This window comes from Bradyrhizobium sp. UNPF46 (assembly GCF_006658625.1).
GTDB classification, from domain to species: domain Bacteria; phylum Pseudomonadota; class Alphaproteobacteria; order Rhizobiales; family Xanthobacteraceae; genus Bradyrhizobium; species Bradyrhizobium nitroreducens.
Map to the genome: position 1 here is coordinate 1 of NZ_LFJB01000010.1, position 112,384 is coordinate 112,384.

The window sequence follows — 112,384 nt, forward strand, 5'->3', positions numbered from 1 at the left end:
GACACCGGTTCGCGTGAAGAAAACGCGTCAAAACAAGAATCTAGAGCTTCGGTTCTGATTCAATCAGAACCGAAAATGCTCTAGGCTTTCAGCTCGTCGAAGCCGGCGGCCGCCGCCTGCACGTCAGGCGGAAAGTCGGCCATTTCCTGCACTTGGCGGATCTCGATGATCTCGTTCGGCGAGGCCGGGCATCGCTTTGCCCAGGCGATCGCCTCCGCCCGCGAGGCGACCTCGATCATCCAGTAGCCGCCCAGGACTTCCTTGGCCTCGGCGAAAGGGCCATCCGTGACCATGGGCTCACCGGTCGCAAACGAAACGCGTGCGCCCATCGACGGCGGATGGAGCCCGTCCAGCGTGATCAGCACGCCGGCGTCCTTCAGCGCCTCGTTGTAGCGCATCATCGCGGCGACACGTTCGGGATCGAGTTGCACGTCCGGCGGCGCGGCTTCGTAGCCGAGCGGGATCATCAGCATCATGAATCGCATGGGGTGTCCTTGTTACTCCCGACCTTCCGGCCAAGCCGAAATCGCGTTCCCGGAATGACGGCGGTGCCCCTGTAAGACGAACGCGGCGCCGCGAGGCCGACACGGGCGAGAAGATTTTCTTGGCGGTCATCCCCGGTCGGAGGCGACGCGGATGTCGCCGCCACGGTCCGCCTGCGGGAACTTCGTCGAGACGCCGCGAAAAATAATTCGCATGCCGTCCGTAAGAATACGAACCCGCGATGTGACTTCCGCCGTGCATATGGAGCGAGAACCCTCGCCGGTTGAAATAGTTGGCTGACGCACGTGAAATTGCGGAACCGGCCGCAGCCCTTGTCTCAGTTTACAAACGCTCAAGGAGAGCATGCAAATTTTCGGGCGGGGGAAGCGGTACGCCGATGCTGCCGATTCGCTCCCGGGGGATTGCGGAGCTCACGTGTTCAATTTCCACAGCAAGAAGGTCAGGCACGCGATCACGGAGGTCGAGGCACTCGATCGGTCGCAGGCCGTGATCGAATTCGGTCTCGACGGCACCATCCTCGATGCCAATGAGAACCTGCTCAAGATGAGCGGCTACACGCTGGCCGAGATCAAGGGCAAGCACCACAGCATCTTCGTCAGCGCGGCCGAGCGAGAGAGCGCCCGCTATCGCGACTTCTGGGCCAGCCTGAACCGCGGCGAGTTCCAGACCACGCAATACAAGCGTTTCGGCAAGGGCGGCAAGGAACTCTGGATCCACGCCTCCTACGCGCCGCTGCGCGACGAGAACGGCAAGGTGGTCAGCTTCATCAAGTTCGCCACCGACATCACGGCGTACAAGATCAAGACCATGGAGGATTCCGGCAAGATCGCCGCGGTGAACCGCGCGCAGGCCGTGATCGAGTTCCAGATGGACGGCACCATCATCAGCGCCAACGAGAACTTCCTGAATGCGATGGGCTACTCGCTCGACGAGATCAAGGGCAGGCATCACAGCATGTTCGTGACGCCCGAGGACCGCACGAGTGCGGCCTACGCCGCGTTCTGGGCCAAGCTGAACCGCGGCGAATTCGAAGCCGCCGAATACAAGCGGCTGGGCAAGGGGGCGAAGGAAATCTGGATCATCGCGACCTACAATCCGATCCTCGACGAGAACGGCAAGCCGTTCAAGGTGGTGAAGTTCGCGACCGATGTCACGGCGCAGAAGATGAGGGCGGCCGACAATGACGGCCAGCTCGCCGCGATCCAGAAGTCGCAGGCGGTGATCGAATTCAACATGGACGGCACGATCCGCACCGCCAACGAGAACTTCCTGAAGGCTCTGGGCTATTCGCTCGCCGAGATCAAGGGCCGGCACCACTCCATGTTCGTCGAGCCGAACGAGAAGAATTCGCTCGCCTATCGCCAGTTCTGGGAGGCGCTTAACCGCGGCGAATACCAGGCCGCCGAATACAAGCGCATCGCCAAGGGCGGCCGCGAGATCTGGATCCAGGCGTCCTACAACCCGATCTTCGATCTGAACGGCAAGCCCTACAAGGTGGTGAAATACGCCACCGACATCACCGCGCAGGCGATCGGCCGCAAGAAGGCCGACAACGCGCGCGGGCTGATCGAGGCGGTCGCGGCCGGCAGCGAGCAGATGAGCGCTTCGATACGCGAGATCTCCGAGACCATGGCGAAGTCGCGCGAGAATTCCAAAGTCGCGACCAACCGCGTCGAATCCGCCGACGGCCAGGCCCAGAAGCTGACCGCGGCCGCACAGGCCATGAGCGGCATCGTCGAGATGATCTCCGGCATCACCAGCCAGATCAATTTGCTCGCGCTCAACGCCACGATCGAATCGGCCCGCGCGGGCGAAGCGGGCCGGGGCTTCGCCGTGGTCGCCTCCGAGGTGAAGAATCTTGCAAGTCAAGCCAAGCAGGCGACCGATACGATCACGTCCGAAATCGACGCGCTGAATACCATCTCCGGCGACGTCGCCAGCTCCCTGACCGCGATCAAGGTCGCGATCGCCGGCGTCAACGCGTTCATTGCCTCCACCGCCGCCGCGGTCGAGGAGCAGAGCATCGTGACGGCGGACATGTCGGCCAACATGCAGCGGGCGTCGGCGGAGCTGGCATAGTCGGCGCAGCCAGCGCTGCCCGATGGACACGTACGTGCAGCCATAGATACCCGCTGTGCTTGCGGATTGAAAAACGGTTGCACAATCAAGGCGTGTATGCCTAATCAAGTCCGTGGGGCGAGGAAACGGCGAGGCAATTGCTCGCCGTTTGCCGCTGATTTGGAGCTGGGCGCTCCGATATTTGGGACGGGGGCATATGAGGTCGAAGATCGGGGCGCTGCCCCTTTTGCTTGTCGGATTTTTGTTGGCGAGTTGCGCGAGCCCACGGGGCCTGGACGAACCGGCCTTCCAGATGCCGCCATTGAAGCCGGGCCTGGGCCGAGTGTACTTCACCCGGCCGGGCGAATTCGTTGGATCGGCTGTTCAGCCTGAGATCCGGATGAACAACGAAGTCGTCGGCAGGTCCGTGCCTGGCGGATTCACTTTTGTCGACCGTCCCCCGGGGAAGTATGTCGTGACGACGGCAACCGAGGTCGAGAATGCGGTGTCATTCCAGCTGTCTGCCGGCGAGTCCAAATACATCAAGACTGCTGTGACACCGGGCATCCTCGTCGGCCACGTCACGCCGACGCTGGAATTTCCGGAACAGGGGCAGTCCGATATCAACCGTCTCCGATATGTCGGCCCCAAGTTCTGATCCCTTGCGCGGGGCCAGCTAAACTGTCATGCCGCGGGTTCGAGCAAAGGACCCCGTCATGACCCCCACGCCCACCAAAGTCGCTCTCGTCACTGGAGCCGCGCGCGGCATCGGGCTCGCGACCGCGAAGAAGTTCCTGGCCGAGGGCTGGCGTGTGGCGCTGCTCGACATCGAGGGCGAGTTGCTCGGCCGGGCGGTCGCCGAAATCGACCAAAGCGAGGCGACGCTGGCACTGACCTGCGACGTCTCGGACGCAGCCGCAGTGAGCGATGCAATGGAGGCGGTCGCGGGCCGGTTCGGCCGCCTGGATGCGCTCGTCAACAATGCCGGCATCGCGGTGTTCGCGCCGCTGATGGAAACATCCGAGATCGACTGGCGCCGCGTGCTCGAAGTCAATCTCACCGGTCCCTTCCTTTGCACCAAGGCGGCGGTGCCCCTGATGCGCGAGGGCCATGGCGGCGCCATCGTCAACATCACCTCGATCTCGGCAGTGCGCGCCTCGACCCTGCGCTCGGCTTACGGCACCAGCAAGGCCGGGCTGGCGCACCTGACCAAGCAGCTCGCGGTCGAGCTCGCCTCGCTCAACATCCGCGTCAACGCGGTCGCGCCGGGACCGGTCGACACGGCGATGGCGAAGCAGGTGCACAGCAGGGAGATCCGCGCCGACTATCACGACGCCATTCCGCTCAACCGCTACGGCCTCGAGGAAGAGCTTGCCGAAGCGATCTACTTCCTCTGCTCGGGCAGCGCGAGCTACATCACCGGACAAATTTTGGCCGTTGATGGCGGCTTCGATGCGGCGGGTATCGGCCTGCCGACGCTGCGCGGGCAAAGGCGGAACGGATAGGCACGGGATTCGCAGAGCGGGCAAAGGCGCAACGCGCCGTGCCCACCATCGATCCCGAATTTTGCGGTGCAGATGGTGGGCACGCTACGCTTTGCCCACCGGAATCGAATTCGTGGAGAGTGCCATGCGACGCGTCATTTTCCTCAAGGTCCTGATGCTCGCATCCGTGCTCGTCGCCATCACCCCTGCCGTCGCCGAAATCCGCATCATCCAGTCTCCGGGGGGACAGGTCGGACCGTTCCTCGATCTGTTCGAGAAGGTGCGCGAGAGCGGCGAGCGCGTAGTCATCGACGGTCCCTGCCTGTCCGCCTGCACACTGGTGCTCAGCATCGTGCCGGATGAGCGCATCTGCGTCACCAAGCGCGCCGTGCTCGGCTTCCACGCGGCACGTTCGGTGGACCGGCGCGGTCGCTTCTATGCCGAGCCGGAAGCATCGGTTGCAGTGCTTGCGGCCTATCCCGGCCCGGTACGCGACTGGATCAGCCGCCGCGGCGGCCTCACCTCGCGCTTGCTCCTGCTGAAAGGGCGCGATCTCGCCGCGATCTACCCGCGCTGCCGCTGACGCGTCCGACAGCCGCCACGAATGTGACGTCGATGACTCCTGTGAACCGCGTCACATGAAGGGCGCCTGACTTGAAGGCACTTGGCTGGCCCGAGGCCGTAAGGCAGGTTCCCTGGTGCTGGCGATTTATTCGCACCGGGCTCTACGCCATCACGCTGTGGCTGCCTTCAGTAGAGAGTCTGAATCACCGGCACCAGCTTCATGCTGGCGCAGATAAGCATCCCCCATAGGGCAAAATTGATCTGTAGCGCCGCCGCCATCGGTCGCTCCCCTTCCAAGTGACGTCCACCCCAGTTTGTAGATTTTATGAATCACCAATAGCGATTCTAACGTGCAGATCACAGCCCAATATTGCGCCAATTGTTGTGCAATGCGATCCGCATTGTTTCACGAAGCGGCCTCACTGCTCGCACAAAGTGATGTGAATCGTTCGTTCATTCCGCGGCCATGCCGGCCAACCGATTTGCGTTAAGTTCCATTTGATCGACGCGATGTGAGCTTCCTAAACGGCGCTTGCACGTTACGCACCGAGGTCTGGATCCGGCATGATGCGACACGGCATTGTCTTGCTCACTTTCTGCACAGCGCTGCTTGGATGTGCAGTCGCGCCGGCGCAGGAGCGTCGTCCGATCGCTTGGGACGGCCTCGGCCAAGACCCCAACAAGAGCTTGCACCGCCCCCATGTCGGCAAGCGGCGCGCACCGCCCCCTGCGCCGGCCGCGAACGATCCCAATCAGGAGCGCGAAAGAGTGCTCGGCACCTTGCGGCCATACTCGGAAGCGTGGTGGGCGGTGTATGACGAGATCGAAGCGGAGCGCGACAAGCAGCTCGGCACCAAGCTCGTGATCTGCCCGCGCTGCGTTCAGCCGCGACAGGACGAAGACGTGACCGGATCGATCCGCTGAGCGGCTCGCGACCGTTCCGAGCGTGACGCGACAAATCCATTCATCCCCTCTCCCGCGACGATGGAGAGAGGGGACCGTTGCTCAATCAATCATGTGCGCAGTCTTACGCGTCACATTCCTTCCGCCGGGCAGTTCACCATCCAGGGAATGCCGAACTTGTCGACGCACATGCCGAAGCCCTTGGCCCAGAACGTCTTGCTGAAGGGCATGGTGACGGTGCCGCCGTCGGCGAGCGCATTGAACTTGCGCTCACCGTCTGCGGGGTCCTTAACCGTGAACGAGATCGAAAAGCCCTGCGGCTTGCTGAAGTGCTCGGGCGGCACGTCGGAAGCCATCAGCACGCTGCCGTCGGGCAGCGACATCCGCGCATGCATGATCGTCTTCTCGCGGCCGGGCGCGGCAGGCGTGTCCGGCGGCGCATCCGATGAGCGCATCATCGCGTCGATCTTGCCGCCCAAAATCCTGGCGTAGAAGTTGAACGCGGCTTCGCAAGTGTCCTGATAGAACAGATAGGCATTGAGCATCGTTTTCTCTCCTCTTCGTTTGCAGTGAAGCTTATTGCTTCTCGGTCAGCTTCTTCAGGCTGGCGAGGCCGGCCTCGAAATCCTTGCCGATCATGCTGTCCATGTCGATGAACACCTGCATGACCTTGGACATGAACGGAGCCGGACCGTACATCGCCCATGTGACCAGAGTGGCATCGCCTTGCGGCACAAAGGTGAACTCGGCGGTGTTGTGGCCTTCGAACGGCCGCTCGAAATCGAGCTTGATGCGAAGCCTTGATGGCCCGCTCGCCTCGAGGATCTCCATGTGGCCGGCGCCGACATTGTTGTTGCCGTCCCAGGCATAGGTCGCGCCTTTTCCGTCAGCGGTTCCGCCGAAGGTCCGCTTCATGGCGGGATCACGGGCTTCATAGGGCGACCAGCCGGTCCAGCGGCGGAAATCGGCCACCTGCGGATAGATCGCATCGGCCGGCGCCTTCACGGCGAGCGAGCGTTCGACGCGGAATGTGTCGGGTTTCGTCAAGGCGAAGACGAGAACCCCGGCTAGGCCGGCGGCGAGCACGATGGCGATGATGGCAATGGCTTTCAGCATGGATGGCTCCGTGGATACGGGCAAAGGACGAACGGGAACGGCGGGGGCCGACAAGGGCGGACGAATCTTTTCGTCATGGCCGGGCGTGGATGCCCGGGTCAAGCCGGGCATGACGGCGGAGAGGGTCTCGCGCGTCAGGTCGCCTTCGCGCCTTGCTTTGCCTTCGGCTGGCTGTCCCGGATCAGGCGATCGAGATGCATGCGGATGTGGGCGGCTTCCGCGGAGGTGTTGGCGAGCGCAATGGCGCGATCGAAGGCGATCCGGGCCTCGTCGCTGCGGCCAAGCTGCATCAGGAAGGCGCCGCGCACGCCGTAGAAGTGGAAGTAGCTCGCGAGCTTCGGCGCCAGCGGCTCGATCAGATCGAGCGCAGCTTGCGGCCCGCGCACCTTGGAGACCGCGACGGCACGGTTGAGCGTCACCACGGGCGAAGGCTGCACCAGCTCGAGCGCGCCATAGAGCAGGTCGATCTGGGCCCAGTCGGTTTCTTCGGGCGTCTTGGCGCGCGCATGCAGCGCGGCGATCGCGGCCTGGATCTGATAGGGACCGCTGCGGCGATGGCGCATTGCCTTGTCGATCAGCGCGAGCCCCTCCGCGATCATGGTCCCGTTCCACAGCGAGCGGTCCTGGTCGTCCAGCAGAATCAGCGTGCCGTCCGCCGCAAAGCGCGCGGCGCTGCGTGCATGCTGCAGCAGGATGAGCGCGGTGAGCCCCATGATCTCGGGCTCGCTCGGAAACAGCCGGAGCAGCAGGCGGGCCAGACGGATCGCCTCCTCGCACAGCGGTGTGCGGATCGCCGCGGTGTCGCCGCTCGCCGAATAGCCCTCGTTGAAGATCAGGTAGATCATCGCCGCGACGCCCGCGAGCCGCTCCGAGCGCTCGACGGCGCCGGGCGCCTCGAACGGCACGCCGGCTTCCGCGATCCTGGCCTTGGCGCGCGTGATGCGCTGCTCCATCGCCGCCTCCGAGACCAGGAAGGCGCGCGCGATCTGCTTCACGGTGAGGCCCGAGACGATGCGCAGCGCCAGCGCGATCTGCTGCGTCGCCGGCAGCTGCGGATGGCAGCAGACGAACATCAACCGCAGGATGTCGTCGCGATAATGCGACCCGTCCAGCCGCTCGGCCAGCGCGCCCTCCGCGTCGTCGAGATCCGAAATCGCCTGGTCGTCCTCCGGCAGCGGCTGCTGCTTGCGGGTCCGGCGCACCTCGTCGATCGCGGCATTGCGGCCGACCATGATCAGCCAGGCCGCGGGATCGCGCGGCGGCCCGTTCTGCGGCCAGCTCTTGAGCGCGCGTAAGGAGGCGTTCTGGAATGCCTCCTCGGCGGTGTCGAGATCACGGAAATAACGCAGCAGCGCACCGACCGCCTGGGGGCGCGCCGAGGTCAGCGCGGTCTCGATCCAGCCGGTATCGGCTTCGCTCACGTCAGATTCCCTCCGGGCCGGAACACGCCGACGGGGCGCACCTCATAGGCGCCGCCAGGATTGGCAGCGCCGAGGTCGCGGGCGACGTCGAGCGCGTCGTCGAGGTTCTTGCAGTCGACGATGTAGAAGCCGAGCAGCTGCTCCTTGGTCTCGGCATAGGGGCCGTCGAGCACCAGCGGCGGATCTTCCTTGCGCAAGGTCGCCGCTGCCGTGGTCGGCAACAGCCGCGCGACCGGCCCGAGCCGGCCCTCTTTGGTCAGCCTCTCCTGCACCACGGCGAGCTTCTTCATGACGGCCTCGTCCTGCTCCTTGCTCCAGGAGCCGACGAAGTCCTCATCGTGATAGCAAAGGATTGCATAAAGCATGGGCGACATTTTCCTCGTGTCTTGTTCTGAAGACGGTTCACTCTGCCCCGCTCCGACAGGGCTGCGGAAAAAAATAGCAGGAAAAAGCCGGCGGGTCGTGCCAAGAGGGCCTTCTTGAGCGGAACCTGACGAGGCACTTCGAATGACCATGGGCACACTGGCCGTCCTGATCAACAGCACGCAGCAGAACTGGCTGCCGGAGCGCTGGAAGGCCCGGTTCGACACGGTCTGCGGCGGTCGCCGCGTGGTGCTGCTGCCGGATGCCGGGCTCGATCCGGCCGAGGTGCACTATGCCGCGGTATGGAAACCTGTGCCCGGCGATCTCGGCTCGTTTCCCAATCTGCGGGCCATCTTCAATCTGGGTGCAGGCGTCGATGCGCTGATGGCGGACAAGAGCCTGCCTGACGTGCCGCTGGTCCGCGTCGCCGTGCCCGACTTGACCGGCCGCATGACCGAATATGTCGTGCTGCACGTGCTGATGCACCACCGCCAGGAGCTCTATTTGCGGGAGTCTCAGCGCGCAAAACGCTGGGAGCCCAGATATCAATGGCCGGCCAGCGCGGTGACGGTCGGCGTCATGGGATTGGGCACGCTCGGCGCGGACGCGGCCGACGTGCTGCGGCGGCTCGGCTTCCGGGTCGCCGGCTGGAGCCGCAGCCCACGCATGATCGACGGCGTCGAATGCTTCCACGGCGCAGAGCAGATCGATGCCTTCCTGAGCAAGACCGACATCCTGGTCTGCCTGCTGCCGCTGACGCCTGAGACGCACGGCATCCTCAACCGCGAGCTCTTCGCGAAACTCAACCGCAACAGCCCGCTCGGCGCGCCGGTGCTGATCAATGCCGGCCGCGGCGGCTTGCAGAACGAAGCCGATATCCTGGCCTGCCTCGACGACGGCACGCTGGGCGCCGCCTCCCTCGACGTCTTCGTGCAGGAGCCACAGCCGGCGGACAGCCGGTTCTGGACCCACCCCAAGGTGGTGCTGACGCCGCACAACGCCGCCGACACCGATGCGGACGCGATCTCGGTCTATGTCGCCGAGCAGATCGCGCGGTTCGAGGCGCGAGGTGCGCTGGAGAACGTGGTGGACCGGGCCAGGGGCTATTAGGCGCGCCCCCACAACCACCGCGCTCCGACGGTATCCCGTTCACGCTCTCTTAGCGAGAACTTGATAAGCGTTCTTAACCAACGGTCAAAGAACGAGTCGGACATGCGCGCGAGCCTCGGCCTCAGGATGCGGATCACGGTTGCCCTCGCGGTGACGGCGGCGGCGACTGCCTTGTTCGCCGTGCTGGGGGCGATGTGGATCATCGCCGGGATCATCGACCGCGCCGACCAGCGCGAGCTGCGCAGTCATTACGATGCCCTGCTGTCGCGGATCGCGGAGGAGTCGCACCGCGCCGCCGCCATGAGCACCGTGGTGGCCGCAATGCCGGCGACGCAGGATGCGATGGCCAGGCAGGACCGCAACGCGCTGATGGCCCTGTTCGGGCCGGTGTTCGCCGCCACCAAATCGGAATACGGGGTCGAGCAGTTCCAGTTCCATGTGGCGCCGGCGACCTCGTTCCTGCGCGTGCATCAGCCCGCGAAGTTCGGCGATGATCTCTCCGGCTTCCGCAAGACGGTCCTGGTCGCCAATCAGGAGCACAAGATCGTGGTCGGGCTCGAGGGCGGCGTGGCCGGGCTCGGGATCCGAGGCGTGGTGCCCATCGCGCAAGGGGGCAAGCAACTCGGCACGGTCGAATTCGGCCTGACCTTCGGCCAGTCCTTCCTCGACGATTTCAAGACCAACCGCCACGTCGACATCGCCTTCCATCTTGCCGACGGCGCGGGTTTCAAGCTGTTCGGCGGCACGCTGAAGGGCAAGAGCTTCTTCGAGGCGGCCGATTATGGCCGCGCCACCGCAGGCAGCTTCACCGTGAAGCAGGCCAGGCTCGACAATATTCCGGTCGCATCGCTGCTCGGACCGATCAAGGACTTCTCCGGAAAGCCGCTCGGCGCCGTCGAATTGGTAATGGACAATGCCGATTACGAAGCCTCCGCCGACCGTGCCTGGCTGCTCGCCATCGGCATCGCCGCACTCGGCCTCGTGCTGGCCGCGATCGTCGGCTATCTCATCGCCCGCAGCATCTCGCGTCCGATCATCTCCATCACGTCCGTCATGCGCGAACTCGCGGACGGGCGCACCGACGTCGCCGTTCCCACCAGCAAGGCGAATGACGAGGTCGGCGCGATGGTGAAGGCGGTCACGGTGTTCCGCGACAATGCCGTGAGATTCAACGCGCTCCAGACCGAGCAGTTGGAAGCCAAGGCGCAGTCGGAAGCGGAGAAGCGACGCGCCTTCGCCGCGCTTGCCGACAATTTCGAGGCCAGCATCCGCGACGTCGTCACCACGGTGTCCGCGGCCGCGGTCGAGATGGAGCACACGGCGCGCTCGATGTCGGCGATCGTCGAGCAGTCCCGGCAGCAGACGGGCGCGGTGTCCTCGGCTTCGGCGCTGGCCTCGGAGAATGTGCAGACCGTCGCGGCAGCGGCCGAGGAATTGTCCTCCTCGATGACCGAGATCAGCCGGCGCCTGGCTCACGCCACCGAGGTGGTCGGCAAGGCCGCCAGCGACGGCAGGCAGTCGAATGCGCGCGTGCAGAGCCTGGCGGAGGCCGCACAGAAGATCGGCGACGTCGTCTCCTTCATCAACGGCATCGCCGGACAGACCAACCTGCTGGCGCTGAACGCGACGATCGAAGCGGCGCGCGCGGGCGAAGCCGGCCGCGGCTTTGCCGTGGTCGCTTCCGAGGTCAAGGCACTCGCGACCCAGACCGCGAAGGCGACAGAGGAGATCGGGGCGCAGGTCACGGCGGTGCAGGGTGAGACCACCGGCGCGGTGGACGGCATCCAGTCGATCTGCGCGACGATCCAGCAAGTCGATGAAATCTCCGCCGCGATCGCCGCTGCCGTCGGCCAGCAGGGCACCGCGACGCAGGAGATCGCCAAGAACGTCCAGCAGGCCGCCGCCCGCACCGGCGAGGTCTCGCAAAACATCTCCGGTGTCACCGCCGGCATCGCCGCGACGGGTACGGCGGCGGAGGAAGTGCTGGGTTCGGCGGTCGAGCTGTCGAAACAGTCGCAGCGGCTGCGGGATGAGGTGGATCGCTTCCTCGCGCAGATTCGCGCGGCGTAATTGGACGCGCGATCGCGCCACCTGCTCGCGGTCGTCCCTGCCTAGTGCGCAATTGCGCACGGGCGCAGGGACCCATAACCACAGGCAGTGGTTGTAGCGCTGACTGGTAACTCCGAGTCGTCGCCAAACTCCTGCTGCGGCGTATGGGTCCCGGATCTGCGCTTACGCTTGTCCGGGACGACAGCTACTGCTTAGCTCCCAGCATCACGTCGATCGCGCCCTTGACGATGGCCTCCAGCTCCTTGCGTGAGACGCGCGCGCGGGAGCGGATGGCGATGCTGTGGACGGTGGCGGATGCGAGCTGTGCCAGCACGACCGGATCGGCGCTCTCCGGCAACTCGCCCTTCTCCTTGGCGCGGCGGAAGCAGCTCGCAAAGGCCTTGTCGAGCTCGGTGAGACCGTCGAGCACCATGGCGCGGATCTCGGGATCGCCAACGGCTTCGGATGCCGCCGTCACCACCGTGAAGCATCCGCGCGGGCCGGTCTCGCCGGACAGATAGATGTTCAGCGCGGAGGCGAAGATGCGCTCCAGCCGCTGGCGCACCGGCATGTCCTCGCGAAAGATCTCAGCCATGGAGGCCCGCGCCTCCTCGCGGTAGCGCTGATAGCTCTTGATGTAGAGCTCGCGCTTGTCGCCGAAGGCGCCATAGAGGCTCGGGCGATTCATGCCGGTGGCTTCGCTCAGATCATCGAGCGACGTCGCGGCAAAGCCCTGCTTGCGGAACAGGTCGAGCGCCTTGCCGAGCGCGACCTCCGGCTCGTAGGCGCGGGGGCGGCCGCGGCGCTTCGGTTCGCCGCGGCGCTTGGGCTCGCCGCGGCGCTCGGGCTCGCTGGCAACAGCTGGCGGTTTTGATTTTTGTACCATCTCGCAAAATAATCCTTGACCGACCCCATATTATGCAAGACAGTACAAAAATCAATCTGGCCAGGTTGAGCGAAAACTCAAGAGAATTGCCAAGGAGGCTACAGATGGATCTCTATTTCTCGCCGCTCGCCTGTTCGATGGCGACCCGCGTCGCGCTGTATGAAGCCGGTGCCGAGGCGAACTATCTCGAGGTCGACCCGCCGACCAAGACCGTGCTGAACGACGGCTCGGACTTCCGCGCCGTCAATCCGATCGGTTTGGTGCCGACGCTGCGCACCGACGACGGCGTGATTCTCACCGAGAACGCGGCGATCCTGCAATACGTCGCCGATCGCTTTCCGAAATCGGGGCTCGGCGCCGCCGAAGGCATCGATCGGACCCGCCTGCACCAATGGCTCTGCTTCATCGGCACCGAGTTGCACAAAGGCCTCTTCATCCCCGTGCTCGACCGCAAGGCGCCGCAGGAAACCAAGGCCTATGCGCTGGAGAAGAACCTGTCGCGGCTCGACTATCTCGACAATTACCTGAAGGGCCGCGACTTCCTGCTCGACCATTTCAGCGTGGCGGACGCCTATCTCGTCACCGTCATCAACTGGACCATGGCGACGCCGCCGATCGATCTTGCGAAATGGCCGAACGTGAAGGCCTATTACGAGCGTCTGCGCCAGCGGCCGTCGATTGCGAAGGCGGTTGCGGAGGAGTTCGAGCTGTACAAGGCCGAGCTGGCGCGCAAGAAGGCGGCGGCGTAGGCCGGACCGAACGCCGCGCCGGATTGTCGAACAAGTCGTTGTCCCCGCAGGTGAGACAACGACTTGTTGCAGATCGGCATGGTCCGCGGGCAGGTCGCGGACATGCGCTCTCATCATTCGCTCAGGCGGCCCTGACACTGTCGAGAAAGCGATCGACCTCCGTACGCAGCCGGTTGCTGTCGCTCGAAAGCGCTTGCGCCGCATCGAGCACCTGCGCCGAGGCCGAGCCGGTTTCGGTCGCGCCACGCTGGACGTCGGCGATGTTCGACGAGACCTGGTGCGTGCCTTGCGCGGCCTGCTGGACGTTGCGCGCAATCTCCTGGGTCGCGGCGCCCTGCTCCTCGACCGCCGCCGCGATGGTCGACGAGATCTCCGACAAGGACTTGATCGTAGTGCCGATCATCTTGATGGCATTGACCGAATCCTGAGTGGCCCCCTGAATGCCGGAAATCTGCTGGGAAATCTCACCGGTGGCCTTGGCGGTCTGCTCGGCCAGGGCCTTCACTTCGGAGGCGACGACGGCAAAGCCGCGGCCGGCCTCGCCGGCCCGCGCGGCCTCGATCGTCGCGTTCAATGCGAGCAGATTGGTCTGGCCCGCGATCGTGTTGATGAGCTCCACCACGTCGCCGATCCGCGCCGCTGCCATCGAGAGCTCACCGACTTTCTGGTCGGTGATGCGGGCCTGCTCGACCGCCTCGTTGGCTATCCGCGCAGATTCCTGAACCTGGCGGCCGATCTCGTTGACGGAAGATGACAGCTCTTCCGTCGCACTCGCGACGGATTGCACGTTGGTCGAGGCCTCTTCGGAAGCCGCCGCAACCATCGTCGCAAGCTTCTCTCCACGCTCGGCGGTCGAGGTCAGCGTGTTCGCCGAGGCCTCCAGCTCCGTCGAGGCCGACGAGACGGTTTCGATGATCTCGCCCACCGCGCTCTCGAAATTGCCGGCGAGCTTGATCATCTCCACCTTGCGCTGGGCAGCCGCACGCTTCTCCGTCGCCTTCAGCTCGTCGCGATCGAATCGAACGATGGCCTGCAACGTCTGTAGATTTCGCAGAGCCTCGCCGAGTTCGTCGTCGCGTTCGACGACGATGCGGTTGTCGAGCTTGGCCTGGTTGATGCTGAGCATCGCATCGTTCAGGCGCCGAAGCGGCCGGACGATGGCACGGATCGTCTGCCGACTCACCAGCCCGCCGATGGCGATGCTCGCCACCAGGAGGGCCAGCGCACCGCCGACCAGCCAGCCATATTCGTGTTCGGCCGCATCATATTCCGCCTTGGCTTCCTTGACCTGGATCGCCACGAGCTTGTCGAGATCCGTCTTCGCCGCCTCGTACAATTCGCGCGCCCGCCCGGCCAGCAAGGTGGCCAGCTCCTCGTACTTGCGCTCGGCAGAGAGCGACAGCGCCGGCTTCAGTCCTTGCTCGACATAATTCATGCGCCTGGGCGTGAAGCTGTCGGCAACGCTTCTCTCTTCCGGTGTCAGGTAAGTCGCCATGTAGTCGGCCCAGGCCTTCCCGACCTTCTCCAAATTGGCATTCACCTTGGCTGCGATCCCTTCGACCGGCTTCCCGGCCCGTCCATTGGTGGCCGCCTCGAACAGCAGCACCGTGTTGTCCCTCATCCGGTCATTGATCTCGAAGAGCTGCGCCAGCGGCACCGCACGGTCTTCGTAGATCGATTGCAGCCGCGAATTGCTCTGGCGCGTCCCCTGCAAGCCCATGGCGCCGATCACCAGCAGGAACAACGACAGGATGGTGACGAGTGTGACCAGGCGCGCGTTGAGCGTGCCGGTGAAGATGGACAGTCGATCAAGCGGCGAACGTCGGCGAATCATGCCGGCATCCAGCCTGTAATTGTGCGGCTTGTTCTCGCGAATCATCGCATACACCTGCTCCGCCTCGGCACGCAGGTCGGCGGGCAGCTTGGTGCGGATGGAGCTGTATCCGACGACCTGTCCGTTCTGCCGAATCGGAGAGGCGGTCGCCAGCACCCAGTAGAAGTCACCGTTCTTGCGCCGGTTCTTCACGGCGCCCGACCAGGGCTTGCCCTGCTTAAGCGTCGCCCACAGATTTTCGAAGGCGGCGGGCGGCATATCCGGATGACGGATGATGTTGTGCGGCTGCCCCATCAACTCGGCCTCCGAAAACCCGGCCGCTTCCACGAACTGATCGTTGAAGTAGGTCAGCTTCCCTTTCGTATCGGTGTGGGAAACGATCAGGGTTTCGTCGGTAATCGGATATTCGGTGGTCGTGACCGGAAGGTTGTTCCGCATGGGAGCCTCCAAAATGGCATTCGCAAAAATCGAACCTGTGAACTTCAGGTAAGCGCCGAAGCATTTAATTTGCCTAAAGAGAGAGCATCGATCCGATCGATGGAATCGCTTTTGGATGACGCTTTCCGGCAAAAACCCATCCTGTGCGGGAAACCGCAAAGCAACCTCAACCGCTGGATAGTCGACGTGTGGCTTGCAATGCCAAAGCCGTTCGCGGTCGCGCGCCGGCAGCCTTGATCGCACCAATGTTGCAGCCGCTTCTCGTTCGCAGCAAGCCGTATGGCATGCGCGGTAAAGTCGTGACGGCAAATTGGACTCCGTCATTGCGAGTGCAGCGAAGCAATCCAAAATCCCTCGGCGGTCAGACCCTGGATTGCTTCGTCGCAGGAGCTGCTTGCAATGACGGAGACACGACATCGCCCTAACGCGCCTCTCTCGTGTCCCGGACGCGCTGCAGCGTTCTTACGCTGCTGCGCAGAGCCGGGACCCAGCAGGCTTCATGTTCCGCTCACGCATGGGCCCCGGCTCTGCAGCGCACCACGCGGCACCGGACGATGCTTCGCATCGCCGGGGGCGCGCTGCGCTGCGTCCGGGGCACGAGACTGTTGTTGAGCGATGGACAAGACTGCCTATTCTCGCGGCGTGTTTCGCCCGAGCTTTGCTTTGGTCTCGCACCCTTTGAAAGCAAGGGCGCAGGGAAGGCCGGGCGCCGGCTGGCACCCGAAGTCCCGCGTGCGAAAAATGCGCACGGGGTTGGACGACAGGTGTGCCGGTCGCCCGGCCTTCCCTGCGCGATGGTTTTCACGGTGTCCTTCGTGCTCTCCTCGGGGAGCGATGCACTATTGCCCCCGTCGCCTTGCGGATCATTGATGCGGCGCCGGTTGGCGGCCACATCTCCGCAGGACTTGACGCACAGACCCCGGGCGTCAGGACCACACGACTTCTCCGTCCGCGCACATCCCCCTCCGCGTTCCCGATTGCTGGCGTGCGCTCGCCATCGAGACCGGACTGAGACGCTGTCGACGCCGTGTCGTATCGCGCCCGTCGCTGCTCACGGTCTCCCGCCCTGCAGCCACCATTCGCGCCGACGCCGTCGCGGCCACCGCATCCCGGCCCGCGTCTCGTGACGATCGCGAAACGCCCCATGTGGCGGGCGGGATGCGTCGGCTTGTACGGCAAAACCGAACTTCTGTAAATTCGAATATTTTTGCCTGGGGCTATCGACCCAGCGCTGGCGTGTTTTGCCCGTCGGGCACCACAACAAATGGTAGTCGACCCGTTTACCCGTACAGCACCCGCGGGAGAACCGTGACGATGCCCGGCCACAGCGTCAGCAGCAGCACGAAGCCGATCATGATCATCAGATAGGGCATCGTGACGCGCGCGATGTAGCCGAGGCCGTCATCCGTCAGGCCCTGGATCACGAACAGGTTGAAGCCGACCGGCGGTGTGATCTGCGCCATCTCGACGGCGAGCACCAGGAAGACGCCGAACCAGACCTCGTCGAAGCCGGCCCCCTTCACGATCGGCAGCACGATCGGCAGCGTCATCACGATCATCGAGAAGCCGTCGAGGAAGCAGCCGAGCACGAGATAGAAGATGACCAGCACCACGATCAGCATGAAGGGCGACAGGCCGAGCCCCTTGACGAACGCCGCCACCGCCTGAGGGATGCCGAGGAACGCCGCGGCATTGCCCAGGATCGAGGCCCCTAACACGATCAGCGCGATCATCGAGCAGGTCACGACCGAGCCGATCAACACGTCGCGGATCACCTGCTGCGACATCGCGCCCTGCGCCCATGCGACCAGCGCGGCGCCGAGCACCCCGACGGCCGCCGCCTCGGACGGCGTCGCGAGCCCTCCATACATCGAGCCGAGCACGCAGGCGATCAGGAACAGCGCCGGCGCGAGATCCTTCAACGCGGCGAAGCGTTCGCTCCACGGGACCTGCGAAAGTTTCGCTTCGGTCTCCGGCACCATCGCGGGCTTGAGCGTGGTGTGCAGCATCACCCAGGCCATGAAGGTGGCGGCGAGCAGGAACCCCGGCAGCACGCCGGCGGTAAACAGCTTCAGGATCGAGACGTCGCCGAGCACGCCGTAGATGATCATGATGTTGGACGGCGGGATCAGGAAGCCGAGCGTGCCGGCGCCGGCGAGCGACCCGATCGCGATGTCGCGGGAATAGCCGCGGCGCGTGAGCTCGTTGAGCGACATGCGGCCAATCACCTGCGTGGTCGCCGCCGACGAGCCCGAGATCGCCGCGAAGATGGTGCAGCCGATCACGTTGACATGCAGCAGGCGGCCGGGCAGCAGCCCGGCCCAGGGCGCCAGGCCCTGGAACAGCGAGCGCGACAGGCGGGTGCGGAACAGCAATTCGCCCATCAGGATGAACAGCGGCAGCGCCAGCAATTCCTGCGTGGTCAGGATGTTCCAGGCATATTGCGGCAGCAGCTTGTCGAGCGGGATCGAGCGGAACATCGCAAGCAAGAGCGTCGCGGTGAGCGCAAGCGTGAGGCCGATCCACACGCCGCAGGCCAGCAGCGCGAACAGGATCGCGAACAGGGCGACGACTTCGATGGTCATGCGAGCTTGAATCCGGGAGCGAGCAAAGCTGTCATTCGACGGGCGAGGCCTTCATGCGGTGGTCCTCCAGCGGCAGGCCGAGCACGGCCTGGATCGCGCGCGCCAGGAACTGGAGCGTCAGCAGCAGCATGCCGAAGGTGACCACCGCTTCCGGAAACCACAGCGGCGTATCGCTCGAGGTCGAGACCTGGCCGCGGGTGTAGGCTGCAAAGGCGAACTTCGCCATGGCCGAGGTCAGGAACGCCATGAAGGCGAAGCCGGCCGCCGCCGAGAGAATCTCGAGCGCGCGCTGCACCGGCGCGGGTGCGTTCTTGAGCAGCAGCACGACCCGGATGTGGCCGCCGACGCGCAAGGTCATGGCGGCGCCGAAGGTGAAGGACGCCGCCATGAGATAAGAGGAATACTCCCAGGCGATCGAGATCGTCGGGGGAAAGAACGGCAGGAAGTTCGAGAGGAAGCGGGTCGCGACCTCGCACAGCATCAGCAGCGTCAGCGTCAGAAGGCAGCCGCCGCCGATCCAGCCGTCGAGCCGGCCGAGGCGATCGATGCCGTCGAGCAGGATGCGCAGCGGCGCGGGCGCCGCTGCATTGAGACTCTGCGGTGCTTCGGACGAAGCGCTCACCACGGCGCTGCCCTCAGCCGCGCTTCATTTCGGCGAGATAGGACCGCACCGGCTTGTCCGCGGCCGGCACGCGCTTGAGGAAAGCATCCAGCTGCGGCGCGGTCTTGGCCCGGATGTCCGTCATCATGGCGTCCGAGACCGGCACCACCTCCATGCCGCCCTCCTTGAGGCGGTTGAGGCTGTCGACGTCGGCCTTGAGCGAGTTGGCCCAGAAGCCGGGCTCCATCTTCGCCGCGATATCCGCAACCAGCTTCTGCTGATCTGCAGGAAGCGCCTTCCAGGAGTCGAGATTGACGGTGAGCATCTGCGACGACCAGACGTGGTTGGTCGGATAGACGTATTTCAGGAATTCCCAGAACTTGCCGTCGACGCCCGATACCGAGGAGGTGGAGACGCCGGCGACCGCGCCGGAGGCGAGCGCGGGGATCGTCTCGCCCCAGGGGATCATCACGGCCGCCATGCCGATCGCATTGAGCATATCGACCGCATTCTTGTCGGGCACGCGGATCTTGATGTTCTTCAGGCCCTCGACGTCGGCGACCTTCGCCTTGAGGTGCAGATACTGCGTCGGCCACGGCACGATGTAGAGGATCTTCTGGTTGTTGCGCGCGGCGATCTTCTCGTATTCGGGCCGCACGTATTTGTGCAGCACCTTCAACTCGTCCACGGAGCCGCACAGGAACGGGATGCTCTCGACGCCCATGAAGGGCTCGTCGCCGACCTGCTGGATGTTGAGGACGTCGGCGAGCGGCACCAGGCCGTCGCGCACGGCGCGTAGATGCTCGGGCCCCTTGAAGCCAAGCTGGCCGCCGGCCTTCACGGTGATCGCGACCGCGCCACCCGTCTGCTTCTTCACCTCTTCGGCGAAGGCCATCGCGTTCTGGGTGTGGAAATTGCCGTCGGGCCAGACCGTCGACATGTCCCAGCTCGTCGTCGCCGCGCGGGCGCGGGTCGAGATGTGGCCGGCGGCGAGCAGCGTCGCTGCGCCCGTGGTGAAGTTCCGTCGCGTGATCATCGAGCCCCTCCGTTTGTTACCACGCGCGCAGACGTGTCAGCGCGCGTACCCGTAAACTGCAACTGCGTTGTCGGCGGACACGAGCCCGCTCTCGATATCGTCCTTGACCGCGGCCCGCTCGCGCGTCGCGGGATCGCCGATGCCGGCGCCGCCGGGCGTCAGCACCACCAGCCGGTCGTCCGGCGGCACCTGCTGAAAGCCCTTGCCGCGCAGCTTCTTGCCCGATTTCAAGCCGACATAGCCCGCCTCGCCGTTCTTGCCGCCGTCGCGCCCGCGCGGCGGATGATCGATGCGGTCGAACGCGGCGAGGATGTCGAACGGCGCATCGACGCCGCTGCCGACCTCGATGATCTGGCCGAGGCCGCCGCGCGTGCGCCCCGCCCCACCGGAATCCGGGCGCAGCTCCTTGCGCCAGAAGATCAGCGGGGTCTGCGTCTCCGCGATCTCGACCGGCGTGCCGCGCACGCCGCTGGGATAGGCGGTGGCCGACAATCCGTCCTTGCCGAAGCGCGCGCCGGTGCCGCCATTGGAGGTGACCGCCATCGAGAATCCGTAGTTGCCGCCGACGCCGGAGCGGGTCTGTCCGCGCACGTTGAGATTCCACAGGCAGGAGGTGCCTTCCGCCGGCACGCGCTCGGGGATGATCTGGCGCAGGCAGCCGAACACGACGTCGGGCAACATCTGGCCGATGATGTGGCGCGAGGCGACCGGTGCGGGCTTCGGCGCATTGAGGATCGCGCCCGCAGGCGCCGACACCGTCAGCGGCGAGAGCGAGCCGGCATTGTTCGGGATCTGCGAGGCCACGACGCAGCCGAGGCCGAACACGGTGTAGGCCGTGGTGTAGGACATGGGCACGTTGATGCCGAACTTCGAGGCCGCTGACGTGCCGTCGAAGTCGACGTGGATGCCCGTCTCCGAGATCGTCAGCGTCGCCGCCAGCGTGACCGGGGCATCGTAACCGTCGACCACCATGGTGTTGCGCCAGCTGCCCTTCGGCAGCTTCGCGATCTCGGCGAGCACCGCCTCGCGCGAGCGGTCACAGATGTAGTCGCCGAGCTCGTCGAGCGTGTCGATGCCGAACTCGGTCATCATCTCGACCAGGCGCTCGCAGCCGACGTCGTTGCAGCCGGCGAGCGAATAGGTGTCGCCCTCGGTGTCGATCGGCAGTCGCGTGTTGGTGCGGATCATCGCCATCAGCGTCTCGTTGACGACGCCCTGGTCGATCAGCTTCAGCATGGGGATGTAGAGCCCCTCCATGAACACGTCGGTGGCATCGGGGCCGAAGCCGATGCCGCCGATGTCCATGAGATGGCTGGTGCAGGAGAACAGCGCCACCGGCTTGCCGTCCTTGAAGCAGGGCGTGGTGACGACGAAGTCGTTGAGGTGGCCGGTGCCCATCCAGGGATCGTTGGTGATGTAGGCATCGCCTTCCTTCATCGTCTCGATCGGGAAGTGATTGATGAAGTGCTTGACCGATTCCGCCATCGAGTTGACGTGGCCTGGCGTGCCGGTCACCGCCTGCGCCAGCATGCGGCCCTTGAGGTCGAACACGCCGGCGGAGAGATCGCCGCATTCGCGCACGATCGGGCTGAAGGCGGTGCGGAGCAGCACCTGTGCCTGCTCCTCGACCACGGCGATCAGCCGGTGCCACATGATCTGGAGATCGATCAGGCTCGCGCCGTTTGCCTTGCTCATGATCAGGCCGCCTTCCGTTCCATGACGATGCTGCCCGCACCGTCGATATGGGCGTCGAAACTGGTGGAGACGAAGGTCGAGGTCTCGTCCTCCGCGATCACCGCGGGGCCCGCGATGGTCGCGCCCGGCGCCATGTCCTCGCGGCGATAGAGCGGGATCTCGATCACCTCGCCCGCCCGGCCGTCGAAGAATTTTCGGCTGCCGCTCGCCTTGCCGGCCGGCTTGCGCGCGACGGCGGCGACGGCGGCCGGATTGCGGGCATCGGTGGTTGCGAGCACTGACCAGCTCAGCACCTCGATCGCCGCGCCCGGGATCGAGCGCTCGAACATCGCGGCATAGTCCGCCTCGAACTTCCCGCGCAGGCCGGCGAGATCGGCCGCCGTCAGCCGGCGGTTCGGCAGCTCGACCGAAATCTCATGGCCCTGGCCGACATAGCGCATGAAGGCGGAACGACGCTCGCGCACCGGCGCACCGGCCGCGCCAGGCTCGACCAATGCGCGCGCCTCGGTCACCATCTCCTGCAAGAGGTCGGAGACCGCCTCGGTGTCGAAATCATCGAGCCGGACATGACGGCTGCGCACCAGTTCATAGGCGATGGGAGCTGCCAGGAATCCAACGGCCGAGCCGACACCGGCATTCGACGGCACGATCACCCGGGAGACGCCGATCTTCTCGGCAACCCGCGCCGCATGCAGCGGCGCGGCGCCGCCGAAGGCGATCAAGGTGTGCTGGCCGACAATCTCGCCGCGCTCGACCGCATGGACGCGCGCCGCGCTCGCCATGTTCTCGCAGACGACCTCATGCACGGCATAGGCCGCGGTTTCCGCCGACAGGCCCAGCGGCTCGCCGACGCTGCTCAGCAGAGCCTTTTTCGAAAGCTCCGGATCAAGCTTGATCGTGCCCCCGGCGAAAGCATCGGGATCGATCATGCCGAGCGCGACGTCCGCATCCGTCACGGCCGGACGCTGGCCGCCACGGCCATAGCAGGCCGGGCCCGGCTCCGACGAGGCGCTCTCGGGCCCGACGGTGACGCGCTTCATCGCGTCGACATGGGCGATCGAGCCGCCACCGGCGCCGATCTCGACCATCTCGATCACGGGAATGCGCACCGGCAGGCCCGAACCTTTCAGGAAGCGCGCGGCGCGGTCGACCTCGAACACGCGCGAGGTCTCGGGCTGGTATTTCTCGATCAGGCAAATCTTGGCCGTGGTGCCGCCCATGTCGAAGGACAGCACCTTGCTCTCGCCGAGCCGTGCCGCGATCTGCGCCGCGAAGATCGCGCCGCCGGCAGGCCCGGACTCGACGAGACGCACCGGAAAGCGCCGCGCCGTCTCGATCGACGTGACGCCGCCACCGGAGGTGACGAGATAGATCGCGCCGCGGAACTGCTCGACCTGCAAGGCGTCGGCCATGCGGGCGAGATAGCCGTCGATCAAGGGTTGCACATAGGCGTTCGCGACCGCGGTCGATGTGCGCTCATACTCGCGAATCTCGGGACAGACGGCCGAGGACACCGTCACGGAAATGCCCGGCATCTCCTCGGCGAGGATCGCGGCCGCACGCCGCTCGTGCTCGGGATTGGCATAGGAGTGCAGGAAGGCGATCGCGACGCTCTCGACGCCCAGCTCGCGCAATTTCGGCGCGAGTGCGCGCACCGACGCTTCGTCGAGCGCGAGACGGACGGCACCGTGCGCATCGACGCGCTCGGGCACGGTGAAACGCAGACTGCGCGGCGCCAGCGGCCTCGGCTTGTCGATGGTGAGATCATACTGGTCGTAGCGGCTCTCGGTGCCGATATCGAGCACGTCGCGAAAGCCTTCGGTCGCAATCAGCGCCGTCTTGGCACCGCGGCGCTCGATGATGGCGTTGGTCGCGAGCGTGGTGCCGTGAATGAAGACATCGATGTCGCTGATGTGGGCACGTGCGTCGGCGAGAATGAGACGCATTCCATCCAGCACCGCCTGTTCGGGCCGCTGCGGCGTCGTCAGCAGCTTGCGCGTCTTGCGATCCTGACCCACGTCCAGCACGATGTCGGTGAACGTGCCACCGATATCGACGGCAAGCCGCACCTCGGCTCCCTCAAGCATTCCAAATTCTCCGGCTGATCGTCGAAACTGTCGTCGAAAGCGCAGCAATTTCCATGCCATGGATGACTGGGAACGCCGCACCAAGCCATTCTGCTTGGCACCTATGCAATAGGCAAGGCGTGTTCGCGAGCCCCGCGATCAGAGCAGGAATGCAAGCGCCGCTTCGCAGCGCTCCTCGACCTTCAGCGTCAGCAGATCGTCGGCGCGGGTGCGGCCGAGATTGACCGCCGCAATCGGAATGTTGCGCTGCGCGGCAGCCTTTACGAAGCGGAATCCGGAATAGACCATCAGCGACGAGCCGACGATCAGCATGGCGTCGGCCTGCGCCAGATGATCCTGCGCGGCGGCGACGACCTCGCGCGGCACGTTCTCGCCGAAGAACACCACGTCAGGCTTGAGGATGCCGCCGCAGGCGTCGCAAGGAGGCACCTGGAAGGACGAAAAGTCCTCGTGCTCCAGATCAGCGTCGCCATCCGGTGCATCGGCGGCATCGAGCGCCAGCCACGTCGCATTGGCGCGCCCAAGCGCGTGCTGAAATTCCTCGCGCGACGTCTTCGCTCCGCAGCCCATGCAGCGGACCAGATCGAGCCGGCCGTGCAGGTCGATCACCTCGCGGTGGCCGGCGGACTGATGCAACCGGTCGACGTTCTGGGTCAGCAGCATCCCGCAGCGCCCGTTCGCCTCGAGCCGGGCCAGCGCATGATGCGCATCGTTCGGCTTGGCCCGGCCGAACCGACGCCAGCCGATCAGGCTGCGCGCCCAATAGCGCTGACGGGTATGTTGCTCCGACATGAAAGCCTGGAAGTTGACCGGCTGGGTCCGCTTCCAGTTGCCGTTGCCGTCGCGATAATCGGGAATGCCCGAATTGGTGCTGCAGCCGGCGCCGGTCAGCACGAACAGCTTTTCGTGCCGGTCGACGAAGTCCTGCAGCGGTCGGTTTGCCAGCGGAGCATTTGCCATGGCGCAGATGTAGTTCGCGCCGCGACATTTTGCCAGATCACTCCCGGACCGCCGCCCCGAAGCGGGCAACGGATCGATCCGTGCCGGCGAAATGCCGGCGGCGAAGGCTCGCGCACCAGCTTGTTCTGCCCCGAACGCGTCTCCCGTCAGATCTTGGCGGGATCGGTGTCATGCCTATGCTTGTGAAGAAACCGGGCAATCTGCCCGCGGAGCGCCGCCGTGTCCAACAATGTTCCGACCGAACCGGCGGTGTCGAAGATCTCCCGCTGAAGCGTCGTCGGCAGGGAATTCCATTGCATGATGACGGCCGCGCCGAGACAGCGCAAAACGCGCTCCTCCTCCGCCGCGAGGGCTGCGCCACGCAGTCGCTCCGCCTCACCGGCGCGGACTGCATCCGCGTATTGGTCAGCGAGAACCTGCTCGTTGTCCGCGCGCCAAGCAAGGCTATCCTGCAGTTTCTCGAATTTGCGGGTATCATCCTTGCCGGGCGAACTCCTGGCCAGTTCGCCGTACGCGGCCGCTTTTGCGCGATACTGTAGAAATTTGAACATGCCGCCTCCTTTCGTTGAAATTCTCGGCGCGCGGCGGACGACCGGCCCGAGGTCGGCGTTCGACCAGCTCGCGCTCACAAGGAGATCGTGCGCGGTGGTGCAGCTCTGTCGCGAGAGCATCCTCATGCGAAGCCACGCCGAAGCCGACTACCATTGGATCAACATCGAAACGGCGATCAACAGCACGAAGAAGGCCGGCAGCAAGACCGGAGGTACGAGCCACTCGCGAAGGATGAATCCGGGGGAATCCGACATATTGACCGCCTCTTGGTCGCGGCGGGAGCGCAATGCTCTCAGTCACCGATAACGGCCGAGGGGCGAGCGGTGATCGAGGGGATATAGGCACTCTTCGCAAAATAGCGAGGCTTGCGACGGACTATTTGTCCCGAGCAGCACCGCAGCGGGTTGTAACCCTGTCGCCGGATCATCATTTGAAAGAGGCGCAACCGGCTCTCTCTTGTCAGGCCTCGACGAAACGTCCGTGTTCCTGACGCACGCAAGCCCGGCGTCGGCCACCCAGCCGTGCCGCCGGCTCAAACGGCGTGAAGGCGCACGGCACCTGCAACCCGATCGGCCCGAACCATGATTGATTTTCCAAATCACAGTCGCTCATATGACCAGACACGGCGTGCCGTGCGGTTCTGGGGACACGACAGCGCCATCGAGGCCTCGTTCTTCATCGACGAAGGCGCGTTGAAGCGGATTCAACCGGGCGCCGATGCGACCGAATCGGGATTCCTGAACGCGTTCGATCGCAATCGCGACTTGATATGTGCCGCCGCGGCCAGGAAGTACGTCCGCGGCAGCAGGGGCTCCTACGACCTGCTCGCAGGAGATTTCTGACGCGGCCAATGAGTTCGTGATTTCGTCCGTGAACCCACGTTTCTAGAGCATTTTCGGTTCTGATTGAATCAGAACCCAAGCTCTCGATTCTTGTTTTGACGCGTTTTCTTCACGCGAACCGGTGTCCACTTCGCTCGAAAACGCTCTAGCTCGCCCAGTTCTCGCGAAACTCCGGAAACAGCGTCAGGCCTCCGCAGGCATAGAGGGTCTGTCCGGTGATGTAGCTCGCATCGTCCGAAGCGAGGAAGGCGAACACGGCGGCGATCTCCTCCGGCGTGCCGACGCGCCCCATCGGAATGTGGCTGGTGACGACGCCGCGCTTTTCCGGATCGCCGGTCCAGGCCGCGTTGATCGGCGTGTCGATCGCGCCGGGACCCACGGCGTTGACGCGAATGCCTCGGCTGGCGAACTCCAGCGCCAGCGTGCGCGTCAGGTTGGCCATGCCGCCCTTGCTGATCGAATAGGCGAGATAGCCGGGTTTCGGTATGATCTGGTGCACGCTGGAGCAATTGATGATGCTGCCGCCTCCCCCGCGCGCCACGAAATGCGCGAGCGCCTTCTGCGCGCAGAGCACGGCGCCGTTCAGGTTGACGTCGATGATGCGGCGATAGGTTTCGACGTCAAGCGCCTCGCTCGGCGATTCCACCTGGAAGCCGGCATTGTTGACCAGACAATCGAGACGCTTCCAGCGCGAAAGGATCGCCTCGAACATCGCGGCAATGTCCTGCTCGTTACCGACATTGGCCCTGACGATGCAATGATCACCCTCGCCGTGGCCGCGAGCGCGCGAAGCTGCCCGCGCGAGCGCGAGCGTCTCCTCCGCCCGCTCCTCGTTCTCGAAATAATTGATGGCGACGGTCGCACCTTCCTGGGCGAGCCTGATGGCGACAGCGCGGCCGATGCCTTGGGAGGCGCCGGTCACCAGCGCGTATTGGCCGACAAGGCGCGAGGGAAACGAAGTCGAGCGATCGGGTTGCGGCATGAGTTCTCTCCGGAATGCCTCTTCATCGGCGGGCGGCGCTTTTGGTTCCATCCCTCCAGCGCATCGCAGGGATTCATTCCGCACGCCTCGCCAGTGGCGAGGTCAGGATCTGATGGAGGATGATGGCGCCGAAGGTTGCGGTGCCGATGCCGCCGATCGTGAATGCGCCAAATTTGAGCGTGAGGTCGCCCGCGCCCGCGGTCAACGCCACGGCGGCGGTGATCAGGTTTGCAGGATTTGCAAAGTCGACCTTGTTCTCGACCCAGATCCGGCCCGCCATCGCCGCGATCAGTCCGAACAGCACGATCGAGAGGCCGCCGATGACCGGCCCTGGGATCGACAGGATCAGCGCGCCGAATTTCGGCGAGAAGCCGAGCAGGATCGACACGATCGCGGCGAAGGCAAACAGCAATGTCGAATAGACCTTCGTCGCCGCCATGACGCCGATGTTCTCGGCATAGGTGGTGACCCCGGTGCCGCCGCCGCAGGCCGCGACGATGGTCGCCAGGCTGTCGGCGAACAGCGCGCGCCCGAGATAGGCGTCCAGGCTCCGGCCCGTCATGGCGCCGACGGCCTTGATGTGACCGAGGTTCTCGGCGACGAGGATGATGGCGACCGGCGCAATCAGGAAGATGGCATTGGCCTCGAACGTCGGCGCGGTGAAGTTCGGCAGGCCGATCCACGGCGCGGCCTTCAGCTGCGCGAAGTCGATCGGCTTGCCGAAGCCGAGGCCGTTCGCAAACAGCAGGTACAAGAGGTATCCACCGATTGCGCCGAGGATGATCGGCAGCCGGCGCCAAAGGCCGGGAGCTGCAACCGCAACCACGCCGATGATCAGAACGGTGGCGAGCCCGATCCCCGTGTCGAAGGCGTTGGCGCTCACCGCCTTGACCGCCACGGGCGCGAGGTTGAGGCCGATCGCCGCGACCACGGCGCCGGTGACGGCCGGCGGCAGCAGCCTCTCGACCCAGCCGCCCCCCGACCACATCACGACCAGCGCGATCACCCCGTAGAGCACGCCGGCTCCGACGATGCCGCCGAGCGCGACCGAGATATTGGGGTTCGCCCCATGTCCGGCATAGCCCGTGGCGGCGATGACGACGGCGATGAACGCGAAGCTCGACCCGAGATAGCTTGGCACGCGCCCGGCGACGATCACGAAGAAGATCAGCGTGCCGATGCCGGAGAACAGGACCGCGACATTGGGATCGAAGCCCATCAGCAACGGCGCGATGATCGTCGAGCCGGACATCGCGACGCAATGCTGAAGACCGGAGACGACGGTCTGGCCCCATGACAGCCGCTCCTCAGGCATGATCACGCCCGAGGTCTTCAGCGTCCAGCGCGGAAAATAGCTCTGTGCTTGCTCGTCCGAGCCGGTTGCTGTCGACATGTTCCCCCCATTGCGGTGCAGCGATCGATCGTCGTGCGATCCGACAAAAATGTGATTGTCGCTTCTGCGGTGACCATCACATGATGCAAAGATTCAAATCTTTGCAAGATCAATGCGTTCCAGGGCCCAGCCTATGACACAAGTCGCGATCCAGCCAGCCATCCACCGCCGGCATCAGCCCTGGTACAAGATCCTTTATGTGCAGGTGCTGATCGCCATCGCGTTCGGGGTGCTGATCGGCTATTTCTACCCCGATCTCGGCAAGGCCCTGAAGCCGCTCGGCGACGGCTTCATCGCGCTGATCAAGATGATGATCGCGCCGGTGATCTTCTGCACGGTGGTGCACGGCATCTCCTCGATGGGCGACCTCAAACGCGTCGGCCGGGTCGGGCTGAAGTCGCTGATCTATTTCGAGACGGTCTCGACCGTCGCGCTCGCCGTCGGCCTTTTGGTCGGCGAGATCCTGCAGCCCGGACACGGTTTCAACATCGACCCCGCGACGATCGATCCGAAGTCGGTCGCGACCTACGTCACCAAGGCCCATGAAGAAGGCATCGTCGCCCATCTGATGGCGATCATCCCCGACAGCTATCTGGGGGCGATCGCGCGCGGCGACCTCCTGCAGGTGCTGCTGATCTCGATCCTCTCAGGCTTCGCCATCGCCTTCCTCGGCAAGGCCGGCGAGCCCATCGCGGATGCGATCGACAAGGCCGCAAAGATGTTCTTCGGCATCATCCGCATCATCGTCCGCGTGGCGCCGATCGGCGCGTTCGGTGCGATGGCGTTCACGGTCGGCGCCTATGGCCTCGGCTCGCTGCTCAATCTAGCCGCGCTGATCGGCACGTTCTACCTCACCAGCATGCTGTTCGTGCTCGTGGTGCTGGGTGCGATCGCGCGGCTCGCCGGCTTCTCGATCCTGCGCTTCATCGCCTACATCAAGGACGAGCTCTTGATCGTGCTCGGCACGTCGTCCTCCGAGACGGTGCTTCCGCAGATGATCCAGAAGATGGAGCATCTCGGCGCCTCGCGCTCCGTGGTCGGTCTCGTCATTCCCACCGGCTACAGCTTCAACCTCGACGGCACCAACATCTACATGACGCTCGCGACGCTGTTCCTGGCGCAGGCCACCAACACCCACCTGACCATCTGGCAGGAGCTCGGCATTCTCGGCATCGCCATGATCACCTCGAAGGGCGCTTCGGGCGTCACCGGTGCCGGCTTCATCACGCTCGCCGCGACGCTGTCGATCGTGCCCGACATTCCGATCCAGTCGATCGCGATCCTGGTCGGCATCGACAAGTTCATGAGCGAATGCCGCGCGCTGACCAACCTGATCGGCAACGGCGTTGCCTGCGTCGTCATCAGCATCTCCGAAGGCGAGCTCGACCGCGAGGCGCTGCACGAGACCATGGCGCATCCGCTGGAGATCGGCGAAGCACTGGAGCCGGGTGGAAGCGCTGCCTCGTAGACACGCGCGAGGAAGGCAAAGCCCGGTTCCAACGCGGTAGTTTCCCGGAGTAGCAAAGTGATGCGGCACGCGTCACAACAATCGGATTGGGATCACCGATTGATACTCATTTTTTCCACCCGACGCGCTGGGGGCAGGGCGTCGGGTTTTTGAAAATCACTGCCATATCCAAATCGCCACGCGGGATCAGAGGATCCCGCCATTGTGCAGCGCCTGGGCGGCAAGATCGATCCGCCGCGTAATCCCGATCGCTTCCAGGAATGCTTCGTCATGGCTGACGACGAGCAGCGCGCCGTCATAGGCCCGCAGGCCCGCTTCGACCGCTTCGATGGACTCGATGTCGAGATGATTGGTCGGCTCGTCCAGGATCAGCAGCGAGGGCGGCGCTGAACCGCCCAGCACACAGGCAAGCCCTGCGCGAAACATCTGTCCGCCGCTCAAGCTCCCGACGATCTGCAAGGCCGCATCCGCGCGAAACATGAACCGCGCCAGCGCGGCATGACATTCATTCGCACCCGCCTTCGGGTTAAGGCGCTGGAAGTTCCCGAGGATCGAGATTCCGGGATCGAGCAGGCTGACCTTCTGGTCGAACAGAGCGAAGTCGGGCCGAACCCGCACGATGCCGGCGAGCGGCCGCATGTCGCCCGCGATCAGCTTCAGCAGCGTGGTCTTGCCCGAGCCGTTCGGCCCCGCCAGGGCGACCCGCTCGGGTCCGACGATCGAGAACGACAGATCGCGCAAGATCGGCCGCTCCGGTTGATAGCCGGCGCTGACGCCGTCGAGCGAGACCACCTCCCGGCCCGCCGGCAGGCTCGTCACGGGCAGCTTCACCGACAGCGGCTGAAGAATCTCGATGCGGCGGCGCGCGGCGTCAACGGCCTCGCGCGCCTCCGCGCGCTGCCGCTCGGCGATCTGTGCGGTCTTGCCGCCGGTATCTTCGCTGCGATCCTTGCGCGCGCCCGCGAGAATGCGCGGCATGTCGCCCTTGGCTCGCTTCTTCCGCCCGCCGCTGTCCTTGCGCGCTTTCTTCTCCGCGGCCTCCTGCGCCTTGCCGTCGATCTCCGAAAGACGCCTCTCGGCATGCGCGAGATCGTGCCTGACGGCCGCGAGTTCGATGGCCTTTCGCTCGCGGTAACGACTCCAATTGCCGCCATATCGGGTTGCGCCCAGCGACGTCAGTTCGACGATCGCATCCATGGTTTCGAGCAAGTTCCGGTCGTGGCTGACGACGATCGCGCCGCCGCGCCACGCTTGCAGCAGGTCGATCACGGCCCTCCGTCCATCCCGGTCGAGATTGTTGGTGGGCTCGTCCAGCAACAGGAAGTCCGGCCGGGCGAAGATCAGCGCAGCGAGCCGAACCCGCGTGATCTGTCCGCCGGACAGGCACGACAGCCCCGTGTCGGGCGACGGATCGAACCCCAGGCGTGCCAGCGCGGCCTCGAGCCGCGCTTCGAGCGTCCAGTCGACCTCCGCGATGTCGTCGACCGAAGCATCGCCCCGCTCGGCCCGGCGCAGCAAGTCCAGTGCCGGCCGTATGCCGAACAGGTCGGCCACGGTCGCACCTGCAGGCAATTGCACGTCCTGGCGCAGCAGGCCGATGCTGCCGTTGACGAGAACGAGTCCTGACTGGGGAAGATGGTGCCCCGAGATCGAGGCAAGCAGCGTGGTTTTGCCGACGCCGTTGCGGCCGACGAGACCGGTCCGCTCGGCCGCGAATGTCAGATCGACGTTGGAGAGGAGAGAACGGCCGTCAGGCGTGGACAGCGACAGGTTCGACAGGATGATTGAAGCAGGCATGGAATTCCCCGTGAGCAAGGCGGATGGGCGTTGCGGTTGGGGTGAAATCCATGGCTGCGAAGATCCTGGTTGACGAACCCTCCAAGTATTCCCTTCGAAGGGCGAGATCAAGGCGCGGCGCGAGGAGACGACCGCGCGAGAGGCGCTGTCGTCCCTTCGTCGGCAAGCGCGCTCAGCCCTTGAGCGCGGTGACCACCACCTCGATCAGCGCGCCACCGAGATCGGCGACGCCGACGGTGGCGCGGGTCGGCAGGTTGTCGCCGAAGAACTCGGTCCAGACCGGGTCCATCTCGTTCTTCTTGGAGAGGTCGGTCACGAAGATCGAGGCGCTGACGACGCGGCTCTTGTCGGTGCCGGCTTCCTTCAGGTAGCCGGCGATCTTGCCGAGGATGTTGCGGGTCTGGTCGCCCATCGAGCCCGAAATGTCGTCGGCGATGGTGCCGCCGATGAAGACGAAGCCGTTGGCTTCGACGGCGCGGTGCTGAATGGGCGTGCGAATGCTGCGGGTGATGCTCATGATGTCCTCTTGAGTTTAGAGCGTGGAGGGATGGAAGCGATCAATGCCGAGATCGCCGATTCTGGTCTGCGTGCCGCCGTTGACGATCAGCTCCGCCATCACGGCGCCGGCGCCGGGACCGAGCTGGAAGCCGTGCAGCGAGAAGCCGAACTGGTGGTAGAGCCCCCTGTGGCGGCTGCTCGGCCCGAACACGGGAATATCGTCCTTCATCTTGGCCTCGATGCCGGCCCAGGCGCGGACGATCGTCGCGCTACGCATCACCGGGAACAGCTCAAACACGGTCTGCGCGCTGGTCGCAAGGCTCTTCCAGTCGAGCACCGTCTCGTTGCGATCCTGATAGGGTGTCGCCAGATGGCCGCCGCCGATCAGCACGGTGCCGTTCTTGAACTGCTTGAAGGACAGTTTTCGGCCGCGCAGGATCACGACGGGATCGATGAAGTGCGGCACGCGCGAGGTAATCATCAGCATCGGCGCCACGGTCTCGACCGGCACGGGCTCACCGAGATCGGCCGCGATCCTGCCGGCCCAGGCGCCGGCGGCATTGACGAGCACCGGCGCAGCAAAGGTCTCCGTGCCGGCATCGACATGCCAGAGGCCGTCGCTGTAGCGGATGTTGCTGGCGGCGACGCCCTCGCGCACGGCAGCGCCGAGCTGCGCGGCCTTGCGGCGGAACGCCGTCGTCGTCTGTGCCGGATTGGCCGCGCCGTCGCGGCGCGAGACCACGCCGCCGGGACAGGTCTCGGCGACCGCCGGTACCAACCGCCGCAATTCAGCCGCGTCGATCAGCTCCTCATGGGTGAAGCCGAGCGCGTTGAGCTCGGCGACGCGCGCACGGCAAGCCGCGAGCTCCTCCTCGTTCTCGGCGACCAGCACCTGGCCGTAGCTCTCGAAGCTGCAATCGTCGTCGAGGAGATCATTGATCTTCTCCCAGATCCCCATCGACCGGATCGAGAGCGGAATCTCCGGGATGTGCCGCATGAGCTGACGCACGCCGCCGGCGTTGACGCCGGAGGCGTGGCGGCCCGCATAATCCTTCTCGATCAGCACCGGCTTCAGGCCGGCGAGACAGAGATGCAGCGTGGTCGAGCAGCCATGGATGCCGCCGCCAATGACGATCGCATCCACGTTTCGCGTCATCCGCGCACCACGGCCTTGACGTCGGCCTCGCTCTTGGGAACGGCGGCGAGCTCGGCGAGCGTGATCGGCTTCACCGGCGCGCGCAGTCGATAGTAGCCGATCTCCTGCGGGGTCTTAGCCCGCGCCTGCGCCATCAGCTCGGTGACGGTGAGACCGCAGAGCCGGCCCTGGCACGGGCCCATTCCGGTGCGGCGATAGGCCTTGAGCTGGTTCGGCCCGGTCGCGCCGATCGCGACGGAATCGAGGACGTCCTTGGCCGTCACCTCCTCGCAGCGGCAGACGATGGTATCGCCCGAGGGAATGCGGAACTGCGGCGCGGGCCGGAACAGCGTGTCGAGGAACACGCGGCCGCGTTCGGCCTTGGCGAGATCGGCACGCAGCGCTGCCATTGCAGGGAGCTTCGCCGCAACTGCGGGCGCAAGCGCTTCGACCGCCGCACGCGCGGCGATGCGACCGCGGACCACGGCGGCATTGGCACCACCGATGCCCGCGCCGTCACCGGCGATCGCGATGCCGGCGACCGACGAATTGCCGCTCGCATCCAGCACCGGCGACCAGCAGAGTTGCAGATCATCCCAGCGATGCTCGACACCGGCCGCCATCGCCAGATTGACGTTGGGCACGACGCCCTGATGCAGCAGCAGCAGATCTGCTGGAATGGTCTCGCGCTTGCCGCCGGCGACATAGCTCACGCTCGCAAGCTGGCCGTCGCCCGACGCCGCAAGCTCGGTGACGCCGGAGACGACCTGCACCTTGGCCTTGACCTCGCGCATCATCGACAGGCCCTTGGCGAAATAGGGCGAGGTCAGGAACGCGAAGGCGTGCGGCAGCGCCGCGAAATAATTGCCGCGCCCGGTGGTGTCGAGGATGCGGTCGATGCGGCCGCCGAGCCGCAGGATCTGCGCGGCGAGCAGCCAGAGCAGCGGCCCCTGCCCCGCGATCACGGTGCGGCCGTCAGGCACCAGCGCCGATGATTTCAGCATGGTCTGCGCCGCGCCGGCGGTCATCACGCCCGGCAACGTCCAGCCGGGAATCGGGAACGGCCGCTCCAGCGCGCCGGTCGCGAGGATCACGCGCTTCGCCCTAACGAAGGCGGAGGCGCCGCCGATGGAGACGGCGATGTCGAGATTGCGGTCGAGGCTCCACACCGTGGCGCGATGAATGACCTCGGCACTGCTCGCGCGCAGCGCCTGCACGAGATCAGCACCGACCCAATAATCCGCACCGAGCTGGTTGCGGTCGGTCACGGGCGTCGAGGAAATCGCGCGAAACACCTGACCGCCGGGGCCGATGTTCTCGTCGAGCATCAGCGTCGTCAGACCTGCGCCGGCCGAGGTCGCCGCAGCAGCAAGCCCGGCCGGACCGGCGCCGATCACCACGACGTCGTAGTCTTCACGCTTGGGAGCCACGCTCATCGTCCAATCTCCCGCTTGCCCTTCTGGATTTCGATCTGCATGCCCTCGGCGACGGGCACGAGGCAACCCTGGCGGTTGCCGACGCCGTCGATGGTGACGAGGCAGTCGAAGCACACGCCCATCATGCAGTAAGGCAGACGCGGCGCGCCGCTGACGGCGGTGGACCGCCGCACGTCGCGACCGGACGCCAACAGCGCAGCGGAGACAGTGTCGCCCTGGCGCGCCGCGACGGCCACGCCGTCGACGAAGATCTGGACCTGCGCACGCTTGTCCTGTTCGGATCTCTTGAACATGGGATGCCTCATGGCTCCTTTGGAATCTCTAATAGCCGCTGTTGTTCGCGGCACCCGCGCGGCCGAAGCGGCTGGCGGAGAACGCGCCGACCAGCTCGGGCTCGAGCGCGCCCTGCGCCACCATGCGCGCGATCTCGAAAGCGTGGTTGGAGGCGAGCGTCACGCCGGAATGGCAGCAGGCGACGAAGGCGCCGGGATGGGTCTCCGACTGGTCGTAGATCGGAAAGCCGTCCTCCGGCATCACGCGGATGCCGGCCCAGCTCCTGACCACGTTGAGCCGGGACAGATGCGGGAACATGCGCTGGGCACGATCGGTCATGACGGCACTGATCGAATGTTTCAGCGTGCGGTCGTCGAGCTCGTCTTCCTTGCTGTCGCCGATCATCACCGTGCCCTCGTCGGTCTGGCGGATCGTGGTCAGCGGATGCGGCAGGAACGGCATGGTGCGCTCGGTCACGACGACCTGGCCGCGGGTCGGGCCCATCGGCGCATGGAGGCCGACCATCGGCGCGAGCGTCTGGTTGGCATTGCCGGCGGCGAGCACGATCTTGGCAGCGCGCAGCTCGCCCTTCGGCGTGGTCAGGCGGAATTCGCCGCCGCTCTTGCTGATTGCCGAAACCGGGCGCTCCGGAAAATAGTCGATGCCGAACGCCTTGAAGCCGGTATGGAACGCGCGGAACGTGCGCAGCGAATTGACGTGACCGTCGAGCGGACAATAGCTGCCGCCGGAGACCTCGGGCCCGATCAGCGGCAGCGCCTTCTTGATCTCGGAGGGCCGCAGCATCTCCATCTTGTAATCGGCGGCGCCGACCTGATTGTGCATGCGCTTGACGAGCTCGGTGCGCTGGCCGAATTCGTCCTCGCCGAGCGTCAGGTGAAAGCCGCCATTCTGCTGAAGGGCAACATCGAGCCCGGTCTGCTGCTTCAGCTCGGACGCAAGCCGGCCCCATGCCTGCGATGCCTGGACTGTCCACACCGTATAGGCCGGCATGCCGAGGCCCTTGCTCTGCACCCACACCAGCGCAAAGTTCGCGCGCGAGGCGCGCTTGGTGATGTCGCCTTCGTCGAGCACGGCGACGCGCTTGCCGAGCCGGCCGAGGCCCCAGGCAATGGCGGAGCCGAGCAGTCCGCCGCCGACGACGGCGACGTCGTATTCTCCTGACATGGGTTCTCCTATCGCCCCGTATCTCCGCCCTTGCCTGCGAGCACGCGGTCGAGCCCGTAGAAGCGGTCGAGCAGAATGAGGGCGGTCATGGTCACAGCGATCACGCAGGCCGAGACCGACGTCACCAGCGGATCGATGTTGTCCTGGATATAAAGGAACATGCGCACCGGCAACGTCTCGGTGCCGGGTGCCGCGAGGAAGACGGTCATGGTGAGGTCGTCGAAGGACTGGATGAAGGCGAGCGCCCAGCCGCTGATGACGCCGGGCAGGATCAGCGGCAAGGTCACGCGACGAAACAGCGTCCAGCCGCCGGCGCCGAGCGACACTGCGGCCATCTCGACCGTGCGGTCCATGCCGGTCGCCGCCGCCAGCGTCAGCCGCAGCGCGAACGGAAATACGATGATGACATGGGCGATGATCAGCGCGGCAAAGCTGCCGCCGAGCCCGGCCGAGGTGAAGAAGCGCAGGAAAGCGATGCCGAGCACGACGTGCGGAATCATCAGCGGTGACAGGAACAACGCCGCCAGCGCATCACGGCCGCGGAAGCGATAGCGCGCGATCGCCAGCGCGGCCGGCACCGCGAACAGCAGCGCCACGAAGGACGACAGCGCGCCCAACCCGAGGCTGACCCAGAAGGCGTGGATGAATTCGGGGTAGTTCGCGATCGCCCTGAACCAGCGCAGCGAAAACCCGTTGGTCGGCAGCGACAGAAAGCCTTCGGGCGTGAAGGCGACGAGACAGACCACCAGGATCGGCGCCACCATCACGATGACGAAGATGGTGTGGAAGATCAGCGCGAGCGGACCGTTCCGTCTCATCGGAACACCTCCGCGTAACGGCGCTCGATCAGCGCGTTGCTGCCGACGACGATCAAGACCAGCGCGACCAGCAGCAGCGTCGCGACGGCGGCACCCAGCGGCCAGTTCAGCGTGTTGAGGAATTCGTCATAGGCGAGCGTCGCCGCGACCTTGAGCCGGCGGCCGCCGATGATCGCGGGCGTCGCAAAGGCGCTGGCCGAGAGCGAGAACACGATGATCGCGCCCGACAGCACGCCCGGCATGATCTGCGGCATGATGATGCGGCGGATGATGGTGACGGGTCCGGCACCGAGCGACATCGCGGCATTCTCGATCTGCGGATCGAGCCGCTGCAGCGCCGCCCACACCGACAGCACCATGAACGGCATCATCACATGCGCGAGCGCGATGATCATGCCCGTCTCGGTAAACATGAAGGGAATGGGGGAACGCATCACCCCGAGCGACATCAGGAGCTTGTTGACGAGGCCGTTGTTGCCGCCGAACAGCAGCGCCCAGCCGAGCGTGCGCGCGACGACGGAGATCAGCAGCGGGCCGAGGATGACCAGCAGGAAGAAGCTCTTCCAGCGGCCGTCCATGCGGTTGAGGATGTAGGCCTCGGGCGCACCGAGCAGCGCCGTGAGCAGCGTGGTCAGGATGGCTATGCGGAACGTCCGCCAGAACATTTCGGCGTAATAGGGATCGGTCGCGATCTCGTGCCAGTTCTTGAGGATGAAGACCGGCTCGATGCCCTTGTACTGGCCCCAATCGTGGAACGACAGCATCACCGTCATCGCCAGCGGAATCAGCAGCACGCCGACGAACAGCATCAGGGCGGGCGCCGTCAGCGCCCACGGCGCGCGTACGCTGCGCTCCTCGGCGGCCATGCTCATGCGCCGGCCCTCGCGCGCACGCTCATGTCCGCAGGTTGCCAGGTGAGGCGAACCGCGTCGCCTTCGGCCGGCTGCGCCTGGCCGTCATTCTGGCGGATCACGATCGCCGGGCCGCATTCGCTGTCGCACTGGAACAGCCAGTGATTGCCCTGGAAGATGCGCGTGATGATCTTTGCGCTGAGGCCGGCATCGCCGAAGCCGATTCGTTCGGGACGAATGCTGACGGTAACAGGGCCGCCGAGCCCGGCCGGCGCCGGTGCGCGCCAGGAGCCCGCCACCAGTTGCGTGGGGGCGACGGTCCGGTCGATCGTTCCGGCAAAATCATTGGTCTTGCCCAAAAACTGCGAGACGAAGGCCGAGGCCGGCCGCTCATAAGTCTCCTGCGGGGTGCCGATCTGCTCGATCTTGCCCTGGCTCATCACCACGATGCGGTCGGACAGCGACATCGCCTCGTTCTGGTCGTGGGTCACGAGGATGGTGGTGGTGCCGATGGTGCGCTGGATCTGGCGCAGCTCGATCTGCATCTCCTCGCGCAGTTTTGCGTCGAGGTTCGACAGCGGCTCGTCGAGCAGCAGCACGCTCGGCTTGATCACCAGCGCCCGCGCCAGCGCCACGCGTTGCTGCTGGCCGCCGGACATGCGGCGGGGGTGGCGGTCCTCGTAACCGGCGAGACCCACCATCGCGAGCGCGGCACGCACGCGCTCGGCGCGCTCATTGCGCGGCACGTTGCGCATCTCGAGGCCGAAGGCGACGTTTTCCGCCGCGGTCATGTGCGGGAACAGCGCGTAGCTCTGGAACACGATGCCAAGACCGCGCTTGGCCGGATGGATCGCGGTCAGGTCCTTGCCCTCGAGGCGGATCGCGCCGCGCGTGGGATCGAGGAAGCCCGCGATCATCTGCAAGGTCGTGGTCTTGCCGCAGCCGGACGGGCCGAGAAAGGAGACGAACTCCCCCTTCCCCACCGACAGGCTGAAGTCTTCGACCACAGTCTGCGCGCCGAACTGCTTTGCGACCCGATCGAGTTCGAGATAGGCCATGACGCTGTCTCCGCCGCGACCGGTCAGCGTTCGACCTCGCGATTCCAGCGCTTGGTCCACTCCTCGCGCTTCTCGTTGATGACGGTCCAGTCCGGATTATAGAGCTTGGCCGCGCGCTCGCCGATCGGCGCCATCTTGCCGAGCTCCGGCGGGATCGCCAGCGATTTCAGCACCGGGCCGTAGCCGTAATCCTTCAGCATCACCAGCTGGATCTTGGGGTCGAGCAGCATCTTGACGAAGCTCGCCGCGAGCGGCGAGGCGTTGGGCTTGGCGATCGGACACGCCGTCGTCAACAGCGTCGCCGCGCCTTCCTTCGGATAGACGAAGTCGACGGGGAAGCCGGTGTTGGCAAAGCTCTGCACGCGGCCGGTGCCCCACACCGCGATCACGGCCTGGCCGGACTGGAACAGCTCGGTCATCTTGCCCGGCGACGGCTCATAGGCGAGCACGTTCGGATTGATCTCTTCCTTGAAGATCTTGAAGCCGGAATCGACGTTGGTCTCGCCGCCGCCGTTCATCTTCGACAGCATCACCAGCGCTTCCAGCCCGTAGGTGTTGTTGATCGGCGGGATCACGAGCTGCTTGGCGTATTTGGCATCCTTCAGATCGTTCCACGAGGTCGGCGGCGCCCAGCCTTTTTCCTTGAACACCTTGGTGTTGTACATCAGGCCGGTCGCGACGATGCCGATGGCGACGGCCCGGTCGTCCTTGAAGCGCGCGGCGTCGTAGAGATCGGCAGGCAGGCCGTCGAGCTTGCCGCAGAAGCCGAGCTGGATCGCCTGATACATCGGGCCGTCATCGACGATGGCGACGTCGATCTGCTGGTTGCCCTTCTGCGCCTGCAGCTTGGCCAGCGTGTCGGTGGAGTTGCCGGCGACGTATTCGACCTTGACGCCGTTTTCCTTCTCGAAGGCCGGGATCACCTCGTCGCGGATGGTCTTCTCGAACGAGCCGCCATAGCCGGCGACATAGAGCGTTTTCTGCTGGGCCGAGGCGACCGACGGGGCGGCAATGAGCGCTGCGATGCTGACCGCGGTCAGAAGGCGAAAAGTTGTCATGTGGACCGATCTCCATACCGGAATGAGGTGACGTGCCGACAAATCTCCGGCTGGGTCGCCTTCCGCATTTCCTTCCGCGCAAACCCCTCCCCGGCCCAGGGCTCCGGCCCCCGTTCGGTGGGATTTGGCGCGATTTGGAGGTTTGAACCCCTCCAATCTGCCGAAAAAGCGGGCTAGCTCCAGCCCTGATGAAAAAGATCGCAGACCTATACTTCCATCGTCCAATGAATAATGGCACCCTCTGCATGCCAAAATGTTATGATTGGAAGGTGAGATGGCGCGGATCAATTCACGGCAGGTCGAGGCCTTCCGCGCGATGATGCTGACCGGCAGCGTCACGGAGGCTGCGAAGCTGATGGTGGTGACGCAGCCTGCGGTGAGCCGGTTGCTGCGTGACCTCCAGGCCCTGCTGAAGATGGAGCTGTTCGAGCGGCGCGGCACCGGCCTGGTGCCGACCGCCGCGGCGATGGCACTCTATACCGAGGTCGAGCGCTCCTTCGTCGGCCTCGAACGCATCACGGCCGCAGCCGAGGAAATCCGGGGACGCCGCACCGGCTCGCTGCGCATCGCCGCGCTGCCGGCGCTCGCGAATGGCTATCTGCCGCGCCTGGCCGGGCACTTCCTGCAGGAGCGGCCAAACCTCAACCTCGCTTTCTTCGGCGTGATCTCGCCGATCGTGGTCGACTGGGTCCTGAACAATCAATGCGACATCGGCTTTGCCGAGGTACCCATCGCCCATTCCGGGCTGCCGAGCCTGCGGCTGCCGGCGCCCGCGCGCGTCGCGGTGCTGCCAACCGGCCATCGCCTCGCGGAAAAGGACGTGCTGGAGCCGCGCGATTTCGAGGGCGAGACGTTCATCTCGCTGTCGGCGGGATCATCGAGCCGGCATCTCGTCGACCAGGTCTTCAATCGGCATGAGGTTCGCCGCGTGCTCCGGGTCGAGACCACCTTGTCGGAGATCATGTGCGGCATGGTCTCCTCGGGGCTCGGCGTTGCGATCTGCGATCCCTTCACCGCGCGGGAATTCGCCACCCGCGGCGTGGTCGCCCGCCGCTTCCTGCCGCGCATCGACTTCGAATTCTCCGCCGTCTTCCCGGCACAGCGCAGTCCGTCGCCGGTGGCGCTGGATCTCGTGGAAACCATGCGCAAGGCGCTCGACAGCTTCGAGGATTAGACAGAGCCCGTCCGAAGGCGGTTGACGTGGCCGCCACGGGCGCAGTGTTATAGCGACGCAACCGAAGCAGGGCACATGGCACGCATCACCATCATCGAGACCGGGCTCGTCCCTTCCGAATATCGCGAGCGCCACGGCTCGTTTCCCGACATGTTCGAGCGCATGGTCCGCGCCGAGGATCCGGCGGCCACGGTCGAGATCGTCAGCATCCCCAATGGCGATGCATTGCCCGATCCGAGCAAGCTCGAAGCGGTGCTGATCACCGGCGCGGCCGCCGGCGTCTATGACGGGCTCGACTGGATCGCGCCGCTGGAAGACTTCGTGCGCGCCGCCTATGCCAACAAGACACCGATGGTCGGCGTCTGTTTCGGCCATCAGCTGATCGCGCAGGCGCTCGGCGGCACCGTGCGCAAGTCGGAAAAGGGCTGGAGCATCGGCCGGCACGTCTACCAGGTGCTGCCGGAGAATGGCGTCATTGGCGGCGAAGCAGTCGCGATCGCCGCCTCGCATCAGGACCAGGTGATCGAGCCCCCAAGTGATGCGCTGACGATCCTCTCGTCCGACTTCACCCCGCATGCCGGTCTGCTCTACGCCAACGGCGCGACGCTGACCGTGCAGCCTCACCCCGAGTTCGACGTGGACTTCGCGCAAGTGTGCTGCGAATTGCGCGACGGCAAGGCGCCGGAGGATGTTGTGGCTAAGGCGAGGCAGTCACTGGCGGAGCCGATGGACAACGCGAAGCTGGGTGGGGCGATCACGAGGTTTCTGGCGCGCAAATCCATCTCCTCATCCTGAGGAGCGCGCTCTTCGCGCGCGTCTCGAAGGATCGAGGCCCCGCTGCGGTAGCGGGGCCGGCATGGTTCGAGACGCCGCTTCGCGGCTCCTCACCATTAGGAGAGATAGTTCAGAACGGATCGCGCCCCAATCCCGCCACATCCGCCGGCCGCGGGCCGGGCGCGGGCCAGTGAAAGCGGCGATCCTTCTCGGCGATCATGATGTCGTTGATCGACGCCTCGCGCCGCCGCATCAGGCCGTGCTCGTCGAACTCCCACTGCTCGTTGCCGTAGGAGCGATACCACTGGCCGTTTCCATCGTGCCATTCGTACTGGAAGCGCACCGCGATGCGGTTCTCGTCAAAGGCCCAGAGGTCCTTGATCAGGCGGTAGTCGTGCTCCTTCTCCCATTTGCGGGTGAGGAAGGCGACGATGGCCTCGCGGCCCTGGAACACCTCGGAGCGATTGCGCCAGCGGCTGTCCTCGGTATAGGCGAGCGAGACGCGCACCGGGTCGCGTGAATTCCAGGCGTCCTCGGCCATGCGGGCCTTTTGCGCGGCGGTTTCGCGGGTGAAGGGTGGAAGCGGCGGGCGCGACATGATGGCCTCATCGGTTGGTCGGGGCCGCAATCTATCGCCGCAATGGGTGGAGTCGATAGGCCATCACAAATCGGCTGATCACTTATCGGGCGATCACGAAATCAAATCGGCCTTCATCAATGCGCGGATCGATTTCGGGATCGGCTGGGCGCGGCCGCCGCTGATGAAGGCGACGCGGACCTCGGCTTTCACCAGAACTTCCCCGCCGCGACGGACTTCCTGCGCCAGCATGATCGAGGCGCCCTTCACCGCGACCGGCCAGGTCACGACGTCGAGCACGTCGTCCATCCGCGCGGGCTTGAGGAAATCGAGATGCATCGAGCGCACCACGAAGGCAAAGCCTGTGCCTTCGGTCTCGGCCTGCTCGAACAGCGCCTGCTGCTCGGCGCCCATCAACCGCAAATGATTGGTGCGGCCACGTTCCATGTAGCGCAGATAATTGGCGTGATAGACGATGCCGGAAAAATCCGTGTCCTCGTAATAGACGCGGACCTGCATGTGGTGGCGGCCATCGCGGATCTCGCCGTCGAGATGAGCTGTCACGTCGCGAGCCTCTTCGCTTGTCGGTAACCGGCCCGTTTTGCGCAAAAACGGCCGGCCGCGCAAGCGTGTCGCTTTTTCTTGGTCGCGTTTTCTTTACGCGAACCGGTCTCCACTTCGCTCGAAAACGCTATCGGATACAACCAGCCCTGTCCGCCCCAACGTCACCTCGACGATCTCGGGCGGCACGCCGACGCGGACCGGCATGATGCTGCAACCGAGGCCGCCGGAGACGATGAGATCGCATTTCAGGCGGAAGTGGCCGTAGGCGAGCCGCATGCCGTTCTTGGGCGACACGGCCGGCGACCAGCCGAGCAGGCGGACCTGGCCGCCATGGGTATGGCCGGACAGTTGCAGCGCGACGCGCGCGGGCACGAGCGGCGCGATGTTGGGCTCGTGCGCGAGCAGGATGACCGGCGCATCGTCGGAGATCTTCGCCAGCGTGCCTGCGAGATCGTCGGCGCCCAGCCGGTGCGCGCGGCCATAACGCTTCGAAGGATAATAGGCCAGTTGATCGCCGAGCCCGGCGAGCCAGAACGGACGGCCGTCCTTGGACAGACGCACGACGTCGTTCTCGTAGACGGGAATGCCGGCCGCCTCCAGCGCCCGATGCGCGATGGTCGGCCCGTGCCCCGCCCGCTGCACGGTCCGGTCGTCCCAATAGTCGTGATTACCCATGACGGCATGGACGCCGAGCGGCGCCTTGAGGCCGGCCAGCACCCTCGCCCATTCGCGCGACGGGATCAGCCGCGTGACGTGGTGGAGGCCGGCGACATAGTCGCCGAGCAGCACGATGATATCGGGCTTCAGCGCATTGGTGCGCTCGACGATGCCCTCGATCCGCTCCAGCGACATCCAGGGATCGCAGGCGTGGACGTCGGCGATGGCGGCGATCTTCAGCGGGAAATCCTTCGGCCATTGCCGCGGCGTCGGATGATAGCGGGTGACGCGAAGCCGCAGCACCGGCTCGACGCCGACACCATAGGCGGCGGTCGAGATGCCGAGGGCGGACAGACCGCCGATGGAGCGAATGAAGTGACGGCGCGTGATCATGAAAAACCCGCTTCAGCTACAGCCTCTCGATGCGATCGGATTGGAGCGGAATTGGGGTGCACGCGTGCAGACGGCCAGCATCTGCGTGCAGACGGTCTGCACAGGGATTACCAACGGCTCTCGCCGACCAGCGCGTCCAGCCGCGCCTTCAACTCGTCGGACGCGCGGTAGTACCAGACGCCGCCGAGCAGATCACGAAAACGTTCGTTGCTCCGCGCCTCGCGCTCGATGCGGTCGATCGTGGCGGCGCTGATCACGTCTTCGAGGGGACCTGCGGCCAGCAGCGACAGCAGCACCGGGTTGGCTTCGATCTCCAGGATTTCCAGAATGAGATCGATCAACTTGTCGGGATCGTCTTCGCACAGGTCGCGCTCGAAATCCATGATCGCGAACAGATTGTCGTCCTGGTCACGCTCGGATCTGGAGTATTGCTCGACCCAGGCGCGCGCCAGCGCGGGCACCGACATGCCGGCGCAATCGAGCGGCGCGCGCGGCGTGCGCTGCGCCTGGCGGTCGGCCTGCCAGGCCTTGCTGTCGGCAAGTCCTGCAATGCGCGACATCGAGGGGTCGTCAGGCGCGACATGCACGCCACCGAGCAGCCAGCGCAGCCGGTCATTGTACCCGGCCTCGTGCTCGATACGCGCGATCAGATCAGGATCGTGCGCATGGAGCAGCACCGGAAGGAATTTGTCGTCGAGCTGCATCACCGTCGGCTTGTCAGCCTCGGTCCTGAGCACCTCCAGCACGAGATCGAGCGCGGCTTCAGGCCTGCGATGCGGCAGATGATCGAAATAGAGCTTGAGAGTCCAGACGCTGCTGACCTGGTCGCGGCGGCTGACGCGCTGAAGCGCGCACCACATCGACGCCAACTCGTCGAGGGCCAGGGAATCGAGGAACGCCTCGGTCTCGTCGGGCGTGCGCAGTTGCGGCACGGCCGCGATCACCCCGAGCAATCCAGCGTCTCCCGTCGGCTCCATTCTTCCCACTCCAATCCGTCTTCATCAGCGGCGAAGTCCGCCGCGCGTTCGGATTAGTGACAGGATTGGACCTGAGGGTTCACCGGCTGCGGCAGTCAGTCGTCCTCGGCCTGGTCGGTGCCGAACAAGCCGAATTGTGCCGCCGCATCGCGCGAGGGCTCGGCGATGCCGAGATGGCGGAAGGCGTGCGAGGTGAGCAGGCGGCCGCGCGGAGTGCGCTGGAGATAGCCGCACTGGATCAGATAGGGCTCGATGATGTCCTCGATCGCATCGCGCGGCTCGGACAGGGCCGCGGCCATGGTCTCGACACCCACCGGGCCGCCGCCATAGTTCGTCGCGATGGTCGTGAGGTAGCGGCGGTCCATGGCATCGAGGCCAGCGGCATCGACCTCGAGCGCGCTGAGCGCGTGGTCGGCAATCTTGCGGTCGATCTTGTCGGCATCGGCCGCCGAGGCGAAATCGCGCACCCGGCGCAGGAGGCGGCCGGCGATGCGCGGCGTGCCGCGGGCGCGGCGCGCGATCTCGTTGGCGCCGTCGGCACTCATGCCGACATTGAGCACGCGGGCGCCGCGGCTGACGATGCTTTCCAACTCCTCGATCGTGTAGAAATTCAGCCGCACCGGAATGCCGAAGCGATCGCGCAAGGGATTGGTGAGCAGGCCGGCGCGCGTGGTGGCGCCGACGAGGGTGAATTTCGACAGCTCGATCTTCACCGAGCGCGCCGCCGGGCCCTCGCCGATGATGAGGTCGAGCTGAAAATCCTCCATCGCGGGATAGAGCACCTCCTCCACCGCGGGGCTGAGGCGATGAATTTCGTCGATGAAGAGCACGTCGCGCTCTTCGAGATTGGTGAGAAGGGCTGCGAGATCGCCGGCCTTGGCGATGACAGGGCCCGAGGTGGCGCGAAAGCCGACGCCGAGCTCCTTGGCCACGATCTGCGCCAGCGTGGTCTTGCCGAGGCCGGGCGGACCGACGAACAGCACGTGATCCAGCGCCTCGCCGCGCTTGCGCGCGGCCTCGATGAAGATCGACAGGTTCTTGCGCGCCTGCTGCTGGCCGACGAAGTCGGACAGCGATTGCGGGCGCAAGGCGGTGTCGCCGACATCGTCGCTGCGGCGCTCGGGCGAGACCATGCGGCTGGCCTTGGGATCGCTCACTTCGCCAATTCCTTCAGGCCGAGGCGAATGAGCTGCGCGGTCTCGGCGCCCTCACCCGCACTCCGCGAGGCCGATGCGATGGCGGCGGCTGCCTGCGGCTGGCCGTAGCCGAGATTGACCAGCGCGGAGATCGCGTCCGCCACCGGGCGCGGCGCGCGCTGGTCGTCGACGGCACCGGCGAGATGCACCACGGCCGGATCCACATTGGCGAAGGCCGGCGCCTTGTCCTTCAACTCGGTGACGATGCGCTCGGCGACCTTGGGGCCGACGCCGGGCGTGCGCGCCACCGCGGCCTTGTCGCGGAGCGCAATGGCATTGGCGAGATCGGCGGGCGAGAGCGTGCCGAGCACCGCGAGCGCGACCTTGGCGCCGACGCCCTGCACGGTCTGCAGCAGGCGAAACCATTCACGCTCCTGGTCGGTGCGGAAGCCGAACAGTTTGATCTGATCCTCGCGCACATAGGTCTCGATCGACAGCACCGCCGCTTCACCGGGCGAGGGCAGATGTTGCAAGGTACGCGATGAGCAATGCACCTGGTAACCGACACCGCCGACGTCGAGGATGACAAAATCCTCGCCGTAGGAATCGATCAGGCCCTTGAGCTTGCCGATCATCGCGGCCGGCCCGGTGATTGAATGATGCAGGGCAATATCGGTGCGTTCCCTCCCCCCTTGTGGGGGAGGGTTAGGGAGGGGGGAGCCACACGGGGATTCTTTCGAGGGTGCGAGTACGGCACGCATGGCCCGTTAACGACGGCGGCACCGCCGCCGCGGCTACCCCTCTCCCCAACCCTCCCCCACAAGGGGGGAGGGAGCACACCGTAGCTGCGGCTCATATGTGCCTCACATCGCTCAGGCTCGCCACCTTCAGCCGCAGCGCGGTGCTCTGGCGGTGATGGGCGTGGGTGATGGCGATGGCGAGCGCGTCGGCCGCGTCGGCCGATGGCGGATCGGCCTTCGGCAGAAGAATCTTCAGCATCATCGCGATCTGGGCCTTCTCGGCGTGACCGGCGCCGACGACGGTTTTCTTGACCTGGTTGGGCGCGTATTCGGCGACCGAGATGCCAAACATTGCGGGCGCCAGCATGGCGACGCCGCGGGCCTGGCCGAGCTTCAGCGTCGCAACGCCGTCCTTGTTGACGAAGGTCTGCTCGACCGCGGCTTCCATCGGCTGGTGATCGGACAGGACGGAAGCGAGCCCTTCGTGGATCGCGAGCAGCCGGCTTGCCAGTGGCAGGTCGTTCGGCGGTTCCACCGAGCCGCAGGCCACATAGATCAGGCGGTTGCCGTCAGCCTCGATCACGCCCCAGCCGGTGCGGCGCAGGCCGGGGTCGATGCCGATGATGCGGACGGGGCCACGAATCGGAAGTGCGGTCATGGGCCAGTGATAGCGCTTGACCAAGCGGAACGGAACAGAAACAAGATTGGTATCCGGAAGAAAGCAAGGCTACGTCATCCGAGGCGCATCATGAATGTGTGCGACTTAGGCCCCTAAACCGCGGAGGAAGCGGGTGATCCGCTTCCGTAACAGAACTTACAAAATAGGCGGCAACTTCGGTCCGATTTGCAGCCTTCAGCTTTCTCATAATAGCGTGGATATGAACCTTCACGGTTCGCTCGCTTAATCTCAACCGCTGAGCGATCTCTTTGTTCGCTTTGCCGTGACTGACCAACTGGGCGATTGCCATCTCGCGCTCTGTCAGAATGCCGCGCGTTTCTTGGGGTTTGCTGGACACATCGGACGCTGCCCGAGCAGATGCTTCCTTTGATACATGAAGAAGCTTCTCCACAATTACGGCCTCCGACGATCCATCAATCTGAGCAAGAGTCCGCAGAGCGTCGGCCACCCGGCGTTCTTCTTCCGGAAATGACGGGACGACCGGAACGACAAATTGCACCGGATCGTCTGCATTCAAGATGCGCTTGGAAAAGATGGCAACTCCGGCTACGCGAGAAGGCCGAGAAGACCATCCCGTCGCAAGAAGATACTCCACCAGCTTGGCTGCAGTAATTCGCTCTGCTGACATAAGGCTCGCTGTCGCATCAATCATGCGTCAAACCTTTCCTTCGACGACCGAAGCATCCGCTCGATGACGTCGGGCGTGAGACGGTTTTCCTGTGGAACGTGAATTCGGACGGTCGAAGAGTTCGACGCGGAGGATCCTGTTTCCGTCCACCAGAAGGCCGATGCCCTCAAGATAAGCTCACTCGGCTTCAGTGCAAACCATTCATCCGGGGATCCGTCGAAACAAATCAGATACAGATAATAGGGAGTTCCTAGCGTGTGACGGCCGACGATGAGATCATAGTTTCTAGCCTTTAGGTCGTACGCAATTCTTCGCCTCCGATGAGACGCTACGGTCGTACCCTTTAACTGAAAATCGACTGGAAAACCCGATGGAACAAATCGGACCCCACCTGGCGTTGGGATCTGCATGATATGAGATAGGGTACCATCGACGCCATAGTCTCTTCTTGCGACAGCGATCGTGGCACCTGCCAACGCCGCCACTGCCTGCATGTACGCCGTGGCCAATTCATCGAGCAAATGCTCGTGTGGTAGCGACATCCCCTCCCCCAGTTGGGCTCCCCAGCCCCTACCCGCCCATCTTCGCCATCAGCGCGTCCGACACCTCGAAATTCGCGTAAACCTGCTGGACGTCGTCGTGGTCGTTGAGGTGGTCCATCAGCTTGAGCAGCTTCTCGCCGGTCTCGTCGTCGACAGCGACCGTGTTCTGCGGCTTCCAGATCAGCGCGGCCTTGCGCGGCTCGCCGAACTTGGCTTCCAGCGCCTTGGCGACGTCGCGATAGCCTTCGGTCGAGGCGTAGATCTCATGGCCGCCTTCGCCGGACACGACGTCGTCGGCCCCGGCCTCGATCGCGGCATCGAGCACGGCGTCGTCGGAGGCAACCGAGCGATCGTATTCGATGATGCCGGTGCGGTCGAACATGAAGGAGACCGAGCCGGTTTCACCGAGATTGCCGCCCGATTTGGTGAAGAAGGAGCGGATATCGGAGGCGGCGCGGTTGCGGTTGTCGGTCAGCGCCTCGACGATGACGGCGACGCCGCCGGGGCCATAGCCCTCGTAGCGGATCTCGTCGTAGTTCTCCCCGTCGCTGCCGAGCGCCTTCTTGATGGCGCGCTCGATATTGTCCTTGGGCATGTTCTCCTGCCGCGCCGCGATCACGGCGGCGCGCAGGCGGGGGTTCATGTTGGGGTCGGGCGTCCCCAGCTTGGCGGCGACCGTGATTTCCCGCGCCAGCTTGCCGAACAGCTTGGACTTCTGGGCATCCTGCCGCCCCTTGCGGTGCATGATGTTCTTGAATTGGGAATGTCCGGCCATGCGTGGTCTCTCGAGGAATCGTCAGCCAAAGGTGAGCGTGGGAAGCGCGGCCTTATAGGCCGCCGCCCACCGGAATCAAAGGGATCTCCTACTCCTAAGGTAGCACCGTAAAGGTAGCCCTGGGTACGGCCGGGTGCCTAGAGATCGGGCATTGTTAACCCTGATTTCATTCCGGGCTGCGAAAATAGCGTCCGACCGTTTTCCCTGACAAGAGAGAGCTGATGGCGTTCGGACTATTTCGGAAGCGTCTGCCGGACCCGGCTGCGCCGGCGGCTCCGCAGCCGGCGGCCCATTCCGAGCCCGCGGCCATGGCCGAAACTGATTCGGCCCGGGAAATCCTGGAGCTGCTGGAACTCGAGCTCGGCGCCATGATTCGCCAGCTCGAACGCGCCGCCAATTCGGTGGCCGGCGGGGCCGAGGCGACCGCCGCGACCCTTGCCGCCATCCGCGACCGCACCGACGCCCTGACCGGCCGGACCAACGCGGCGCAATCGACCGCCTCCACCTTCGCCCATGCCGCCGACAAGTTCACCCAGTCCGCCCAGGGCATCGGCGCGCAGGTTCGCGAAGCCGGCAAGCTCGCCGACGAGGCCAGCGCCGCGGCGCAGGAAGCCCGCGCCAATGTCGATCGCCTGCGCGAATCCTCCGCCGCCATCGGCAACGTCGTCAATCTGATCGCGCAGATCGCGCGGCAGACGACGCTGCTCGCGCTCAATTCGACGATCGAGGCCGCGCGCGCGGGCGCAGCCGGCAAGGGCTTTGCGGTCGTCGCCACCGAGGTCAAGGCCCTCGCGGTGCAGACCCAGAGCGCGACCGAAGAGATCACGAAGAAGATCGACGCGCTGCAGCGCGACGCCGCAGGCTCCGCGGATGCCGTGCACCGCATCTCGCAGGCGATCGAGGCGATCCGCCCGGTGTTCGAAACCGTCAACGGCGCGGTCGCGGAACAGAACGCCACCACGAGCGAAGTTTCCGGCAACGCCGCGAGCGCCTCGGAGTTCATCGTCTCGGTCGGCGAGAGCGCGGCCGAGATCGACGCCGCGACCAAGGCGGCCGAAACCCACGGCGAGAACGTCGCCAGCGCCGGCAAGGCCGTCACCACCTTCGCACAGAAGCTGAAATCGCGCTGCGCCGTGCTGCTGCGCCAGAGCGAGCACGACGACCGCCGCAAGACCGAGCGGCTGCCCTGCCATCTCAAGTTCGAGAGCGCGCGCGGCATCATGCCGGTCTATGAAATCTCGATGGACGGTGTGCTGATCGGCGGCACGGACGCAGGCCGGCTCGCAGCGCAAGCCATGATCGAGGGCACGCTGGAAGACGTCGGCGCCTGCCGCCTGCGCGTGATCGAGCAATCCAAGGCCGGCGCCCGCGCGCAATTCGTCGCCCCCAATGCCGAGCTCCGCGAAAAGATCGAGGACAAGCTCTGGTCGATCCACGGGGAGAACACCGAGTTCGTCACCCGCGCCATGGAGGCGGGCAACGCGCTGACTGCGATCTTCGAGCAGGCGGTCGCGCGCGGCGAGATCAAGATCGACGACCTCTTCGACACCGACTATGTCGAAATCGCCGGAACCAATCCGCAGCAATTCCGCACGAAATATCTCGACTGGGCCGACCGCGCCTTGCCGCCGTTCCAGGAGGCCTTTCTGGCGAAGGACCAACGCATGGCGTTCTGCGCCATGGTCGACCGCAACGGCTTCCTGCCGGTGCACAACAAGATCTATTCGCACCCGCAGCGACCGGGCGACGCCGCCTGGAACACGGCCAACAGCCGCAACCGGCGGATATTCAACGATCCGGCGGGGCTCGCTGCCGCGCGCAACCTGCGATCGTACCTGGTCCAGAGCTATGCGCGCGACATGGGCAATGGAAATACGGTGATGATGCGCGAGATCGACGTCCCGATCCGCGTGCAGGGCCGGCACTGGGGTGGATTCCGCACGGCTTACAAGCTGTAGAGCAGATTTCGAAAAGGGTGCCGCATTATTTCGAACGGCCCCCGCTCGAAATAGAGAAATAGGGCGTAGATTTCGTCTGAGTGCACGCTCAGGCAAGACGCCGGCAGCGAATCGTCCTTTTAAGCTGAATCGGAATGGGAATGCCGCCGTGAGCCGGGTTGCGGCTCTGACTGGAGGACTCATCGAACATGTCCGTCGTACAACTTGCAGTCATGGACACCGGCTCCAATCGCACGCTGGCCGAGCGGCTGATCGACCAGCTTGCCGACCGCATCGGCGGTCTCGGCGTGGAACTCGCCGATATTGCCGGCAACGTTCAGGAAGTCGCCAGCCGCGTCGCAAACCAGTCGGAACGGTTCCACCATTTGCAGAAGACGGCCGAGACGATGGTCTCGGCCAACCACGACATCGCCAACGCCTCGCAGGCCGTGCAGACCACGACGTCGGCCGCTGTCGGCGAGATCACGCAGTCGCGCAGCGCCGTCGACACCGCCGTCAGCCATATCTCCGAGCTCGTTGCAGCGGTGGAGCGGATCGAGGCCCGCCTCAGCGCCGTCGGCTCGGCGCTGGCCCAGGTGGCGAAGGTCTCGGGTTCGATCGAGGCGATCGCCAAGCAGACCAATCTGCTCGCGCTCAACGCCACCATCGAAGCCGCCCGCGCCGGCAATGCCGGCCGCGGCTTTGCGGTGGTCGCAAGCGAGGTGAAGAACCTCGCGGAAGCCACCCGTCAGGCCACGCACCAGATCTCCGACACCGTGCGCGATCTCGACGGCCAGATCGAAGGCCTGATCGGCGAGAGCAGCGACGCCTCGCAGCGCGCCAAGACCGCCGGCGAAGGCGCGCAAGCGATCTCCGGCATCATCTCGCGCGTCCAGCAAGGGTTCGCTTCCGTGGAGGCGGAGATCGGCAGCGTCACGCGCGCGGCGACCTCCAATCTCGGACATTGCGACACCGTCATCAGCGAGCTGAGCGAGCTCGCCAAGGGCGTCGATCTCTCCTCGCGCGACCTCAAGAACGCCGACGAGCGGGTGGCGAAGCTGCTCGACACGTCCGAGGGCCTGATCGCGCTGATCGCCGACAGCGGCGTGGAGACGTCGGACACGCCGCTGATCCGCATCGTGGTCGACACCGCGAAGCGGATCTCGGCCGAATTCGAAGCCGCGCTCGATCGTGGCGACATCACACTCGACCAGCTGCTCGACGAGACCTACCGCGAAATTCCGGGCACCGACCCGAAGCAGTATCTCACCAATTACGTCGAGTTCACCGACCGCGTGCTGCCGGCGATCCAGGACCCGATCCAGAAATCGGATCCGCGCATCGTCTATTGCGTGGCCTGGGCGCGGAGCGGCTACCTGCCGACCCACAACCCGAACTACCGCCTGCCGCAGGGCAAGGACCCGGTCTGGAACAACGCCAATTGCCGCAACCGGCGCCTGTTCAACGACCGCACGGTGAAGAAGGTCGCCGGCAGCACCAAGCCGTTCCTGCTCCAGACCTACCGCCGCGACATGGGCGGCGGGCAGTTCGTTCTGATGAAGGATCTGTCCTCGCCGATCATGATCCGCGGCAAGCACTGGGGCGCCTTCCGGATGGGATTCCGGCAGGGCTGACCACCGCTCAACCAAAAATCTGAAAAACAACCCCATGCACAGTAGCCGGGGCATGCGAAATCAATGGCTTACGCCGACAGCCTGCGGCCTGTTTTGACTCGCCGGGCAAAACAGGCGCATAATGCTATTATTCCGAAATCATTGTCATCCCTCTTCCCTTCTCCCCTTGTGGGAGAAGGTGGCGCGAAGCGCCGGATGAGGCGTCTGCCTACCGCGGGCCGAGCTGCGTGAGAATGAGAGAGGATCATACGCGGAGACAGACCCCTCACCCGAGTGAGTCTGCATCTACTGACGTCGCCGCCCTCTCCCACAAGGGGAGAGGGCACAGCAATCGGCGTCGCGGATGATCCGTCGGACCACCGCCGACTGACTTTTACAAACGCACGAATTTCATCACCGCATGATTTGCACATTCGCACGACAATTTGCGAAGGACGACGACGCGCGCGATGAAAATGCGCCAAAAAATGACGATTATCATATCATTTAGCCCAAATGGGCTGCAGTGATCGCCGCACAAATTCGTGAACGTCATGGTCTGCCGGCTCAGCTGCGCAAATATGCATTGCTGCGAATTTGGAAGCTTCATCGTTTCGCATCGGTATGATTATGGTCGCGCGCAAATCGCCGAACGCCGCGAGCGTTCGGCGAGCAAGGGGATGCATATGGCAACGACACTCACCGTCAACGGCGAACAGAAGACTTTCGACGCACCACCCGACATGCCGCTGCTGTGGGTGCTGCGCGACATCCTCGGCATGACCGGCACCAAATTCGGCTGCGGCATCGCGCAATGCGGGGCCTGCACGGTGCATGTCGACGGCAAGGCGGTGCGCTCCTGCGTGTTGCCGGTGAGCGCTGTCTCGAACCGCACTGTGACCACCATCGAACATGTCGGCAGCACGCCCGCAGGCGCCAAGGTGCAGAAGGCCTGGTTGGAAGCCGAGGTGATCCAGTGCGGCTATTGCCAGTCCGGCCAGATCATGGCGGCCGCCGCGCTGCTGGCGACAACGCCCAATCCTGACGATTCCGACATCGACGCCGCGATGGCCGGCAACATCTGCCGCTGCGGCACCTATGTGCGAATCCGCGAGGCCATCAAGCAGGCCGCCAACGGCCGGCAGTCGTGAGGTCCGCCATGAATGCACTCGACACCGTCTCCCGCCGCTCGCTTCTGACCGGCGGCATCGCCACCGGCTTCCTGCTCGCCTTCCATCTGCCGCTGCGCGCCGCCGTCAACGAGCCGGTGCAGCCGAACGATACGACCGACGGCAAGTTCGCACCCAACGCGTTCATCCGGATCGACTCGGAGGGCGTGACCACGCTGGTGATGCCGCAGGTCGAGATGGGACAGGGCATCTACACTGCTATCTCGATGATCCTGGCGGAAGAACTCGACGCGGACTGGTCGAAGGTCCAACTGCTGCACGCACCCGCCAACGAGAAGCTCTACGGCAATCCCATTTTCATCATTCAGGCGACCGGAGGCTCCACATCGGTCCGGGCCTTCTGGAAGCCGCTGCGCGACGCCGGCGCCAGCGCGCGCGCCATGCTGGTGCAGGCTGCGGCTGCGCAATGGGGCGTCGATCCCGCCAGTTGCGCGACATCGAAGGGTGTGGTGACCCACAAGGCGAGCGGCCGGACGCTCGCTTATGGCGCGCTCGCGGCTGCCGCGAGCGGCCAGACGCCACCCAACAACGTCCCGCTCAAGGACCCCAAGGATTTCGTCTATATCGGCCAGCCGTTCAAGCGGCTCGACACCCCCGACAAGGTCAACGGCAAGGCCGTCTATGGCATCGACGCCATCGTGCCGAACATGAAGTTCGCGACGCTGGCGCAGTGCCCGGTGTTCGGCGGCAAAGTCGGCAAGGTCGACGACCGCGCCGCGAAGAAGATCCCGGGCGTGCGGCAGATCGTCGTGCTCGACGATCTCGTCGCCGTCGTCGGAGATCACATGTGGGCGGCCAAGAAAGGCCTCGATGCGCTCGTGATCGAGTGGAACGAGGGACCGAACGCAAAGATCAATTCGAAGGCGATCTGGGACGATCTGCGCGCCGCCAGCGCCAAGGACGGCGTGGTCGCCAAATCCACCGGCGACGTCGCCAAGGGCCTCGCGACCGGTGAAAAATTCGAGGCGTCGTTCGAATTGCCGTTTCTCGCCCACGCGACGATGGAGCCGTTGAACGCCACGGTGCATTGCAAGCCTGATTCCTGCGAGATCTGGACCGGCACGCAGATCATGGCGCGCGTGCAGTCGGAGGCGGCCAAGGCCGCCGGGCTTCCGGTCGAGAAGGTGACGGTCAACCAGCACCTGCTGGGCGGCGGCTTCGGCCGCAAGCTCGAGCCCGACATGGTGGTCACGGCCGTTCGCATCGCCAAGCAGGTCGAAGGTCCGGTCAAGGTGGTGTGGACCCGCGAGGAGGACATTCAGCACGACGTCTATCGGCCGGTCTATCGCGACACGATCGCGGCGACCCTGTCGGGCGGCAAGATCGTCGGCTGGAAATACAAGATCACGGGCGCTGCGATCATCGCACGCTGGCTGCCGCCGGCGTTCCAGAAGGGCATCGACATCGACGCGGTCGACAGCGCGGTCGACGTGCCCTACGAGATCCCGAATTTCCACGTCGAGTATGTCAGGGCCGAACCGCCGGCGATCCCGACCGGTTTCTGGCGCGGGGTCGGCCCCAACAACAACGTGTTTGCGGTCGAATGCTTCATCGACGAGCTGGCGCGCAAGGCCGGCAAGGACCCGGTCGAGTTTCGCCGCGGCATGCTGGCCAATTCGCCGCGCTTCCTTTCCGTCCTCAACCTCGCGGCCGAGAAGTCCAATTGGGGGCAGCCCCTGCCGGCCCGCGTCGGGCGCGGCGTGTGCCTGCAGCCGTCGTTCGGAAGTTTCATCGCAACGGTCGTGGAAGCGGAGGTGGACGAGCAGGGCGAAATCAATCTGCGCCGCGCGACCTCGGTGGTGGATACCGGCATTGCCGTCAATCCCGATACGATCGTCGCCCAGGTCGAGGGCGGTCTGGTCTTCGGCCTGACCGCCGCGCTCTACGGCGAGATCACCATCGAGAAGGGCCGCGTCCAGCAATCCAACTTCAATGACTACCGGATGCTGCGGATCAACCAGACGCCCAAGATCGAGGTTCACGTCGTGAGGAGCGGCGAGGCGCCCGGCGGCATCGGCGAGACCGGCGCGACGGCGGGACCGCCTGCCCTGCGCAACGCGATCTACGCCGCAACCGGCGTGGCGCTGCGGCGCCTGCCGATCGATCGGAAACTGCTGGCTGCGGGGAAGAAGGCATGAGCGGCAAGATGCGTATCCTCACGAGCGTCGTTGTGATCGGCGTCGTCGCGGCAGGGCTCGGCGCCTGGATCATCCGCGGACCCGGCCCGCTCGACTTCGCCGGCGGCACGAAAGTGGCGCTGGCGGATTATCGCGCCGGCAAGCCGACCGGCGTGCCGGCCAAGCTGGAGAAAGCGAGCCTGGTCGAACGCGGCGAATATCTGGCGAAGGCGGCCGACTGCATGGTCTGCCACACCAAGCCCGGCGAGAAGGACTATTCCGGCGGGCTCGCCTTCAAGCTGCCGTTCGGCACGCTCTATTCCACCAACATCACGCCGGACAAGGACACCGGCATCGGCAATTACAGCGACCAGGATTTCCTGAACGCGGTCCAACACGGCAAGCGTCGTGACGGCGCGCGACTCTATCCCGCCATGCCGTACACGTCCTACACCTTCATGACCGACGAGGACGTGCTGGCGGTGAAGGCTTATCTGTTCAGCCTGCCGCCGGTGCGCGCGAAAGCGCCTGACAACACGCTGTCGTTCCCGTTCAACCAGCGCTGGGCGATGATCGTCTGGTCGGCCGTGTTCAATCCTGACACGCGCTTTGCGCCCGACACCTCGAAGAGCCCGGAGTGGAATCGCGGTGCGTATCTTGCTGAAGCGCTGGCGCATTGCGGCGAGTGCCACACCCCGCGCAATCTCGGCTTCGCGCTGGACAACCGCAGGAAGTTCGCAGGCGCGATCACGGCGGGCTGGCGCGCCTTCAACATTTCATCCGACAAGGCCACGGGTCTCGGCAATTGGAGCGACCAGGATCTGATCTCGTATCTGTCGCTCGGGCACGCACCTGGCCATGGCTCGGCCTCGGGCCCCATGGGCGAAGCCGTGGACCGCAGCTTCAGCCAGTTCGCGCCGAAAGACATCCGCGCTATCGTTGCTTACTTGCGCAGCGTGCCACCGCAACCCTCGCCCGAGCTGCCCGCCACCACGGCCCCGGTCGCGCCCGCCTCGCACAAGGAAGGCATCACGGCAGACGCACGCGGCAAGATGCTGTTCGCCGGCGCCTGCGCCAGCTGCCATGGCTGGAGCGGCGAAAGCCCGGTCTCGCCGATGGCAACACTCACCGGCACCTGGGCCGTCAACGACCCCGCCGCCACCAACGTCGCGCAGATCGTGATCTCGGGCACCAAGCGGCATACGCCTGACGGTGCGCTGTCGATGCCGGCGTTCGGCAATGCGTACACCGACGACGAGATCGCGGCGGTGGCGAACTACGTCACGGCGCGGTTCGGGACGAAGGGCTCGAAGCTGACGGCGAAGGATGTGGCGGGGCTGAGGCAGCAGACGGCAGAGTGATGCTTCTCTTACCCTCCCCTGGAGGGGGAGGGTCGCTACGCATGCAGCGAAGCGCAATGCGTAGCGGGGTGGGGTGACGGTCTCTCCACATCCAACACTGCCCGAGTGGAGAGATCACCCCACCCCGCTCGCGCTGCGCGCGATCGACCCTCCCCCTCCAGGGGAGGGTGGCGCGGATGCCGCGCCAGCTAACTCAACCAGAACCGCGGCGTCGCCGGCTCCAGTCGTCCCCCCATGCGCACCGGCGCGATCTTCAGTGCGAGCCCCGTCGCGTCATCCGTCTCCACCGCGACGCCGCTGAGCGTCGCCGCGCCCGCCGCCGGCTCGAACCTGCCCGACGGAATCCCCGAGGTGAACCGGCGCAGCGGCTCTTCCTTCTGCATGCCGATGATGGAATCGTAATCGCCGGTCATGCCGGCGTCGGTCATGTAGGCGGTGCCGCCCGACAGTATCTGGTGGTCGGCGGTCGGCACGTGCGTATGCGTGCCGACGACGAGGCTGGCGCGGCCGTCGCAGAAGAAGCCGATGCCCTGCTTCTCGCTGCTCGCCTCGCAATGGAAGTCGACGACGATGGCATCGGCGGCGACGCCGAGCGGACAGGCCCCCAACTCGCGCTCGAGCGCGGCAAAGGGATCGTCGAACGGGGTCATGAAGACGCGGCCCAAAGCGTTGACGACGAGGGCATGCTTGCCGTTCTTGGTCTCGACCAAAGCGGCGCCGCGGCCGGGCGTGCCGCGCGGATAGTTCGCCGGGCGCACCAGGCGCTCGGCGCGCTCGATGAAAACGAGGGCTTCTCGCTGGTCCCAGGAATGGTTGCCGAGCGTCACCGCATCGGCGCCGGCATCGAGGAATTCCTGGTAGATCGCTTCGGTGATGCCGAAGCCGCCGGCCGAATTCTCGCCGTTGACGACGACGAAATCGAGCGACCAGTCCTTGACCATGCCGGGCAGATATTCGGCGATGGCGTTGCGCCCGGCACGGCCGACGACATCACCCACGAAGAGAATGCGCAACTTCAGAACTCCGGAAATCGAACACGTCCGATTCCGTTAGCACATAATCCAGTGCGACGTCGTGGGCTAGTGCCGGAACCGCCTTGATCTCCTGCGCCGCGAAAGCGAGCCCGATGCCGAGGATATTCTTGGTCTTGCGCAGATGCGCGAAGGTGAAATCGTAATGCCCGGCACCATAGCCGATGCGATGGCCGAGGCGGTCGAACGCCGCGAGCGGCGTCAGCATGATGTCGGGGATGACCTCGGCGGCGGCCGGCGACGGCTCGGGAATGCCGAGCGGGCCCATCATCAGACGGTCGTTCGGATGAAAGATGCGGAAGACCAGCGACTGGCCGCGCGCGGTGACGCAAGGCAGCGCCAGCCTTGCGCCTTCCTCCGCGAGCTTCTTCATCAGCGGCATCGGATCGATCTCGCTGCGGATCGGCGAATAGCCGGAGACGATGCTGCCGGGCAGCAGCTTGAACGGCAGCCCGCGCTTGGCGAGCTTTGCGGCGGCTGCGCTGCGCTTCTTGTCGCTGAGCGCGTCGCGCGCGGCGAGGGCTTTGGCACGGAGTTCGGATTTGGTGGTGGTCATGTGCTTTGGGCTCCACGTCATCACCCGCCTTGTGCGCCCTTGCGCACTGGAGAGGGTGATCCAGTATTCCAGAGGCGTTAGTGATTCACACAAATGCCGCGGCGTACTGGATGCCCCGGTCAAGCCGGGGCATGACACCTGTTGAATTGGCCGCCGTCATTCAACAAGCGCGAACCAGAAGAAACAGTGCGAAGCCGCGTACGCCGTTGAAGCACTCGATCCCGGAGTTCCCTACGAAAGTAGGTGGGCACCATATGTCCGGGCCCACGGGCCCGGCCAGGGACAGTTCCCTAAAGGATCGATAAGGCCCCGGGGATATATGGCTCCGGACGCGCGTCGCAGCCTCGCGGAGCCAATGTAACAACGATACTGACGAATCGCCAGCCCGGGCTTTCTTACCCTCCCCTGGAGGGGGAGGGTCGATCGCGCGGAGCGCGAGCGGGGTGGGGTGATCTCTCCACGCGGGCACTGTTCGATGCGGAGAGACCGTCACCCCACCCCGTCTCACATTTCGCTGCGCTCAATGTAAGCCGACCCTCCCCCTCCAGGGGAGGGTAAGAGAAGCGGCCTCGCCAATCTCTAACCGATCGCAATCCCATTCCCGACGGTGCGGTTCAAGACCTGGGTCGACTTCTCGATGCGCTCGGCGGCGGCGTTCAGGGCGTTGACCACGGCGGTCTGCGTCATGCGGGCGCGCTCGACGGCGGCGTTGCGGAAATCCCTGAGCTCGGTCAGCTCCTGCTCCAGGGTGCGGACGCGGTTGGTGGTGTCGACCAGCTCGTCGCAGACGGTGAGCGCGGCCATCACGGTGAGGCGCGCATCGCCGATCTCGCCGAATTTTCCGCGCAGCGATTGAATGCGTGTCTCCAGGGTTTCGGCGAGCTTGAGCAGCCGCACCTCCTGGCCCTCCTCGCAGGCCATGCGGTACTGCCGGCCGTTGATGGTGACGTTGATGTGGCTCATCCGTCCTCTCCGGTATCGAGCACCGAACGTATCGTGACGATGGCGGAATCCAGCCGGTCGGAGATCTCGCGATTGGTGCGCTCAAGCTTGCGCGCCTTCACCAGCGCGCCGTCGAGCTCGTCGGCAAGCCGCGAGCGGTCGGCGCCCAGCGCCTGGATACGGGCCGCCAGCTCGTTCTCGTCGCGATCGGCATCGCGCCGCCGCTCCACCGCGCTTTCGAGCGCGTCGAGCGCCGCCATCAGCCTGCGGGTCGCGATCTCGATCTCGACCGCGGAGGACTCCGTCATGGCGGCACTGTTGGACACGCGATCGTTCATGTAGTCAGCGGTGGAACCTGGCGGCCTTTGCCCAGTGGCCTTTTCCTGGGGCTTGCCGCCCGGCAAAAGACTCGGTTCGGCAAGCGGTTAGAAGCAGAAATTTACGTGGCAAGCTAGGGAAGCGCAACGCCGCCGCGAAACTATGCACCGATCAATCGGAAGGAGGCTGCTGCGATCCCCCAGTTCCTCCCGTGCACGCGCCGGGCGGAAAACCGATCTCCACAGAGGCAACTTTTGCGGCCAAATCGGCGTTTGATCACCTTGGACTCCCGGAACCGAGGTGCTATCCCAGCCCCGACCTTCAGTGGCCGCCAGGCTCCTCCCGCGCGGGCGCACGTCGCCTCCAAGCGCCTCATTTCAGACGGATTTCAGACATGACGCAGGTCGATCACACCCGTATGGCCAACGCGATCCGCGGCCTTTCGATGGACGCCGTCGAGAAGGCGAAATCGGGCCATCCCGGCCTGCCGATGGGTGCCGCCGACATCGCCACGGTGCTGTTCACGCAATTCCTGAAATTCGACGCCGCCGCGCCCGCCTGGCCGGACCGCGACCGCTTCGTGCTGTCGGCCGGCCACGGCTCGATGCTGCTCTATTCGCTGCTGTATCTCACCGGCAATGCCGAGATGACGCTGGACCAGATCAAGCAGTTCCGGCAGGTCGACTCGCTGACGCCGGGCCATCCCGAGAACTTCCGCACCAAGGGCATCGAGACCACGACCGGGCCGCTCGGCCAGGGCATCTCGACCGCGGTCGGCATGGCGCTCGCCGAGAAGATGCTCGCTGCCGAGTTCGGCAAGAAGATCGTCGACCACCACACTTTCGTGCTCGCCTCCGACGGCGACCTGATGGAAGGCATCTCGCAGGAAGCGATCGCGATGGCCGGCCACTGGAAGCTCAACAAGCTGATCGTGCTCTACGACGACAACGGCATCTCGATCGACGGCCCGACCTCGATCGCCGATTCCGTCGACCAGGTGAAGCGCTTCAAGTCGGCGGGCTGGGCCGCCGAGAAGATCGACGGCCATGACCAGGCGGCGATTGCAGATGCCATCACGCGCGCCAAGAAATCCAACAAGCCGACGCTGATCGCCTGCCGCACCACCATCGGCTTCGGCTCGCCGCACAAGGCCGGCACCTCGAAGGTGCATGGCGAGGCGCTCGGCGCCGACGAGCTCAAGGCCACCAAGGAAAATCTCGGCATCTCGCTCGAGCCGTTCTCGGTGCCCGACGACGTGTTGAAGGCCTGGCGCGCTGCCGGCAGCCGCGGCGCGGCCGCACGGCAGGAATGGGAAGCCCGGCTCGGCGAGCTCGGCAGCCGCAAGCGCGCCGAGTTCGAGCGCCGCCTGCGCCACGAGCGTCCGGCGTCGCTGGCGAAGGCCGTGCGTGCCTACAAGAAGGAGCTGCTGGAGAAGCCGATGAATGCGGCCACCCGCAAATCCTCGGAAGCGGTGATCGAAGTCATCGCCGGCGCCATGCCGATGGAATTTTTGGCCGGCTCGGCCGACCTCACCGGCTCCAACAACAACAAGGCGAAGTCGGCGACCGCCTTCTCGGCCAAGACGCCGAAGGGCCGCTTCATCCATTACGGCATCCGCGAGCATGGCATGGCCGCCGCGATGAACGGCATTTTCCTGCATGGCGGCTTCGCGCCGAACGGTGCGACCTTCCTCGTGTTCACCGACTACGCGCGGCCTGCGATGCGCCTTGCCGCCCTGATGGGCGCCGGCGTCGTTTACGTCATGACCCATGACTCGATCGGGCTCGGCGAAGACGGCCCGACCCATCAGCCGGTCGAGCATCTCGCCGCGCTGCGTGCCATCCCCAACATGCGCGTGTTCCGTCCCTGCGATTCCATCGAGGTCGCCGAGTGCTGGGAGCTCGCGCTCAACCGCGTCGACGGACCGACCGTGCTGGCGCTGACGCGCCAGAACCTGCCGCAGCTGCGTACCACCGCACCGAACGACAATCCCTGCGCGGCCGGCGCCTACGAGCTTGTCGCAGCCCAGGGCGAAGCCAAGGCCACGCTGTTCGCCTCCGGCTCCGAGGTCGAGATCGCGGTCGCCGCCCAGAAGCAGCTCGCCGAGCGCGGCATCGCGTCACGGGTGGTCTCTGTTCCCTCGCTCGAGCTGTTGTTAGCGCAACCAGAGGCCAAGCGTGCTGCGATCATCGGCAACGCGCCGGTGAAGGTGGCGATCGAGGCCGCGGTGCGCTGGGGCTGGGACGCCGTGATCGGCCAGGATGGCGAATTCATCGGCATGCATTCCTTCGGCGAAAGCGGCCCTGCAAAGGAGCTTTACAAGCACTTCGGTATTACCGCCGAGGCTGCGGTTAACGCTGTGCTGAAGCGCGTTTCCTGAGAGTTGAGCTTGCCGTAAAAAAGGACTACGTAGTCTCTCATATGATCAAGCACCGCCCGGCCGAACCGGGCGTCCGCCCCTAAAAAAACCCTCGCAGGCGCGTAGAGCGCGTTGTGCGGGATGACAACGGTCATTGAAGGAGACGAAACATGGCAGTCCGCGTTGGAATTAACGGTTTTGGCCGCATCGGCCGCAACATCCTGCGGGCTATCGCCGAGTCCGGCCGCAAGGACATCGAGGTCGTCGGCATCAACGACCTCGGCCCGGTCGAGACCAACGCCCATCTGCTCCGTTTCGACTCTGTCCATGGCCGCTTCCCCGGCACCGTGACCGTCGACGGCGACTCCATCAACCTCGGCAGCGGCAAGATCAAGGTGACCGCCGAGCGCGATCCCTCCAAGCTGCCCTGGAAGGATCTCGGCGTCGACATCGCGATGGAATGCACCGGCATCTTCACCTCGAAGGACAAGGCGTCCGCACATCTGACCGCCGGCGCCAAGCGCGTGCTGGTCTCCGCGCCCGCCGACGGCGCCGATGCCACCATCGTCTACGGCGTCAACCATGAGACGCTGACCAAGGATCACCTCGTCATCTCCAACGGCTCCTGCACCACGAACTGCCTCGCACCGGTCGCCAAGGTGCTGAACGATCTCGTCGGCATCGAGACCGGCTTCATGACCACGATCCACGCCTATACCGGCGACCAGCCGACGCTCGATACGATGCACAAGGATCTCTACCGCGGCCGTGCGGCGGCGATGTCGATGATCCCGACCTCGACGGGCGCCGCGAAGGCGATCGGCCTCGTGCTGCCCGAGCTGAAGGGCAAGCTCGACGGCGTCGCGATCCGGGTACCGACCCCGAACGTCTCGGTGGTCGACCTCAAGATCGTCGCCAAGCGCGCCACCGACGCCAAGGAGATCAACGCGGCGATGAAGCGCGCCAGCGAGCAGCAGCTCAAGGGCATCCTCGGCTACACCAGCGCGCCGAACGTTTCGATCGACTTCAACCACGACCCGCACTCCTCGACCTTCCACGAGGACCAGACCAAGGTGCAGAACGGCACACTGGTGCGCGTGATGTCCTGGTACGACAACGAGTGGGGCTTCTCCAACCGCATGGCGGACACCGCCGCCGCGATCGCGAAGGTGATCTGAGAACGTAGGTCTCGTGTCCCGGACGCGGTGCAGCGCCTCGGCGCTGCTCCGCAGAGCCGGGACCCATTCAACCGCGGGACTCGCTGTCATGTGGGTCCCGGTTCTGCAGCGCACCGCTTGCGCGCTGCGCAGCGCCCGGGACAAGAGAGATGACCAACAAATTCCGCACCCTCGACGACGTCGAATTGAAGGGCAAGCGCGTGCTGCTGCGCGTGGACCTCAACGTGCCCATGGACAATGGGCGTGTCAGCGACACGACCCGGCTGGAGCGCGTCGCGCCGACCATCACCGAAATCTCGGACAAGGGCGGCAAGGTCATCCTGCTCGCGCATTTCGGCCGGCCGAAGGGGCGCGACGCCAAGGACTCGCTGAAGCCCGTCGCCGAGGCGCTGTCGAAGGTCGTGAAGAAACCCGTCGCGTTTGCCGAGGATTGCATCGGTGAGCCCGCGGCCAAGGCGGTCGCGGCGATGAAGGACGGCGACATCCTCTGCCTGGAGAACACCCGCTTCCACAAAGAGGAAGAAAAGAACGATCCCGCTTTCGTCGCGGAGCTGGCAAAGCTCGGCGACATCTGGGTCAATGACGCGTTCTCGGCCGCGCACCGCGCTCACGCCACGACCGAAGGGCTCGGCCACAAGCTGCCGGCCTATGCCGGCCGCACCATGCAGGCCGAGCTCGATGCGCTGGAGAAGGCGCTGGGCTCGCCGACCAAGCCCGTCATCGCCATCATCGGCGGCGCAAAGGTCTCGACCAAGATCGACCTCCTGGAAAATCTCGTCACCAAGGTCGACGCGCTCGTGATCGGCGGCGGCATGGCCAACACCTTCCTGCACGCCCAGGGCGTCGCCGTCGGCAAGTCGCTGGCCGAGAAGGACCTCGCGCCGACCGCGCTGCGCATCATGGAGAAGGCGGACGCCGCCAACTGCGCCATCATCCTCCCGGTCGACGCCACGGTCGCGTATCACTTCGCGGCGAACGCGCCGTCGCATGCCTATGGGCTCGATGCGATCCCCGCCGACGGCATGATCCTCGACGTCGGTCCGCAGTCGATCGCCCGCGTTCATGCGGCGATCGACGACGCGGCGACGCTGGTCTGGAACGGGCCGCTCGGTGCGTTCGAGATGCAGCCGTTCGACCGTGGCACGGTGGCGGCCGCCAAGCACGCCGCCGAGCGCACCAAGGCCAAGAAGCTGATCTCGATCGCGGGCGGCGGCGACACCGTCGCGGCCCTCAACCAGGCCCATGTGGCCGGCGACTTCACCTATGTCTCGACCGCCGGTGGCGCATTCCTCGAATGGATGGAAGGCAAGCCCCTGCCCGGCGTTGAAGTTCTGCGCATCAAGTAAGCAAGCGGCCCGAGAGGCCCCAACGGGAGAACAAGACAGATGGCTCGGATCACGTTACGTCAATTGCTCGACCACGCGGCGGAGAACGATTACGGCGTACCGGCCTTCAACATCAACAATATGGAGCAGGCGCTGGCGATCATGGACGCGGCCAACCAGGTCGACGCGCCCGTCATCATCCAGGCCTCGCGCGGTGCGCGCTCCTACGCCAACGACATCATGCTCAAGCACATGATGGACGCCGTCACCGAAATCTACCCGCACATCCCGGTCTGCGTGCATCTCGACCACGGCAACGAGGCCGCGACCTGCATGACCGCGATCCAGGCCGGCTTCACCTCCGTCATGATGGACGGCTCGCTCAAGGCCGACGGCAAGACGCCCGGCGACTGGAGCTACAATGTCGGCGTCACCAAGACCGTGACCGACATGGCCCATCTCGGCGGCATCTCGGTGGAAGGCGAGCTCGGCGTGCTCGGCTCGCTCGAGACCGGCATGGGCGACAAGGAAGACGGCCACGGCGCCGAAGGCAAGCTCAGCCACGACCAGCTCCTGACCAATCCGGACGAGGCCGTGAAGTTCGTGCAGGAGACCAAGGTCGACGCGCTTGCGATCGCGATGGGCACCTCGCATGGCGCCTACAAGTTCACCCGCAAGCCCGACGGCGACATCCTCGCCATGAACGTGATCGAGGAGATTCACCGCAAGCTGCCGAACACGCATCTGGTCATGCACGGCTCGTCCTCGGTGCCGCAGGAGCTGCAGGACATCATCAACGCCTATGGCGGCAAGATGAAGCCGACCTGGGGCGTGCCGGTGGCCGAGATCCAGCGCGGCATCAAGAACGGCGTGCGCAAGATCAACATCGACACCGACAACCGCATGGCGATGACCGGTCAGATCCGCAAGGTGCTGAAGGACAGCCCGGAAGAGTTCGATCCGCGCAAGTACCTGAAGCCGGCGATGGAAGCCATGACCAAGCTGTGCAAACAGCGGCTGCAGGAGTTCAACACCGCCGGCCAGGCCTCCAAGATCAAGCGCGTCCTGACCACCGCCGAGATGGCCAAGCGCTACGCCAAGGGCGAGCTCGATCCGAAGGTGGCGTAAGCGATCGCGCGGCGGCGTGAGGCTGGCTGCGCCCTATCCTCTCCCTCGCCCCGCTTGCGGGGAGAGGGTTGGGGTGAGGGGGACTCTCCCCGGGGACGCTGGCAATTGGACCTGCGGAGAGTCCCCCTCACCCGGAATACGCGCTTTCAGCGCGCATTCCGGCCTCTCCCCGCAAGCGGGGAGAGGCGAACAACCCTGACCTCCCGCCCCTTTACCCTGCGACCAACGTTAACTCGGCAATTGCCCGAGAACGGTCTATTTTCACAGGCAAGGGCAGAATCGTTTTGGGAGGACCTCTCGATGAATCTGACTGAGCTCAACAGAATCGCGACTGCCATGGTCGCATCCGGCAAGGGTATCCTCGCCGCCGACGAATCCTCCGGCACCATCAAGAAGCGCTTCGACGCGATCGGCGTGGAATCGACCGAAGAGAACCGCCGCGACTATCGCGAGATGCTGTTCCGGTCGAAGGAGGCCATGAGCCAGTTCATCTCCGGCGTGATCCTCTATGACGAGACGATCTGGCAGAATGCTGCGGACGGCACGCCGCTGGTGAAGCTGATCGAACAGAGCGGCGCCATTCCCGGCATCAAGGTCGACGAGGGCACGCAGGCCCTGCCGATGTGCCCGGGTGAAACGGTGACCGTCGGGCTCGACAAGCTCGCCGAGCGGCTGAAGAAATATTACGAGCGCGGCGCGCGCTTCGCCAAATGGCGCGCAGTGATCGACATCGGCAGCGGCACTGACGGCCGGGGCATCCCCTCGATGACCGCGATCAGCGTCAACGCCCACGCGCTGGCGCGCTATGCCGCACTGTGCCAGGCCGCGCAGATCGTGCCGATCGTCGAGCCGGAGGTGCTGATGGACGGCGACCACGACATCGACCGCTGCTATGACGTCACGAGCCGCGTGCTCAACAAGACGTTCCAGGAATTGCGCGTGCAGCGCGTCGCGCTCGAAGGCATGGTGCTGAAGCCGAACATGGCGATATCGGGCAAGAAATCACCGAAGCAGGCTTCCGTCGAGGAAGTCGCCGAGAAGACCGTGCGCCTGCTGAAGGCCTGCGTGCCCGCGGCGGTGCCCGGCATCGCCTTCCTCTCCGGCGGCCAGTCGGACGAGGAGGCGACCGCCCATCTCAACGCCATGCACAAGCTCGGGCCGCTACCCTGGGGCCTGACCTTCTCCTACGGCCGCGCGCTGCAAGCCGCGCCGCAGAAGGCCTGGTCCGGGAGGCCTGAGAACATCGCGGCCGGCCAAGCCGCCTTCAGCCATCGCGCACGCATGAACGGCCTCGCCTCCAAGGGCGAATGGCAAAGTAGCCTGGAAAAGAAAGCGGCCTAGACCTTGTCGAACAAATCGCCTCCGCCGCGTCCCGCGCCGCGCCTCTATCTCGCGACGCCCGTCGTCGATGATCCCGCTACTCTGGTCGCCGAGCTGCCGGGCCTGCTCGCCGCCGCCGATATCGCCGCCGTGCTGCTGCGGCTGAAGGAGACCGACCAGCGCAGCATGATCTCGCGCATCAAGGCCTTAGCGCCGCCGGTGCAGAAGGCGGGCGCCGCGCTGCTGGTCGAGGGCCATGCCGAGCTGGTGGCGCGCGGCGGCGCCGACGGTGCACACCTGCCCGGCCTCGCCGCGCTGAAAGAGGCGCTGCCCTCGCTCAAGCCCGATCGCATCGCCGGTGTCGGCGGGTTGACGACACGGCACCATTCCATGGACGCGGGCGAGATGGGCGCGGATTATTTGCTGTTCGGCGAGCCCGATGCGAAGGGACAGCGCCCCTCGGCGCAGGCGATCGCGGAGCGGCTGGACTGGTGGGCCGAGCTGTTCGAGCCGCCCTGCGTCGGCTTTGCCATGTCACTGCAGGAAGCCCACGACTTCGCCCTCAGCGGCGCCGATTTCGTGCTGGTCGGCGACTTCATCTGGGCCGATCCGCGCGGGCCCAAGGCGGCGCTGATCGAGGTCGATGCTGCGATCAAGAAGGCCCATGCGACGGCGACGGCCGATCCAGATCCCGCGGGCAGCGAGCCCGGTTAGCGCCCGACATGAAGCTCCCCTGCATCACCGCTCTGGCCACGCTGCTGCTCACAGGGCCTGCGGCCGCGCAGCTCCAGATCACGCCGCCGGCGACGATCCCGAGCGCGACGCCCGAGAAGCAGAAGCCCAAGCCGCCCGCCAAGAAGGAAGCCGCTCCGGCGCCGAAGCCTTCGGCTTCGCCCAAGGCGTCCCCGTCGCCCAAGCCGTCTGCCTCGCCGAAGCCGGCCGCGACCGTGATCCCGGCACCGCCGACGGACAATTCCAACGCTGATCTGGTGTACGGCGCCTATCAGCGCGGCCAGTACAAGACGGCATTCGACCTCGCCACCGCCCGTGCGCAGGCCGGCGATCCCAAGGCCATGACCATGCTGGGCGAGCTCTATTCCAACGCCATGGGCATCCGCCGCGACTACGCCAAGGCGGCCGAATGGTACAAGCGCGCGGCGGACGCCGGCGACCGCGAGGCGATGTTCGCGCTCGCGATGCTGCGCATCTCCGGCCGCGGCGGCGCGGTCGACAAGGGCGAGGCGGTCAAGCTGATGGCGTCCGCCGCCAAGCTCGGCGAGCCCAAGGCGGCCTATAACCTCGCTCTGCTCTATCTGGACGGCCAGACCCTGCCGCAGGACGTCAGGCGTTCCGCCGAGCTGCTGCGCCAGGCCGCCGATGCCGGCCTGCCCGAGGCGCAATACGCGCTCGCGACCTTCTACAAGGAAGGCACCGGCGTGGCGAAGGATCCGGAACGCGCCGTGCGGCTGCTGCAGGCGGCCTCGCTCGCCGACAATGTCGACGCCGAGGTCGAATATGCCATCGCCATGTTCAACGGCACCGGCACGCCGAAGAACCAGCCGGCCGCGGTCGCCCTGCTCCGCAAGGCCTCCCGCCAGGGCAGCGCGATCGCGCAGAACCGGCTGGCCTGGGTGCTGATCAACGGCGCCGGCACGCCCATGGACAAGGTCGAGGGCTTCAAATGGCACCTGGTGGCCAAGACCGCCGGCAAGGGCGATCCGGAGCTCGACAAGCAATTGTCCGACCTGCCGCCCGACGACCGGGCCAAGGCGGAGGCAGCCGCCAGGAAATGGCTCGGGAGCAAATAACTTGACGCGGGGCCCCTCACGGGGCACCCAGTCCCTCAAACAGGCGTGTTTCTGCGCCAATTCCCCCGATCAAGACCTAGAGCACATGCTGTATTCCGCCACTATCAACGTCATGGTCAAGGCCGCGCGCCGCGCCGGCCGCAGCCTCAAGCGCGATCTCGGCGAGATCGAGCATCTCCAGGTCTCGCTGAAGGGGCCGGCGAATTTCGTCTCGCTCGCCGACAAGCGCGCCGAGGAGATCGTGTATCAGGATCTCGCCAAGGCCCGCCCCGGCTACGGCTTCATCGGCGAGGAAGGCGGCACGCGCGAAGGTACCGACAAGAGCCACACCTGGATCGTCGATCCGCTCGACGGCACCACCAACTTCCTGCACGGCATCCCGCAATTCGCGATCTCGATCGGCCTCGTGCGCGAGGGCACGGTGATCGCAGGCGTGATCTACAACCCCGCCAATGACGAGCTCTACATCGCCGAGCGCGGCAAGGGTGCCTTCCTCAACGACCAGCGCCTGCGCGTCGCCGGCCGCCGCCAGCTCAACGAATGCGTGGTGGCCTGCGGCCTGCCCCATATCGGCCGCGGCGACCACGAGGAATTCCGCCGCGAGATGACCGCGATCCAGGACCGCGTCGCAGGCCTGCGCCGCTTCGGCGCCGCCTCGCTCGACCTCGCCTTCGTCGCCGCCGGCCGCCTCGACGGCTATTGGGAGCGCGACCTGCAATCCTGGGACATCGCGGCGGGTATGCTGATGGTGCGGGAAGCCGGGGGGACGGTGAGCGATATTGCGACGCCGGGCGACCCGCTCGTGACAGGGCACGTGGTGTGCGGGAATGAGTACGTGCATGGGGAGCTGGTGAAGATGCTGAGGAAGCCGGCGTAAAGGCGAAGCTCGAGGCCGTCTACGAGAACGATATGTCCGACACTCGAGTCAGCTTGGGGAAAGTCGACGCAACCGATATCGGCGACTTCAAAAAGGAACTGCAGGACGCCTTTTCGATAGCTGTCAGGGAGGAGCTCGACGATCCGCCGGACGGCCCCATTCCTTCAGACGAGGACCTGGACAAATCGATCAACGCCAGGGGGGCAGTGACGCTACGTATCGTGTGCGATGGCCGCAAGGTCGGCGGCGCAGTGCTGACCATCAACGAACAAACACATCGCAATTCGCTGGATCTCTTCTTTCTGAAGGTTGGCGAGGAAGGCCGCGGCCTGGGGCACAAGGCCTGGCTTGCCATAGAACAGCGGTATCCGACAACGCTAGCGTGGCGGACTTACACCCCATACTTCGAGAAGAGGAACATCCACTTCTACGTCAACAAGTGCGGCTTCAAGATCATCGAGTTCTTCAACAGCCGCCATACCGACCCGAACCACCCCATTGTTCCGGACGATCCGGCGGGGAGCGAAGGATTCTTGTTTGAAAAGATCATGTGAGTGGCGCTGACGCTGGCACCACCGCCCCATTATCCAGCTCGAAGACGCCCAACGACCCGCTCGTGACGGGCGACGTCTTGTGCGGGAATGAGGACGGCAGGGGAAGTCGGTGGAGATCTTGCGGAAGCCGGCTTAGTCGCACGACCGCTCGATCTGCACCGGTCAGCACTCATCGTCTTCCGACTCCTCCTCGCGAAATTCTCCGCCGAGAGTCAGGCCTTCGATGGTCGTGGCGCCTTTCGACTTGATGACGCGGCGAAGCGGGACGGAGCTTTCGCTTCGCAAGGCCTCCATCAACTGTTCGGAATGGGTGACGATCCAGATGTCGGCGCGGCTTGATGCCTTGGCTATCAGCCGGGCCAATGGCGCCAGCAGCGAGGGATGCAGGCTGGTCTCGGGTTCGTTCAGCGCGATGAACGGCGGAAGCCGATAGCCCATGAACACCGCGAGCAGACAGATGTATTTCAGCGTCCCGTCGGACAGTTCGTGGGCCTTGAACGGTCGCGGCATGTCCTGCAGCTGCAGGTCGAATTCGCACAAGCCGCCCTCCTCCCAGGCGCGGAGCTCGGCGCCCGGGAACGCATCCTGAATTGCGTCCTGCAGGTCGACAGTGTCGTCCCTGATGGCATAGAGCGTCGCCAGCGCCGCAGCCAGGTCGCTGCCGTCGGCACTGAGCGAGGGAGTCGTGACCGCGAGACATGGCTTTCGCAGCTGCGACGCCGGATCGGTGCGGAAGTCGTGATAGAAGCGCCAGCCAAGCATGGCGTTCCTGATCAGGACGATCTCGGGGCATTCGCGGGCGCTGGGAAAGCCGGCAAGCGCCGTTTCGGACGGTAGCACTGCATCCCTATGGCTGGTCCATGCGCCGCTGTCGTCGCGGACGCTGACAAGCGAGTTCTTGCGCTCCATCAGCCGAACGGTCCGCTTGCCCTGCGTGGCTTCAATCGATTCGGATTTGATCATAGGCTCGCCGGCAAAGGCGGCTTCGGACGGCGCGGGAAATCCGATCTCGATGGAATATCTTAGCCGGTCGAATTCGGCCGACAAGCGCAGGCGTCCATCCTCACCGCGCTTGCGGAGACCGGACCAGCACACCGAATTCAGTCCGCCTTCCTCGGCGATCGTACGCGTGATCCGGCCGGCCGCGGCGTCCCGCAGCAGGGAGAGCGATTTGTAGAGGTTGGACTTGCCGACGCCGTTCTCACCCACGAAGACGGACAGCGGCTCGATCGGCATCGAGAGCCGCCGAACTGAGCGATAGCTCGAAATCGCAATCTCGGTCGGACGCATCACACACTCTCACTCGGCGCTCGCGTTGTATTCGCCCCGCGAGGCGAATACGGATCGCTACAATCCAGAGATGCAGTGTGGATCGACCAATTGGGCAAGGCAAGTTTCTCGGAACGTCATTCCGGGCGCCCCCCGAAATGACGCTCAGTGGCCATGCGACGCCGGCGCCGGCGGCCCGTACGCCTTGCCCTGTGTCTCTGCGGTCTGCTCCCTGTCCCCCGCCAGCACCCGCTGCACCGAGACGAAGAACACCGGCACCATCAACAGCGCCAGGATCACCACCGCGATCATGCCGCCCATCACGACGCTGCCGAGCGCCTGCTGGCTGGCGCCGCCGGCGCCGTGGGCGATGGCCATGGGGAGCACGCCGCAGATGAAGGCGAGGCCGGTCATCAGGATCGGGCGGAAGCGCAGGCGGCAGGCTTCGATGGTGGCCTCCACCAGCGGCTTGCCTTCCTTGCGCAGGTCCTTGGCGAACTCGATGATCAGGATCGCGTCCTTGGCCGCGAGGCCGATGATGGTGATCAGGCCGACGGTGAAATAGACGTCGTTGGGCAGGCCGCGCAGCATCGCGGCAATCACGGCGCCGACGATGCCGAGCGGGACGGTGAGCAGCACCGCGAGCGGGATGGTCCAGCTCTCGTAGAGCGCGGCGAGGCACAGGAACACCACGAAGATCGAGAGCGCGAGCAGGAACGGCGCCTGCGAGCCCGACAGCTTTTCCTGCAGCGACTGGCCGGTCCATTCATAGCCGAAGCCGCGCGGCAGCCTGCCCGCGAGCCGCTCCATCTCGGCGATGGCATCGCCCGAGGTGAAGCCGGGCCTGGCTTCGCCGGAGATGCGCACCGCCGGATAATAGTTGAAGCCGGCGATCTGGGTCGGGCCGCGCGCCCACTCCACCGTGGCGAAGGACGAGAACGGCACCAGCTGGCCGCGGCTGTTCTTGACGTTGTAGTTGAGGATGTCCTCGGTCCGCATGCGGTCGCGGGCGTCGGCCTGCACCACGACGCGCTGCATGCGGCCGCGGTTGGGGAAGTCGTTGATGTAGTTCGAGCCGAGATTGGTCGAGATCGTGTTGTTGATGTCTTCGAAGGTGACGCCGAAGGCGCCGGCCTTCTCGCGGTCGATCATGAGGTTGACCACCCCGGCCTCGGGCAGGCCTTCGACATAGACCTTTTGCAGCACCGGGCTCGCGTTGGCTTCCGCGATCAGCTGGTCGGCGGCGCGCATCAGGGCCGGATAGCCCTTCTGGCCGCGGTCCTGCAGGCGGAACGAGAAGCCCGAGGAATTGCCGAGATTGTCGATCGGCGGCGGCTGCAAAGCGGAGATCTTTGCGTCGCGGATCGAGGCGCCGAGATCGCGGTTGATGTCGTTGACGATCGCCGCGGCCGACTCGCTCGGCCCGCGCTCCGACCAATCCTTCAGCGTGATGAAGGCCTGCGCGGTGTTCATGCCCTGGCCGGAGAAGCTGAAGCCGGTGAGGAAGGTGACGTTGTCGACGCCCGGCCGCTGCGCCAAATACTTCTCGACCTTCTCGATCACCGCCTCGGTGCGGCCGTAGGACGAATCCGACGGCGTCTGCACGTCGGTGGTGATGAAGCCCTGGTCGTCGACGGGCAGGAAGCCGCCGGGCAGATTGACGAAGGCCCAGGACAGGCCGACCAGCAGCGCGACATAGACCAGCATCAGGCGGCCGGTGCGCTTCAGCGAGAAGCCGACGGTGCGCGCGTAGCGGAAGCGAGCGCCCTCGAGCAGATGATTGAAACGGCTGAAGACGAAATTGGTCGAGTGGCCGTGCCCCTTGGCAATCGGCTTGAGCAGCGTCGCGCACAGCGCCGGCGTCAGCGACAGCGCGAGGAAGGCGGAGAAGCCGATCGCCGCGACCATGGTGACCGAGAACTGGCGGTAAATGATGCCGACCGAGCCGGGGAAGAACGCCATCGGCACGAACACCGCCATCAGCACCAGCGTGATGCCGATGATGGCACCCGTGATCTGCGACATCGCCTTGCGGGTCGCTTCCTTCGGCGACAGGCCTTCCTCGGCCATGATGCGCTCGACGTTCTCGACCACGACGATGGCGTCGTCGACGAGGATGCCGACCGCGAGCACCATGCCGAACATCGAGAGCATGTTGATGGAATAGCCGGCGAGCAGCAGCGTGGTGCAGGCGCCGAGAAGCGCCACGGGCACCACGATGGTCGGGATGATGGTATAGCGGATGTTCTGCAGGAACAGGAACATCACCACGAACACCAGCACCACGGCTTCGACCAGCGTCGTCAGCACCTTCTTGATCGAGGCCTCGACCACGGGCGTGATGTTGTAGGGAATTTCGTAAGTGATGTTGGCCGGGAAGAAGCGCGACAGCTCCTTCATCTTCTCCTCGACCGCGCTCGCGGTCGCCAGCGCGTTGCCGGTCGGCGACATCAGCACGGAGAGACCCGCGGTCGGCTTGCCGTCGAGGCGGGTGTTGAACTGGTAGCTGAGACCGCCGACCTCGACGCGCGCAACGTCGCGCAGGCGCACGGTCGAGCCGTCGGCGTTGGCGCGCAGGATGATGGCACCGAACTCGTCCGGCGAGGAGAGCTGGCCCTTGACCAGCACGAGCGCTGAGGTGCGCTGGCTCGACGTCGAGGGCTCGGCGCCGATGCTGCCCGAGGCGACCTGGGCGTTCTGCGCGGCAATGGCCTTGTTGACGTCGTCGGCGGTGAGCCCATAACCGACCAGCTTGGCCGGATCGACCCAGACGCGAAGCGACCGCTCGGTCGAATAGAGCGTGGCACGGCCGACGCCCGGGATGCGGCGGACCTCGCCGAGCACGTTTCGGATCATGAAGTCGCCGAGGCCGACCTCGTCCAGGCTGCCGTCCGTCGAGCTCAACGTGATGATCTGAAGCACCGCGCTCGAGGCTTCCTCGATCAGGATGCCCTGTTGCATCACCGCGCGCGGCAGGCGCGCCTCGACGCGCTTGATGCGGTTCTGCACCTCCACCGAGGCGTCGTTGGTGTTCGTGCCCGGCTGGAAATTGGCAATGATCTCGACTTGGCCGAGCGAGTCGCTGGTCGATTCGAAATTGAGGATGCCGGAGGCGCCGTTGAGCTCCTCCTCGATCAGGCGCGTGACGCTGTTGTAGAGGTTTTCCGGCGAAGCGCCGGGATAGCTGGTCGAGATCGAGATCGAAGGCGGCGCGATGATCGGATATTGCGCGATCGGCAGCAACGGCACGGCGATTGCACCGATCAAGCAGATGAACAGCGCGACCACCCAGGCAAAGATCGGCCTGTCGATGAAGAAGCTCGCCATGGCGCGTTACCGCGTGAGCTTCTGAGCGTGCCGGTTGTCCGCGGTCGCGTCCGCTTCCGACCAGGATTGCGGCTTGACCTTGTCGCCGGCGGCGAACTTCTGGAAGCCTTCGACCACGACCTTGTCGCCGGCCTTCAGGCCTTCGGTGACGAACCAGAGTCCGTCCTGCACCGAACCGGTGCGCACCGGCTGCACCGCGATGTGGTTGTCGTCCTTGACGACGAACACTTCGCTGCCGCCGCCGCCATTGCGCTGGATCGCCTGCTGCGGCACCGCGATCGCATCGCTGTCGAGACCCTGGTCGATGCGGACGCGGACATACATGCCCGGCAACAGCTCGCGCTTGGGGTTGGGGAACTCGCCGCGCAACGTCACCTGCCCGGTATGGGCGTCGACCTTGGCGTCGGAGAACAACAATTTGCCGTCGAGCGAATAGAGCGTGTTGTCGTCGAGCACCAGATGCACCTTGGCGGCATCGGAGGCGATGCGCTCGAGGTCGCCGGTCTCGAAGGCGCGGCGCAGCTGGTTGAGCTCGTTCACCGACTGGGTGAAGTCGGCATAGATCGGGTCGAGCTGCTGGATGGTCGCCAGATTGGTCTCGTTCTGCACCGCGAGCGCGCCCTCGCTGACCAGGGCCGCGCCGACCACGCCGTCGATCGGCGCGCGCACGGTGGCGTAGTCGAGGTTGAGCTTGGCCCGCGCGAGCTCGGCCTTGCGGCCCTCGACCTCGGCATGGGCCTGGCGCTCGGCTGCCACTGCCTTCTCGTTCTCGGCCTCGGGCGCGGCGCGCTGGCTGGTCAGCGTGGCGATACGGTGGGCCTGCTGCTTCGCCTGCATCAAGGCAGCCTCCGCCTTGGCGAGCGCGGCCTCGTTGGCCATCACCTCGACCTCGAACGGGCGCGGATCGATACGGTAGAGCGGATCGCCGGCCTTCACCTCGCTGCCCTGGCGGAACAGGCGCTCGACCACGATGCCGGAGACACGCGGCCGGACATCCGAGACGCGCGTCGGCGCGATGCGGCCGGGCAGCTCGCGCACCACGGCGCGGGCTTGCGGCTTCACGATGACGACGCTGACGTCAGGATAGGCCGGCGGGGCGGCGGACACGGCGGAGCTGGATTCGTCGCAAGCGCCGAGCAGCGGCGCTAGGGCCGCGAGCATCATTGCAACGCATGCCGATCGCGCGCGAAGTCCTGACATGACGTGGAAGGCCCCGATGTTGTTGATACCGAATCACGCACGAAGCGGCGCCCGTTCTGGACGAAGACCGCGCGGCTGATGACGTCAAAATAGAATGGACTTGCTGCGACGCAACGCGTGTGGCGGGCGGCTCAATGTCACACAGGCGATGCCACTGATTTCAGGAGGTTTTTCTGGGCTCACCAGATCGTGAGTCGGGTTCCATCACGGCGTGCTGCGACAGAAGATCGCAATTACCCGGCAGCCTTCATCCGATACTGGCTGACGCCCCATTCGGTTCCATCGGCATAGCCGAACAGGCCCGAGGTCGCGAGCAGGGACCAGCGCCAGCGCCGCATCCAGGCCAATCAGTTTGCTCATTCGGAACTTGCCCGCCTGTGAACCATGGATTACAACAACAATCGTGATCAATGTCCTCCAGACAGAAGCATTTCGCGGCTGGCTTGCTGGATTGCGCGACCGTCGTGCCGTTGCGCGCATTGCGAGCCGACTCGCATTGATCGAACGCGGTACGCTCGGCGATGTGAAGTCATTAGGCGCGGGCCTGTCTGAGTTCAGAATCGACTATGGCCCGTGATACCGTCTCTATGCGGCGCAACGCGGCACAGAAATCATCATCCTGCTTTGCGGCGGAGATAAGCGAAAGCAGCACGCAGACATCAAGCGGGCACGAGCGATGCTTGCCGAACTGGAGTAGTGCAATGGCACTCAAAACCACACCATTTGATGCAGCGGAATATTTGGACACGGCGGAAGCACAAGCCGAGTTCATTACGGCCGCGCTGGAGACTGGCGACACGGCATTCATTCGGGACGCTGTGAATACGGTGGCGCGTGCCCGCGGCATGAGCGAGATAGCGAGGTCTACGGGGCTGAGCCGCGAAGGGCTGTACAAGGCGCTCGGCGAAGCCGGAAATCCGGAGTTCTCGACAATGCTGGGGGTGTTGCGTGCGCTTGGCTTGGGTTTGACTGCGCGTCCCTTGCCCAAAAAGCCAGGCAAACCCCGCAGGTCAGCGAAAACGCGAGCCCGCAAGGCCGCCTAGACTCGGGAATCAGCGGGCTTCATCCGATACTGGCTGACGCCCCATTCGGTTCCATCGGCATAGCCGAACAGGCCCGATGTCGCGAGCAGGTACCAGCGCCAGCGCCGCATCCACATGGCAGCCTGTTCGCCGTGGACCTTGCGCAAGGAGGCCTCGATCGCGTCCCGCTGCGCGTCGAAATTGGCGAGCCAGTCATTGGCGGTGCGTTGATAGTGGGTGCCGCTCCAGCACCATTCCTTCTCGACCTCGAAGATGTCGTCGAATTGCCTGACGAGGTGATGGCTCGGCATCATCCCGCCCGTGAAGACGTGCTGCGCGATCCAGTCCTCGCGATCGGACCGGTCGAACAGGTGGGATCCGGTGCGATGCGTGGCGACGTGCATGAAGCAGCGCCCCTCGGGCGCGAGCCACGACCGCAGCCGCGTCATCAGCTTGCGCCAGTTCACGATGTGCTCGAACGTCTCGACCGAGACGATGCGGTCGAACTGGCCGTCCGGCGCGAACACATTCATGTCCGCCGTGACCACGCGCAGGTTCAGCAAGCCGCGTCGCTCGGCCTGCTCCTCGACATGGGCGCGCTGCGCCTGCGAGGTCGACACCGCCGTCACCTCTGCGTGCGGAAACTGCCGCGCCATCCACAGCGCCAGCGAGCCCCAGCCGCAGCCGAGCTCGAGGATGGCCTGGCCGTCGGCGAGGCCGGCATGCTCGACGGTCTGGCGCAGCGCCTCCTCCTCCGCCTCCTGCAGGGTGGTCGCATCGGTCTTGTAGAAGCAGCAGGAATATTTGCGGCTGGGGCCGAGCAGGTCCGCGAAGAACGCGGCGGGTACCTCATCACGCCCGGGTTCGGCGTCCTCGGCGATCGGCCGCAGCATCATCCGGCCGGCGAAGGCGGCATCGGCCGCAGCGTCGTGGGGGGCGAGGCGCGTTGCAGTGCGGGAGCACAGGCGCTGGATCGCGGCGCGGATCACGACGTCCGGCAGCGGCACGCGTTCGGCAGTCCCGATGATCGCGGAAACGACGCTCATGCGCACCCCGAATGGCGAACTTTCTGCGGATACCTGTCTATCAAAGCGCCGCTTCCGGTCCGGGTTCCCGGAGCCCACCCCGAAATCGGCGTATCCGGCGCTTTTTTTGGGCCGGCGCTGTGCCATAGTGCGCACTGCAAGCAAGCTTTTGGAATGGATGATACTGGCCATGCCGTCAGGCAACTCGCCCCGCTCCACCATGGATATCGAGTACACCAAACTGTCCTCGCCCAGCGTCTTCCTGGTGCGGATGCTGGTTTTCCTGGTGCTGTGCACGCTGGTGGGCGTGGTGCTCTACAAGCAGATCATCCAGGCCTTCTTCGCCAATCCCGGCCTCAATGCCCTGATCGGCGGCGTGCTGTTCATCGGCATCATCCTGGCCTTCCGGCAGGTGATCCGGCTCTACCCGGAGGTCTCCTGGGTCAACAATTTCCGCATCGCCGATCCCGGCCTCGCCCCGGCCCGCCACCCCAAGCTGCTGGCGCCGATGGCGGCGATCCTCGGCGGCGAGCGCTCGGGACGGATGACCATCACCCAGACCACGATGCGGCATCTGCTCGATTCGATCGCGACACGCCTCGATGAAGCCCGCGACATCTCGCGCTACATGACGGGCCTTTTGGTCTTCCTCGGCCTGCTCGGCACCTTCTGGGGCCTGATCGAGACGGTCGGCTCGGTCGGCAAGGTGATCGACGGGCTCAAGGTCGGCGGCGATTCCGGGGCGCTGTTCGACACGCTGAAAGAGGGTCTCGCCGCCCCGCTCGGCGGCATGGGCATCTCGTTCTCGAGCTCCCTGTTCGGCCTCGCGGGCTCGCTGATCCTCGGCTTCCTCGACCTGCAATCGAGCCAGGCGCAGAACCGCTTCTACACCGACCTCGAAGACTGGCTCGCCACCACCGTGCGCGAATATGGCAGCGGCGAGGTGGCTGTGGCGGCGGGCGGCGGGGTCGCCAGCGGCGAGCTCCAGGCGGCGGTCGAACGGCTCCGCTCCGTGCTCGAGGAAGGCAGCGCCAGCCGCGGCACCACGGCGGCGATGGCGAGCCTTGCCGAAGCCATCCAGGCGCTGGTCTCGCACATGCGCACCGAGCAGCAGATGATCCGCGAATGGGCCGACGGGCAGGGCGAGCAGAACCGCGAGATCCGGCGCCTGCTGGAGCGCATCGCCCGCCAGCCCGAGAAGAGTTAGCGACATGGCATTGGCGCGCGGCCGCCGCGGCGATACGTCCTTCAACTACTGGCCCGGCTTCGTCGACGCGCTGTCGACGCTGGTGCTGTCGATCGTGTTCCTGCTGTCGGTGTTCCTGGTGGTGCAGTTCTTCCTGTCGCAGGAGGTCACCGGCAAGGACAAGGCGCTGGAGCAGCTCAACGCCAAGATCGCCCAGCTCAACGAGCTGCTGTCGCTGGAGAAGCTCGGCAAGCTCACGCTCGACGATCAGGTCTCGCAACTGAAGGCCGGCCTCGCCTCGGCCGAGAGCGAGCGCGACCGTATCAAGGGCCTCTATGACGGCCTGGCTGCCGCCGGCAACGACGCGCAGGGCAAGACCTCCGAGCTCGGCAAGGCGCTGGATTCGGAGAAGGCGGTCTCGGCGCGGGCGCTGGCCCAGATCGAGGTGCTGAACCAGCAGATCAGCGCTTTGCGCCGGCAATTGGCCGCGCTGGAAGAGGCGCTCGATGCCTCCGAGAAGCGCGACAAGGAATCGCAGAACCGGATCGCCGATCTCGGCTCCCGCCTGAACGTGGCGCTGGCGCAGCGCGTGCAGGAATTGTCGCGCTACCGCTCGGAGTTCTTCGGCCGCCTGCGCGCCATCCTCGGCAACCGGCCCGACATCCGCATCGTCGGCGACCGCTTCGTGTTCCAGTCCGAAGTGTTCTTCGACACCGGCCAGGCGACGCTGCTGCCCGAGGGCCGCGCCGAGCTCGACACCTTGGCGACCGCGCTGATCGAGCTCGACAAGAAGATTCCGAGCGAGATCCCCTGGGTGTTGCGTGTCGACGGCCACACGGACGTGCGCCCGGTCAACGGCCCGAACTTCAAGTCGAACTGGGACCTGTCCGCGGCACGCTCGATCTCGGTGGTGCAATACCTGATCTCGCTCGGCGTGCCCGCCCAGCGCCTCGTCGCCGCCGGCTTCGGCGAATTCCAGCCGCTCGATCCCGGCAACACCGAGGAAGCCTACAAGCGCAATCGCCGCATCGAGCTCAAGCTGACGGAGCGGTAGTGAGCGCGATCCACCTCCGCCCCTATCGCGTCGAGGACGAAGCCGCCGCGATAGACCTCTGGCATCGCACCTGGCAGCAGGCCTATCCGCAGATCGACTTCGCCGCGCGGCTCGACTGGTGGCGCGAGCGCTGGCGCAAGGATCTGGTGCCGAAGGCTTCGATCGTCGTGGCGGAGCAGGACGGCGCGCTGACCGGCTTCGTCACGATCGACGGCGAGGGCTATCTCGACCAGCTCGTGGTCGATCCCGCGCACTGGGGATCGGACGCGGCGCGGCTGCTGGTCGATGAAGCCAAGCGGCTGTCGCCCTCGGGCGTCACGCTGCTCGTCAACAAGGACAATGCCCGCGCCATCCGCTTCTACGAGCGCAACGGCTTTGCCCATGCCGGCGACGATGTGAACCCGACCTCGGGCCGGCCGGTGCTGAAGATGGTGTGGCGGGCGTGAGGCCTGTCACGGTTGGATCCAGGGGCGTCTGCTAGTCGTTGTCTCAACGATGGCAACGGACGGAGACGATCGATGAAGCTGCGCGATCTGGCCCAGGGGGCCTCGGTCTTTCTCGGCGTCATCGTCGCCGGCTATGTGTCGACAAGCTATGTCGACAAGCGCTTCGCGCTGCGCGAGACGACGCCCGCGCCTGCGCAAACGAGCGGCCCTGCCCCATCGGCCTGCGTCGGCGAGGACGGCAGCTGGAAGAACTGGCCATGGCCGAATGTACCGGCGCTCTCGCCGAAATGCCGGTGAAGACGGCGCCTCACGCGCCTTCGAACTGCAGCCTCGCCAGCCGGGCATAAAGCCCGTTCGCGGCGACGAGCTCGGCATGCGTGCCCTGCTCGACGATCTTGCCCTGGTCCATCACCAGGATGCGGTCGCATGACAGCACGGTCGCGAGGCGATGGGCGATGACGAGCGTGGTGCGGTGGCGCATCAGCTCCTCCAGCGCGGTCTGCACCAAGGTCTCGCTTTCGGCATCGAGCGCGGAGGTGGCTTCATCGAGCAGCAGCAGCGGCGCATCGCGCAGGATGGCGCGGGCGATCGCGATACGCTGGCGCTGTCCGCCGGACAGCGTCACGCCGCGCTCGCCGAGCGGAGTCTCGAAACCTTCGGGCAGGCGGCGAATGAATTCGGCGGCATGGGCGAGCTCGGCGGCGCGTTCGACCTCGGCATCGGTCGCGTCGGGCCGGCCGAAGCGGATGTTCTCGCGGGCGCTTGCGGCGAACACCACGGATTCCTGCGGCACCAGCGCGATGCGCGAGCGGAAGTCACGGGGATCGGCGGATTTGACCGGCACGCCGTCGAGCGAGATCGCGCCGCTGCGCGGGTCGTAGAAGCGCAGCAGCAGATGAAAGATCGTGCTCTTGCCGGCGCCGGACGGACCGACGATCGCGACCTTCTCGCCGGGGCGCACCGTGAACGACACGGCATCGAGCACCTTGACGTCGCGCCGCGCCGGATAGGCGAAGCTGACCTGATCGAAGCCGACCTCGCCGCGTGCCGGTACCGGCAGAGCGCGCGCAGACGCAGGCGCCTCGATGTCGGGCTTCACATGCAGGATCTCGAACAGCCGCTCGGCCGCGCCGGATGCGGCCGAGACCTCGCCCCAGACTTCGCTGAGCTGGCCGAGGCCGGCCGCGGCGAACACCGCATAGAGCACGAACTGGCCGAGCCGGCCCGGCGAGATCGCGCCTGACAGCACGTCATGCGAGCCGATCCAGAGGATCGCGACCACGCTTGCGAACACGATGAAGATGATGATAGCGGTGAGAACGGATCGCGCCTGGGTCGAGGTGCGCGCCGCCTCATAGGCCTGCTCGACCTCGCCGCCGAAACGCTTCTCGGCAAATTGCTCGCTGGTATAGGCCTGCACGGTGCGGATCGCGCCGACCAGCTCGCCCGCATAGGCCGACGCCTCGGCCAGCGTGTCCTGCGCATTGCGCGACAGGCGCCGCACCCAGCGCCCGAAGGCGACCAGCGGCAGCACGATCAAGGGAATGGCGAGCAGCACGAAGCCGGACAGTTTGGGGCTCGTGATCACCATCATCGCCGCGGCACCCAGGAACATCATCAGATTGCGCAGCGCGATCGACACGGAGGCGCCGACGGCCGATTTGAGCTGGGTGGTGTCGGCGGTGAGCCGCGAGATCAATTCGCCGCTGCGCGCGGAATCGAAGAAGGCCGGCGACAGCGAGAGCAGATGCGCGAAGACGTCGCGCCTGAGGTCGGCAACGATGCGCTCGCCGATCGTCATCACGAGGTAGTAGCGCGCGGCGCTGGCGAGCGCGAGCACGCCGACCACCGCGAGCATCACCGAGAAATAGCTGTTGATCAGCTCGATGCCCTCGGGCGTCAGACCGAAATCGATCATCCGGCGCACCGCGACGGGCACCAGCAGCGTGGTCAGGGCCGCGACCGTGAGCGCGACGAAGGCGAGCGCCGCCCGGCCGCGATAGCGGCTGACATAGGGCGCCAGCGCAAGCAGCGGGCGGAGCTTGGCGCGACCCTTGGCCGGCTCTTCGATCAGCTCGGCCTCGATCGAGGGAGTGTCCGCGGCGTTCATTCCGGGCTGATCGACATATTGGTCATCAAGCCGTTCCACTGCGCTCATGAGATCCGACCCATTGTATTCGTTTGCTCCCAATAGGCCGGTGCAAGGGTAGTGGCAAATCCGGGATGTCCCTTAGGGGCAACCCCCCGGTTCGCGACCGGGATGGCTTGTTTTGCGGGGTTTCGTGAGGTATAGAGCCGCCCAAATCCGTCATTCGCTAGCCACCCAACAAGGCGCCGGGCGCCGAGGAATTTGTCATGAAAGCCGAAATTCATCCGGATTATCATACGATTAAGGTCGTGATGACCGACGGTACCGAGTACCTGACCCGCTCGACCTGGGGCAAGGAAGGCGACACTCTCAACCTCGACATCGACCCGAAGTCGCACCCGGCCTGGACCGGCGGCTCCCAGCAGCTGATGGACCGCGGCGGCCGCGTCTCGCGCTTCCAGAAGAAGTTTTCGGGCTTCCTCAAAAAGGATTGATCCGGCCCGCAAGGGTTGGAGACGAAAAACGCCCCCGGCAGACCGGGGGCGTTTTTGTTTTTGGAGACTGCCGTCGCGTTGCTACCGGACCCGTCATCCTGAGGTGCGAGTGGCGCGATGCAAAGCATCGCGCCGGGAGCCTCGAGGGATGAACGGCCGAGATGCAGCCGGGCCGTCGCCCTTCGAGGGCCGCTGAAGAAGCGGCCACCTCAGGGTGACGGTGTCGGAGTTGCTTGAACCTTACCGCTCGAACGCGGCTTTCAGCGCGTTGAGGTGAGGCACCAGCGGATTGCCGATCGCGATGTGCTCGGCCGGCGGGGTGTGGATGGTGGTGTCGAGACGGCGGACGCGGGTCTGCAGGCTCATCGAGCGATGGATCAGGTCCTGGAGCTGCGAAGGCAGCTTCTCGATGGTGTCGGCGGGGCCGGGATCGGCGGCGCTGAGCTTGACCTTGGTCTTCTCGCGATTGGCCTGGACCAGCGTCATCTCGCCTTCCTTCACCGCACGGTGCAACAGCAGCCACGAGGCGAGCTGCATCAGGCGGGTGGTGAGGCGCATGCTCTCGGTCGCGTAGGTGAGGCTGACGGCACGGTCGAGGGCCTTGGCCTCGGTGCGGCCGGCGCCGTCGAGATAGGCCGCGGTCTCTTCGACGAGGTCCATGCCCTCGCGGAACAGGACGCCGAACGCCGCAGAATTGGTGAACCGCTCGCTGAGTTGAACGAGAGCGCCGTCGGCCTGCAAACGTTCCATGGTTAACGCCTCTTACGCAACTGTTTGACTGTCCGGCTTTGGCGCCGGCTTATGATGAACAAATCATTGCGCGGGCGGGACGCGGAGTCCAGTGACAAGCGCGGATATGGTTTCCGCGGGTCATTCCTCGGAATGCAACTCGGGATGAGACGCACAAAAGCGGGGAGCGGACGCAAAAAAAGAGCCGCCGGAGACCGGCGGCTTTGAAAGTTGATAACAGGGAGGCGTCAAACAGAGTGGACAGGAGCCACTCGGTGTCCAAACGAGGACAGTTCCAGTCATAAACTCGAAAGCTTAATCGACCGTAAACGAACGGTTTTTTTGAAGGTTCGTTAGCCATATCGGCCAGTGGCCGAGTGGGGGTGGAACATAATCGGCAGTCCCCCGGTGCAACGACGACACATTCAGCTGTCGTCCCGGACAAGCGTCAGCGCAGATCCGGACCCATAGCCACAGGCGGACGTGGTGACAGGGACTCGGAGTGGCCGACCTCGCGACAAACTTCATCCTTTGGGTATGGGTCCCGGATCTGCGCGCGCCTATGGCGCGCTTGTCCGGGACGACAGCCGGTATGCGGCGCCCCTACGACTTGAAAAAACTGTTCGCCGCATCGCGCGAGGCGCGCTTCTTCGTGGCTGCTTCTTCCAGCCTTGCGATCTCGGAATTGAGCAACGTGACGCGCTCGGTCAGTTCCTCGACGGACAAGAGTGAGAGATCCTGTCCGACTTCGTGGCTGATCTTCTTGCGCGGGCGGTCGTCGTCTTCGGTCGCCATCCTCGTTCCTCCTCTCGTCCGCGGACCGGACCACACGGCTGAGGCAGTTGCCAGTCCGGACCGCGCTGGCTAAGCAGGGGCCTCGTTCATCCCGCACCTTTGCTCAAGGACACATCATGGACAAGCTGCCCGCGCAAATGACCGTGGTCGCCATCTCCAAGCCCGGCGGACCGGAGGTGCTGATCCCGGAACAGCGCAGCATTCCGCAGCCTGGCCCCGACGAGATCCTGGTCAAGGTGATGGCTGCCGGCGTCAACCGGCCCGACGTCGCACAGCGCTCCGGCGCCTATCCGCCGCCACCCGGCGCCAGCGACCTGCCCGGCCTCGAAATCGCCGGCGAGGTGGTCGCGGTCGGCAGCAACGCCAAGCGGCACAAGATCGGTGACAAGGTGATGTCGCTGGTCGCCGGCGGCGGCTATGCGCAGTACTGCATCGCCCAGGATGCCCAGGCGATGAGCGTGCCGCCTGCCCTCTCGATCAAGGAAGCCGGCGCGCTGCCGGAGACCCTGATGACGGTCTGGCACAATGTGTTCGAGCGCGGCGGCCTCAAGGCCGGCGAGACGCTGCTGATCCATGGCGGCTCCTCGGGCATCGGCACCATGGCGATCCAGCTCGCAAAGGCATTCGGCGCGAAGGTGTTCGTCACCGTCGGATCGCAGGACAAGTGTGATGCCTGCCTCAAGCTCGGGGCCGATCGCGCCATCAACTACAAGACCGAAGACTTCGTCGCCGTGGTCAAGGAAGCGACGAACAAGGAAGGCGTCAACCTGATCCTCGACATGGTCGCCGGCGAGTATGTCGACCGCAATTATGATGCCGCCGCGGTCGATGGCCGGATCGTGCAGATCGCGACCCTCAACGGCCCCAAGGTCACCGTCAACATCGCCAAGGTGATGGTGAAGCGCCTGACCCATACCGGCTCGACCCTGCGCCCCCGTACTAATGCGGACAAGGCGGCGATGGTGGCCGCAATCGAGGCGAAAGTGATGCCGCTTTTGCGTGAAGGCCGCGTCAAACCGCTGATGGACAGCACTTTCCCGCTGGAAAAGGCGGCGGACGCGCACCGGCGCATGGAGACGAGCGCACATATTGGCAAAATTGTGTTGGAGGTCTAGGCCGCTGACCCACAGGGCGAGCCGGAAACCCTTTGATTTTCCTCGCTTTCGTGGCATCTATCGCGACGCACCGAACCACTTCCGTTCGGTCTGAAATCGTCTTCACCGAAGAGTTTGCGTCGAACGCGGAGAACTGACCTTGCGTCTGATCAGGTGCCTCGCGCCCATCGCGCTGGGCCTCATGATTCTCGTCGCCGCGTATCCCGCGCGCGCGCTCGACGCCGTCAGCGTCCGCAGTGACGCGCCCGCGATCGACCTCACCGGCGTGCTCGAGCATCAGCGCAGCGATGCCGACCGCATCCAGGTCTCCACCGCGCCCGGCACCGACGGCATCGTTCGCAGGATCGAGGTGCGCGCCCGCGAAGGCGGCCAGAACTGGGTGGTGTTTGCGCTCGCCAACAACACCGACGACCAGCTCGACCGCCTGATCGTCGCCCCGCATTACCGCATCGTCTCCTCGGGGCTGTTGTGGCCCGACCTCGGCCTGTCGCGCATCGCCACCATCACGCCCTCGACCGGCGACCGGCCGGAGCGGCAGGAAAGCCCGACCGCCGACGTGTTCCGCGTCACGCTCGACCCCGGCGCCGTCATCACCTTCGTCGCGGAGCTGCGCACCGACAAGCTGCCGCAGCTCTATCTGTGGGAGCCGGAAGCCTACAAGGACAAGGTCAACTCGTTCACGCTGTACCAGGGCATCGTGATCGGCATCTCCGGCTTGCTGGCTCTCGTCCTCACCATTCTGTTCGTGGTCAAGGGCAGCATCATGTTCCCGGCCGCCGCGGCGCTGGCCTGGGCGGTGCTGGTCTATATCGGCGTCGATTTCGGCTTCTGGGGCAAGGTGCTCGACATGTCGAACAACGCCGAGCGCATCTGGCGCGCGGCGGGTGAGGCGATCCTGGCGGCAACGCTGCTGGTGTTCCTGTTCGCCTATCTCAACCTCAGCCGATGGCACGTGCGCTATTCGCACATCACGGTGGGCTGGCTCGCCTTCCTGGGTTCGCTGGTGGCGCTCGCACTCTTCGATCCCGCGGTGGCCTCCGGCATCGCGCGCATCTCGCTGGTGCTGATCGCCTTCGCCGGCTTTGCGCTGATCGTCTATCTCTCCACCCACGGCTTCGACCGCGCGGTGCTGTTGATCCCGACCTGGTTCCTCCTCGTGGTGTGGGTGGTCGCGGCCGGCATGACGGTTGCGGGTTCCGTCACCAATGACATCGTCGGCCCCGCCCTGCTCGGCGGCCTCGTGCTGATCGTGATGCTGATCGGCTTCACGGTGATGCAGCACGCCTTTGCCGGCGGCGGTGCCACCACCGGCGTCGTCTCCGACATCGAACGGCGTGCCCTGGCGCTGGCCGGTTCCGGCGACCTGATCTGGGACTGGGACGTCTCCGCCGACAAGGTCTTCACCAGCCCCGAGACGGAAGCCCTGCTCGGCCTCAAGCGCGGCACGCTCGAAGGACCCGCGGCCTCGTGGCTCGAAGTGCTGCATCCGCTCGACCAGGACCGCTTCCGCGCCGCGCTCGACAGCGTGCTCGATCAGCGCCGCGGCCGCCTCGTGCAGGATTTCCGCCTGCGCACGCCCGACGGGCACTTCATGTGGTTCGCGCTGAAGGCGCGGCCCGTGGTCGGCTCCGACGGCGAAGTCTCGCGCGTGGTCGGCACGCTCACCGACGTCACCGAGCTGCGCAATGCCGAGGAGCGCCTGCTGCACGATTCCGTGCACGACAATCTCACCGGCCTTCCCAACCGCAAGCTGTTCATGGACCGGCTGGGCGCGGTCGCGCATTTCGCCAAGTCGATGCCGACGCTGCGGCCGACGCTGATGGTGATCGACCTCGACCGTTTCAAGCAGGTCAACGATTCCGTCGGGATTGCGGTCGGCGATTCCATCCTGCTGACGCTGGCCCGCCGCCTCACCCGCATCCTGAAGCCGCAGGACACGCTGGCGCGGCTGGCCGGCGACCAGTTCGGCCTGATCCTGCTGTCCGAACAGGACCCGGCCCGCATCACCGCCTTCGCCGAGACCATCCGCAAGACCATCCGCGCGCCGATCGCCTTCAACGACCGCGAGATCTTCCTCACAGCCTCGATCGGTCTCGCACTGTCTGATCCGCAAACCCAGCTCACGGACGAGATCATCAAGGACGCCGAGCTTGCGATGTATCACTCCAAGCGCATCGGCGGCGACCGCATCGACGTCTACAAGCCCGCGATGCGGGCGCGGAAGACCGACCGCCTGACGCTGGAGAGCGAGCTGCGCCGCGCCATCGAGCGCCAGGAGCTCACCATCCTGTACCAGCCGATCGTGCGGCTGGAGGATCGCTCCGTCGCCGGCTTCGAAGCGCTGGTGCGCTGGGATCACCCGAAGCTCGGCCGCATGGCACCGTCGGAATTCATCTCCATCGCCGAAGAGACCGGCCTGATCGTCGATCTCGGCATGTTCGTGCTCGACCAGACCGCAAAGCAGCTCTCGGTGTGGCAGCGCGCGATGCGCTCGCGCGAACCGATCTTCGCCTCGGTCAACGTCTCGTCGCGGCAGCTGCTGCGCCACGATTTGATCCACGACATCCGTACCGTGCTGTCACGTTCCTCGGTGGCGCGCGGCACGCTCAAGCTCGAACTGACGGAATCCCTGGTGATGGAGAATCCGGAGCACGCCGCGCAGATGCTGACGCGGATCCGCGAGCTCGGCACCGGGCTCTCGCTCGACGATTTCGGCACCGGCCATTCATCGCTGGCCTATCTGCAGCGCTTCCCGTTCGACACCATCAAGATCGACCAGTCCTTCGTGCGCACCACCAACCGCGGCACCCGACCGGTGATCCTGAAGTCGATCATCGCGCTCGCCCACGACCTCGGCATGGACGTGGTGGCCGAAGGCGCCGAGACCGATTCCGATGCGGTCGAGCTCTACCAGATGGGCTGCGAATACGCGCAAGGCTTCGCCTTCGGCGAGCCGATGGATGCAGATGCAGCGATGCGTCTGCTGACCGAAGTGCGGCTGGAAGCGGCGAGCTAGCCTCTTACCCTCCCCTGGAGGGCGGCAGGGTGCCGCTGCGCTACCGCCGCCGGTCCTTCTTCATCTTCGTGAACCGCACGCTCTGGCCGTCGGGCATCCGCACGGCCTTGAACCCCGCGGCGAGGCAGGCCTCGCGTTGCGGCATCTGGATGTCGGGGCTGCGCAGGCTGTCCCACCACGAGGCACGATTGGCCGCGCGCGGCAGGGCCGCGCCGATGATCTCCTCGATCTGCTCGAAGGTCAGGACGAATTCGGCCTGCTTCTGCCGCAGCAGATAGTCGCGCAACGCGTCGTAGTCGTTCACATCAATCCTCTCGTCCGAAACCGGGTCTGCTCGCGCCGGGGCTGCCCAAAACCGTGAGCTCCGTATACCGATTCTTAACTCACTGCGGCAGCGCCGTCCTGCCTTAAACACTGCTCAAGCTTTCGGGCGCATCCACTTATGCCGGGAGCAAACGATGCTGTCTGGATGGCGCGACGTCACGGCCCGCCGGCCGTGGCGGATTTCGGCGAAGCTGCTGATCATCTCGTCCGTGGTGACGGTGATCGGCTTTTCCGCCATTTGCGTCAACGTGATGCTCGACATGCGCCGCGGCGAGGAGGCGCTCGCCCGCCAGACGCTGGAGAACCTGGCGACGACCATCGAGTCCGACATCAGCCGCAACATCGAGATTTACGATCTGTCGCTGAAGGCGGTCGCGAACAATTTGCTGCTGCCTGAGCTCGCCACTGTCTCCAAGCCGGTCCGTCACCTGATCCTGTTCGATCACGCGATGACCGCCAAGCATTTCGGCGCGATCCAGGTGTTCAATGCCGAGGGCAAGCTGACGATCGATGCCTCGACGCTCGATCCCGCGCCGGAGAACCGGAGCGAAGAGGACTACTTCAGTGTCCATCGCGACAATCCCGGAGCCGGGCTCTTCATCAGCCGTCCCATGCTGTTCCGCGGCGCCTATTCGATCGTGCTGAGCCGGCGCGTCAGCGACACCGACGGCGGCTTCATGGGCGTCGTCGCCGGTTCGATCCGCTTCAGCTATTTTCATGAACTGTTCGATCGGCTGAACCTCGGCCCCGAAGACAGCATCACCGTGCTCAGGCGCGACCGCACCATCATGATGCGGCGGCCGTTCGACCTCGACGTGATCGGCAAGAACCTCGGCACACGGCAGGACTGGAAGGCGGACAATTTGCGCGCCGGCGGCGCCTATGCGGGCCAAGGCCCCGTCGACACGACCCCGAGGCTGTATGTTCGCAGCAGTGGCACAAGCCCGCTGTTCGTCGTTGCAGGCAAGCCTCTGAGCGCAGTGTTCGAGCTGTGGCGAAAGGAAGCTTACCGGATCGGGGCCGTGGTGGTTGCGCTCATCCTGTTCGTGCTGGGATCGACGCTCGTGCTCGCGCGCGAGATCGGCCGGCGCGCCGAGGCCGAGCGCAAGCTCGAGGAGATGGCGACGACCGACGCGCTCACCGGTCTGAAGAACCGCCGCAAATTCGATTCCGTCATCGACGTAGAGTGGCGCCGCGCGATGCGCCAGAAGGCGCCGGTCGCACTGCTCATGATCGATGCCGATCACTTCAAGGCCTACAACGACACGTTCGGCCACCAGGCCGGCGACCAGGTGCTGGTCGGCATCGCCATCTGCATCTCCGATTCGGTGAGCCGGGCCGGCGACTGCGCCGCGCGCTATGGCGGCGAGGAATTCGCCGTGCTGCTGCCAAGCACATCGGCCCCCGACGCCTTCAAGGTCGCCGAGACGATCCGCGCCAAGGTGCAGGGCTGGTCCGACGACGAGGTGATCTCGACGGTGTCCTGCGGCGTCGCCAGCCTCGTTCCCTCAGCCGGCATGGACTGGGCGGTCCTGGTCGCCGCCGCCGACAAGGCGCTCTACGCGGCGAAAGCGGGTGGGCGCAATCAGTCGGTGGTTGCGAGCCTGCCGAAGCTGTCACTGGTGGCGTGAGTTTGGGGTGTCATTCCGGGGCGGCTCGAAGAGCCGAACCCGGAATCTCGAGATCCCCCGATGCGCAATTGCGCATCTGAGGTCTGGTCCTTCGGACCATCCCGGGATGACATCGAAGGCGTTCGCCTTCGATGTCACTGCCCCAGATACTTCTTCATCTCCGCGATCAAGCCATCACGCAGCTCAGGGCGCTTCAGGCCGTAGGCAATGTTGGCGCGCAGGAAGCCGGGCTTGGAGCCGCAATCATGGCGCTCGCCCTCGAACTCGACGCCGTAGAATTTCTGCGACTTGGCGAGGCCGATCATGGCGTCGGTCAGCTGGATCTCGCCGCCGGCGCCGCGTTCCTGGGTCTCCAGGATCTTGAAGATCTCGGGCTGCAGGATGTAGCGGCCGGTGATCGAGAGATTGGAGGGCGCGGTGCCCTTGGCCGGCTTCTCGACCATGCCGTCGACCTCGAACATCTTGCCGTTGCGTTTTCCCACGCCGCAGATGCCGTATTGATGGGTGAGATGATCGGGCACCGCCTCGACCGCGACCAGATTGGATTTCTCGCCGAGCGAGGATGCCATCTCGATCATCTGCTTGAGGCAGCCCGGCGTGTTGAGCACGAGCTCGTCGGGCAGCACGACGGCGAACGGCTCGTTGCCGACGATGTCGCGCGCGCACCAGACGGCGTGGCCGAGGCCGAGCGGCGCCTGCTGGCGGGTGAAGCTGACGGCGCCGGCTTCGGGCTGGTTCTGCGCCAGGATCTCCTGCTCGGCCTTCTTGCCGCGCTGGCTGAGCGTCGCATCGAGCTCGTACATCCGGTCGAAATGATCTTCGATGACGCTCTTGTTGCGGCCGGTGACGAAGATGAAGTGCTCGATGCCGGCCTCCCTCGCCTCGTCATAGACGTACTGGATCAGCGGCTTGTCGACGATGGTCAGCATTTCCTTCGGCATCGCCTTGGTGGCGGGCAGGACACGGGTGCCGAGGCCGGCGACGGGGAATACGGCTTTGCGAATTTTCATGACAGCGATCGAATACCTGAGGAGATACGTGAAGGGAGCAATGACATCTTGCTAGCCTGTTTGCAGCCGCCAACAAAGGCGGATGTGGGGCCTCATCCGCGCAGAGTTAAGAAAAAGGCCGCCACCAAAATTTCACCTTTGTTAAGCTATTGGCAACCGTAACCAGGCCTCCTGATGGCGGATTTTCACGGCCGACGGGTGGGACATGATGCAATCGGTGACAGGGCAGGCAAGACGGGCGGTATCCGTGACCGGCGCGATCATGATCGCGGCCGCTCTGCTGCTGCCTGTCGGCGCGCACGCCCAGGCGCAGAACGGCCTGTCCAACCTGTTCGGCGGCATCTTCTCCGGTCCCAACGCCGCGCCGTCGCAAGCCTCGCCGGGACCCGGCGGCGGCCAGACGGGAGCATTGCCCTGGAGCGGCGAAGACGGCGCCTCCGGCCATCCGCTGATGACGGCCGCCGCGATCCGCGAGGCCGCTGGCAATTTCAACAATTGCGTCGCCGGGATGTGGCCCGATGCCGCACGGCGCGGTGTCACGCAGGAGAACTTCCAGCGCTTCACGGCCGGACTCTCGCCCGACCTGCGCATCATGGACCTGATGGACTCGCAGCCGGAGTTCACAAAATCGATCTGGGACTATCTGGACATCCTCGTGAACGACAACCGCCTCGCCAAGGGGCGCGAGGTGCTCGCCAAATACAAGGCGCAGTTCGACGCCACCGAGAAGGTCACCGGCGTCGACCGCTACATCATCGCCTCGATCTGGGGCATCGAGTCCAATTACTCGACGCAGATGGGCGACCGCAGCGTGCTGCAATCGACCGCGACGCTCGCCTGCATCGGCCGCCGCCAGGCCTATTTCAAGGACGAGTTTCTGTCGGCGCTGGAGATCCTCAACCGCGGCGATCTCAGGCCGGAGCAGATGCGCGGCTCCTGGGCCGGCGCATTCGGCCCGACCCAGTTCATGCCGACCGCGTTCAAGCGCTTTGCCGTCGACGGCGACGGTGACGGACGACGCGACGTCGTCGACAATCCCACCGATCTGATCGCCTCGACCGCCAACAACCTGAAGAAGGACGGCTGGCAGGCCGGCCAGACCTGGGGCTTTGAGGTCGTCGTGCCCCAGGGCTTCAACTACATGCTGGCCGACCGCGCCAAGGCGATGCCGATCGCGCAATGGGAGAAGCTCGGGCTGAAGCGGGCGACCGGCCAGCCGTTCCCCCATCCGGGCGAGAAAGCCTATCTGCTGGCCCCCGCCGGCGCGCAGGGGCCCGGCTTCCTGATGCTGCAGAATTACCGCGTCATCATGAAGTACAATCCGGCCGAGGCCTATGCGCTCGCGATCGGCCATTTCGCCGACCGCCTGCGCGGCGGACAGCCCTTCGTGCAGCCCTGGCCGCGCCAGGAGCGCGAGCTGTCGCGCAGCGAGCGACTGGAACTGCAGCAGCTCCTGGCCCAGCGCGGCTTCTACAAGGGCACCCCGGACGGCCAGTTCGGCGGCCAGACCCGGGAGGCGCTGCGCAATTTCCAGGCCTCGATCGGGGTCCCCGCCGACGGCTTTGCGTCGTCCGACGTGCTGGATCGGCTGCGCGGGCGGTAAAATCGCCCCGAAAGTAACCCTGAACGTGGATTTTGCCTGATAGCCTTGACGGGGACGGCTGTTCCCCGGTGTATGGGGCAAGAATCTGCAACGGAATTTGCCCGTTTGGCGCCCGATTCCGTTATTATGTTGAGCCATTCCCGATCCCCGTTGCGCGTGCCCGAGATCGCATGTCGAAGAAGTCCCTGTTCAAGGCGCTGACCGAGACCGGCCCGTTGATCGCGCTGGGGACGGCGCTTGCGATTCTGGTCTCGGTCGCGGGACCCGCTTCGGCGCAGTTCTTCAACTTCCCCGGCTTTGGTGGACCGCCACAACGCTCGGCTCCGCCACCACAGCGGGGCGGCGGCGGAGGCGGAGGCGGCTGGTTCGGCGGCGACTTCTTTGCCCCCTTCCAGCAGCAACAGCCGCAGGCGCCGCGCCAGGATTTTTCGCGCGCACCGGCGCCGGCCAAGCGCGACACCGTCCCTGAGAAGAACGTGCTGGTGCTCGGCGACGCCATGGCCGACTGGCTCGCTTACGGCCTGGAAGACGCCTACGCCGAGCAGCCCGACATGGGCGTGATCCGCAAGCACAAGACCGTTTCAGGCCTGATCAAGTATCAGCCGAAGGGTGAGCCTTCGGACTGGGCGGCGGCGGCAAGGGGCATTCTCGAAACCGAAAAGACCGACGTGATCGTCGTCATGCTCGGCCTCAACGACCGCGCCGCGATCCGCGAGCCCGCCCCTGAGAAGACGGACAAGGCGGCAACCGACAAGGACAAGAAGAACGACAAAGGCGCGCGCGGCAAGCCACCGGCAAAGCCGGGCGAGACCAAGCCCAGCACCGACAGCGCCGCCAAGCCCGACGACAAGCCTGCCGATGCCGACCTGCCGCAGGACGACGCCGACAATGCCGACACGCCGGCGGCCGTGCCGGAAAAGACGGCCCGCAATCCCAACGGCCTCTACGAATTCCGCGACGAGCGCTGGATCGAGCTCTACGGCAAGAAGATCGAGGAGCTCGCCAATATCCTGAAGTCCAAGGGCGTGCCGGTGCTCTGGGTCGGCCTGCCCGCGGTGCGCGGACCCAAGGGCACCGCGGACACGCTGTTCCTGGACTCGCTCTATCGCGAGGGCGCGGCCAAGGCCGGCATCACCTATGTCGACGTCTGGGACGGCTTTGTCGACGAAGCCGGCCGCTTCCTGCAGAAGGGCCCGGACTTCGAAGGCCAGATCCGCCAGCTCCGCAGTTCTGACGGCGTCTATTTCACCAAGCCCGGCGCGCGCAAGCTGGCGCATTATGTCGAGCGCGAGATCACGCGCCTCCTGGCCGGCCGCTCCGGCCCGATCGCGCTGCCGAGCGAGCCTGCGACCCCCGATACCAGCGCCGAGCCGGGCAAGCCCGCGCCGCGGCCGCTGGCGGGACCGATCGTGCCGCTGATCGCGGCCTCGATCTCGACCGATCAATTGCTGGGCGGCCCGGGCTCGCGGCCCGCCGCCGTCGATGCACTCGCCGCAAAGACGATGGTGAAGGGCGAGCCTCTGGCCGCTCCGGCCGGCCGCGCCGACGACTATGCCTGGCCGCGCCGCGAAGTCGGCCGCGAGCAGGCCAAGGGTGATACCCCGATGGCCGCGACGACGCCTGACGGCAATGTCGCGTCTCCCGGAGCACCGGGAGGGGCCGCAGCCGTCGCACCGCCGAAGCTCGCGCCGAAGAAGCCGCCGGCGCCGCAGCAACCGGCCCAGGCGACGCCTTCAATCCGTGATTTCTTCGGCTTCGGCTCTCCGCAGCCACCCCCGCGTCAACTGACGCCCGCGCCCGGGCCGCGCAATCCGGCACAGAATAATCCCGCGATGCCGCGTCCGCCGGGTAATGTCGGGCGAGCGGCGGAAGTGATCAGGTGATTTTTTTGAACTGCGGTTTTGCGTCCCGCCCATGAGGATTCTCATGGCGTTGCTCGCCCCGCATGGATGACGTCAGCAAAGAACGGTCCCGGCTCAGCAGCGCACCACAATGTGATGCGCTGCGTCCGGGGCACCCAGAATGCGTTTTGTCGCCTGACCCTTAGTAGCGCCAGCGCGACGGCGGAGGACGCCGCGCCGGGCGCGACATCAACAGCGCCAGCGCAAAGCCGATGCCGCCCGCCACCAGCAGCGCGCCGAGCGGATTGTCCTGCACCTTCTTCGACAGCGCCTGCGTGCCGTCGCGGAAGGTCTCGCCACTGTTGTCGTAGGCGTCCTTGGCGTAGTTCGCTGCGGTATCCGTGGCGTCACGCACGGCATCCTTGGCCTGGCCGTAGAGATTCTGCACCGTGCCTGCAGCTTCGCGCGCCTTGCCCGATGCCTGCGTCTTGGCATCGCCTGCCATGTCTCCGATCGCGCCTTCCGCGCGTCCGGCATATTCCTTGGCCGATCCAACAATCCGATCCGTGTCCATGAAGCTCCTCCTCGGGGGTCAGCCCAAGTAACAGATCAGGAGCGGCGCAGTTCCAAGTCAGGACGAAAGTGTTGCCCTACAGAATCAGCCCACCATCGACAACGAGGGTTTGCCCGATGATGTAGGACGACAGCGGCGAGGCCAGGAACAGCGCGGCGCCCGCCATGTCGGCCGGCGTGCCCAATCGTCGCAGCGGGATGCGCGCAAGCGCGCCTTCAAGCCGCTTCGGATTGTCGGTCGTCACCTTCGTCATCTTGGTGTCGACGAGCCCCGGCGCGATGCCGTTGACGCGGATGCCGTCCTCGGCCCAGGCCTCGCCCAGCGTCCGCGTCAATCCGACCGCACCGGTCTTCGAGGCGTTGTAGGCGGGATTGCCCATGGTGGAGTGATAGGCCGCGGTCGAGGACACCATGATCAGCGCGCCCCTGGAATCCCGCAACATGGAATGAAACCGCGTGGCGCACGCCATCAGGCTCATCAGATTGACCTCAACCACCTTGCGGAAGCCGCTCATCTCGAACTCGCCGCGGCGATAGAGCACCGCGCCTTGCGCCAGCACGAGGATGTCGAGCCGGTCGAAGGCCGGCTTGAACGCTTCGATCGCGCCGGGACTGCCAACGTCGAGCTGCGCATAAGAGAGGCCCGTGAGGTCGGAGCCTTCCTCCGCAGAATATTCCGTTGCGCGAGCACGCGTGCCGCACACCGCAACCTGGGCGCCCCTGGTGCGAAACGCCTGCGCGATGCCGTTGCCGATCCCGCTCGAGCCGCCGACGACCAGCACCTGCCTGCCTGAGAAATCGAGCTCGTTCGCCATCGCGGCCTCCCCTTTTGTCTTGCTTGTTTGACCTGTCTGCGGATCGGTGCCAGCCTTGTCAATCATAACAAGAACAAGCAGCTTCCCGAGGAAACAGCATGTCCGAGTTCAAGCAGCTCAGCCGGTCCGTCAGGGGCCTGACCGTTCTCGTCACCGGCGCGGCGAGCGGCATGGGGCGAGCGACCGCGCGCGTGTTCGCAAACGAGGGCGCGAACGTTGCCGTCACCGATTACGACGAGCAGGGCGCGCATGCGGTTGCGAAGGAGATCGCGGCGAGCGGCGGAGCGGCGAAGGCGTGGAAGCTTGACGTTGCCGACGGCGGCGAGATCAAGCGTGTCGTGGCTGACGTTGCCGCGCATTTCGGCGGAATCGACATCGTCGTCAACAATGCCGGCATCTCCGTGCGCGTCGCGATCGACGACGAGACTTACGAGGACGCCTGGGCCAGGGGCATTGCCGTGATGCTGACGGCCCATCCGCGCATCATCCGCGCCGCGCTGCCGCATCTGCGCAAGTCGACATGTCCGCGCATCGTCAACATCGCCTCGACCGAGGCGCTCGGCGCCACCGCATTGCACAGCCCCTATTCGGCCGCGAAGGGTGGCGTTGCCAGCCTCACCCGCTCGCTCGCCGTGGAGCTCGGCCGCGAGGGCATTACGGTCAACTGCATCTGCCCCGGTCCGATCCGCACTGGTATCACCGACCGCATCTCGGAGGAGCACAAGACGATCTATGCCAAGCGCCGCACCGCCCTCGGCCGCTACGGCGCCCCCGAAGAGGTCGCGCATATGACGCTGAGCCTGTGCCTGCCGGCCGCGTCCTTCCTCACCGGAGCAGTCATCCCGGTCGACGGCGGGCTGATGGCGCGGAACGCGTGAGAGACATGCGCTCGAAGCGTTGACAAGCACGAGCGCGGGAGTAGCTTTTTCGCCGACAGAGCGGGACCAACCGCTCGCGACCTGTGGGAGAAACGCCATGACGATCGCCATCCGGCAGCTTCAGAAGCATTTTGTCGGCGAGGTCTCCGGCCTCGACTTGCGAAAGCCCCTCACCGAGGCCGAGGCGCGCGAGGTCGAGGCCGCCATGGACAAATATGCGGTGCTGGTCTTCCACGACCAGGACATCACCGACGAGCAGCAGATGGCCTTCGCGCTGAACTTCGGTCAGCGCGAGGACGCGCGCGGCGGCAACATCACCAAGGCAGATGAATACCGTCTCACCTCGGGCCTGAACGACGTCTCCAACCTCGGCAAGGACGGCAAGCCGCTGCCGAGAGACAGCCGCGCCAATCTGTTCAACCTCGGCAATTGCCTGTGGCACTCCGACAGCTCTTTCCGGCCGATCCCCGCGAAATTCTCGCTGCTGTCGGCGCGCGTGGTGAACCCGAAGGGCGGCAACACCGAATTCGCCGACATGCGCGCAGCCTATGACGCGCTCGACGACGAAACCAAGGCGGAGATCGAGGACCTCGTCTGCGAGCACTCGCTGATGTATTCGCGCGGATCGCTCGGCTTCACCGAGTACACCGACGAGGAGAAGGCGATGTTCAAGCCGGTGCTGCAACGGCTGGTGCGGACGCACCCCGTGCATCGCCGCAAGTCGCTCTATCTCTCATCGCATGCCGGCAAGATTGTCGGCATGAGCATGCCCGAAGGCCGGCTGCTGCTGCGCGACCTGAACGAGCACGCGACGCAGCCGGAGTTCGTCTACGTCCACAAATGGAAGCTGCATGACCTCGTGATGTGGGACAATCGCCAGACCATGCACCGCGTCCGCCGCTACGACCAGTCCCAGCCCCGCGACATGCGCAGGGCGACGGTGGCGGGGACGGAGCCGACGGTGCAGCAGCAGGCGGCGGAGTAGCAGTTACAAACTCCGCCGTCGTCCCGGACAAGCGCAGCGGAGCAGAGCGCAGATCCGGGACGACAGCGAGACTGTGGCGCGAGCGTCTGAGCAACTACGCGTGCCCGGCCTCGTTGGAGAGCATGCCGGGATCGATACCGATCTTCTGCAGGGCGCGGTTGTATTTGTCGTCGACGTCGTCGCCGAAAATCAGATCCGCATCCGCATCGCAATGCAGCCAGCCGTTGCTCTGGATCTCGGTCTCGAGCTGGCCCGGCGCCCAGCCGGCATAGCCGAGCGCGAGGATGGCATGCTTGGGGCCGGAGCCGTTGGCGATGGCGCGCAGGATATCGACGGTCGCCGTGAGGCAGACGCCGTCATCGATCCGCAACGTCGCGTTCTCGATGTAGAAGTCGCTGGAATGCAGCACGAAACCGCGGCCGGTGTCGACCGGGCCCCCGCGCAGCACCTTCATGCTTTCGGCATTCTCCGGCAGCTTGATGTGCTCGCCCTTCTTGATGATGCCGAGCTGCTGCAACAGCTCGGGGAAGTCGATGCTGCCAGCCGGATGGTTCACGATGATACCCATGGCTCCCTCCGCCGAATGGGCACAGAGATAGATCACCGAACGCTCAAAGCGGGAATCGCCCATCACAGGCATCGCGATCAGCAGCCGGCCGTCGAGATAGCCGGCCGAATTGGGCAGCGCGGCCCCCCCCCGGCGGGTGCTTTCGCCCGTTCTCTTTCCTGTGGGAGCCATCGGTGAAGCACTCCGGTTTCAATTCCTATCCTGATGTCGGACCTAGCCGCTGTCAAATCAAGGCTTGCAGAGACTCGATTCAAGTGCATCCATCACAAGCAATTCAATGGTTTGCCGGGGTGCGCCCCTGTAAAGACGTGCCATGCTGACAAGAGTTCCCCTGCGTGCGGCGATCGGCGTCGCGACAACCATGCTTGCGTCGTCTCTGGCCATCGCAGCCCATGCCGATGACGCTTCGCCATGGCAGCGCGACGGACATTCCGCAGTGCGGCTGTTGGCGGGATCGCGAAGTGGCGCCGTGCTGCTCGGCGGTATCGCCTTCCAGCTCCAACAGGGTTGGAAGACCTATTGGCGCATCCCCGGCGACTCCGGCGTTCCGCCGCGGTTCGACTTCTCGAAGTCGGACAACGTCGAGGCGGTGACGGTGATGTGGCCTGCGCCGCTGAAATTCGACGACGGCGCGGGCGGCCATTCGATCGGCTATCACGACCAGATCGTGCTGCCGTTACGCATCGTCGCCAAGGCGGCCGACAAGCCCGTGACCTTGCGCGCCGAGATCAATTACGCGGTGTGCGAGAAGCTCTGCATTCCGGTCGAAGCCAAGATCGAGCTCGGCTTCAACAACGTCGCATCGACCGAGGACGCCAATTTGCGTGCCGCGCTCGACACCGTGCCGAAGCCCGCCAATATCGGCGATCCCAATCCGCTCACCATCCGCGACGTCAAGCGCGACGGAGCCAAGAACGTGGTGGTCGACGTGGTCACGCCCGACAGCCGCAACGTCAATCTGTACGTGGAAGGGCCAACGCCCGATTGGGCGCTGCCGATTCCGGAGCCGGTCAAAGACAGCCCGGCCGGCGTGAAGCGCTTTTCCTTCGAGCTCGACGGCCTGCCGCCCGGCGCCAAGCCCGACGGTGCTGCGCTGAAATTCACGCTGGTCGGGCCTGAGAAGTCGTACGAGTTCAATACGAATTTGGAGTGATCGTCGGTATCGCGAGTGAGTTGCTCGACTCGCGCCCTGGTTTCAGACATCGTCCCTGACAAGCGTATGGTGGCGAGACAGCGCCCCGCCCAACCCAATCTTAACGAATGGTTGCTAATTCCTCATCTGCCACAGCATGCCGGGCGACCTGAGGGATCTTCGAATTGGCCGTGATGGATGCACAACCCGCAACGACCGGACCGGCCGGGCTGATCGCGCGGCTGCGCGCCAGGCTGACGGGCGGCCCGAGCGAGGCATCGCTGACGCGGCGGCTGGCCGGCACCATCTTCATCATCCGCGTGATCAGCGCTGGGCTCGCCTATGTCTCGCAGGTGCTGCTGGCGCGCTGGATGGGCACCTCCGACTACGGCACCTATGTCTATGTCTGGACCTGGGTGCTGCTGCTCGGCAGCATGATGGATTTCGGCATCTCGGCCTCCGCGCAGAAGATCATTCCGGAATACCGGGCCAGCGGCGAGCAGGCGCTGCTGCGCGGCTTCCTCTCCGGCAGCCGCTGGCTGACCTTTGCCGTCTCCACGCTGGTCTCACTCGCTCTTGCCGGCATCGTCAGGCTGCTGTCGCCCTGGATCGATCCGGCCGAGGTGCTGCCGCTCTATATCGGCTGCATGACACTGCCCGCCTTCGTCGTCGCCAACACCCAGGACGGCATCGCGCGCTCGCATGACTGGATGCAGCTCGGCTTGATGCCGCAATTCATCATCCGCCAGGCGCTGATCATCGGCATCACGGGCGCTGCCTTCCTGCTCGGCTATCATCTCGGCGCGGTCGCCGCGATGGCCGCGAGCGCGGGCGCGGTCTGGATCGCGATGACGGGACAGATGGCGGTGCTCAACCGCAAGCTCGCCGATCACATTCCGTCCGGCCCCAAGACGTACGACATCCGCGGCTGGCTCGCGGTCTCACTGCCGATCCTGCTGGTCGAGAGCTTCTACCTGCTCTTGTCCTATACCGACGTGCTGGTGCTGCAGCAGTTCCGCCCCTCCGACGAGGTCGGCGTCTATTTCGCTGTCGTGAAGACGCTGGCGCTGGTCTCGTTCATCCACTACGCGATGTCGGCGACGACCGCGCATCGCTTCGCCGAATACAACGCCAGCGGCGACAAGGCGCGGCTGTCGGCCTATGTCGCGCACGCCATCAGCTGGACGTTCTGGCCGTCGCTGGCGGCGACGATCGTGCTGCTCGCGCTCGGCAAGCCACTGCTCTGGCTGTTCGGGCCGCAATTCGTGGTCGGCTACGACATCATGTTCGTCGCCGCGATCGGGCTCGTGGTGCGCGCCGCGATCGGGCCGGTCGAGCGGCTGCTCAACATGCTCGGTCAGCAGAAGATCTGCGCGCTCGCCTATGCACTGGCCTTCGTGATGAACGTCGTGCTCTGCATCGCGCTGGTACCGCGCTACGGCGGCCACGGCGCCGCAGCCGCGACCTCGATCTCCCTCACCTTCGAGACGGTGCTGTTGTTCTGGATCGTGCGGCAGCGTCTCGGCCTGCACGTGCTGGCATTTGGCAAATAGGCGCAGTGCACCCTCGATGCTTGCTGCCGTTGGGGAACGGCTCTGTCAGCGCAGCCACGCGAACGAGGCAAAACGCCTCCCCTTCTTCAACCCGCGATAAAATTTTTCTTATTCTGCCCAAGTGGTTGCGCATTAGGGGAACTGTATTCTACGTCGTATTGCCTAACCGCCGAGATCAACCTAAGATTCCCCCGACATGTTTGATCCACTCTACGTCGCCTCCGGATTTGGCGTCGGCCTGCTTGTCGGAATGACCGGCGTGGGCGGCGGCTCGTTGATGACGCCGCTCCTGATCCTGCTGTTCGGCGTGCATCCCTCGACCGCGGTCGGAACCGACCTGCTCTATGCCGCCGCCACCAAGACCGGCGGCAGCCTGGTGCATGGCTGGTCGCGCAGCGTGCACTGGCCGGCGGTGCTGCGGCTGGCCTGCGGCAGCATTCCCGCGAGCGCAGTGACACTGCTGGTGCTGTGGAAGCTCGACCTCAAGAGCGATTCCGAGCGCAGCCTGGTCAATCTGGTGCTGTGCTTCGCGCTGCTGCTGACCGCGACCTCGCTGATCTTCCGCAAGTCGATCATGGAGCGTTACCGCGGCAGGCTGGAGCGTGTCGACGACCGCACCACCGCGATTGCAACCGTGATCACCGGGATCGTGCTCGGCGTGCTGGTGTCGATCTCGTCGGTCGGCGCCGGTGCGGTCGGCGTCACCGTGCTGCTGCTGCTCTATCCGCGTCTGCCGATGGTGACCATTGTCGGCTCCGATATCGCCCACGCGGTCCCATTGACGCTGGTCGCCGGCATCGGGCACTGGGCGCTCGGCGACGTCGACTGGGCGCTGATGGGCGTGCTGCTGATGGGTTCGCTCCCCGGCATCATCGTCGGCAGCTACAGCGCGACCCGCGTCCCCGAGACGGTGTTGCGGCTGACGCTTGCCAGCGTGCTGTTCGTGGTCGCCGGCAAGATCATGTTTGCGGAGCTGAAACTGTCGTCGGCGTTCGTGACGGCGTTGGCCTGGACGCATTGAACGGAAAGCTGCCGCCTTGGTCTTGCTTTCGTAGGGTAGGTTAGCCGAAGGCGTAACCCACCCTACGGCACCTCGTCCCCGGCCCCTACTCCGCCGTCCAGCCGCCGTCGATCGACAGGTTGGTGCCGGTGATCTGGGCCGCATCGTCGCCGCACAGGAACAGCGCGAGGGCCGCGACCTGCTCCGATGTCACAAACTCCTTGGTCGGCTGCGCATCGAGCAGCACGTCGTTGATGACCTGCTCGCGCGTCAGATTGCGCGCCTTCATGGTGTCGGGGATCTGCTTCTCCACCAGCGGCGTCCAGACATAGCCGGGGCTGATGCAGTTGCAGGTGATCTTGTGGGTCGCGACCTCCAGCGCCACGGTCTTGGTGAGACCGGCGATGCCGTGCTTGGCCGAAACGTAGGCCGACTTGAAGGGCGAGGCGACCAGCGAGTGCGCAGACGCCGTGTTGATGATGCGGCCCCAACCCTTCTTCTTCATGCCGGGCACGGCGGCGCGGATGCCGTGGAAGGCGGAGGACAGGTTGATCGCGATGATCTGGTCCCACTTCTCGATCGGGAACTCCTCGACCGGCGAGACGAACTGGATGCCGGCATTGTTGACGAGGATGTCGACCGAGCCAAACGTCGTCTCGCCCAGCGCGATCATCCCGGCGATCTCGGCGGGCTTGGTCATGTCGGCGGGCGAATAGATCGCTTTCACCTTGAAGTCCTGTTCGATCTTGGCGCGCTCCTTCTCGATGTCCTCCGGCGAGCCGAAGCCGTTGATGACGACGTTTGCGCCGGCGCCGGCGAACGCACGCGCATAGGCGAGCCCGATGCCGCTGGTGGACCCGGTCACGACGGCGTTCTTGCCTGACAGACTACCCATTCTATTCGCTCCTGTTTGCCGGGGGCGCGACGACGTCCCCCGTGAGATCGTAGGTCACCATGGTCTCGCCGGACTGCGGCCGCTCGAGCCAGTCCTTGTGGCGCATCGACAGATGCACGTCCTTCACGCCGGCCTCCCAATGCTCGACCATGGCGACGTGCGAGAAGTCGTAATCCTTGGACGAGGATTCGTAGTTCTTGCTGCGGTAGATCAGATGCACCACGGTGACGGTGCTTTCACGCGATACCTTCGCGAGGAATTCGACGGAAGGGTCGTTCTTCAGATAATCGGGCAGTTTGGAAATCAGGTCGCGCACCGCCCTGCGGGCGTTGTGCAGCTGCTTGTTCTTGTCGGTGTTCATCCGCGTGCGGCTGGAGAAGCGGATATCCTTCTCGCGCTCGGTGGCCTCCAGCAGCGAATTCGGCAGGTCGCCGCGGGCACTGAACAGATCGACCTGGAAGATCAGCATGTCGCGATCGACCTCGGCATCGAGCACGTAATCGAGCGGGGTGTTGGAGGCGATGCCGCCGTCCCAATAATGCTCGCCGTCGATCATCACCGAGGGAAAGCCGGGCGGCAGCGCGCCGGAGGCCATGACGTGCTCGGGGCCGATTTTCTTGCCGAGCTTCTTGAACTCGAAATTGTCGAAATATTTGAAGTTGCCGGAGGTGACGCCGACCGCGCCGACCGACAGGCGGGTCTTCAGGTCGTTGATGCGGTCGAAATCGACCAGACGCTCCAGCGTCTTCTTCAGCGGCGCGGTGTCGTAATAGCTCTCGGCCTCGGGATGCCCCGGCGGCCACAGCGGCGCCGGCGGGACGCGCGGGACGAAGAAGCCGGGCACACCGAAGGTGGCGATCAGCGCGGCACTGGTCGAGTTGAACAGCTCACGGCTGTGGTCGCTTTTGCCGATCGGTTTCCATGGCACCGGCGCCGACACCATCTCCCAGAATTCTTTCAGCCGCTTGACCCGGGTCTGCCCCTCGTTGCCGGCGATGATGGCGGCGTTGACTGCGCCGATCGAGATGCCGGCGACCCATTCCGGCTCGAAGCCGTGGCCGCACAGCGCCTGATAGGCGCCGGCCTGATAGGAGCCGAGCGCACCGCCGCCCTGCAGGACCAGGACGCGTTGCGCATTCGCGGGGATGCTGGCGGTTTCCGGACTACGATCGGTCATGGGGGAACAATAGCAATGGCGCATCACCGTGGCGACCCTCCGCCGCGGCGTCAATGCATGCCGGGATCAAGTCTGGCTTATCGCTCCGTCGAGGCCAGGATCATGGTCCAGAACACCTTGTATTTGGTGCCAGGAGCATAGCTCGCCGCGATGCCCAATTTTGTGACACCGCTCTTGAGCATGTTGGCGCGGTGCGGGGGCGAGTCGCGCCAGCCGGAAAACGCTTCCGCCAGCGTATGATAGCCGGCCGAGATGTTCTCGACCGCCACGGTCGCCGGATAGCCGCCGGCGGCAAGGCGCTTGGCCAGGGGCGCGCGGACGTCATGGTCCATCTTGTTGGCCGCCGCCATGGCATTGGACTGGGATTCGGCGAGCCGCATGAGATCGGGGTCAACTACGACGGTGCCGAGCATGTTGTTCTGGCGGTATTGCGAGATCATGATCGCGGCCGCCTGCGCATCGAGCTTGGAGCCCGGGGCGGCCATGTCGGTATACATCGACGGCTGCTGGACCGGCGCTTCGTTGCCGGCGCAGCCGGCAAGCAGCAAAGTAACGAGAATTGCGGCCGCAGCGCGCATGTTTGGAGGCCCCCGAATGAGGGGCCGTTGTTGCATACCAACAATGGCTGAAAGGTGAATTTTGAAGAAAATCGACGCAAGTCGTTCCGGGGCAGCGCGGAGCGCTGAACCCGGAATCTCGCTCAATAACCTCGGGATTCCGGGTTCGCGCTGACGCGCGCCCCGGAATGACGGGGACCTACCCCGCAAATATCCGGTAACGGCGCGGTTCGAGGCCGACGGTCTCGCCGACGCGCAGTTCCTTGTCACGGGGAGCGTCGATCTCGATGGTCTTGCCGCCTGACAGGACGATCTCGGCCCGCTGCACGGGACCGAAATTGCGGACGTGCTGCACGGCGCCCTCGAAGGCGCCGCTGCCGGGCGGACCGACCAGCATGTCATGTCGCCGCACGAACAGCTTTGACGCACCAGGCGCAGCCCCGCCTGCCGCAAGCGCGAGCGGCCGGTCGCCGAGCCTGACCACGCCCGCTTCGACCTGAACCGGCAATTCGATGGATTCGCCGATGAAGCCGTGAACGAACGCGCTTGCCGGGCTCTCGTAGACGTCGTCGGGGGAGCCGACCTGCTCGATCCGACCCTTGTCCATCACCACGACGCGGTTGGCGACTTCGAGCGCCTCCTCCTGGTCGTGGGTGACGAAGATCGAGGTCACGTTGATCTCGTGATGCAGCGAGCGCAGCCATCGGCGCAGCTCTTTCCGGACCTTGGCATCGAGTGCGCCGAACGGCTCGTCGAGCAGCAGGATGCGCGGCTCGATCGCGAGCGCGCGGGCGAGCGCGATGCGCTGGCGCTGACCGCCGGAGAGCTGGCTCGGATAGCGGTCGGAAAGCCAGTCGAGCTGCACGAGATCGAGCAGCTCCTTGACGCGCGCGCGGATGGCCGCTTCGTCCTTGCGGATTGCGCGCGGCTGCACGCGCAGGCCGAAGGCGACGTTCTCGAACACGCTCATGTGGCGGAACAGCGCGTAGTGCTGGAACACGAAGCCGACATGCCGCTCGCGTGCGCCCTGCGCCAGCGCATCCTCACCGTTGATGAGCACTTCGCCGGCGTCGGGCCAGTCGAGGCCGGCGACGATCCGCAGCAGCGTGGTCTTTCCCGACCCGGATGGTCCGAGCAGTGCCACGAGCTCGCCGCTGTCGACCTTGAGGTCGACGCCGTCGAGGGCTTTGAAGCTGCCGAACGTCTTGACGAGATTTTTGACTTCAATGGTCACTTGCGTCTTGTCCCTCATCCAGGTGACGTTCAAGAACGGTCTTGGCGATCAACGTGATCAGCGCCAGCATCGCCAGCAGCGAGGCGATCGCGAAGGCGGCGACGAACTGGTATTCGTTGTAGAGGATCTCGACCAGGAGCGGCATCGTGTTGGTCTCGCCGCGGATGTGGCCGGAGACGACGGAGACCGCACCGAACTCGCCCATCGCCCGCGCGTTGCAGAGCAGGACGCCGTAGAGCACGCCCCATTTGATGTTGGGCAGCGTGACGCGGAAGAAGGTTTGAAGACCCGAGGCGCCGAGCGAGATCGCGGCCTCCTCCTCCTGGGTGCCCTGCTCCTGCATCAAGGGGATCAGCGCGCGCGCCACGAAGGGGAAGGTCACGAAGGTGGTGGCGAGCGCGATGCCGGGCACCGCGAACAGGATCTGGATGTCGTGGTCGCGCAGCCAGCCGCCGAAATAGCCCTGCGCGCCGAACAGCAGCACGAAGACGAGGCCGGAGATTACCGGGCTCACCGAGAACGGCAGATCGATCAGTGTGATCAGGAAGGTCTTGCCGGGGAAGTCGAACTTGGCGATCGCCCAGGCGGCGACGAGGCCGAACACGAGGTTGAGGCCGACCGAGATCGCGGCGACCAGCAGCGTCAGCCTGATCGCAGCCAGCGCCTCGGGCTCGGCGAGCGCGGCGAAATAGGCGGCGATCCCCTTCGAGAAGGCATGCGCGAACACCACGACCAGCGGCAGCACGACGAAGATTGTGAGAAACGCGATCGCGATCGTGATGATGGCGATGCGCACGGCCTTCGGCTCGGTGCGGAGATTGTCCCGCGCGAGCGCTTCTCGCGCCCGGACCGTCTCGTCGGACGAGGTGACCGGGCCTGAATGGACAATCTGCATCGTCATGGTCCGCCCTCAGCGCGCCGGGATCCGGCTCTGCGCCCAGCGCTGGAGCCGGTTGACGGCGAAGATGATGACGAAGGACACGACGAGCATGACCACCGCAATGGCGGTCGCATCGGCGTAGCGGAACTCGGAGAGGCGGATCACGATCAGAAGCGGGGCAATCTCGGAGACGTTGGGCAGATTGCCGGCGATGAAAATCACCGAGCCGTATTCGCCGACCGCGCGGGCGAAGGCGAGCGCGAGCCCGGTGAGCAGCGCCGGCGCCAACGAGGGCAGGATCACGCGGATGATGGTCTGCCAGCGGCTGGCGCCGAGGCTGCCCGCCGCTTCCTCGATTTCAGGGTCGAGATCCTGCAGCACGGGCTGCACCGTGCGCACCACGAACGGAATACCGATGAAGATCATGGCGACGAAGATGCCGACCGGCGTGAACGCCACCTTGATGCCGAGCGCCGCAAGCGGCGCCCCCAGCCAGCCCTTCTCGGCGAACAGCGCGGTCAGCGCGACGCCCGCGACCGCCGTCGGCAGCGCGAAGGGCACGTCGACGATGGCGTCGAACAGCCGGCGGCCGGGAAAGCGGTAGCGCACCAGCGCCCAGACGATGATGCTGCCCATGACGAGATTGACGCAGGCCGCCGCGAAGGCGAGGCCGAAGGAGACACGCAAGGCGTTCAGGGTGCGGCGGCTGGAGAGGATGTTCCAGAACTGCTCGGGACTGAGCTCGAGCGACTTCAGGAACAGCCCGGCGAGCGGAATGAGGATGATGACGGACAGCCAGGACAGCGTCAGTCCCATCGTGAGACCGAAGCCCGGCAATGTCCGGTGTCGTGCTGTGACTGCGCTCACCAGGCCCCCTGCTAAAGCCCCTTAAGACAGCGCCAGATCAGTTCTTGTAGATCTGGTCAAAGATGCCGCCGTCGGCGAAATGTTCCTTCTGCGCCCTGGTCCAACCACCGAAAACGTCGTCGATCGTAAATAGTTCGACCTTGGCGAAGGAATTTTCGTATTTTTTCGCGATTTCGGCATCGCGCGGTCGGTAGAAGTTGCGTGCGGCGATCTCCTGCCCCTCCTTGGTGTACCAGTACTGGAGGTAGGCATCGGCGGCGTTGCGAGTGCCCTTTTTGTCGGCAACCTTGTCGACGATCGCGACCGGCGGCTCGGCGAGGATGGATTGCGGCGGCGCCACGACCTCGAACCTGTTCGCGCCGAACTCCTTCAGCGCGAGGAACGCCTCATTTTCCCAAGCGAGCAGCACGTCGCCCACGCCGCGCTCGACGAAGGTCACGGTCGCGCCGCGTGCGCCGGTATCGAGCACCGGCACCTGCTGGTAAAGTTTTCCGATGAATTGCTTGGCCTTGTCGGCCGAGCCGTATTTCTTCTGCGCGAAGCCCCAGGCGGCAAGATAATTCCAGCGCGCGCCGCCCGACGTCTTCGGGTTCGGCGTGATCACGGCGACGCCCGGCTTGATCAGATCGTCCCAGTCCTTGATCGCCTTGGGATTGCCCTTGCGCACCAGGAACACGATGGTGGAGGTGTAGGGCGACGCGTTCTGCGGCAACCGCTTCTGCCAATCCGTCGCCGTGAGGCCCTTGTTCGCGATCGCGTCGATGTCGTAGGCGAGCGCGAGCGTCACCACATCGGCCTGCAAGCCGTCGATCACCGCGCGCGCCTGCGACCCGCTACCGCCATGCGATTGCTTGATCTCGACGCTCTTGCCGGTTTCCTTCTGATAGGCGCTCGCGAACGCCTTGTTGAATTCGGCATAAAGCTCGCGCGTCGGATCATACGACACGTTCAGCAGATTGATGTCAGCAGCGAGAGCCGCGCTTGCCAAAAAACCCGTTGCGAGCAATCCTGCAGCGAGCGGAACGATACGGCGCATCATGTCCATCTCCATTCACTTCACTGACATCGGTGTCAGCGAAGGCAGGCGAAACTCGCGGCGAAACGCGCTCAAGTCAACGAAACCGGATTTTCTTGTTCGCGAACTCGCAGTGCGGCTGTACTACGAAATCTTCATCGTGTGGATGCCGCATTCTGTCTTGGCCCGGCCGCGCCAGCGACCGGCGCGCTCATCCTCGTCGTCGGCCGTTCTGCTCGTGCAAGGCATACACCCGACCGACCGGAATCCGGAGGCGACCAAGGGGTGACGCGGCAATTTGGCGCGGACAAAGATCGCCTCGAGTTCCTCGCGCGAGACGTTGGCGAAGGGATTGAACTTCAATCGCGCACCGTCGTCCTCGACGACGGCAATGTCGGCACGCGCGTTGCCCTGGAAGCGCTTGCGGCCGTTCAGCCAGGCCGAGAACGGCTCGAGCGCACGCGCCAGCGGTTCCACCTTGCGGATGCGGCAGCAGGCGTCGGGATCGGTGAACCAGAGCTCGCGGTCGGGATCTTCGCGCGACAAGGCCTCCTCGGCCGGCTTGATCGAGCGAACGTCCTTCAGGCCGAGTGTCGCGATCAAAGTATCGCGGTAGGCCAGCGTCTCCTCGAACAGCCATCCGGTATCGAGGAAGATCACGGGGATCGCCGGGTCGACGTCCGCCATGACCTTCAGCAACGTCGCCGATTCCGTGCCGAAGGACGACACCAGCGCCAACTTCTCGCGCCCGACCGTCTTCAGCGCCGCAGCGACGATCTCGGCGGGCGAGGCATCGCGCAAGCTCCGATCGAGCTCCTTCGCCGAAGGCAGTGCAGAAGCAGATACCGGCGTGAGCTGGGACGCGATGACGTTCACGTGCCGACACCCTCGGAGTGACGCAGCTGCATGCGCCGGTGCAGGGCCGTGATGCGGCCGTCGCCAGTCGGCTGGTAGAACACCGAATAGCGCTTGGCCGTCTGCATGAAGGCTTCCGCATCGGCCTGCTTCTTGACCTCGAAGGAATCGAAGCCGGCACGCAGCATGAACACGAACTGATCGCGCAGGATCTGTCCGGTGGCGCGCAATTCGCCGCGGTAATTGTAACGCTCGCGCAGCAGGCGGGCCTGGCTGTAGGCGCGCCCGTCGCGGAAGGTCGGGAACACCAGCGCGACGGCGGCGATCCTGCCGAGATAAGGCACGAGCTCGGAGATGTCGCGGCTGTTGGGCCAGATCACGCCGACCTTGCCCGAACGATTGAGCAGCGCATCGGCTTCGCCGATGAAGCGCTCGGCCGGCACCAGGATGTCGCCGCCCTCGGGCAGTGGCGTGTCGACGGCCAGCTTGGCGAAGCTGTCGTCGGTGATCTTTCCGCCTTTAACGAGTGGCATAGACGCGCTCCTTGAAGGGTTCGACGCCGAGACGCTTCACGGTGTCCATGAACAGCTCTTCGGGCCGCTCGCGCAGCGCCAGATAGGCTTCCACGATGTCCTCGATGACGTCGGCGACCTCGTCGAACTTGACGCCCGGCCCGATCAGGGTGCCGAGCGCGGCGTTCTCGTCGGCGCGGCCGCCGATGGTGATCTGGTAGACCTCCTCGCCGTTCTTCTCGACGCCGAGAATGCCGATATGGCCGACATGGTGATGGCCGCAGGCGTTGATGCAGCCGGAGATGTTGATGTGCAGCCGGCCGATCAAATTGGCGAGCTCGTGATTGGCAAAGCGCCGCGTCAGCTCCTGCGCGATCGGGATCGAGCGCGCATTCGCCAGCGAGCAATAGTCGAGACCCGGGCAGGCGATGATGTCGGTGATCAGGTTGACGTTCGGCGTCGCGAGCCCGAGCTTGTCGAGCGCCTTCCACAGCGCCGGCAGATCGCGCTTGGCGACGTGCGGCAGCGCCAAATTCTGCTCGTGGCCGACACGTATCTCGCCGAAGGAAAATTTGTCGGCGAGATCGGCGAGCGCATCCATCTGCTCGGCGGTGGCATCGCCCGGGGGCCCGCCGGTCGGCTTCAGCGAGATCGTGACGATGGAGTAGCCCGGCACCTTGTGCGGAGCCACCG

At 65.3% G+C, this 112,384-nt stretch carries 105 protein-coding genes, 1 other RNA gene and 1 pseudogene (1 of these 107 cut by a window edge); 43 read left to right on the forward strand and 64 right to left on the reverse strand.

Annotated features, from left to right (window positions below):
- Window positions 1-80: 80 nt before the first annotated feature.
- On the reverse strand, window positions 81-485 hold the full coding sequence (locus tag UNPF46_RS05715) for a YciI family protein (RefSeq protein WP_142249384.1): 405 nt from the start codon (window positions 483-485) through the stop codon (window positions 81-83).
- Window positions 486-918: 433 nt separating this feature from the next.
- Between UNPF46_RS05715 and UNPF46_RS05720 the strand changes: the two genes are divergently transcribed.
- The 5 genes from UNPF46_RS05720 (at window position 919) to UNPF46_RS05740 (ending at window position 5,534) form a co-directional block, all read left to right on the forward strand.
- Entirely contained in the window at window positions 919-2,583 is a 1,665-nt protein-coding gene (locus UNPF46_RS05720; protein ID WP_142249385.1) for a methyl-accepting chemotaxis protein, read from the forward strand.
- Window positions 2,584-2,779: 196 nt separating this feature from the next.
- Entirely contained in the window at window positions 2,780-3,220 is a 441-nt protein-coding gene (locus UNPF46_RS05725) for a DUF2846 domain-containing protein (protein ID WP_100177639.1), read from the forward strand.
- A 58-nt stretch (window positions 3,221-3,278) separates the two neighbouring features.
- Entirely contained in the window at window positions 3,279-4,067 is a 789-nt protein-coding gene (locus UNPF46_RS05730) for an SDR family NAD(P)-dependent oxidoreductase (protein WP_142249386.1), read from the forward strand.
- A 124-nt stretch (window positions 4,068-4,191) separates the two neighbouring features.
- Window positions 4,192-4,629 carry a hypothetical protein gene (locus UNPF46_RS05735; RefSeq protein WP_142249387.1) on the forward strand — a complete coding sequence of 146 codons (438 nt, stop codon included), beginning with the start codon at window positions 4,192-4,194 and terminating at the stop codon, window positions 4,627-4,629.
- Window positions 4,630-5,174: 545 nt separating this feature from the next.
- A complete protein-coding gene (locus UNPF46_RS05740) occupies window positions 5,175-5,534 on the forward strand; it encodes a hypothetical protein (protein ID WP_142249388.1) in 360 nt (119 codons plus the stop codon).
- 110 nt (window positions 5,535-5,644) lie between these two features.
- Here UNPF46_RS05740 and UNPF46_RS05745 read toward each other — a convergent pair whose 3' ends face one another.
- The 4 genes from UNPF46_RS05745 to UNPF46_RS05760 form a co-directional block, all read right to left on the reverse strand.
- Window positions 5,645-6,058, reverse strand: coding sequence for a VOC family protein (locus tag UNPF46_RS05745; RefSeq protein ID WP_142249389.1), 414 nt, complete (start codon window positions 6,056-6,058; stop codon window positions 5,645-5,647).
- A gap of 31 nt (window positions 6,059-6,089) precedes the next feature.
- Window positions 6,090-6,629, reverse strand: a complete 540-nt coding sequence (gene kdpF / locus UNPF46_RS05750; protein ID WP_100177643.1) for a K(+)-transporting ATPase subunit F — start codon at window positions 6,627-6,629, stop codon at window positions 6,090-6,092.
- A 134-nt stretch (window positions 6,630-6,763) separates the two neighbouring features.
- Entirely contained in the window at window positions 6,764-8,050 is a 1,287-nt protein-coding gene (locus tag UNPF46_RS05755) for an RNA polymerase sigma factor (RefSeq protein ID WP_142249390.1), read from the reverse strand.
- Window positions 8,047-8,415 (reverse strand): YciI family protein, encoded by a 369-nt coding sequence (locus UNPF46_RS05760; RefSeq protein WP_100177645.1) that lies wholly within the window; start codon window positions 8,413-8,415, stop codon window positions 8,047-8,049. Before UNPF46_RS05760 ends, UNPF46_RS05755 begins: the two co-directional genes overlap by 4 nt.
- Before the next feature lie 142 nt (window positions 8,416-8,557).
- Here UNPF46_RS05760 and UNPF46_RS05765 point away from each other — a divergent pair, with 142 nt between their 5' ends.
- Window positions 8,558-9,523 (forward strand): 2-hydroxyacid dehydrogenase, encoded by a 966-nt coding sequence (locus tag UNPF46_RS05765; protein ID WP_142249391.1) that lies wholly within the window; start codon window positions 8,558-8,560, stop codon window positions 9,521-9,523.
- A gap of 102 nt (window positions 9,524-9,625) precedes the next feature.
- Complete coding sequence (locus tag UNPF46_RS05770) at window positions 9,626-11,593, forward strand: methyl-accepting chemotaxis protein (protein ID WP_161497245.1); 1,968 nt, start codon at window positions 9,626-9,628, stop codon at window positions 11,591-11,593.
- A 184-nt stretch (window positions 11,594-11,777) separates the two neighbouring features.
- Here UNPF46_RS05770 and UNPF46_RS05775 read toward each other — a convergent pair whose 3' ends face one another.
- Window positions 11,778-12,458 (reverse strand): TetR/AcrR family transcriptional regulator, encoded by a 681-nt coding sequence (locus UNPF46_RS05775; protein ID WP_142249392.1) that lies wholly within the window; start codon window positions 12,456-12,458, stop codon window positions 11,778-11,780.
- Between the two features lie 104 nt (window positions 12,459-12,562).
- Between UNPF46_RS05775 and UNPF46_RS05780 the strand changes: the two genes are divergently transcribed.
- Window positions 12,563-13,207: a glutathione binding-like protein gene (locus tag UNPF46_RS05780; RefSeq protein ID WP_142249393.1), complete on the forward strand. Its 645-nt coding sequence runs from the start codon at window positions 12,563-12,565 to the stop codon at window positions 13,205-13,207.
- A 121-nt stretch (window positions 13,208-13,328) separates the two neighbouring features.
- Here UNPF46_RS05780 and UNPF46_RS05785 read toward each other — a convergent pair whose 3' ends face one another.
- The 8 genes from UNPF46_RS05785 to UNPF46_RS05820 all read right to left on the reverse strand — a co-directional run bounded on the left by UNPF46_RS05785 (window position 13,329) and on the right by UNPF46_RS05820 (window position 24,994).
- Window positions 13,329-15,479, reverse strand: coding sequence for a methyl-accepting chemotaxis protein (locus UNPF46_RS05785; RefSeq protein ID WP_142249394.1), 2,151 nt, complete (start codon window positions 15,477-15,479; stop codon window positions 13,329-13,331).
- Window positions 15,480-16,759: 1,280 nt separating this feature from the next.
- Window positions 16,760-18,064: a TRAP transporter large permease gene (locus tag UNPF46_RS05790; RefSeq protein ID WP_100180758.1), complete on the reverse strand. Its 1,305-nt coding sequence runs from the start codon at window positions 18,062-18,064 to the stop codon at window positions 16,760-16,762.
- Window positions 18,065-18,095: 31 nt separating this feature from the next.
- On the reverse strand, window positions 18,096-18,689 hold the full coding sequence (locus tag UNPF46_RS05795; RefSeq protein ID WP_142249395.1) for a TRAP transporter small permease subunit: 594 nt from the start codon (window positions 18,687-18,689) through the stop codon (window positions 18,096-18,098).
- A gap of 10 nt (window positions 18,690-18,699) precedes the next feature.
- Window positions 18,700-19,701, reverse strand: a complete 1,002-nt coding sequence (locus UNPF46_RS05800) for a TRAP transporter substrate-binding protein (protein WP_142249396.1) — start codon at window positions 19,699-19,701, stop codon at window positions 18,700-18,702.
- A 36-nt stretch (window positions 19,702-19,737) separates the two neighbouring features.
- A complete protein-coding gene (locus tag UNPF46_RS05805) occupies window positions 19,738-21,396 on the reverse strand; it encodes a hydantoinase B/oxoprolinase family protein (protein WP_142249397.1) in 1,659 nt (552 codons plus the stop codon).
- Window positions 21,397-21,398: 2 nt separating this feature from the next.
- Complete coding sequence (locus UNPF46_RS05810; RefSeq protein ID WP_142249398.1) at window positions 21,399-23,483, reverse strand: hydantoinase/oxoprolinase family protein; 2,085 nt, start codon at window positions 23,481-23,483, stop codon at window positions 21,399-21,401.
- 138 nt (window positions 23,484-23,621) lie between these two features.
- Window positions 23,622-24,443: an NAD-dependent protein deacetylase gene (locus UNPF46_RS05815; protein WP_142249399.1), complete on the reverse strand. Its 822-nt coding sequence runs from the start codon at window positions 24,441-24,443 to the stop codon at window positions 23,622-23,624.
- Window positions 24,444-24,589: 146 nt separating this feature from the next.
- The gene (locus tag UNPF46_RS05820; protein ID WP_142249400.1) at window positions 24,590-24,994 is read right to left on the reverse strand and encodes a hypothetical protein; all 405 of its coding nucleotides are present in this window, start codon (window positions 24,992-24,994) and stop codon (window positions 24,590-24,592) included.
- Window positions 24,995-25,576: 582 nt separating this feature from the next.
- Here UNPF46_RS05820 and UNPF46_RS05825 point away from each other — a divergent pair.
- Window positions 25,577-25,837 carry a DUF1488 family protein gene (locus UNPF46_RS05825; RefSeq protein ID WP_097659875.1) on the forward strand — a complete coding sequence of 87 codons (261 nt, stop codon included), beginning with the start codon at window positions 25,577-25,579 and terminating at the stop codon, window positions 25,835-25,837.
- Window positions 25,838-25,982: 145 nt separating this feature from the next.
- On the opposite strand, the gene UNPF46_RS05830 is transcribed toward UNPF46_RS05825, so the two are convergent.
- On the reverse strand, window positions 25,983-26,819 hold the full coding sequence (locus tag UNPF46_RS05830) for an SDR family oxidoreductase (protein ID WP_142249401.1): 837 nt from the start codon (window positions 26,817-26,819) through the stop codon (window positions 25,983-25,985).
- A 73-nt stretch (window positions 26,820-26,892) separates the two neighbouring features.
- Window positions 26,893-28,212, reverse strand: a complete 1,320-nt coding sequence (locus tag UNPF46_RS05835; RefSeq protein ID WP_142249402.1) for a solute carrier family 23 protein — start codon at window positions 28,210-28,212, stop codon at window positions 26,893-26,895.
- A gap of 133 nt (window positions 28,213-28,345) precedes the next feature.
- On the opposite strand from UNPF46_RS05835, the gene UNPF46_RS05840 reads away from it, so the two are divergent.
- Window positions 28,346-29,680: a dicarboxylate/amino acid:cation symporter gene (locus tag UNPF46_RS05840; RefSeq protein WP_142249403.1), complete on the forward strand. Its 1,335-nt coding sequence runs from the start codon at window positions 28,346-28,348 to the stop codon at window positions 29,678-29,680.
- A gap of 186 nt (window positions 29,681-29,866) precedes the next feature.
- Here the strand turns inward: UNPF46_RS05840 and UNPF46_RS05845 are convergent, their stop codons facing one another.
- The 10 genes from UNPF46_RS05845 to UNPF46_RS05895 all read right to left on the reverse strand — a co-directional run bounded on the left by UNPF46_RS05845 (window position 29,867) and on the right by UNPF46_RS05895 (window position 39,789).
- Entirely contained in the window at window positions 29,867-31,477 is a 1,611-nt protein-coding gene (locus UNPF46_RS05845) for an ABC-F family ATP-binding cassette domain-containing protein (RefSeq protein WP_142249404.1), read from the reverse strand.
- A gap of 172 nt (window positions 31,478-31,649) precedes the next feature.
- Window positions 31,650-31,994 carry a RidA family protein gene (locus UNPF46_RS05855; protein WP_100175855.1) on the reverse strand — a complete coding sequence of 115 codons (345 nt, stop codon included), beginning with the start codon at window positions 31,992-31,994 and terminating at the stop codon, window positions 31,650-31,652.
- A 15-nt stretch (window positions 31,995-32,009) separates the two neighbouring features.
- The gene (locus UNPF46_RS05860; protein WP_142249406.1) at window positions 32,010-33,131 is read right to left on the reverse strand and encodes an NAD(P)/FAD-dependent oxidoreductase; all 1,122 of its coding nucleotides are present in this window, start codon (window positions 33,129-33,131) and stop codon (window positions 32,010-32,012) included.
- Complete coding sequence (locus UNPF46_RS05865; RefSeq protein WP_142249407.1) at window positions 33,128-34,546, reverse strand: FAD/NAD(P)-dependent oxidoreductase; 1,419 nt, start codon at window positions 34,544-34,546, stop codon at window positions 33,128-33,130. The genes UNPF46_RS05860 and UNPF46_RS05865 overlap by 4 nt, the downstream gene beginning before the upstream one ends.
- A complete protein-coding gene (locus UNPF46_RS05870; protein WP_100175858.1) occupies window positions 34,543-34,839 on the reverse strand; it encodes a (2Fe-2S)-binding protein in 297 nt (98 codons plus the stop codon). The genes UNPF46_RS05865 and UNPF46_RS05870 overlap by 4 nt, the downstream gene beginning before the upstream one ends.
- A 28-nt stretch (window positions 34,840-34,867) precedes the next feature.
- Entirely contained in the window at window positions 34,868-36,004 is a 1,137-nt protein-coding gene (locus UNPF46_RS05875) for an NAD(P)/FAD-dependent oxidoreductase (RefSeq protein WP_142249408.1), read from the reverse strand.
- A gap of 8 nt (window positions 36,005-36,012) precedes the next feature.
- Complete coding sequence (locus UNPF46_RS05880; protein ID WP_142249409.1) at window positions 36,013-36,822, reverse strand: ABC transporter permease; 810 nt, start codon at window positions 36,820-36,822, stop codon at window positions 36,013-36,015.
- Entirely contained in the window at window positions 36,819-37,694 is an 876-nt protein-coding gene (locus tag UNPF46_RS05885; RefSeq protein ID WP_100175861.1) for an ABC transporter permease, read from the reverse strand. Before UNPF46_RS05885 ends, UNPF46_RS05880 begins: the two co-directional genes overlap by 4 nt.
- Window positions 37,691-38,731, reverse strand: a complete 1,041-nt coding sequence (locus UNPF46_RS05890) for an ABC transporter ATP-binding protein (RefSeq protein WP_181769808.1) — start codon at window positions 38,729-38,731, stop codon at window positions 37,691-37,693. The genes UNPF46_RS05885 and UNPF46_RS05890 overlap by 4 nt, the downstream gene beginning before the upstream one ends.
- A 23-nt stretch (window positions 38,732-38,754) precedes the next feature.
- Window positions 38,755-39,789 (reverse strand): ABC transporter substrate-binding protein, encoded by a 1,035-nt coding sequence (locus UNPF46_RS05895; protein ID WP_142249411.1) that lies wholly within the window; start codon window positions 39,787-39,789, stop codon window positions 38,755-38,757.
- A gap of 274 nt (window positions 39,790-40,063) precedes the next feature.
- Between UNPF46_RS05895 and UNPF46_RS05900 the strand changes: the two genes are divergently transcribed.
- Together UNPF46_RS05900 and UNPF46_RS05905 are read left to right on the forward strand one after the other, a co-directional pair.
- On the forward strand, window positions 40,064-40,963 hold the full coding sequence (locus UNPF46_RS05900; protein ID WP_100175864.1) for a LysR substrate-binding domain-containing protein: 900 nt from the start codon (window positions 40,064-40,066) through the stop codon (window positions 40,961-40,963).
- 75 nt (window positions 40,964-41,038) lie between these two features.
- Entirely contained in the window at window positions 41,039-41,758 is a 720-nt protein-coding gene (locus UNPF46_RS05905) for a type 1 glutamine amidotransferase (RefSeq protein WP_142249412.1), read from the forward strand.
- Between the two features lie 109 nt (window positions 41,759-41,867).
- Here UNPF46_RS05905 and UNPF46_RS05910 read toward each other — a convergent pair whose 3' ends face one another.
- The 10 genes from UNPF46_RS05910 to UNPF46_RS05955 all read right to left on the reverse strand — a co-directional run bounded on the left by UNPF46_RS05910 (window position 41,868) and on the right by UNPF46_RS05955 (window position 49,405).
- Window positions 41,868-42,335 (reverse strand): nuclear transport factor 2 family protein, encoded by a 468-nt coding sequence (locus UNPF46_RS05910; RefSeq protein ID WP_142249413.1) that lies wholly within the window; start codon window positions 42,333-42,335, stop codon window positions 41,868-41,870.
- 93 nt (window positions 42,336-42,428) lie between these two features.
- Window positions 42,429-42,878 carry a tol-pal system-associated acyl-CoA thioesterase gene (ybgC, locus tag UNPF46_RS05915; protein ID WP_100175867.1) on the reverse strand — a complete coding sequence of 150 codons (450 nt, stop codon included), beginning with the start codon at window positions 42,876-42,878 and terminating at the stop codon, window positions 42,429-42,431.
- Window positions 42,879-42,971: 93 nt separating this feature from the next.
- The gene (locus tag UNPF46_RS05920; RefSeq protein WP_142249414.1) at window positions 42,972-43,928 is read right to left on the reverse strand and encodes a metallophosphoesterase; all 957 of its coding nucleotides are present in this window, start codon (window positions 43,926-43,928) and stop codon (window positions 42,972-42,974) included.
- 107 nt (window positions 43,929-44,035) lie between these two features.
- On the reverse strand, window positions 44,036-44,905 hold the full coding sequence (locus tag UNPF46_RS05925; RefSeq protein ID WP_142249415.1) for a DUF6869 domain-containing protein: 870 nt from the start codon (window positions 44,903-44,905) through the stop codon (window positions 44,036-44,038).
- A gap of 95 nt (window positions 44,906-45,000) precedes the next feature.
- Entirely contained in the window at window positions 45,001-46,038 is a 1,038-nt protein-coding gene (gene ruvB, locus UNPF46_RS05930; protein WP_181769816.1) for a Holliday junction branch migration DNA helicase RuvB, read from the reverse strand.
- 20 nt (window positions 46,039-46,058) lie between these two features.
- Window positions 46,059-46,676, reverse strand: coding sequence for a Holliday junction branch migration protein RuvA (gene ruvA, locus UNPF46_RS05935; protein ID WP_035998377.1), 618 nt, complete (start codon window positions 46,674-46,676; stop codon window positions 46,059-46,061).
- 217 nt (window positions 46,677-46,893) lie between these two features.
- Window positions 46,894-47,439, reverse strand: coding sequence for a crossover junction endodeoxyribonuclease RuvC (gene ruvC, locus UNPF46_RS05940; protein ID WP_142249416.1), 546 nt, complete (start codon window positions 47,437-47,439; stop codon window positions 46,894-46,896).
- 88 nt (window positions 47,440-47,527) lie between these two features.
- Window positions 47,528-48,112 (reverse strand): helix-turn-helix transcriptional regulator, encoded by a 585-nt coding sequence (locus tag UNPF46_RS05945; RefSeq protein ID WP_142249417.1) that lies wholly within the window; start codon window positions 48,110-48,112, stop codon window positions 47,528-47,530.
- On the reverse strand, window positions 48,109-48,630 hold the full coding sequence (locus UNPF46_RS38675) for a DUF4365 domain-containing protein (RefSeq protein WP_142249418.1): 522 nt from the start codon (window positions 48,628-48,630) through the stop codon (window positions 48,109-48,111). The genes UNPF46_RS05945 and UNPF46_RS38675 overlap by 4 nt, the downstream gene beginning before the upstream one ends.
- Before the next feature lie 28 nt (window positions 48,631-48,658).
- Window positions 48,659-49,405 carry a YebC/PmpR family DNA-binding transcriptional regulator gene (locus UNPF46_RS05955; protein WP_142249419.1) on the reverse strand — a complete coding sequence of 249 codons (747 nt, stop codon included), beginning with the start codon at window positions 49,403-49,405 and terminating at the stop codon, window positions 48,659-48,661.
- A gap of 221 nt (window positions 49,406-49,626) precedes the next feature.
- Between UNPF46_RS05955 and UNPF46_RS05960 the strand changes: the two genes are divergently transcribed.
- The 5 genes from UNPF46_RS05960 (at window position 49,627) to UNPF46_RS05980 (ending at window position 57,623) form a co-directional block, all read left to right on the forward strand.
- Window positions 49,627-51,363: a methyl-accepting chemotaxis protein gene (locus UNPF46_RS05960; RefSeq protein ID WP_142249420.1), complete on the forward strand. Its 1,737-nt coding sequence runs from the start codon at window positions 49,627-49,629 to the stop codon at window positions 51,361-51,363.
- Between the two features lie 188 nt (window positions 51,364-51,551).
- Window positions 51,552-52,976: a methyl-accepting chemotaxis protein gene (locus tag UNPF46_RS05965; protein WP_100175875.1), complete on the forward strand. Its 1,425-nt coding sequence runs from the start codon at window positions 51,552-51,554 to the stop codon at window positions 52,974-52,976.
- A 665-nt stretch (window positions 52,977-53,641) separates the two neighbouring features.
- Complete coding sequence (locus UNPF46_RS05970) at window positions 53,642-54,106, forward strand: (2Fe-2S)-binding protein (RefSeq protein ID WP_174718808.1); 465 nt, start codon at window positions 53,642-53,644, stop codon at window positions 54,104-54,106.
- 8 nt (window positions 54,107-54,114) lie between these two features.
- On the forward strand, window positions 54,115-56,283 hold the full coding sequence (locus UNPF46_RS05975) for a xanthine dehydrogenase family protein molybdopterin-binding subunit (RefSeq protein WP_181769809.1): 2,169 nt from the start codon (window positions 54,115-54,117) through the stop codon (window positions 56,281-56,283).
- Window positions 56,280-57,623, forward strand: a complete 1,344-nt coding sequence (locus UNPF46_RS05980; protein WP_142249422.1) for a c-type cytochrome — start codon at window positions 56,280-56,282, stop codon at window positions 57,621-57,623. The genes UNPF46_RS05975 and UNPF46_RS05980 overlap by 4 nt, the downstream gene beginning before the upstream one ends.
- Window positions 57,624-57,811: 188 nt before the next feature.
- On the opposite strand, the gene UNPF46_RS05985 is transcribed toward UNPF46_RS05980, so the two are convergent.
- From UNPF46_RS05985 to UNPF46_RS06005, 5 genes are all read right to left on the reverse strand, one after another.
- Window positions 57,812-58,636, reverse strand: coding sequence for a TIGR00282 family metallophosphoesterase (locus tag UNPF46_RS05985; RefSeq protein WP_181769810.1), 825 nt, complete (start codon window positions 58,634-58,636; stop codon window positions 57,812-57,814).
- On the reverse strand, window positions 58,614-59,210 hold the full coding sequence (locus UNPF46_RS05990; protein WP_142249423.1) for a 5-formyltetrahydrofolate cyclo-ligase: 597 nt from the start codon (window positions 59,208-59,210) through the stop codon (window positions 58,614-58,616). Before UNPF46_RS05990 ends, UNPF46_RS05985 begins: the two co-directional genes overlap by 23 nt.
- A gap of 187 nt (window positions 59,211-59,397) precedes the next feature.
- Window positions 59,398-59,558: non-coding RNA, 6S RNA (gene ssrS / locus UNPF46_RS05995), on the reverse strand.
- Window positions 59,559-59,789: 231 nt separating this feature from the next.
- Window positions 59,790-60,173: a cell division protein ZapA gene (locus UNPF46_RS06000; RefSeq protein WP_018646696.1), complete on the reverse strand. Its 384-nt coding sequence runs from the start codon at window positions 60,171-60,173 to the stop codon at window positions 59,790-59,792.
- Complete coding sequence (locus tag UNPF46_RS06005) at window positions 60,170-60,490, reverse strand: DUF4164 domain-containing protein (protein ID WP_018318703.1); 321 nt, start codon at window positions 60,488-60,490, stop codon at window positions 60,170-60,172. Before UNPF46_RS06005 ends, UNPF46_RS06000 begins: the two co-directional genes overlap by 4 nt.
- Window positions 60,491-60,864: 374 nt before the next feature.
- Between UNPF46_RS06005 and tkt the strand changes: the two genes are divergently transcribed.
- The 9 genes from tkt to UNPF46_RS06055 all read left to right on the forward strand — a co-directional run bounded on the left by tkt (window position 60,865) and on the right by UNPF46_RS06055 (window position 71,019).
- Complete coding sequence (tkt, locus tag UNPF46_RS06010; RefSeq protein ID WP_142249424.1) at window positions 60,865-62,850, forward strand: transketolase; 1,986 nt, start codon at window positions 60,865-60,867, stop codon at window positions 62,848-62,850.
- A 149-nt stretch (window positions 62,851-62,999) separates the two neighbouring features.
- Complete coding sequence (gene gap, locus UNPF46_RS06015) at window positions 63,000-64,007, forward strand: type I glyceraldehyde-3-phosphate dehydrogenase (protein ID WP_100175880.1); 1,008 nt, start codon at window positions 63,000-63,002, stop codon at window positions 64,005-64,007.
- 149 nt (window positions 64,008-64,156) lie between these two features.
- The gene (locus UNPF46_RS06020) at window positions 64,157-65,353 is read left to right on the forward strand and encodes a phosphoglycerate kinase (RefSeq protein WP_142249425.1); all 1,197 of its coding nucleotides are present in this window, start codon (window positions 64,157-64,159) and stop codon (window positions 65,351-65,353) included.
- 39 nt (window positions 65,354-65,392) lie between these two features.
- Window positions 65,393-66,460 (forward strand): class II fructose-bisphosphate aldolase, encoded by a 1,068-nt coding sequence (fba, locus tag UNPF46_RS06025; protein ID WP_142249426.1) that lies wholly within the window; start codon window positions 65,393-65,395, stop codon window positions 66,458-66,460.
- Window positions 66,461-66,760: 300 nt separating this feature from the next.
- A complete protein-coding gene (locus UNPF46_RS06035; protein WP_142249427.1) occupies window positions 66,761-67,801 on the forward strand; it encodes a class I fructose-bisphosphate aldolase in 1,041 nt (346 codons plus the stop codon).
- A gap of 3 nt (window positions 67,802-67,804) precedes the next feature.
- Window positions 67,805-68,494, forward strand: coding sequence for a thiamine phosphate synthase (locus UNPF46_RS06040; protein WP_142249428.1), 690 nt, complete (start codon window positions 67,805-67,807; stop codon window positions 68,492-68,494).
- A gap of 8 nt (window positions 68,495-68,502) precedes the next feature.
- Window positions 68,503-69,588, forward strand: a complete 1,086-nt coding sequence (locus UNPF46_RS06045) for a tetratricopeptide repeat protein (RefSeq protein ID WP_142249429.1) — start codon at window positions 68,503-68,505, stop codon at window positions 69,586-69,588.
- A gap of 85 nt (window positions 69,589-69,673) precedes the next feature.
- A complete protein-coding gene (locus UNPF46_RS06050; protein WP_142249430.1) occupies window positions 69,674-70,465 on the forward strand; it encodes an inositol monophosphatase family protein in 792 nt (263 codons plus the stop codon).
- 32 nt (window positions 70,466-70,497) lie between these two features.
- On the forward strand, window positions 70,498-71,019 hold the full coding sequence (locus tag UNPF46_RS06055) for an N-acetyltransferase (RefSeq protein WP_142249431.1): 522 nt from the start codon (window positions 70,498-70,500) through the stop codon (window positions 71,017-71,019).
- Between the two features lie 162 nt (window positions 71,020-71,181).
- Here the strand turns inward: UNPF46_RS06055 and UNPF46_RS06060 are convergent, their stop codons facing one another.
- From UNPF46_RS06060 to UNPF46_RS06075, 4 genes and pseudogenes are all read right to left on the reverse strand, one after another.
- Complete coding sequence (locus tag UNPF46_RS06060; RefSeq protein WP_142249432.1) at window positions 71,182-72,309, reverse strand: AAA family ATPase; 1,128 nt, start codon at window positions 72,307-72,309, stop codon at window positions 71,182-71,184.
- A gap of 144 nt (window positions 72,310-72,453) precedes the next feature.
- A complete protein-coding gene (locus UNPF46_RS06065; protein WP_142249433.1) occupies window positions 72,454-75,615 on the reverse strand; it encodes a multidrug efflux RND transporter permease subunit in 3,162 nt (1,053 codons plus the stop codon).
- A 6-nt stretch (window positions 75,616-75,621) separates the two neighbouring features.
- The gene (locus tag UNPF46_RS06070; protein ID WP_100175908.1) at window positions 75,622-76,815 is read right to left on the reverse strand and encodes an efflux RND transporter periplasmic adaptor subunit; all 1,194 of its coding nucleotides are present in this window, start codon (window positions 76,813-76,815) and stop codon (window positions 75,622-75,624) included.
- A 233-nt stretch (window positions 76,816-77,048) separates the two neighbouring features.
- A pseudogene (locus tag UNPF46_RS06075) lies at window positions 77,049-77,156 on the reverse strand (SAM-dependent methyltransferase); the annotation flags it as partial.
- A gap of 62 nt (window positions 77,157-77,218) precedes the next feature.
- Here UNPF46_RS06075 and UNPF46_RS38605 point away from each other — a divergent pair.
- Both UNPF46_RS38605 and UNPF46_RS06085 read left to right on the forward strand, forming a co-directional pair.
- Window positions 77,219-77,392 (forward strand): type II toxin-antitoxin system RelE/ParE family toxin, encoded by a 174-nt coding sequence (locus UNPF46_RS38605; protein WP_349628167.1) that lies wholly within the window; start codon window positions 77,219-77,221, stop codon window positions 77,390-77,392.
- Between the two features lie 124 nt (window positions 77,393-77,516).
- Window positions 77,517-77,858 (forward strand): addiction module antidote protein, encoded by a 342-nt coding sequence (locus UNPF46_RS06085; protein ID WP_100175910.1) that lies wholly within the window; start codon window positions 77,517-77,519, stop codon window positions 77,856-77,858.
- Here the strand turns inward: UNPF46_RS06085 and UNPF46_RS06090 are convergent.
- Window positions 77,855-78,883: an SAM-dependent methyltransferase gene (locus UNPF46_RS06090; RefSeq protein WP_181769811.1), complete on the reverse strand. Its 1,029-nt coding sequence runs from the start codon at window positions 78,881-78,883 to the stop codon at window positions 77,855-77,857. The genes UNPF46_RS06085 and UNPF46_RS06090 overlap by 4 nt on opposite strands.
- 169 nt (window positions 78,884-79,052) lie before the next feature.
- Here UNPF46_RS06090 and UNPF46_RS06095 point away from each other — a divergent pair, with 169 nt between their 5' ends.
- From UNPF46_RS06095 to UNPF46_RS06110, 4 genes are all read left to right on the forward strand, one after another.
- Window positions 79,053-80,069, forward strand: a complete 1,017-nt coding sequence (locus tag UNPF46_RS06095) for a flagellar motor protein MotA (protein ID WP_181769812.1) — start codon at window positions 79,053-79,055, stop codon at window positions 80,067-80,069.
- 4 nt (window positions 80,070-80,073) lie between these two features.
- Window positions 80,074-81,102 (forward strand): peptidoglycan -binding protein, encoded by a 1,029-nt coding sequence (locus tag UNPF46_RS06100; RefSeq protein ID WP_100175913.1) that lies wholly within the window; start codon window positions 80,074-80,076, stop codon window positions 81,100-81,102.
- Window positions 81,102-81,548, forward strand: coding sequence for a GNAT family N-acetyltransferase (locus UNPF46_RS06105; RefSeq protein ID WP_142249436.1), 447 nt, complete (start codon window positions 81,102-81,104; stop codon window positions 81,546-81,548). The genes UNPF46_RS06100 and UNPF46_RS06105 overlap by 1 nt, the downstream gene beginning before the upstream one ends.
- A 72-nt stretch (window positions 81,549-81,620) precedes the next feature.
- A complete protein-coding gene (locus UNPF46_RS06110; RefSeq protein ID WP_100175915.1) occupies window positions 81,621-81,845 on the forward strand; it encodes a hypothetical protein in 225 nt (74 codons plus the stop codon).
- A 10-nt stretch (window positions 81,846-81,855) separates the two neighbouring features.
- Here the strand turns inward: UNPF46_RS06110 and UNPF46_RS06115 are convergent, their stop codons facing one another.
- Window positions 81,856-83,706 carry an ABC transporter ATP-binding protein/permease gene (locus tag UNPF46_RS06115; protein WP_142249437.1) on the reverse strand — a complete coding sequence of 617 codons (1,851 nt, stop codon included), beginning with the start codon at window positions 83,704-83,706 and terminating at the stop codon, window positions 81,856-81,858.
- 197 nt (window positions 83,707-83,903) lie between these two features.
- Between UNPF46_RS06115 and rpmE the strand changes: the two genes are divergently transcribed.
- A complete protein-coding gene (gene rpmE, locus UNPF46_RS06120; RefSeq protein WP_097659924.1) occupies window positions 83,904-84,131 on the forward strand; it encodes a 50S ribosomal protein L31 in 228 nt (75 codons plus the stop codon).
- 240 nt (window positions 84,132-84,371) lie between these two features.
- Here rpmE and rcdA read toward each other — a convergent pair whose 3' ends face one another.
- Both rcdA and UNPF46_RS06135 read right to left on the reverse strand, forming a co-directional pair.
- Window positions 84,372-84,881 carry a protease adaptor protein RcdA gene (rcdA, locus tag UNPF46_RS06125; RefSeq protein ID WP_100175917.1) on the reverse strand — a complete coding sequence of 170 codons (510 nt, stop codon included), beginning with the start codon at window positions 84,879-84,881 and terminating at the stop codon, window positions 84,372-84,374.
- 582 nt (window positions 84,882-85,463) lie between these two features.
- Window positions 85,464-85,655 (reverse strand): DUF1192 domain-containing protein, encoded by a 192-nt coding sequence (locus tag UNPF46_RS06135; protein WP_142249438.1) that lies wholly within the window; start codon window positions 85,653-85,655, stop codon window positions 85,464-85,466.
- Between the two features lie 116 nt (window positions 85,656-85,771).
- Between UNPF46_RS06135 and UNPF46_RS06140 the strand changes: the two genes are divergently transcribed.
- Both UNPF46_RS06140 and UNPF46_RS06145 read left to right on the forward strand, forming a co-directional pair.
- Window positions 85,772-86,770, forward strand: coding sequence for an NAD(P)H-quinone oxidoreductase (locus tag UNPF46_RS06140; protein ID WP_100175919.1), 999 nt, complete (start codon window positions 85,772-85,774; stop codon window positions 86,768-86,770).
- Window positions 86,771-86,909: 139 nt separating this feature from the next.
- Entirely contained in the window at window positions 86,910-89,786 is a 2,877-nt protein-coding gene (locus tag UNPF46_RS06145; protein WP_181769813.1) for an EAL domain-containing protein, read from the forward strand.
- Between the two features lie 40 nt (window positions 89,787-89,826).
- On the opposite strand, the gene UNPF46_RS06150 is transcribed toward UNPF46_RS06145, so the two are convergent.
- A complete protein-coding gene (locus tag UNPF46_RS06150; protein ID WP_174718815.1) occupies window positions 89,827-90,090 on the reverse strand; it encodes a DUF7662 domain-containing protein in 264 nt (87 codons plus the stop codon).
- A 154-nt stretch (window positions 90,091-90,244) separates the two neighbouring features.
- Between UNPF46_RS06150 and UNPF46_RS06155 the strand changes: the two genes are divergently transcribed.
- On the forward strand, window positions 90,245-91,741 hold the full coding sequence (locus tag UNPF46_RS06155; protein ID WP_100175921.1) for a sensor domain-containing diguanylate cyclase: 1,497 nt from the start codon (window positions 90,245-90,247) through the stop codon (window positions 91,739-91,741).
- A gap of 134 nt (window positions 91,742-91,875) precedes the next feature.
- On the opposite strand, the gene galU is transcribed toward UNPF46_RS06155, so the two are convergent.
- Window positions 91,876-92,751 carry a UTP--glucose-1-phosphate uridylyltransferase GalU gene (galU, locus tag UNPF46_RS06160; RefSeq protein WP_142249439.1) on the reverse strand — a complete coding sequence of 292 codons (876 nt, stop codon included), beginning with the start codon at window positions 92,749-92,751 and terminating at the stop codon, window positions 91,876-91,878.
- Window positions 92,752-92,956: 205 nt separating this feature from the next.
- On the opposite strand from galU, the gene UNPF46_RS06165 reads away from it, so the two are divergent.
- Both UNPF46_RS06165 and UNPF46_RS06170 read left to right on the forward strand, forming a co-directional pair.
- A complete protein-coding gene (locus UNPF46_RS06165; RefSeq protein WP_181769814.1) occupies window positions 92,957-94,354 on the forward strand; it encodes a lytic murein transglycosylase in 1,398 nt (465 codons plus the stop codon).
- Window positions 94,355-94,524: 170 nt separating this feature from the next.
- On the forward strand, window positions 94,525-96,237 hold the full coding sequence (locus UNPF46_RS06170; protein WP_142249441.1) for an SGNH/GDSL hydrolase family protein: 1,713 nt from the start codon (window positions 94,525-94,527) through the stop codon (window positions 96,235-96,237).
- A 160-nt stretch (window positions 96,238-96,397) separates the two neighbouring features.
- Here the strand turns inward: UNPF46_RS06170 and UNPF46_RS06175 are convergent, their stop codons facing one another.
- Entirely contained in the window at window positions 96,398-96,769 is a 372-nt protein-coding gene (locus UNPF46_RS06175) for a CsbD family protein (RefSeq protein WP_142249442.1), read from the reverse strand.
- A 76-nt stretch (window positions 96,770-96,845) separates the two neighbouring features.
- The gene (locus tag UNPF46_RS06180; protein WP_142249443.1) at window positions 96,846-97,583 is read right to left on the reverse strand and encodes an SDR family NAD(P)-dependent oxidoreductase; all 738 of its coding nucleotides are present in this window, start codon (window positions 97,581-97,583) and stop codon (window positions 96,846-96,848) included.
- A gap of 98 nt (window positions 97,584-97,681) precedes the next feature.
- Between UNPF46_RS06180 and UNPF46_RS06185 the strand changes: the two genes are divergently transcribed.
- The gene (locus UNPF46_RS06185; protein WP_142249444.1) at window positions 97,682-98,461 is read left to right on the forward strand and encodes an SDR family NAD(P)-dependent oxidoreductase; all 780 of its coding nucleotides are present in this window, start codon (window positions 97,682-97,684) and stop codon (window positions 98,459-98,461) included.
- Between the two features lie 97 nt (window positions 98,462-98,558).
- Window positions 98,559-99,446: a TauD/TfdA dioxygenase family protein gene (locus UNPF46_RS06190; RefSeq protein WP_100176136.1), complete on the forward strand. Its 888-nt coding sequence runs from the start codon at window positions 98,559-98,561 to the stop codon at window positions 99,444-99,446.
- Between the two features lie 94 nt (window positions 99,447-99,540).
- On the opposite strand, the gene UNPF46_RS06195 is transcribed toward UNPF46_RS06190, so the two are convergent.
- Window positions 99,541-100,185 (reverse strand): YqgE/AlgH family protein, encoded by a 645-nt coding sequence (locus UNPF46_RS06195; protein WP_100176135.1) that lies wholly within the window; start codon window positions 100,183-100,185, stop codon window positions 99,541-99,543.
- Between the two features lie 142 nt (window positions 100,186-100,327).
- Between UNPF46_RS06195 and UNPF46_RS06200 the strand changes: the two genes are divergently transcribed.
- The 3 genes from UNPF46_RS06200 to UNPF46_RS06210 all read left to right on the forward strand — a co-directional run bounded on the left by UNPF46_RS06200 (window position 100,328) and on the right by UNPF46_RS06210 (window position 103,720).
- On the forward strand, window positions 100,328-101,167 hold the full coding sequence (locus tag UNPF46_RS06200; RefSeq protein WP_142249445.1) for a protein-disulfide reductase DsbD domain-containing protein: 840 nt from the start codon (window positions 100,328-100,330) through the stop codon (window positions 101,165-101,167).
- Window positions 101,168-101,331: 164 nt separating this feature from the next.
- Entirely contained in the window at window positions 101,332-102,699 is a 1,368-nt protein-coding gene (locus UNPF46_RS06205; protein WP_181769815.1) for an oligosaccharide flippase family protein, read from the forward strand.
- A gap of 196 nt (window positions 102,700-102,895) precedes the next feature.
- Window positions 102,896-103,720 carry a sulfite exporter TauE/SafE family protein gene (locus UNPF46_RS06210; protein WP_100176132.1) on the forward strand — a complete coding sequence of 275 codons (825 nt, stop codon included), beginning with the start codon at window positions 102,896-102,898 and terminating at the stop codon, window positions 103,718-103,720.
- Window positions 103,721-103,805: 85 nt separating this feature from the next.
- Here UNPF46_RS06210 and UNPF46_RS06215 read toward each other — a convergent pair whose 3' ends face one another.
- The 10 genes from UNPF46_RS06215 to UNPF46_RS06260 form a co-directional block, all read right to left on the reverse strand.
- Window positions 103,806-104,594 (reverse strand): 3-hydroxybutyrate dehydrogenase, encoded by a 789-nt coding sequence (locus tag UNPF46_RS06215; protein ID WP_142249446.1) that lies wholly within the window; start codon window positions 104,592-104,594, stop codon window positions 103,806-103,808.
- A gap of 1 nt (window position 104,595) precedes the next feature.
- Window positions 104,596-105,771, reverse strand: coding sequence for a DUF3734 domain-containing protein (locus UNPF46_RS06220; protein ID WP_142249447.1), 1,176 nt, complete (start codon window positions 105,769-105,771; stop codon window positions 104,596-104,598).
- 77 nt (window positions 105,772-105,848) lie between these two features.
- The gene (locus tag UNPF46_RS06225) at window positions 105,849-106,349 is read right to left on the reverse strand and encodes a CAP domain-containing protein (protein WP_097659942.1); all 501 of its coding nucleotides are present in this window, start codon (window positions 106,347-106,349) and stop codon (window positions 105,849-105,851) included.
- A gap of 178 nt (window positions 106,350-106,527) precedes the next feature.
- Window positions 106,528-107,562: a sulfate/molybdate ABC transporter ATP-binding protein gene (locus UNPF46_RS06230; protein WP_142249448.1), complete on the reverse strand. Its 1,035-nt coding sequence runs from the start codon at window positions 107,560-107,562 to the stop codon at window positions 106,528-106,530.
- A complete protein-coding gene (cysW, locus tag UNPF46_RS06235; RefSeq protein WP_100176129.1) occupies window positions 107,552-108,463 on the reverse strand; it encodes a sulfate ABC transporter permease subunit CysW in 912 nt (303 codons plus the stop codon). Before cysW ends, UNPF46_RS06230 begins: the two co-directional genes overlap by 11 nt.
- 9 nt (window positions 108,464-108,472) lie before the next feature.
- A complete protein-coding gene (gene cysT, locus UNPF46_RS06240) occupies window positions 108,473-109,279 on the reverse strand; it encodes a sulfate ABC transporter permease subunit CysT (protein ID WP_174719293.1) in 807 nt (268 codons plus the stop codon).
- Between the two features lie 67 nt (window positions 109,280-109,346).
- Window positions 109,347-110,360, reverse strand: coding sequence for a sulfate ABC transporter substrate-binding protein (locus tag UNPF46_RS06245; protein WP_100176127.1), 1,014 nt, complete (start codon window positions 110,358-110,360; stop codon window positions 109,347-109,349).
- 108 nt (window positions 110,361-110,468) lie between these two features.
- Window positions 110,469-111,200, reverse strand: a complete 732-nt coding sequence (locus UNPF46_RS06250; protein WP_142249449.1) for a phosphoadenylyl-sulfate reductase — start codon at window positions 111,198-111,200, stop codon at window positions 110,469-110,471.
- The gene (locus tag UNPF46_RS06255; protein ID WP_100176125.1) at window positions 111,197-111,712 is read right to left on the reverse strand and encodes a DUF934 domain-containing protein; all 516 of its coding nucleotides are present in this window, start codon (window positions 111,710-111,712) and stop codon (window positions 111,197-111,199) included. Before UNPF46_RS06255 ends, UNPF46_RS06250 begins: the two co-directional genes overlap by 4 nt.
- Window positions 111,699-112,384, reverse strand: partial view of a nitrite/sulfite reductase gene (locus UNPF46_RS06260; RefSeq protein WP_142249450.1) — the 3' portion only. Its footprint extends 970 nt past the window's final position; the window shows 686 of its 1,656 coding nt (coding positions 971-1,656); its start codon lies off the right edge, out of view; its stop codon occupies window positions 111,699-111,701. The genes UNPF46_RS06255 and UNPF46_RS06260 overlap by 14 nt, the downstream gene beginning before the upstream one ends.

Excerpts from the sequence above, each read along its gene's own strand:
- rpmE (WP_097659924.1), top strand. The coding sequence starts at position 83,904 with ATGAAAGCCGAAATTCATCCGGATTATCATACGATTAAGGTCGTGATG.
- kdpF (WP_100177643.1), bottom strand. The coding sequence starts at position 6,629 with ATGCTGAAAGCCATTGCCATCATCGCCATCGTGCTCGCCGCCGGCCTA.
- UNPF46_RS05910 (WP_142249413.1), bottom strand. The coding sequence starts at position 42,335 with ATGTCGCGCCCGCCGCTTCCACCCTTCACCCGCGAAACCGCCGCGCAA.
- UNPF46_RS05825 (WP_097659875.1), top strand. The coding sequence starts at position 25,577 with ATGATTGATTTTCCAAATCACAGTCGCTCATATGACCAGACACGGCGT.
- UNPF46_RS06180 (WP_142249443.1), bottom strand. The coding sequence starts at position 97,583 with ATGGCGAACGAGCTCGATTTCTCAGGCAGGCAGGTGCTGGTCGTCGGC.
- UNPF46_RS06085 (WP_100175910.1), top strand. The coding sequence starts at position 77,517 with ATGGCACTCAAAACCACACCATTTGATGCAGCGGAATATTTGGACACG.
- rcdA (WP_100175917.1), bottom strand. The coding sequence starts at position 84,881 with ATGGAACGTTTGCAGGCCGACGGCGCTCTCGTTCAACTCAGCGAGCGG.
- UNPF46_RS05970 (WP_174718808.1), top strand. The coding sequence starts at position 53,642 with ATGGCAACGACACTCACCGTCAACGGCGAACAGAAGACTTTCGACGCA.
- UNPF46_RS05780 (WP_142249393.1), top strand. The coding sequence starts at position 12,563 with ATGGATCTCTATTTCTCGCCGCTCGCCTGTTCGATGGCGACCCGCGTC.
- UNPF46_RS06200 (WP_142249445.1), top strand. The coding sequence starts at position 100,328 with ATGCTGACAAGAGTTCCCCTGCGTGCGGCGATCGGCGTCGCGACAACC.
- UNPF46_RS38675 (WP_142249418.1), bottom strand. The coding sequence starts at position 48,630 with ATGTCGCTACCACACGAGCATTTGCTCGATGAATTGGCCACGGCGTAC.
- tkt (WP_142249424.1), top strand. The coding sequence starts at position 60,865 with ATGACGCAGGTCGATCACACCCGTATGGCCAACGCGATCCGCGGCCTT.
- UNPF46_RS06090 (WP_181769811.1), bottom strand. The coding sequence starts at position 78,883 with ATGAGCGTCGTTTCCGCGATCATCGGGACTGCCGAACGCGTGCCGCTG.
- UNPF46_RS06135 (WP_142249438.1), bottom strand. The coding sequence starts at position 85,655 with ATGGCGACCGAAGACGACGACCGCCCGCGCAAGAAGATCAGCCACGAA.
- UNPF46_RS06165 (WP_181769814.1), top strand. The coding sequence starts at position 92,957 with ATGATGCAATCGGTGACAGGGCAGGCAAGACGGGCGGTATCCGTGACC.
- ruvB (WP_181769816.1), bottom strand. The coding sequence starts at position 46,038 with ATGGTCTCGCCCGAGCGCCGCAGCGACGATGTCGGCGACACCGCCTTG.
- UNPF46_RS05895 (WP_142249411.1), bottom strand. The coding sequence starts at position 39,789 with ATGACAACTTTTCGCCTTCTGACCGCGGTCAGCATCGCAGCGCTCATT.
- UNPF46_RS05905 (WP_142249412.1), top strand. The coding sequence starts at position 41,039 with ATGGCACGCATCACCATCATCGAGACCGGGCTCGTCCCTTCCGAATAT.
- UNPF46_RS06005 (WP_018318703.1), bottom strand. The coding sequence starts at position 60,490 with ATGAACGATCGCGTGTCCAACAGTGCCGCCATGACGGAGTCCTCCGCG.
- UNPF46_RS05790 (WP_100180758.1), bottom strand. The coding sequence starts at position 18,064 with ATGACCATCGAAGTCGTCGCCCTGTTCGCGATCCTGTTCGCGCTGCTG.
- UNPF46_RS05770 (WP_161497245.1), top strand. The coding sequence starts at position 9,626 with ATGCGCGCGAGCCTCGGCCTCAGGATGCGGATCACGGTTGCCCTCGCG.
- UNPF46_RS05920 (WP_142249414.1), bottom strand. The coding sequence starts at position 43,928 with ATGATCACGCGCCGTCACTTCATTCGCTCCATCGGCGGTCTGTCCGCC.
- UNPF46_RS05835 (WP_142249402.1), bottom strand. The coding sequence starts at position 28,212 with ATGTCGACAGCAACCGGCTCGGACGAGCAAGCACAGAGCTATTTTCCG.
- UNPF46_RS05740 (WP_142249388.1), top strand. The coding sequence starts at position 5,175 with ATGATGCGACACGGCATTGTCTTGCTCACTTTCTGCACAGCGCTGCTT.
- UNPF46_RS05990 (WP_142249423.1), bottom strand. The coding sequence starts at position 59,210 with ATGACCACCACCAAATCCGAACTCCGTGCCAAAGCCCTCGCCGCGCGC.
- galU (WP_142249439.1), bottom strand. The coding sequence starts at position 92,751 with ATGAAAATTCGCAAAGCCGTATTCCCCGTCGCCGGCCTCGGCACCCGT.
- UNPF46_RS06225 (WP_097659942.1), bottom strand. The coding sequence starts at position 106,349 with ATGCGCGCTGCGGCCGCAATTCTCGTTACTTTGCTGCTTGCCGGCTGC.
- gap (WP_100175880.1), top strand. The coding sequence starts at position 63,000 with ATGGCAGTCCGCGTTGGAATTAACGGTTTTGGCCGCATCGGCCGCAAC.
- ruvA (WP_035998377.1), bottom strand. The coding sequence starts at position 46,676 with ATGATCGGCAAGCTCAAGGGCCTGATCGATTCCTACGGCGAGGATTTT.
- UNPF46_RS06110 (WP_100175915.1), top strand. The coding sequence starts at position 81,621 with ATGAAGCTGCGCGATCTGGCCCAGGGGGCCTCGGTCTTTCTCGGCGTC.
- UNPF46_RS06170 (WP_142249441.1), top strand. The coding sequence starts at position 94,525 with ATGTCGAAGAAGTCCCTGTTCAAGGCGCTGACCGAGACCGGCCCGTTG.
- UNPF46_RS06220 (WP_142249447.1), bottom strand. The coding sequence starts at position 105,771 with ATGACCGATCGTAGTCCGGAAACCGCCAGCATCCCCGCGAATGCGCAA.
- UNPF46_RS06100 (WP_100175913.1), top strand. The coding sequence starts at position 80,074 with ATGGCATTGGCGCGCGGCCGCCGCGGCGATACGTCCTTCAACTACTGG.
- UNPF46_RS05960 (WP_142249420.1), top strand. The coding sequence starts at position 49,627 with ATGGCGTTCGGACTATTTCGGAAGCGTCTGCCGGACCCGGCTGCGCCG.
- UNPF46_RS06185 (WP_142249444.1), top strand. The coding sequence starts at position 97,682 with ATGTCCGAGTTCAAGCAGCTCAGCCGGTCCGTCAGGGGCCTGACCGTT.
- UNPF46_RS06195 (WP_100176135.1), bottom strand. The coding sequence starts at position 100,185 with ATGGCTCCCACAGGAAAGAGAACGGGCGAAAGCACCCGCCGGGGGGGG.
- UNPF46_RS06190 (WP_100176136.1), top strand. The coding sequence starts at position 98,559 with ATGACGATCGCCATCCGGCAGCTTCAGAAGCATTTTGTCGGCGAGGTC.
- UNPF46_RS05810 (WP_142249398.1), bottom strand. The coding sequence starts at position 23,483 with ATGCTTGAGGGAGCCGAGGTGCGGCTTGCCGTCGATATCGGTGGCACG.
- UNPF46_RS05870 (WP_100175858.1), bottom strand. The coding sequence starts at position 34,839 with ATGTTCAAGAGATCCGAACAGGACAAGCGTGCGCAGGTCCAGATCTTC.
- UNPF46_RS05800 (WP_142249396.1), bottom strand. The coding sequence starts at position 19,701 with ATGATCACGCGACGGAACTTCACCACGGGCGCAGCGACGCTGCTCGCC.
- UNPF46_RS06070 (WP_100175908.1), bottom strand. The coding sequence starts at position 76,815 with ATGTCAGGACTTCGCGCGCGATCGGCATGCGTTGCAATGATGCTCGCG.
- UNPF46_RS06000 (WP_018646696.1), bottom strand. The coding sequence starts at position 60,173 with ATGAGCCACATCAACGTCACCATCAACGGCCGGCAGTACCGCATGGCC.
- UNPF46_RS06065 (WP_142249433.1), bottom strand. The coding sequence starts at position 75,615 with ATGGCGAGCTTCTTCATCGACAGGCCGATCTTTGCCTGGGTGGTCGCG.
- UNPF46_RS05855 (WP_100175855.1), bottom strand. The coding sequence starts at position 31,994 with ATGAGCATCACCCGCAGCATTCGCACGCCCATTCAGCACCGCGCCGTC.
- UNPF46_RS05725 (WP_100177639.1), top strand. The coding sequence starts at position 2,780 with ATGAGGTCGAAGATCGGGGCGCTGCCCCTTTTGCTTGTCGGATTTTTG.
- UNPF46_RS05955 (WP_142249419.1), bottom strand. The coding sequence starts at position 49,405 with ATGGCCGGACATTCCCAATTCAAGAACATCATGCACCGCAAGGGGCGG.
- UNPF46_RS06215 (WP_142249446.1), bottom strand. The coding sequence starts at position 104,594 with ATGGGTAGTCTGTCAGGCAAGAACGCCGTCGTGACCGGGTCCACCAGC.
- ruvC (WP_142249416.1), bottom strand. The coding sequence starts at position 47,439 with ATGACCGCACTTCCGATTCGTGGCCCCGTCCGCATCATCGGCATCGAC.
- UNPF46_RS05965 (WP_100175875.1), top strand. The coding sequence starts at position 51,552 with ATGTCCGTCGTACAACTTGCAGTCATGGACACCGGCTCCAATCGCACG.
- UNPF46_RS06055 (WP_142249431.1), top strand. The coding sequence starts at position 70,498 with ATGTCCGACACTCGAGTCAGCTTGGGGAAAGTCGACGCAACCGATATC.
- fba (WP_142249426.1), top strand. The coding sequence starts at position 65,393 with ATGGCTCGGATCACGTTACGTCAATTGCTCGACCACGCGGCGGAGAAC.
- UNPF46_RS05815 (WP_142249399.1), bottom strand. The coding sequence starts at position 24,443 with ATGGCAAATGCTCCGCTGGCAAACCGACCGCTGCAGGACTTCGTCGAC.
- UNPF46_RS06035 (WP_142249427.1), top strand. The coding sequence starts at position 66,761 with ATGAATCTGACTGAGCTCAACAGAATCGCGACTGCCATGGTCGCATCC.
- UNPF46_RS05830 (WP_142249401.1), bottom strand. The coding sequence starts at position 26,819 with ATGCCGCAACCCGATCGCTCGACTTCGTTTCCCTCGCGCCTTGTCGGC.
- UNPF46_RS06140 (WP_100175919.1), top strand. The coding sequence starts at position 85,772 with ATGGACAAGCTGCCCGCGCAAATGACCGTGGTCGCCATCTCCAAGCCC.
- UNPF46_RS05765 (WP_142249391.1), top strand. The coding sequence starts at position 8,558 with ATGACCATGGGCACACTGGCCGTCCTGATCAACAGCACGCAGCAGAAC.
- UNPF46_RS06255 (WP_100176125.1), bottom strand. The coding sequence starts at position 111,712 with ATGCCACTCGTTAAAGGCGGAAAGATCACCGACGACAGCTTCGCCAAG.
- UNPF46_RS05975 (WP_181769809.1), top strand. The coding sequence starts at position 54,115 with ATGAATGCACTCGACACCGTCTCCCGCCGCTCGCTTCTGACCGGCGGC.
- UNPF46_RS05840 (WP_142249403.1), top strand. The coding sequence starts at position 28,346 with ATGACACAAGTCGCGATCCAGCCAGCCATCCACCGCCGGCATCAGCCC.
- UNPF46_RS05925 (WP_142249415.1), bottom strand. The coding sequence starts at position 44,905 with ATGGAGCCGACGGGAGACGCTGGATTGCTCGGGGTGATCGCGGCCGTG.
- UNPF46_RS06115 (WP_142249437.1), bottom strand. The coding sequence starts at position 83,706 with ATGAGCGCAGTGGAACGGCTTGATGACCAATATGTCGATCAGCCCGGA.
- UNPF46_RS05775 (WP_142249392.1), bottom strand. The coding sequence starts at position 12,458 with ATGGTACAAAAATCAAAACCGCCAGCTGTTGCCAGCGAGCCCGAGCGC.
- UNPF46_RS06045 (WP_142249429.1), top strand. The coding sequence starts at position 68,503 with ATGAAGCTCCCCTGCATCACCGCTCTGGCCACGCTGCTGCTCACAGGG.
- UNPF46_RS05890 (WP_181769808.1), bottom strand. The coding sequence starts at position 38,731 with ATGGCCTATCTCGAACTCGATCGGGTCGCAAAGCAGTTCGGCGCGCAG.
- UNPF46_RS05875 (WP_142249408.1), bottom strand. The coding sequence starts at position 36,004 with ATGTCAGGAGAATACGACGTCGCCGTCGTCGGCGGCGGACTGCTCGGC.
- UNPF46_RS06245 (WP_100176127.1), bottom strand. The coding sequence starts at position 110,360 with ATGGAGATGGACATGATGCGCCGTATCGTTCCGCTCGCTGCAGGATTG.
- UNPF46_RS05745 (WP_142249389.1), bottom strand. The coding sequence starts at position 6,058 with ATGCTCAATGCCTATCTGTTCTATCAGGACACTTGCGAAGCCGCGTTC.
- UNPF46_RS05945 (WP_142249417.1), bottom strand. The coding sequence starts at position 48,112 with ATGATTGATGCGACAGCGAGCCTTATGTCAGCAGAGCGAATTACTGCA.
- UNPF46_RS05860 (WP_142249406.1), bottom strand. The coding sequence starts at position 33,131 with ATGACGCGAAACGTGGATGCGATCGTCATTGGCGGCGGCATCCATGGC.
- UNPF46_RS05805 (WP_142249397.1), bottom strand. The coding sequence starts at position 21,396 with ATGAGCAAGGCAAACGGCGCGAGCCTGATCGATCTCCAGATCATGTGG.
- UNPF46_RS06175 (WP_142249442.1), bottom strand. The coding sequence starts at position 96,769 with ATGGACACGGATCGGATTGTTGGATCGGCCAAGGAATATGCCGGACGC.
- UNPF46_RS06155 (WP_100175921.1), top strand. The coding sequence starts at position 90,245 with ATGCTGTCTGGATGGCGCGACGTCACGGCCCGCCGGCCGTGGCGGATT.
- UNPF46_RS05845 (WP_142249404.1), bottom strand. The coding sequence starts at position 31,477 with ATGCCTGCTTCAATCATCCTGTCGAACCTGTCGCTGTCCACGCCTGAC.
- UNPF46_RS05715 (WP_142249384.1), bottom strand. The coding sequence starts at position 485 with ATGCGATTCATGATGCTGATGATCCCGCTCGGCTACGAAGCCGCGCCG.
- UNPF46_RS06020 (WP_142249425.1), top strand. The coding sequence starts at position 64,157 with ATGACCAACAAATTCCGCACCCTCGACGACGTCGAATTGAAGGGCAAG.
- cysW (WP_100176129.1), bottom strand. The coding sequence starts at position 108,463 with ATGACGATGCAGATTGTCCATTCAGGCCCGGTCACCTCGTCCGACGAG.
- UNPF46_RS05880 (WP_142249409.1), bottom strand. The coding sequence starts at position 36,822 with ATGAGACGGAACGGTCCGCTCGCGCTGATCTTCCACACCATCTTCGTC.
- UNPF46_RS05980 (WP_142249422.1), top strand. The coding sequence starts at position 56,280 with ATGAGCGGCAAGATGCGTATCCTCACGAGCGTCGTTGTGATCGGCGTC.
- UNPF46_RS05865 (WP_142249407.1), bottom strand. The coding sequence starts at position 34,546 with ATGAGCGTGGCTCCCAAGCGTGAAGACTACGACGTCGTGGTGATCGGC.
- UNPF46_RS05735 (WP_142249387.1), top strand. The coding sequence starts at position 4,192 with ATGCGACGCGTCATTTTCCTCAAGGTCCTGATGCTCGCATCCGTGCTC.
- UNPF46_RS05730 (WP_142249386.1), top strand. The coding sequence starts at position 3,279 with ATGACCCCCACGCCCACCAAAGTCGCTCTCGTCACTGGAGCCGCGCGC.
- UNPF46_RS06095 (WP_181769812.1), top strand. The coding sequence starts at position 79,053 with ATGCCGTCAGGCAACTCGCCCCGCTCCACCATGGATATCGAGTACACC.
- UNPF46_RS06210 (WP_100176132.1), top strand. The coding sequence starts at position 102,896 with ATGTTTGATCCACTCTACGTCGCCTCCGGATTTGGCGTCGGCCTGCTT.
- UNPF46_RS05900 (WP_100175864.1), top strand. The coding sequence starts at position 40,064 with ATGGCGCGGATCAATTCACGGCAGGTCGAGGCCTTCCGCGCGATGATG.
- UNPF46_RS05820 (WP_142249400.1), bottom strand. The coding sequence starts at position 24,994 with ATGTTCAAATTTCTACAGTATCGCGCAAAAGCGGCCGCGTACGGCGAA.
- UNPF46_RS05760 (WP_100177645.1), bottom strand. The coding sequence starts at position 8,415 with ATGCTTTATGCAATCCTTTGCTATCACGATGAGGACTTCGTCGGCTCC.
- UNPF46_RS06050 (WP_142249430.1), top strand. The coding sequence starts at position 69,674 with ATGCTGTATTCCGCCACTATCAACGTCATGGTCAAGGCCGCGCGCCGC.
- UNPF46_RS06060 (WP_142249432.1), bottom strand. The coding sequence starts at position 72,309 with ATGCGTCCGACCGAGATTGCGATTTCGAGCTATCGCTCAGTTCGGCGG.
- UNPF46_RS05785 (WP_142249394.1), bottom strand. The coding sequence starts at position 15,479 with ATGCGGAACAACCTTCCGGTCACGACCACCGAATATCCGATTACCGAC.
- UNPF46_RS05885 (WP_100175861.1), bottom strand. The coding sequence starts at position 37,694 with ATGAGCATGGCCGCCGAGGAGCGCAGCGTACGCGCGCCGTGGGCGCTG.